The 114019-nt window shown below is 69.5% G+C and carries 110 protein-coding genes, 2 tRNA genes and 1 pseudogene (2 of these 113 only partly in view); 48 read left to right on the top strand and 65 right to left on the bottom strand.

The window, feature by feature from the left end; translation table 11 throughout:
• The 3 genes from smc to QGN30_RS10010 form a co-directional block, all read right to left on the bottom strand.
• Positions 1-3458, bottom strand: the 5' portion of a protein-coding gene (gene smc, locus QGN30_RS10020; RefSeq protein ID WP_008258935.1) for a chromosome segregation protein SMC. The gene continues 133 nt to the left of window position 1, outside the view; 3458 of the gene's 3591 nt are visible here — the first part of the coding sequence; it begins with the start codon at positions 3456-3458; the stop codon falls past the left edge of the window.
• Positions 3459-3593: 135 nt separating this feature from the next.
• A complete protein-coding gene (locus QGN30_RS10015) occupies positions 3594-3887 on the bottom strand; it encodes an acylphosphatase (RefSeq protein WP_008258938.1) in 294 nt (97 codons plus the stop codon).
• Positions 3874-4287: an OsmC family protein gene (locus QGN30_RS10010; RefSeq protein WP_009956342.1), complete on the bottom strand. Its 414-nt coding sequence runs from the start codon at positions 4285-4287 to the stop codon at positions 3874-3876. The genes QGN30_RS10015 and QGN30_RS10010 overlap by 14 nt, the downstream gene beginning before the upstream one ends.
• 52 nt (positions 4288-4339) lie before the next feature.
• On the opposite strand from QGN30_RS10010, the gene QGN30_RS10005 reads away from it, so the two are divergent.
• Positions 4340-5113 carry a PIG-L deacetylase family protein gene (locus QGN30_RS10005; RefSeq protein ID WP_009956340.1) on the top strand — a complete coding sequence of 258 codons (774 nt, stop codon included), beginning with the start codon at positions 4340-4342 and terminating at the stop codon, positions 5111-5113.
• A 111-nt stretch (positions 5114-5224) separates the two neighbouring features.
• Here QGN30_RS10005 and mutM read toward each other — a convergent pair whose 3' ends face one another.
• The 4 genes from mutM to sepIVA all read right to left on the bottom strand — a co-directional run bounded on the left by mutM (position 5225) and on the right by sepIVA (position 8188).
• A complete protein-coding gene (gene mutM / locus QGN30_RS10000) occupies positions 5225-6073 on the bottom strand; it encodes a DNA-formamidopyrimidine glycosylase (protein ID WP_009956339.1) in 849 nt (282 codons plus the stop codon).
• 4 nt (positions 6074-6077) lie between these two features.
• Positions 6078-6785 (bottom strand): ribonuclease III, encoded by a 708-nt coding sequence (gene rnc, locus QGN30_RS09995; protein WP_009956337.1) that lies wholly within the window; start codon positions 6783-6785, stop codon positions 6078-6080.
• Complete coding sequence (locus QGN30_RS09990; protein WP_198347136.1) at positions 6782-7381, bottom strand: YceD family protein; 600 nt, start codon at positions 7379-7381, stop codon at positions 6782-6784. Before QGN30_RS09990 ends, rnc begins: the two co-directional genes overlap by 4 nt.
• 69 nt (positions 7382-7450) lie before the next feature.
• Positions 7451-8188 (bottom strand): cell division protein SepIVA, encoded by a 738-nt coding sequence (gene sepIVA, locus QGN30_RS09985; RefSeq protein WP_009956333.1) that lies wholly within the window; start codon positions 8186-8188, stop codon positions 7451-7453.
• Positions 8189-8621: 433 nt separating this feature from the next.
• On the opposite strand from sepIVA, the gene QGN30_RS09980 reads away from it, so the two are divergent.
• Positions 8622-9788, top strand: coding sequence for a permease (locus tag QGN30_RS09980; RefSeq protein ID WP_036459368.1), 1167 nt, complete (start codon positions 8622-8624; stop codon positions 9786-9788).
• Positions 9789-9794: 6 nt separating this feature from the next.
• On the opposite strand, the gene QGN30_RS09975 is transcribed toward QGN30_RS09980, so the two are convergent.
• The 6 genes from QGN30_RS09975 to QGN30_RS09950 all read right to left on the bottom strand — a co-directional run bounded on the left by QGN30_RS09975 (position 9795) and on the right by QGN30_RS09950 (position 15615).
• Positions 9795-11504, bottom strand: coding sequence for a thiamine pyrophosphate-requiring protein (locus QGN30_RS09975; protein WP_014380713.1), 1710 nt, complete (start codon positions 11502-11504; stop codon positions 9795-9797).
• Positions 11505-11730: 226 nt separating this feature from the next.
• A complete protein-coding gene (gene coaD, locus QGN30_RS09970) occupies positions 11731-12213 on the bottom strand; it encodes a pantetheine-phosphate adenylyltransferase (RefSeq protein ID WP_009953984.1) in 483 nt (160 codons plus the stop codon).
• A 226-nt stretch (positions 12214-12439) separates the two neighbouring features.
• Complete coding sequence (gene rsmD, locus QGN30_RS09965; protein WP_014380717.1) at positions 12440-12994, bottom strand: 16S rRNA (guanine(966)-N(2))-methyltransferase RsmD; 555 nt, start codon at positions 12992-12994, stop codon at positions 12440-12442.
• A gap of 10 nt (positions 12995-13004) precedes the next feature.
• A complete protein-coding gene (locus tag QGN30_RS09960) occupies positions 13005-13637 on the bottom strand; it encodes a vitamin K epoxide reductase family protein (RefSeq protein ID WP_009955167.1) in 633 nt (210 codons plus the stop codon).
• Positions 13634-14401 (bottom strand): DsbA family protein, encoded by a 768-nt coding sequence (locus QGN30_RS09955; RefSeq protein WP_009955166.1) that lies wholly within the window; start codon positions 14399-14401, stop codon positions 13634-13636. The genes QGN30_RS09960 and QGN30_RS09955 overlap by 4 nt, the downstream gene beginning before the upstream one ends.
• Positions 14402-14496: 95 nt before the next feature.
• Positions 14497-15615, bottom strand: a complete 1119-nt coding sequence (locus QGN30_RS09950; RefSeq protein ID WP_009955165.1) for an alpha/beta hydrolase — start codon at positions 15613-15615, stop codon at positions 14497-14499.
• Positions 15616-15745: 130 nt separating this feature from the next.
• Here QGN30_RS09950 and QGN30_RS09945 point away from each other — a divergent pair.
• A pseudogene (locus tag QGN30_RS09945) lies at positions 15746-15966 on the top strand (aldo/keto reductase); the annotation flags it as partial.
• Positions 15967-15971: 5 nt separating this feature from the next.
• Positions 15972-16817, top strand: coding sequence for an aldo/keto reductase (locus QGN30_RS09940; RefSeq protein ID WP_165576424.1), 846 nt, complete (start codon positions 15972-15974; stop codon positions 16815-16817).
• 7 nt (positions 16818-16824) lie between these two features.
• Here QGN30_RS09940 and QGN30_RS09935 read toward each other — a convergent pair whose 3' ends face one another.
• The 4 genes from QGN30_RS09935 to QGN30_RS09920 all read right to left on the bottom strand — a co-directional run bounded on the left by QGN30_RS09935 (position 16825) and on the right by QGN30_RS09920 (position 22255).
• Positions 16825-17538, bottom strand: coding sequence for an HNH endonuclease family protein (locus QGN30_RS09935; protein WP_038537014.1), 714 nt, complete (start codon positions 17536-17538; stop codon positions 16825-16827).
• Positions 17535-19754 (bottom strand): ATP-dependent DNA helicase RecG, encoded by a 2220-nt coding sequence (gene recG / locus QGN30_RS09930; protein WP_038537017.1) that lies wholly within the window; start codon positions 19752-19754, stop codon positions 17535-17537. The genes QGN30_RS09935 and recG overlap by 4 nt, the downstream gene beginning before the upstream one ends.
• Before the next feature lie 2 nt (positions 19755-19756).
• A complete protein-coding gene (locus tag QGN30_RS09925) occupies positions 19757-21406 on the bottom strand; it encodes a DAK2 domain-containing protein (RefSeq protein ID WP_020823230.1) in 1650 nt (549 codons plus the stop codon).
• 165 nt (positions 21407-21571) lie between these two features.
• The gene (locus tag QGN30_RS09920; RefSeq protein ID WP_014380722.1) at positions 21572-22255 is read right to left on the bottom strand and encodes a transglycosylase SLT domain-containing protein; all 684 of its coding nucleotides are present in this window, start codon (positions 22253-22255) and stop codon (positions 21572-21574) included.
• Between the two features lie 456 nt (positions 22256-22711).
• Between QGN30_RS09920 and rpmB the strand changes: the two genes are divergently transcribed.
• A complete protein-coding gene (gene rpmB, locus QGN30_RS09915) occupies positions 22712-22903 on the top strand; it encodes a 50S ribosomal protein L28 (protein ID WP_008258973.1) in 192 nt (63 codons plus the stop codon).
• Between the two features lie 6 nt (positions 22904-22909).
• Here rpmB and QGN30_RS09910 read toward each other — a convergent pair whose 3' ends face one another.
• Positions 22910-23731: a mycofactocin-coupled SDR family oxidoreductase gene (locus QGN30_RS09910; RefSeq protein WP_038537020.1), complete on the bottom strand. Its 822-nt coding sequence runs from the start codon at positions 23729-23731 to the stop codon at positions 22910-22912.
• Between the two features lie 2 nt (positions 23732-23733).
• On the bottom strand, positions 23734-24636 hold the full coding sequence (locus QGN30_RS09905) for an SDR family NAD(P)-dependent oxidoreductase (protein WP_038537022.1): 903 nt from the start codon (positions 24634-24636) through the stop codon (positions 23734-23736).
• 66 nt (positions 24637-24702) lie between these two features.
• Between QGN30_RS09905 and QGN30_RS09900 the strand changes: the two genes are divergently transcribed.
• The 4 genes from QGN30_RS09900 to QGN30_RS09885 are packed head-to-tail and all read left to right on the top strand — an operon-like array spanning position 24703 to position 28415.
• A complete protein-coding gene (locus tag QGN30_RS09900; RefSeq protein ID WP_008258978.1) occupies positions 24703-25146 on the top strand; it encodes a nuclear transport factor 2 family protein in 444 nt (147 codons plus the stop codon).
• Between the two features lie 5 nt (positions 25147-25151).
• Positions 25152-26345 (top strand): sulfotransferase family protein, encoded by a 1194-nt coding sequence (locus QGN30_RS09895; protein ID WP_038537024.1) that lies wholly within the window; start codon positions 25152-25154, stop codon positions 26343-26345.
• Positions 26338-27582 carry a hypothetical protein gene (locus QGN30_RS09890; protein WP_014380723.1) on the top strand — a complete coding sequence of 415 codons (1245 nt, stop codon included), beginning with the start codon at positions 26338-26340 and terminating at the stop codon, positions 27580-27582. The genes QGN30_RS09895 and QGN30_RS09890 overlap by 8 nt, the downstream gene beginning before the upstream one ends.
• Before the next feature lie 2 nt (positions 27583-27584).
• Positions 27585-28415 carry an oxidoreductase gene (locus QGN30_RS09885; RefSeq protein ID WP_008258981.1) on the top strand — a complete coding sequence of 277 codons (831 nt, stop codon included), beginning with the start codon at positions 27585-27587 and terminating at the stop codon, positions 28413-28415.
• 10 nt (positions 28416-28425) lie between these two features.
• Here QGN30_RS09885 and QGN30_RS09880 read toward each other — a convergent pair whose 3' ends face one another.
• Genes QGN30_RS09880 through QGN30_RS09870 form a run of 3 tightly spaced genes read right to left on the bottom strand, consistent with a single transcriptional unit; the run spans position 28426 to position 31033 of the window.
• Entirely contained in the window at positions 28426-29355 is a 930-nt protein-coding gene (locus tag QGN30_RS09880) for an NADP-dependent oxidoreductase (RefSeq protein ID WP_038537026.1), read from the bottom strand.
• A 5-nt stretch (positions 29356-29360) separates the two neighbouring features.
• Positions 29361-30044, bottom strand: a complete 684-nt coding sequence (locus QGN30_RS09875; protein ID WP_008258983.1) for a uracil-DNA glycosylase — start codon at positions 30042-30044, stop codon at positions 29361-29363.
• A 41-nt stretch (positions 30045-30085) separates the two neighbouring features.
• Positions 30086-31033: a thiamine-phosphate kinase gene (locus QGN30_RS09870; RefSeq protein ID WP_198347137.1), complete on the bottom strand. Its 948-nt coding sequence runs from the start codon at positions 31031-31033 to the stop codon at positions 30086-30088.
• 45 nt (positions 31034-31078) lie between these two features.
• On the opposite strand from QGN30_RS09870, the gene QGN30_RS09865 reads away from it, so the two are divergent.
• Positions 31079-31663 carry a DUF3515 domain-containing protein gene (locus QGN30_RS09865; RefSeq protein ID WP_014380728.1) on the top strand — a complete coding sequence of 195 codons (585 nt, stop codon included), beginning with the start codon at positions 31079-31081 and terminating at the stop codon, positions 31661-31663.
• On the opposite strand, the gene QGN30_RS09860 is transcribed toward QGN30_RS09865, so the two are convergent.
• Together QGN30_RS09860 and QGN30_RS09855 are read right to left on the bottom strand one after the other, a co-directional pair.
• Positions 31664-32809, bottom strand: a complete 1146-nt coding sequence (locus QGN30_RS09860) for a D-alanine--D-alanine ligase family protein (RefSeq protein WP_009952774.1) — start codon at positions 32807-32809, stop codon at positions 31664-31666.
• Between the two features lie 31 nt (positions 32810-32840).
• Positions 32841-33884 (bottom strand): NAD(P)H-dependent glycerol-3-phosphate dehydrogenase, encoded by a 1044-nt coding sequence (locus QGN30_RS09855; RefSeq protein ID WP_038537033.1) that lies wholly within the window; start codon positions 33882-33884, stop codon positions 32841-32843.
• Positions 33885-34038: 154 nt separating this feature from the next.
• Here QGN30_RS09855 and cofC point away from each other — a divergent pair, with 154 nt between their 5' ends.
• From cofC to QGN30_RS09840, 3 genes are all read left to right on the top strand, one after another.
• A complete protein-coding gene (gene cofC / locus QGN30_RS09850; protein WP_038537035.1) occupies positions 34039-34689 on the top strand; it encodes a 2-phospho-L-lactate guanylyltransferase in 651 nt (216 codons plus the stop codon).
• 141 nt (positions 34690-34830) lie between these two features.
• Positions 34831-37032 (top strand): RNA degradosome polyphosphate kinase, encoded by a 2202-nt coding sequence (locus QGN30_RS09845; protein ID WP_009952778.1) that lies wholly within the window; start codon positions 34831-34833, stop codon positions 37030-37032.
• An 84-nt stretch (positions 37033-37116) separates the two neighbouring features.
• Positions 37117-38064 (top strand): NUDIX hydrolase, encoded by a 948-nt coding sequence (locus tag QGN30_RS09840; RefSeq protein WP_008259004.1) that lies wholly within the window; start codon positions 37117-37119, stop codon positions 38062-38064.
• Between the two features lie 118 nt (positions 38065-38182).
• Here the strand turns inward: QGN30_RS09840 and QGN30_RS09835 are convergent, their stop codons facing one another.
• From QGN30_RS09835 to leuC, 3 genes are all read right to left on the bottom strand, one after another.
• On the bottom strand, positions 38183-38830 hold the full coding sequence (locus tag QGN30_RS09835; RefSeq protein WP_008259006.1) for an HU family DNA-binding protein: 648 nt from the start codon (positions 38828-38830) through the stop codon (positions 38183-38185).
• A 211-nt stretch (positions 38831-39041) separates the two neighbouring features.
• Positions 39042-39638 carry a 3-isopropylmalate dehydratase small subunit gene (leuD, locus tag QGN30_RS09830; protein ID WP_008259008.1) on the bottom strand — a complete coding sequence of 199 codons (597 nt, stop codon included), beginning with the start codon at positions 39636-39638 and terminating at the stop codon, positions 39042-39044.
• Positions 39639-39664: 26 nt separating this feature from the next.
• A complete protein-coding gene (gene leuC / locus QGN30_RS09825; RefSeq protein WP_020823239.1) occupies positions 39665-41104 on the bottom strand; it encodes a 3-isopropylmalate dehydratase large subunit in 1440 nt (479 codons plus the stop codon).
• An 85-nt stretch (positions 41105-41189) separates the two neighbouring features.
• Here leuC and QGN30_RS09820 point away from each other — a divergent pair, with 85 nt between their 5' ends.
• Both QGN30_RS09820 and QGN30_RS09815 read left to right on the top strand, forming a co-directional pair.
• Positions 41190-41891 (top strand): IclR family transcriptional regulator, encoded by a 702-nt coding sequence (locus QGN30_RS09820; RefSeq protein WP_014380734.1) that lies wholly within the window; start codon positions 41190-41192, stop codon positions 41889-41891.
• A gap of 50 nt (positions 41892-41941) precedes the next feature.
• A complete protein-coding gene (locus QGN30_RS09815; RefSeq protein WP_009952782.1) occupies positions 41942-42454 on the top strand; it encodes a pyridoxamine 5'-phosphate oxidase family protein in 513 nt (170 codons plus the stop codon).
• A gap of 15 nt (positions 42455-42469) precedes the next feature.
• On the opposite strand, the gene QGN30_RS09810 is transcribed toward QGN30_RS09815, so the two are convergent.
• From QGN30_RS09810 to QGN30_RS09795, 4 genes are all read right to left on the bottom strand, one after another.
• A tRNA-Glu gene (locus tag QGN30_RS09810) sits at positions 42470-42542 on the bottom strand.
• A 73-nt stretch (positions 42543-42615) separates the two neighbouring features.
• Positions 42616-42687: transfer RNA gene (locus QGN30_RS09805), tRNA-Gln, on the bottom strand.
• A 151-nt stretch (positions 42688-42838) separates the two neighbouring features.
• A complete protein-coding gene (gene gltX / locus QGN30_RS09800; RefSeq protein WP_080749737.1) occupies positions 42839-44305 on the bottom strand; it encodes a glutamate--tRNA ligase in 1467 nt (488 codons plus the stop codon).
• Positions 44302-45108 carry a fumarylacetoacetate hydrolase family protein gene (locus QGN30_RS09795; RefSeq protein WP_009952784.1) on the bottom strand — a complete coding sequence of 269 codons (807 nt, stop codon included), beginning with the start codon at positions 45106-45108 and terminating at the stop codon, positions 44302-44304. Before QGN30_RS09795 ends, gltX begins: the two co-directional genes overlap by 4 nt.
• A gap of 286 nt (positions 45109-45394) precedes the next feature.
• Here QGN30_RS09795 and QGN30_RS09790 point away from each other — a divergent pair, with 286 nt between their 5' ends.
• Positions 45395-46711, top strand: coding sequence for an MFS transporter (locus QGN30_RS09790; protein ID WP_009952786.1), 1317 nt, complete (start codon positions 45395-45397; stop codon positions 46709-46711).
• A 3-nt stretch (positions 46712-46714) separates the two neighbouring features.
• On the top strand, positions 46715-47905 hold the full coding sequence (locus tag QGN30_RS09785; protein ID WP_014385483.1) for an MFS transporter: 1191 nt from the start codon (positions 46715-46717) through the stop codon (positions 47903-47905).
• Here QGN30_RS09785 and QGN30_RS09780 read toward each other — a convergent pair.
• A complete protein-coding gene (locus QGN30_RS09780; RefSeq protein ID WP_009952789.1) occupies positions 47902-48912 on the bottom strand; it encodes a 3-isopropylmalate dehydrogenase in 1011 nt (336 codons plus the stop codon). The genes QGN30_RS09785 and QGN30_RS09780 overlap by 4 nt on opposite strands.
• A 61-nt stretch (positions 48913-48973) precedes the next feature.
• On the bottom strand, positions 48974-50560 hold the full coding sequence (gene serA / locus QGN30_RS09775) for a phosphoglycerate dehydrogenase (protein ID WP_009952790.1): 1587 nt from the start codon (positions 50558-50560) through the stop codon (positions 48974-48976).
• Between the two features lie 29 nt (positions 50561-50589).
• Between serA and QGN30_RS09770 the strand changes: the two genes are divergently transcribed.
• Positions 50590-52017 carry a phytoene desaturase family protein gene (locus QGN30_RS09770; RefSeq protein ID WP_248923172.1) on the top strand — a complete coding sequence of 476 codons (1428 nt, stop codon included), beginning with the start codon at positions 50590-50592 and terminating at the stop codon, positions 52015-52017.
• A complete protein-coding gene (gene wrbA / locus QGN30_RS09765) occupies positions 52014-52616 on the top strand; it encodes an NAD(P)H:quinone oxidoreductase (protein ID WP_009952793.1) in 603 nt (200 codons plus the stop codon). Before QGN30_RS09770 ends, wrbA begins: the two co-directional genes overlap by 4 nt.
• Before the next feature lie 89 nt (positions 52617-52705).
• Here wrbA and ilvC read toward each other — a convergent pair whose 3' ends face one another.
• The 3 genes from ilvC to QGN30_RS09750 are packed head-to-tail and all read right to left on the bottom strand — an operon-like array spanning position 52706 to position 56049.
• Positions 52706-53707, bottom strand: coding sequence for a ketol-acid reductoisomerase (gene ilvC, locus QGN30_RS09760; protein WP_009952794.1), 1002 nt, complete (start codon positions 53705-53707; stop codon positions 52706-52708).
• Between the two features lie 33 nt (positions 53708-53740).
• Positions 53741-54247 carry an acetolactate synthase small subunit gene (ilvN, locus tag QGN30_RS09755; protein WP_008259035.1) on the bottom strand — a complete coding sequence of 169 codons (507 nt, stop codon included), beginning with the start codon at positions 54245-54247 and terminating at the stop codon, positions 53741-53743.
• Positions 54247-56049 carry an acetolactate synthase large subunit gene (locus tag QGN30_RS09750; protein ID WP_225324875.1) on the bottom strand — a complete coding sequence of 601 codons (1803 nt, stop codon included), beginning with the start codon at positions 56047-56049 and terminating at the stop codon, positions 54247-54249. The genes ilvN and QGN30_RS09750 overlap by 1 nt, the downstream gene beginning before the upstream one ends.
• A gap of 405 nt (positions 56050-56454) precedes the next feature.
• On the opposite strand from QGN30_RS09750, the gene QGN30_RS09745 reads away from it, so the two are divergent.
• The gene (locus QGN30_RS09745) at positions 56455-56811 is read left to right on the top strand and encodes a PH domain-containing protein (protein ID WP_008259037.1); all 357 of its coding nucleotides are present in this window, start codon (positions 56455-56457) and stop codon (positions 56809-56811) included.
• A 12-nt stretch (positions 56812-56823) separates the two neighbouring features.
• Here QGN30_RS09745 and QGN30_RS09740 read toward each other — a convergent pair whose 3' ends face one another.
• Entirely contained in the window at positions 56824-57684 is an 861-nt protein-coding gene (locus tag QGN30_RS09740; RefSeq protein WP_008259038.1) for a DoxX family protein, read from the bottom strand.
• 253 nt (positions 57685-57937) lie between these two features.
• Between QGN30_RS09740 and QGN30_RS09735 the strand changes: the two genes are divergently transcribed.
• Entirely contained in the window at positions 57938-59068 is a 1131-nt protein-coding gene (locus QGN30_RS09735) for a PQQ-dependent sugar dehydrogenase (RefSeq protein WP_080552487.1), read from the top strand.
• Positions 59069-59159: 91 nt separating this feature from the next.
• Here the strand turns inward: QGN30_RS09735 and gatB are convergent, their stop codons facing one another.
• The 5 genes from gatB to gatC all read right to left on the bottom strand — a co-directional run bounded on the left by gatB (position 59160) and on the right by gatC (position 64818).
• Entirely contained in the window at positions 59160-60671 is a 1512-nt protein-coding gene (gene gatB, locus QGN30_RS09730; protein ID WP_064936192.1) for an Asp-tRNA(Asn)/Glu-tRNA(Gln) amidotransferase subunit GatB, read from the bottom strand.
• Between the two features lie 124 nt (positions 60672-60795).
• Positions 60796-61908: a MinD/ParA family ATP-binding protein gene (locus tag QGN30_RS09725; protein WP_225336823.1), complete on the bottom strand. Its 1113-nt coding sequence runs from the start codon at positions 61906-61908 to the stop codon at positions 60796-60798.
• 58 nt (positions 61909-61966) lie between these two features.
• The gene (locus QGN30_RS09720; RefSeq protein ID WP_008259042.1) at positions 61967-62998 is read right to left on the bottom strand and encodes an ATP-dependent 6-phosphofructokinase; all 1032 of its coding nucleotides are present in this window, start codon (positions 62996-62998) and stop codon (positions 61967-61969) included.
• Positions 62999-63040: 42 nt separating this feature from the next.
• The gene (gene gatA, locus QGN30_RS09715; protein ID WP_014380741.1) at positions 63041-64522 is read right to left on the bottom strand and encodes an Asp-tRNA(Asn)/Glu-tRNA(Gln) amidotransferase subunit GatA; all 1482 of its coding nucleotides are present in this window, start codon (positions 64520-64522) and stop codon (positions 63041-63043) included.
• A complete protein-coding gene (gatC, locus tag QGN30_RS09710) occupies positions 64519-64818 on the bottom strand; it encodes an Asp-tRNA(Asn)/Glu-tRNA(Gln) amidotransferase subunit GatC (protein ID WP_009952003.1) in 300 nt (99 codons plus the stop codon). The genes gatA and gatC overlap by 4 nt, the downstream gene beginning before the upstream one ends.
• Positions 64819-64917: 99 nt before the next feature.
• Here gatC and QGN30_RS09705 point away from each other — a divergent pair, with 99 nt between their 5' ends.
• Positions 64918-65574: an amino acid-binding protein gene (locus tag QGN30_RS09705; RefSeq protein ID WP_085977602.1), complete on the top strand. Its 657-nt coding sequence runs from the start codon at positions 64918-64920 to the stop codon at positions 65572-65574.
• Positions 65575-65690: 116 nt separating this feature from the next.
• On the opposite strand, the gene QGN30_RS09700 is transcribed toward QGN30_RS09705, so the two are convergent.
• The 3 genes from QGN30_RS09700 to QGN30_RS09690 form a co-directional block, all read right to left on the bottom strand.
• Positions 65691-66989 carry an HNH endonuclease signature motif containing protein gene (locus QGN30_RS09700; protein WP_043955248.1) on the bottom strand — a complete coding sequence of 433 codons (1299 nt, stop codon included), beginning with the start codon at positions 66987-66989 and terminating at the stop codon, positions 65691-65693.
• Positions 66990-67069: 80 nt separating this feature from the next.
• On the bottom strand, positions 67070-69970 hold the full coding sequence (locus QGN30_RS09695) for an MMPL/RND family transporter (RefSeq protein ID WP_095763580.1): 2901 nt from the start codon (positions 69968-69970) through the stop codon (positions 67070-67072).
• On the bottom strand, positions 69967-70371 hold the full coding sequence (locus QGN30_RS09690) for an MmpS family transport accessory protein (RefSeq protein WP_009954349.1): 405 nt from the start codon (positions 70369-70371) through the stop codon (positions 69967-69969). The genes QGN30_RS09695 and QGN30_RS09690 overlap by 4 nt, the downstream gene beginning before the upstream one ends.
• Before the next feature lie 245 nt (positions 70372-70616).
• Here QGN30_RS09690 and QGN30_RS09685 point away from each other — a divergent pair, with 245 nt between their 5' ends.
• Positions 70617-71135 carry a pyridoxamine 5'-phosphate oxidase family protein gene (locus QGN30_RS09685; protein WP_009954350.1) on the top strand — a complete coding sequence of 173 codons (519 nt, stop codon included), beginning with the start codon at positions 70617-70619 and terminating at the stop codon, positions 71133-71135.
• Here the strand turns inward: QGN30_RS09685 and QGN30_RS09680 are convergent.
• From QGN30_RS09680 to QGN30_RS09655, 6 genes are all read right to left on the bottom strand, one after another.
• Positions 71132-71743 carry a TetR/AcrR family transcriptional regulator gene (locus QGN30_RS09680; protein WP_029384610.1) on the bottom strand — a complete coding sequence of 204 codons (612 nt, stop codon included), beginning with the start codon at positions 71741-71743 and terminating at the stop codon, positions 71132-71134. The two genes, QGN30_RS09685 and QGN30_RS09680, sit on opposite strands and share 4 nt — an antisense overlap.
• Positions 71744-71777: 34 nt before the next feature.
• On the bottom strand, positions 71778-72884 hold the full coding sequence (locus QGN30_RS09675; RefSeq protein ID WP_009954352.1) for a cystathionine gamma-lyase: 1107 nt from the start codon (positions 72882-72884) through the stop codon (positions 71778-71780).
• A 3-nt stretch (positions 72885-72887) separates the two neighbouring features.
• On the bottom strand, positions 72888-74969 hold the full coding sequence (gene ligA, locus QGN30_RS09670) for an NAD-dependent DNA ligase LigA (protein WP_009954354.1): 2082 nt from the start codon (positions 74967-74969) through the stop codon (positions 72888-72890).
• A gap of 48 nt (positions 74970-75017) precedes the next feature.
• The gene (locus tag QGN30_RS09665; protein WP_008259061.1) at positions 75018-75353 is read right to left on the bottom strand and encodes an ArsR/SmtB family transcription factor; all 336 of its coding nucleotides are present in this window, start codon (positions 75351-75353) and stop codon (positions 75018-75020) included.
• On the bottom strand, positions 75350-75832 hold the full coding sequence (locus tag QGN30_RS09660) for an SRPBCC family protein (RefSeq protein ID WP_009954355.1): 483 nt from the start codon (positions 75830-75832) through the stop codon (positions 75350-75352). The genes QGN30_RS09665 and QGN30_RS09660 overlap by 4 nt, the downstream gene beginning before the upstream one ends.
• Before the next feature lie 64 nt (positions 75833-75896).
• Positions 75897-76913, bottom strand: a complete 1017-nt coding sequence (locus QGN30_RS09655) for a methionine synthase (protein ID WP_009954356.1) — start codon at positions 76911-76913, stop codon at positions 75897-75899.
• 153 nt (positions 76914-77066) lie between these two features.
• On the opposite strand from QGN30_RS09655, the gene QGN30_RS09650 reads away from it, so the two are divergent.
• Positions 77067-77657 carry a sensor domain-containing protein gene (locus QGN30_RS09650; RefSeq protein WP_179293501.1) on the top strand — a complete coding sequence of 197 codons (591 nt, stop codon included), beginning with the start codon at positions 77067-77069 and terminating at the stop codon, positions 77655-77657.
• Positions 77658-77664: 7 nt separating this feature from the next.
• On the opposite strand, the gene mnmA is transcribed toward QGN30_RS09650, so the two are convergent.
• The 6 genes from mnmA to QGN30_RS09620 form a co-directional block, all read right to left on the bottom strand.
• Positions 77665-78741 carry a tRNA 2-thiouridine(34) synthase MnmA gene (gene mnmA, locus QGN30_RS09645; protein ID WP_009954358.1) on the bottom strand — a complete coding sequence of 359 codons (1077 nt, stop codon included), beginning with the start codon at positions 78739-78741 and terminating at the stop codon, positions 77665-77667.
• Positions 78742-79920, bottom strand: a complete 1179-nt coding sequence (locus QGN30_RS09640) for a cysteine desulfurase family protein (RefSeq protein WP_009954359.1) — start codon at positions 79918-79920, stop codon at positions 78742-78744. It abuts the gene before it with no gap.
• Positions 79921-79953: 33 nt separating this feature from the next.
• Positions 79954-80790, bottom strand: coding sequence for a lysophospholipid acyltransferase family protein (locus QGN30_RS09635; protein WP_014380748.1), 837 nt, complete (start codon positions 80788-80790; stop codon positions 79954-79956).
• Positions 80787-81629, bottom strand: a complete 843-nt coding sequence (locus QGN30_RS09630) for a GNAT family N-acetyltransferase (protein ID WP_014380749.1) — start codon at positions 81627-81629, stop codon at positions 80787-80789. The genes QGN30_RS09635 and QGN30_RS09630 overlap by 4 nt, the downstream gene beginning before the upstream one ends.
• A gap of 332 nt (positions 81630-81961) precedes the next feature.
• Positions 81962-82918 carry an electron transfer flavoprotein subunit alpha/FixB family protein gene (locus tag QGN30_RS09625; protein ID WP_009955847.1) on the bottom strand — a complete coding sequence of 319 codons (957 nt, stop codon included), beginning with the start codon at positions 82916-82918 and terminating at the stop codon, positions 81962-81964.
• 51 nt (positions 82919-82969) lie between these two features.
• Positions 82970-83770 carry an electron transfer flavoprotein subunit beta/FixA family protein gene (locus tag QGN30_RS09620; protein ID WP_008259088.1) on the bottom strand — a complete coding sequence of 267 codons (801 nt, stop codon included), beginning with the start codon at positions 83768-83770 and terminating at the stop codon, positions 82970-82972.
• Positions 83771-83999: 229 nt separating this feature from the next.
• Here QGN30_RS09620 and QGN30_RS09615 point away from each other — a divergent pair, with 229 nt between their 5' ends.
• Genes QGN30_RS09615 through QGN30_RS09600 form a run of 4 tightly spaced genes read left to right on the top strand, consistent with a single transcriptional unit; the run spans position 84000 to position 89064 of the window.
• Complete coding sequence (locus QGN30_RS09615; protein ID WP_014385494.1) at positions 84000-84824, top strand: class I SAM-dependent methyltransferase; 825 nt, start codon at positions 84000-84002, stop codon at positions 84822-84824.
• Positions 84821-86401 carry a 1,4-alpha-glucan branching protein domain-containing protein gene (locus QGN30_RS09610; RefSeq protein ID WP_009955845.1) on the top strand — a complete coding sequence of 527 codons (1581 nt, stop codon included), beginning with the start codon at positions 84821-84823 and terminating at the stop codon, positions 86399-86401. The genes QGN30_RS09615 and QGN30_RS09610 overlap by 4 nt, the downstream gene beginning before the upstream one ends.
• 13 nt (positions 86402-86414) lie before the next feature.
• Positions 86415-87659 carry a glycosyltransferase family 4 protein gene (locus tag QGN30_RS09605; protein ID WP_009955843.1) on the top strand — a complete coding sequence of 415 codons (1245 nt, stop codon included), beginning with the start codon at positions 86415-86417 and terminating at the stop codon, positions 87657-87659.
• 22 nt (positions 87660-87681) lie between these two features.
• Complete coding sequence (locus QGN30_RS09600) at positions 87682-89064, top strand: TIGR01777 family oxidoreductase (protein WP_009955842.1); 1383 nt, start codon at positions 87682-87684, stop codon at positions 89062-89064.
• Here the strand turns inward: QGN30_RS09600 and QGN30_RS09595 are convergent.
• The 3 genes from QGN30_RS09595 to QGN30_RS09585 form a co-directional block, all read right to left on the bottom strand.
• A complete protein-coding gene (locus QGN30_RS09595; protein WP_248923173.1) occupies positions 89042-90121 on the bottom strand; it encodes an NAD-dependent epimerase/dehydratase family protein in 1080 nt (359 codons plus the stop codon). The genes QGN30_RS09600 and QGN30_RS09595 overlap by 23 nt on opposite strands.
• A gap of 25 nt (positions 90122-90146) precedes the next feature.
• Positions 90147-90830 carry a hypothetical protein gene (locus QGN30_RS09590; protein WP_014380750.1) on the bottom strand — a complete coding sequence of 228 codons (684 nt, stop codon included), beginning with the start codon at positions 90828-90830 and terminating at the stop codon, positions 90147-90149.
• Between the two features lie 69 nt (positions 90831-90899).
• The gene (locus QGN30_RS09585) at positions 90900-91640 is read right to left on the bottom strand and encodes an Rv1815 family serine proteinase (protein ID WP_014380751.1); all 741 of its coding nucleotides are present in this window, start codon (positions 91638-91640) and stop codon (positions 90900-90902) included.
• Between the two features lie 329 nt (positions 91641-91969).
• Between QGN30_RS09585 and QGN30_RS09580 the strand changes: the two genes are divergently transcribed.
• The 14 genes from QGN30_RS09580 to QGN30_RS09515 all read left to right on the top strand — a co-directional run bounded on the left by QGN30_RS09580 (position 91970) and on the right by QGN30_RS09515 (position 102618).
• Positions 91970-92401: an STAS domain-containing protein gene (locus QGN30_RS09580; protein WP_009955839.1), complete on the top strand. Its 432-nt coding sequence runs from the start codon at positions 91970-91972 to the stop codon at positions 92399-92401.
• A 268-nt stretch (positions 92402-92669) separates the two neighbouring features.
• Positions 92670-93791, top strand: a complete 1122-nt coding sequence (locus QGN30_RS09575; RefSeq protein WP_179300674.1) for a polyprenyl synthetase family protein — start codon at positions 92670-92672, stop codon at positions 93789-93791.
• Between the two features lie 28 nt (positions 93792-93819).
• Complete coding sequence (gene crtI, locus QGN30_RS09570) at positions 93820-95340, top strand: phytoene desaturase family protein (RefSeq protein ID WP_036459377.1); 1521 nt, start codon at positions 93820-93822, stop codon at positions 95338-95340.
• Positions 95337-96290 carry a phytoene/squalene synthase family protein gene (locus QGN30_RS09565; RefSeq protein WP_009955836.1) on the top strand — a complete coding sequence of 318 codons (954 nt, stop codon included), beginning with the start codon at positions 95337-95339 and terminating at the stop codon, positions 96288-96290. Before crtI ends, QGN30_RS09565 begins: the two co-directional genes overlap by 4 nt.
• The gene (locus QGN30_RS09560; RefSeq protein WP_014385499.1) at positions 96287-96610 is read left to right on the top strand and encodes a lycopene cyclase domain-containing protein; all 324 of its coding nucleotides are present in this window, start codon (positions 96287-96289) and stop codon (positions 96608-96610) included. The genes QGN30_RS09565 and QGN30_RS09560 overlap by 4 nt, the downstream gene beginning before the upstream one ends.
• Positions 96607-96918: a lycopene cyclase domain-containing protein gene (locus QGN30_RS09555; protein ID WP_009955833.1), complete on the top strand. Its 312-nt coding sequence runs from the start codon at positions 96607-96609 to the stop codon at positions 96916-96918. Before QGN30_RS09560 ends, QGN30_RS09555 begins: the two co-directional genes overlap by 4 nt.
• Entirely contained in the window at positions 96905-97630 is a 726-nt protein-coding gene (locus tag QGN30_RS09550; RefSeq protein ID WP_095763584.1) for a class I SAM-dependent methyltransferase, read from the top strand. Before QGN30_RS09555 ends, QGN30_RS09550 begins: the two co-directional genes overlap by 14 nt.
• The gene (locus QGN30_RS09545) at positions 97627-99159 is read left to right on the top strand and encodes an FAD-dependent oxidoreductase (RefSeq protein WP_201405998.1); all 1533 of its coding nucleotides are present in this window, start codon (positions 97627-97629) and stop codon (positions 99157-99159) included. Before QGN30_RS09550 ends, QGN30_RS09545 begins: the two co-directional genes overlap by 4 nt.
• Entirely contained in the window at positions 99156-100160 is a 1005-nt protein-coding gene (locus QGN30_RS09540; protein WP_248923174.1) for a DUF5914 domain-containing protein, read from the top strand. Before QGN30_RS09545 ends, QGN30_RS09540 begins: the two co-directional genes overlap by 4 nt.
• A 91-nt stretch (positions 100161-100251) precedes the next feature.
• On the top strand, positions 100252-100611 hold the full coding sequence (locus QGN30_RS09535) for a DUF2784 domain-containing protein (RefSeq protein WP_008259115.1): 360 nt from the start codon (positions 100252-100254) through the stop codon (positions 100609-100611).
• Positions 100612-100918: 307 nt separating this feature from the next.
• Complete coding sequence (locus QGN30_RS09530) at positions 100919-101350, top strand: hypothetical protein (RefSeq protein ID WP_008259117.1); 432 nt, start codon at positions 100919-100921, stop codon at positions 101348-101350.
• Positions 101347-101562 carry a DUF2945 domain-containing protein gene (locus tag QGN30_RS09525; RefSeq protein WP_008259118.1) on the top strand — a complete coding sequence of 72 codons (216 nt, stop codon included), beginning with the start codon at positions 101347-101349 and terminating at the stop codon, positions 101560-101562. Before QGN30_RS09530 ends, QGN30_RS09525 begins: the two co-directional genes overlap by 4 nt.
• Before the next feature lie 20 nt (positions 101563-101582).
• On the top strand, positions 101583-101915 hold the full coding sequence (locus tag QGN30_RS09520) for a DUF3140 domain-containing protein (RefSeq protein WP_009955826.1): 333 nt from the start codon (positions 101583-101585) through the stop codon (positions 101913-101915).
• A 136-nt stretch (positions 101916-102051) separates the two neighbouring features.
• On the top strand, positions 102052-102618 hold the full coding sequence (locus tag QGN30_RS09515) for a MarR family winged helix-turn-helix transcriptional regulator (RefSeq protein ID WP_008259120.1): 567 nt from the start codon (positions 102052-102054) through the stop codon (positions 102616-102618).
• Positions 102619-102633: 15 nt separating this feature from the next.
• Here QGN30_RS09515 and QGN30_RS09510 read toward each other — a convergent pair whose 3' ends face one another.
• Positions 102634-103884 (bottom strand): glycosyltransferase, encoded by a 1251-nt coding sequence (locus tag QGN30_RS09510; RefSeq protein WP_008259121.1) that lies wholly within the window; start codon positions 103882-103884, stop codon positions 102634-102636.
• 11 nt (positions 103885-103895) lie between these two features.
• Complete coding sequence (gene fni / locus QGN30_RS09505; protein ID WP_008259122.1) at positions 103896-104942, bottom strand: type 2 isopentenyl-diphosphate Delta-isomerase; 1047 nt, start codon at positions 104940-104942, stop codon at positions 103896-103898.
• A 144-nt stretch (positions 104943-105086) separates the two neighbouring features.
• Here fni and QGN30_RS09500 point away from each other — a divergent pair, with 144 nt between their 5' ends.
• The 4 genes from QGN30_RS09500 (at position 105087) to QGN30_RS09485 (ending at position 109636) form a co-directional block, all read left to right on the top strand.
• Positions 105087-107183, top strand: a complete 2097-nt coding sequence (locus QGN30_RS09500) for an MMPL family transporter (RefSeq protein ID WP_248923176.1) — start codon at positions 105087-105089, stop codon at positions 107181-107183.
• On the top strand, positions 107180-107659 hold the full coding sequence (locus QGN30_RS09495) for a TspO/MBR family protein (RefSeq protein ID WP_008259124.1): 480 nt from the start codon (positions 107180-107182) through the stop codon (positions 107657-107659). The genes QGN30_RS09500 and QGN30_RS09495 overlap by 4 nt, the downstream gene beginning before the upstream one ends.
• An 11-nt stretch (positions 107660-107670) precedes the next feature.
• Positions 107671-108999, top strand: coding sequence for a cryptochrome/photolyase family protein (locus QGN30_RS09490; RefSeq protein WP_008259125.1), 1329 nt, complete (start codon positions 107671-107673; stop codon positions 108997-108999).
• Between the two features lie 91 nt (positions 109000-109090).
• Positions 109091-109636, top strand: coding sequence for a DUF4333 domain-containing protein (locus tag QGN30_RS09485; RefSeq protein WP_014383023.1), 546 nt, complete (start codon positions 109091-109093; stop codon positions 109634-109636).
• Here the strand turns inward: QGN30_RS09485 and QGN30_RS09480 are convergent.
• Complete coding sequence (locus QGN30_RS09480) at positions 109633-110370, bottom strand: acyltransferase (RefSeq protein WP_008259129.1); 738 nt, start codon at positions 110368-110370, stop codon at positions 109633-109635. The genes QGN30_RS09485 and QGN30_RS09480 overlap by 4 nt on opposite strands.
• Positions 110371-110452: 82 nt before the next feature.
• On the opposite strand from QGN30_RS09480, the gene QGN30_RS09475 reads away from it, so the two are divergent.
• Both QGN30_RS09475 and QGN30_RS09470 read left to right on the top strand, forming a co-directional pair.
• A complete protein-coding gene (locus tag QGN30_RS09475; RefSeq protein WP_008259132.1) occupies positions 110453-111787 on the top strand; it encodes an outer membrane protein assembly factor BamB family protein in 1335 nt (444 codons plus the stop codon).
• Positions 111788-111805: 18 nt separating this feature from the next.
• Positions 111806-112192 carry a DUF6264 family protein gene (locus QGN30_RS09470; RefSeq protein ID WP_014380767.1) on the top strand — a complete coding sequence of 129 codons (387 nt, stop codon included), beginning with the start codon at positions 111806-111808 and terminating at the stop codon, positions 112190-112192.
• 7 nt (positions 112193-112199) lie between these two features.
• On the opposite strand, the gene QGN30_RS09465 is transcribed toward QGN30_RS09470, so the two are convergent.
• Positions 112200-112883, bottom strand: a complete 684-nt coding sequence (locus QGN30_RS09465; protein WP_014380768.1) for an esterase — start codon at positions 112881-112883, stop codon at positions 112200-112202.
• A 74-nt stretch (positions 112884-112957) separates the two neighbouring features.
• On the bottom strand, positions 112958-114019 hold the 3' portion of the coding sequence (locus QGN30_RS09460) for a THUMP-like domain-containing protein (RefSeq protein WP_179960106.1). The gene runs 177 nt beyond the window's last position; only the last 1062 of its 1239 coding nucleotides appear in the window; the start codon falls outside the window, past its right edge; its stop codon occupies positions 112958-112960.

Genomic DNA, 114019 nt, shown 5'->3' with positions numbered 1-114019 from the left:
ATGATGAGCTGCGAGCGCGCCCGCAGCAGCTCGAACAGCGAGATCAGGCGCCGCAGGTTGGTGTCGTCGAGGGCGGCCTCCACCTCGTCCATGATGTAGAACGGCGACGGGCGGGCCCGGAAGATCGCCACCAGCATCGCCACCGCCGTGAGCGCCTTCTCGCCACCGGACAGCAGGGAGAGCCGGGTGACCTTCTTGCCCGGCGGACGGGCTTCCACCTCGATGCCGGTGGTGAGCATGTCGCCCGGATCGGTCAGCCGCAGCCGGCCCTCGCCGCCGGGGAACAGCACGGTGAACACCTCGGTGAATTCGCGCTCCACGTCGGCGTAGGCCTCGCTGAACACCTGCAGGATGCGGGCGTCGACCTCGTCGACCACCCCGAGCAGGTCCTTGCGGGCGGCCTTGACGTCCTCGAGCTGGGTGGACAGGAAGTTGTAGCGCTCCTCGAGCGCGGCGAACTCCTCCAGCGCCAGCGGGTTGACCCTGCCCAGTTCGGCCAGTTCGCGCTCGGCCCGCTTGGCGCGGCGCTCCTGGGTGGCGCGGTCGTAGGGAATGGGGGCCGGCGCGAAGACCTGCTCGCCGCGCTCCTTGGCCTGCTCGTATTCGGCCATTTCCAGGTCGGTCGGCGGCAGCTCGTTCTGCGGGCCGTACTCGGCGATCAAATCCTCGGGCGCCATGCCGAACTGCTCGAGCACCATCTGCTCGAGCTGCTCGATCCGCAGCGCAGCCTGGGCGTTGGCCACCTCGTCGCGGTGCAGCGAGTCGGTCAGGGCGGCCACCCGGGCGCCCAGCGCGTTCACCTCGTCGCGCACCGCCGCCATCGCCGTCGCGCGCTGCTGGCGTTCGGCGGCCAGGGCGTCGCGGATCTTGGACGCCGAGTCGACGACCCCGTTCAACCGCTGCGCCAGCAGCCGGCCGGAGTCGGCCACCGCCGCGGCCACCGCGGCCGCCCGCAGCCGCGCCTCACGTGCTTGCTGGGCCCGCACCCGGGCTTCGCGTTCGGCGGCGGCCGCGCGGCGCAACGAATCCGCCCGCCCGCGCACCGCGTTCGCGCGCTCCTCGGCGGTGCGCACCGCGAGCCGGGCCTCCACTTCGACGCTGCGCGCGTTCTCGGTGGCGGCGGCGATCTGCTGGCGGTCCACCGGTTCCTCCGCCGGCGCCTGCTGGGTCTCCTGGGCGTTGCGCAGCCGGGTTTCCAGTTCGGTGACTTCGGCGACGGTCTGGGTCCGGCCCGCTTCGAGCTCCTCGCGTTGCCGCAGCAGCCTGCTCCACTCGTCCTCGGACGTGCGGGCTTCCTGGCCGAGCCGGCCGAGCTGTTCGTACATTCCCGAGATGGCGCTGTCGGATTCGTTGAGGGCGGCCAGCGCCTGCTCGGCGGAGTCCTGGCGGGCGGCCTGCTCGGTCAGCGCGCCGGACAGCGCCGCGCTCAGCTGGGCCACCTGGGCCTCCGCGGCGGTCAGCTCGTCGCCGGCCTTGTCGATCTCGGAGGTCACCTCGAGCGTGGACAGCTTGCGATCGGAGCCCCCACTCACCCAGCCGGCGCCCACCAGGTCGCCGTCGAGGGTGACCGCGCGCAACCGGGGATGCTCGGCCACCAGGGCCAGCGCCCGGTCCAGGTCGTCGACCACCGCGACGCCCGAGAGCATCGCCGTGATCGCGCCGCGCAGCCGCTCGGGAGCGTCGATCAGGTCGAGCGCCCACAGCGCGCCCGCCGGGGCGGCCTGCGGGGCGGGGTGATCGGCGGGCCAGTCTCCGAGCACCAGCGCGGCCCGGCCGCCGTCGGCCTGTTTGAGCGCGGCGACCGCGGACCGGGCCGCGCCGAAGCTCTCGGCGGCCAGCGCGTCGGCCGCCGATCCCAGCACCGCGGCCAGCGCCGCCTCGTAGCCGGAGCGGACCTTGACCAGCTTGGCCATCGGACCCAAAAGCCCTGTGCCGGAATGGTTTTGGGTAAGCCAGGCGGCGCCGTCCTTGCGTTCGAGGCCGACGGCGAGCGCGTCGATGCGGGCGCGCAGCGAGGCCACCTGGCGTTCGGCGTCCCGCTCGGCGGACTGCAGTTCGGCGACCCGCGCGTCGGCCAACCGCAGCGCGGCCACGGTGCGCTCGTGGTGCTCGTCGAGTCCCATCTCGCCCTGGTCGAGTTCCCCGACGCGGCCCTGCACGGTTTCGAATTCGGCCTTGGCCTGCTGGGCGCGGGCGGCGGCGGCTTCGATGCGTTCGGACAGCCGCGCGACGCTGTCGTCGATCGACTCGACGCGCGCCCGCATCGTCTCCACCTGACCGGCCAGCCGCGCCAGCCCTTCGCGCCGATCCGCCTCGGCGCGCACCGCCGCCATATGCGCCCGGTCGGCCTCGGCGGCCTCGCGCTCGCGCTCGGCCAACTCGGCGCGCGCGCCGTCGAGCCGGGTGCGCGCCGCGGCCAACTCCGCCAGCAGCCGCTGCTCGGCGATCGCGACCTGCTCGGCCTCGGCTTCCAAAGCGTCGGGGTCGGTGTCGCCGGCCGCCACCGGCTCCACGTCGAGGTGCTGGGCCCGCTCGCTGGCGATGCGCACCGTGGCGGCCACCCGTTCGGCCAGCGCGGACAGCGCGAACCAGGTGTGCTGCACCGATTCGGCGCGTCCGGAGAGCTCGCCGACGGCGGTCTCGTGCGCGGTGAGTTCCTCGGACGCGACGGCCAGCCGCGCGGAGGCCTCGTCGTGTTCGCGCCGCATGGCGGCCTCGGCCTCGAAGATGGCCTCGCGCTCGCCCTTGCGGTTGACCAGGTCGTCGGCGGCCAGCCGCAGCCGCGCGTCACGCAGGTCGGCCTGGATCGTCTGGGCGCGGCGGGCCACCTCGGCCTGGCGGCCCAACGGTTTGAGTTGGCGGCGCAGCTCGGTGGTCAGGTCGGTGAGCCGGGCCAGGTTCGCCGACATCGCGTCGAGCTTGCGGAGGGCCTTCTCCTTGCGCTTGCGGTGCTTGAGCACGCCCGCGGCTTCCTCGATGAACGCGCGACGGTCCTCGGGCCGCGACTGCAGGATCTCGTCGAGCTTGCCCTGCCCGACGATGACGTGCATCTCCCGGCCGATCCCGGAGTCGCTCAGTAGTTCCTGAACATCCATCAAACGGCAACTGCTGCCGTTGATTTCGTATTCGCTGGCGCCGTCGCGGAACATCCGCCGGGTGATCGAGACCTCGGAGTACTCGATGGGCAGCGCGTTGTCGGAGTTGTCGATGGTGACGGTGACCTCGGCGCGGCCCAGCGGGGCGCGCGACGAGGTCCCGGCGAAGATGACGTCCTCCATCTTCCCGCCGCGCAGCGTCTTGGCGCCCTGCTCGCCCATGACCCAGGCCAGCGCGTCGACGACGTTGGACTTGCCCGAACCGTTGGGCCCGACCACCGCGGTGATGCCCGGCTCGAAACGCAGAGTCGTCGGCGAGGCAAAGGACTTGAAGCCCTTCAGCGTCAGACTCTTGAGGTACACGGCGAGCCAGACTACCGCTCAAACCATCCCGGACAGGCTCACCGAGGGGTGTCGGCCGGGCCGAAATCTGCCGGCGGCGTCGCGGGGCGACGCACTGGTCACAGTGGTCACATCAGCCACGAGAAGCAGGCGCCGTCACCGCTCGACGAACCCCTCGAAACGCTCCTGGGGCTGCGACCAGTCGGCGACGACCTTGTCGACGCGTCCGGGCTGGGCGGGCCAGGACGCGCCGCCCCGCAGCAGCTCCAGCAGCTTTTCGCCGGCCTCCCGCGGCCCCTGGGCGACCACCAGCACGCGGCCGTCGGCCTGGTTGGCGGCGTAGCCGGTGAGGCCCAGCTCCAGCGCCCGGCACCGCGTCCACCAGCGGAAACCCACCCCCTGGACGTTCCCGTGCACCCAGGCGGTGAGCCGGGCGTCAGGATCCGACATCGCTCACCTCGAAGTTGACGGTGGTGCCGGACTGCAGGGTGCGCCCGACCGTGCAGACCTGGTCGATGGCCCGGTTGACCACGACGCGCAGGCGCTCCTTCTCGTCCTCGGCCAACCCCGACAGATCCAGCTCCAGCGTCTCCTCGAGCAGCGGATAGCGTTCCTGCTCGCGGTCGGCCGCGCCGGAGACTCTGATGACCGCCTTGTAGTCGTCGCCCAGCCGGCGGGCCAGCGGCATATCGCTGGACATCCCGCTGCAGGCCGCGAGCGCGATCTTGAGCAGCTCGCCGGGAGTGAACACGCCGTCGACGTCCTCGGAGCCGACGAGCACCTGCGCTCCCCGCGAGCTGTATCCCGTGTAGCGGCGAGTTCCGGTGCGTTCCACCCATAGTTCGGCCATGGCTCATTTCTACCGGCCGGCCGCGCCGTGACGCGCGGGCATACTGTTTGGCATGGCCACCGTCGTCGCGTTCCACGCGCACCCCGACGACGAGGTGGTCCTCACCGGCGGCACGCTTGCGCGCGCGTCCGCGGCCGGGCATCGCGTCGTCGTGGTCACGGCGACCGACGGGCGGGTGCACAACGAGGACGGCAACCGGCTGGGCGAATTGCGGTCGAGCGCAAGCATTCTCGGGGCACAGCGGGTGGAGTGCCTCGGCTACGCCGACAGTGGCTACGGCCCGCTGTTCTACCCGGACCCGCCCGGGCGCACCCGATTCGGGCGGGCGGACCTCGACGAGGCGGCGGGGCGGCTGGCCGCCATCCTTCGCGATGAGCGCGCCGATCTGCTGCTCAGCTACCAGCCCAACGGCGGCTACGGCCACCGCGATCATGTGCAGGTGCACCACGTCGGCAAGCGAGCCGCCGAGCTCGCCGCGATTCCCCGGGTGCTCGAGGTGACGATGCCGCGCGAAATGCTGCTTCGCGTCAGCGATCTCGCGCACCTGCTGCGGCTTCCCGGACCGTACGAACGTGACATCGTCCGGGGCGCGTATGCCCCGCGCGCGACCATCACCCACCGGGTCAACGTGTTCCGCTTCGCCCGCCAGAAGCGGGACGCTTTTGCCGCGCACCGGTCCCAGATCGGCAGTTCGGGCCTGGGCGCGCGCCTGTTCGGGCTCCTGATGCGGTTGCCGCCCCAGGTGTTCGGCGCGCTGTTCAGCCACGAGTGGTTTGTGGATCCGGCGCTGCCCACGGGGACGCTGCGCCGTGACATCTTCGAGTGATGCACCTTTTGCGTCGTCGAGTGTGAACGCGGGGCGGCCGGTGTGAAAGCCGGTCACCCACGCTCGGCGTGTCGCAACCGTGTGGTCACCGTCAAAGCCAAGTCTTCACACTCAAACACGCGGGCGCGGTTGGCATTTCGGGCAATAGAACGACGAGCGGTTCATGAACTTCTCCCTGCGCATCACCGCGCCGCAGCGGCGGCAGCCCTGGCCTTCGCGGCCGTAGGCGTCCAGTGAGCGGTCGAAGTATCCGGATTCGCCGTTGACGTTGACGTACAGCGAATCGAACGAGGTCCCGCCCTTGGCCAGCGCGTCACGCATCACGTCGGCGGCCGCGTCGAGCACGGCGGTCAACTGCTTGCGGGTCAGCGCGTCGGCGATCCGCGCCCCGTGCACCTTGGCCCGCCACAGCGCCTCGTCGGCGTAGATGTTGCCGATGCCCGACACCACCTGCTGGTCGAGCAGCTGGCGCTTGATTTCGGAGTGCTTGCGCCGCAAGACCTTTACGACGGCGTCGGCGTCGAACCGGGGGTCCAGCGGGTCGCGCGCCAGGTGCGCGACGGGTTCGGGCACCACGCTGCCGTCCACCTCGACCAGGTCGGCGAGCATCCACCCGCCGAAGGTGCGCTGATCGGCGAAGCTCAGCACGGTCCCGTCGTCGAGCAGGGCGGAGATCCGGACGTGGTCGGCGCGCGGCACCGCGCCGAGCAGCATCTGCCCGCTCATGCCGAGGTGCACGACGAGCGCCGCGTCGCTGTCGAGCAGCAGCCACAGGTACTTACCGCGCCGGTCGGTGCCGGTGATCCGGTCGTTGAGGAGTCGGGCGGTCAGGTCCGCGGCCCCCGCCTCGTGGCGTCGGACCGCGCGCGGGTGGTGCACCCGGACGGCCGTGATCGTCTTTCCCACCACATGGGCGTGCAGGCCGCGGCGCACCACCTCGACTTCGGGCAGTTCGGGCATCGATTCAGCTGCCGGGAACGGTGTCCAGCGCTTCCAGCGCCTTCCAGGTCGCCGCCGCGGCCTTCTGTTCGGCTTCCTTCTTGGAGCGGCCCACGCCCGAGCCGTATTCGGTGTCGGCCACCACGACCACGGCGGTGAATTCCTTGTCGTGGTCGGGGCCGGTCGAGGTGACGACGTAGGACGGCGCGCCCATGCTGCGGGCCGCGGTCAGCTCCTGCAGGCTGGTCTTCCAGTCCAGCCCGGCCCCCAGCGTCGGCGCGGCGTCCAGCAGCGGGCCGAACAACCGCAGGATCACCTCGCGCGCAACGTCGATCCCGTGCTCGAGGTAGATCGCACCCAGCAGCGATTCCATGCCGTCGGCCAGGATGCTCGACTTGTCCGCCCCGCCCGTGTTCGCCTCCCCGCGCCCCAGCAGCAGGTGCACCCCGAGGCCCCCCTCGCAGAGCTTTCGCCCGACGTCGGCCAGCGCCTGGGTGTTGACGACGCTGGCCCGCAGCTTGGCCAGGTCCCCCTCGCTGCGATCGGGATGGCGGTGGTAGAGCTCGTCGGTGATGGTCAGGCCCAGCACGGCGTCGCCGAGAAACTCCAGCCGCTCGTTGGTCGGCAGCCCGCCGTGTTCGTAGGCGTAGCTGCGGTGCGTCAGCGCCAAGGACAGCAGTTCGTCGGGCAGCTCAACCCCGAGGGCGTCGAGCAGAGCCTGCCGTGAGCTCACCGCTCACCCCGCGATTCGTCCGCCTCGGGGTCGAACATGCCCGCCAGCTTGGCCCAGCGCGGGTCGATGCGGTCGTGCTGATGGCCCGGTTCGGCGGCCAGCGGCACCCCGCATTCGGGGCACAGCCCCGGGCAACCCGGCGTGCACACCGGCGAGAAGGGGAGTTCGAGCCCCACCGCGTCGACGATGGACTGCTCGAGGTCGATGGTGTCGTCGACGATGTGGCCGACCTCGTCCTCCTCGGTGGTCGCCTCCGTGGTGCTGTCCGGGTAGGCGAACAGTTCGGTCAACCGCACCTGCACGGTCCCGTCGAGCGGGGTCAGGCACCGCGCGCATTCGCCGGCGGTGGGCGCGGTCACCGTCCCGGTCACCAGGACGCCCTCGGACACCGACTGGACCTGCAGGTCCAGTTCCAGGGGGGCGCCGGCCTCGATCGCGATCATGTCCAGCCCGATGCGCGCCGGGGTGGGCACGGTGTTGCGCACGGTCACCATCGCGCCGGGCCGCCGCCCGAGCCGGGTGATGTCGAACGTCATCGGCCCAGATAGCCGAGGCGCACCGCCGCGCGTCGATGAGGTGGTGTGCTGGCGCGTCATATCGGAAATCCTACGGCGCCGGCCGCACAATTCCAGGGCTCGCCCGCCCGCTGGGCGGGCGGCGAAACGCTAGCGCACGGCGTAGTCGTGCGTCCCGGCCGCTGTCCGCAGTTGGTGGCGGCCGCGACCCACCGACCGCAGGGTGCCGTTGAGGAATTCCTCGAACTCGGCGAGCTTGTTGTCGACGTAGATGTCGCATTCGCCCCGCAGCCGGTCGGCCTCGGCGTGCGCCGAGTCGATGAGCCGGGTGGCCTCGGCGTTGGCCGCCTCGACCACGCTGTTCTGCGAGACCAGGCGCTGCTGTTCCTTGATGCCCTCTTGCACGGCCTTCTCGTAGGAGATGTTGCCGTTTTCGAGCAGCCGGTCGGCCTCGGCCTGGGCGCGCCCGACGCTGGCCTCGTAGTCGCGTTTGGCCGCGGTGGCGATGCGCATCGACTCCTCGCGGGCCTCGCCGACCATGCGCTCGCTGTGCTGGCGGGCTTCGCTCACCATCCGGTCGGCCTGCGCCTTCGCGTCCGACAGCAGCCGGTCGGCCTCCGCGCGGGCGTGGTTGAGCATGGACTCCGACTCGGTGGTCGCCGATTCGACCATGGACTCGGAGTGCGTCTTGGCGTCCTGCAGCATGGAATCGCGCGCGTCCAGCACGTCCTGGGCGTCGTCCAGCTCGCCCGGAATCGCGTCCTTGATGTCGTCGATCAGCTCCAGCACGTCGCCGCGGGGCACCACGCAGCCGGCCGTCATCGGGACGCCGCGGGCTTCTTCGACGATGGCGCTCAATTCATCCAGCGCTTCAAACACTCGATACACGGCCGTACCCTCCTGGCGTCTGCAAAACTGTTGTTACCAGTGTGCCTGGTGTTGTCTCTGTGACAGCGGTGGCGACACCGGTGTGTCGGGTATTTGCCCGTTCCCGGTGTCCTAAACGCCCCGGCGCGCCGGTGCCGGCGTGGGCGTGATCAGTGAGTTTCATGCGAAAGCGCCCGTTCACGCTGTTTTCGCGGCGGCGACGGCCGCGCGCGGTGGTTCGTCCATATTCGTCGCCGGGCCGCGCCGCTGCGGCCTTTGCCCCGGTGTGGGTTTTGCGTCGACGCGCCCGGACCCGGCTATTTGCCAGCGATTCTAGGGTCCGAGGAACCGCCGGACGATCGGGCCCTGCGCCCTTATACCCCCAAGGGGTATAGTCCGATGCGTCGGAACAGACTCACCTCGCGCCGGCGGCTCACCGCAGGAGGTTTCAGTGATGACGGTGCTATCGGCGATCGGGCACGCCCTGACGCTCGCGGGTTCGATGACATGGGAAATCCTGTGGGCGCTGATCGTCGGCTTCACCCTGTCGGCGGTGGTGCAGGCGGTCGTGCGGCGCTCGACGATCGTGGCGCTGATGGGCGATGACCGCCCCCGCACCCTGGCGGTGTCGGCCGGGCTGGGGGCGGCGTCGTCGTCGTGCTCGTATGCCGCGGTGGCCCTGGCGCGATCGCTGTTCCGCAAGGGCGCCGACTTCACCGCCGCGATGGCGTTCGAGATCGGTTCGACCAACCTCGTGGCGGAGTTGGGCATCATCCTGGCGCTGCTGATGGGCTGGCAGTTCACCGCCGCCGAATTCGTCGGCGGCCCGTTGATGATCGTGGTGCTCGCTGCATTGTTCCGGCTGTTCGTGCGCTCGCGACTCGTCGACGCCGCCCGCGAGCAGGCCGAAAAGGGAATCGCCGGATCGATGGAAGGCCACGCCGCCATGGACATGTCGGTCAAAGGAGAAGGCTCGTTCTGGCGGCGGCTGTTCTCCCCGGCCGGCTTCACCTCGGTCTCGCACGTGTTCGTGATGGAGTGGCTGGCGATCCTGCGCGACCTTGTCCTTGGCCTGCTGATCGCGGGGGCCGTCGCGGCGTGGGTTCCCGAAAAGTTCTGGCAGAGCTTCTTTTTGGTGGATCACCCGGTCTGGTCGGCGCTGTGGGGTCCGCTCGTGGGCCCCGTCGTGGCGATCGTGTCCTTCGTGTGCTCGATCGGCAACGTCCCGCTGGCCGCGGTGTTGTGGAACGGGGGGATCAGCTTCGGGGGCGTCATCGCGTTCATCTACGCCGACCTGTTGATCCTCCCGATCCTCAACATCTACCGCAAGTACTACGGCACCAAGATGATGCTGACCCTGCTGGGCACCTTCTACGCCGCGATGGTGGTCGCCGGATACCTGGTCGAATTGATCTTCGGCACAACGCATCTCATCCCGGCGCAACGCAACGCGACCGTGCTGGAGGCCTCTATCTCGTGGAACTACACGACCTTGCTCAACATCGCCTTCGGCGCGCTCGCGATCGTCCTCGTCGCCCGGTTCATCACCTCCGGGGGCCTGCCGATGCTGCGCATGATGGGCGGCTCCCCCGACGCCGACCGCTCCGGCCACGCGCATTGATCCGCGTCACGGTTGCGGCAACTGCACATCGAGCACGGTGCACCGGCCCTCGTCGGCCTCGGCGAGCGCCCACCCGATGGCCTCGCGCATCTCCGCCGGCGTAGTCACGCTGCGTCCGCTTCCCCCGCACGCGCGCGCCAGGGCGGCGTAGTCGGTGTCCGGCGTGAGCCGGGTCTCGGGAAAGTCGTTCTCCCGCATCGATATTCCCTGCCGATAGAGCTCCATCACCGGCAGCTTCGAGGCCAGGTACGAGTGGTTGTTCAAGACCACCGTCACGAACGGCGCGTCATGGCGATGCGCCGACCACAACGCGGCCGTGGGCACACCGAAGTTGAACGAACCGTCACCGCAGATCGCGACGACGGGCGCCTGCGGCCTGGCCAGTTTGACCCCGAAGGCCCCGCCGAGCGCCCAGCCCAACGCCGGTGCGCCCGTGTCGAAGAACTGCCCCGGCGGCCGCTGGACCTGCCGGGCCACGGCGGGCCAGTTGGTCACCGCCTCCTGGACCACCACGGCGTCGTGTGGCAGCGCGGCGCCCAGCGCGGCCAGCATCGCGTCGGGCGCATCGGCCGGGCGGTCGGACGCGGCACGGCGCGCCGCCTCCCGGCGGCGTTGCGCGACATCGGATTCGGCCGCCCGCCGCCGCGCGCTCCACTTCTCGCGCAGCTCGTCGGTGGCCAGCCGCAGCAGGGTCTGCTCGAGCAGCACCAGCGTCACCCGCGTGTCGGCGGTCAGCGCGATCTCGACCGGATAGGACCACAGCGGCATGCCGGCCTTGACGGGGTCCGCGTCGATCTGCACCACGCGGGCATCCGCGGGCGGGGCCAGCTGTGCGGGCACCCAGGGCACTTCGGAGTCCAGCAGCAGCACGGTGTCGGCGGTTTCCAGCGGGCCCGCGTCGCCCACCACGTGCAGGGGGTGCCCGAGCGGCAGGTTGGCGCGGTCGCCCTGGTCGATCACCGGCGCACCGAGCAGCTCGGCGATGCGGGCCAACACGACCGCGGCCCCGGGTTCCGCCGCGGTCCGACACGCGACGATGACGACCCGCTGCCCGGCGACCAGGATCCCGGCCAGCCGGCCCAGGGCCCCGGGGTCCGGGCCGGGCGGTATGGCCGGCGGCAGCCGGCGCGGCAACGCACGGCTGCCGGGCTCCATCAGGGCTTCTCGCGGCAGCATGACGTAGGCGGGTCCGGACGGGCTGGACTGGGCGACCTGGAATGCCCGCCGGACGATGGGGGCCAGCTCTCGCCCGCGGGGAACCTCCATGTGCCATTTGGCGTAGTTGCGCACGACGGCCGGCTGGTCGAGTTGCTCCTGCTGCCAATGGATGTAGGCATCGCGGTGGCCGCGGACCTCCGGCGCCGAACTGTAGGGGGTGCGCCCGGCGAACATCACCACCGGCGTCCCGTTGCGCTGGGCGTTGTGCAGCTGGCAGCCCAGGTTCAGCGTCCCGGCATCGACGTGCACCATGACCGCCTGCGGACGGCCGCTGGCCATGTGGTGTCCGATAGCCGCCGCCAACGCGACGCTCTCGTGGACACACAGCACCGCCCGCGGGCTCGGCGTGCCGGCCGCGCGCGCCGCCGCCAGCGCTTCCTGGATCGGGGCGGAGTCGGTTCCGGGGTTGATGAAGAAGTGCGCGACTCCCTCGTCGGCCAGCAGGGCGATCAGGTTGGTCGCGGCCTCGGGAACGTCGAAAAGATTGTCTACCGTCATGGCTGCCGTTCTCCTTTGACGTCGGCGACCGCGCGAACCCCCCTCTTCTTCGGATCAGATCTTCAAGATACGTTCCGCCGTGGCGTAATTGACCCGTTCCGCTCGCTGGGCGTGGCGTTGCGCGCTCGGAGCCATCGGGTACCCCCGCAGCGCCCGGCTACTCCACACCCTTGCCGTCTCGTCAATGACGTTGCCGCCCAACGCCTTCGGCGGCAGACGGTGTCGCTCAGGACCGACCGGCACGCTTTTCGCGCAAGCGACGGTTGACCGCTTCGGGCAGCAGCTCCGACACGTCGCCACCGAGCATGGCGACCTCCTTGGCCAACGACGACGACACGAACGAATACCGCGGCGCGGTCGCGACGAAAAAGGTGTCGACACCGGCGACGTGCTTGTTCATCTGCGCCATCTGCAGCTCGTATTCGAAGTCGGTGCCGGTGCGCAGCCCCTTCACGATGGCGGTCATCCCCCGCGACCGCACGAAATCGACCACCAGGCCCTGGCCGGCCTCCACCCGCAGATTGGGCAGGTGCGTCGTCGATTCGTTGATCATCGCGATCCGCTCGTCGAGGTCGAACATGCCCTTTTTGGCGGGGTTGGTCAGGATCGCCACCACCACCTCGTCGAACTGAGCCGACGCGCGCTCGAAGACATCGATGTGGCCCAACGTCACCGGGTCAAACGAGCCCGGGCATACCGCGCCGCTCATAGCCCGCGCCGACGACGATGCAGAGCGAAGCGATGCGGAGGAGCGGCGCCCACGTGGTGCGCCGGCGACGATGCAGAGCAAGCAATGAGGAGCGGCGCCATGGCGCGCGCCGAGACGATGCAGAGCGAAGCGATGGGGAGGAGCGGCGCCATGGCGCGCGCCGAGACGATGCAGAGCGAAGCGATGGGGAGGAGCGGCGCCATGGCAAATGACGGTACACGCCCGCTCATACCCGCTCGGCGAGCTCCAAACGGGTGTCGCCGTAAACGCGTTGCGGCCACACCGACCAGCCGGCCGGCCAGCTCAGCGGCGCGCCGCCGGCCGCGCGCTCGACGACCGCGACGGCGCCCTCGCGCACCCACCCGTGCGCGATCAGCGCCGCCAGCACGGCCTCGACCTCGGCGGCGGCGACGTCGTACGGCGGGTCGGCCAGGACGAGGTCGACGGGAGAGCCGGTCCCGGCCGACAGGACGGCCGCCACCGCGCCCCGGCGCAGCGTCGCGCCCGGCAGCCCCAGGGTGTCGATGTTGCGCGCGATGACCGACGCGGTGCGCGGGTCGGACTCCACGAAGAGCGCGCTGGCGGCGCCGCGGGAGAGCGCCTCCAATCCCAGGGCGCCCGAGCCGGCGTACAGGTCCAGGACCGCCAGGCCGCTCAGCTCGCGGCGCGCGGTCAGGATGTTGAACAGCGACTCGCGGACCCGGTCGGTGGTGGGCCGCGTGCCCCGCGGCGGGACCGCGATGCGCCGGCCCCCGGCCACGCCGCCGATGATCCGGGTCACGTCCAGATTCCTACAGCAGCGTCGACCAATAGTCCCAGAACCGCGCCATGCACAGCAGAAACACCGCGGTGAACCACAGCGCGGCGATCGACCATCGCCATTGGTACACCACCCACGCCGGGCCGGCTTGGCGGGCCTGCAGCGCAGGGCGATACGCGATCGAGGCGACCACCACCAGCAGCGACATGGTGACCGCCCACACCACCATGCAGTACGGGCACAACGCGCCGATGCGATACAGGCTCTGGAAGATCAGCCAGTGCACGAACACCGCTCCGGCCAGCACCCCGGCCGTCAGTCCCAGCCAATACCATTGGGGCAGAACAACTTTCGTCAACGCCAGCAGCCCGGTGACGATCACCACGGTGAAGGCCACCAGGCCGAGCAACGGATTGGGGAACCCCAGCAGCGACGCCTGCGGCGTCATCATCACCGAGCCGCACGACAGGATCGGGTTGATGTTGCAGGACGGCACGTACGACGGGTCGAGCAGGATGTCGATCTTCTCGACCGTCAGCGTCATCGACGCCACCAGGCCGATCGCCCCGGCGATCAGCAGCCACCACGCGCTGGGCGCCGGCACCGGGGCCGGGGTGGGATCGGCGCTGGGATCGGCCGATTCGGTCGACACCGCGCCGGTCACATGGCGGCCGGCGCGACCGCGCCGTCGATGCCCGGGATGTTGCCCACGATCTCTTTGATCTTGCTGACCAGCGCGTCGGGCGTCGACGGGTCGTAGTCCTCGCCGTTGATCTTGATCGTCGGCGTGGCCTTGATCTGTGCGGCCGCGGCCTCGCCGGTGACCTTGTCCAGGTACTTGCCGCTGTTGATGCAGTCGGGCACCTTGCCCACGGCGCCGGCCTCACGGGCGAGTTCGATCAACCGCGCGTTGTCCGGGAAGCTCTTGCCGGTTTCGCTGGGCTGAATGTCGGTGGTGAACAGCGCGGTATGGAAACGGCGGAAGGCGTCGAGGGATTCGTCGGCGACGCAGCGGGCCGCGTTGGCCGCGCGCGACGAATAGTTGTGGTTCCGCGAGCTGTCCAGGATCGACACCATGGAGTAATCGGCCGCGATGGCCCCGACGTCGATGAGCCGCGACACCGTCGGCCCGAAGGTGCGTTCGAAGTTGCCGCAGGCCGGGCACAGGAAGTCCTCGTAGAACGTCACCACGGCCTTGGGGTTGTTGGTGCCGGGCTGGGTGACCAGCTTGCTCGACGTCACCCGCACCGTGTCGCCCGCGCCGGTGGCGGCGGGCTTCTTGTGGTTCGACGTCACGATGTAGAAGACGAGGACGACCGCGAAGATCACGACGAACGCGGTACCGCCGATCTGGACGAGCCGGCCGGACTTACCGCCGGAGGCCGACTTCATGTCGAATCGTGGGGGGCGTTTGGGTTTGTCGGCCACAGGTTCCCTGATCTTTCGGTAGGCGAGTTGTCGGTCTGCCGACAAAGCGATCGGACAAGGCGCCTCTAGATTACCGGCGCGGGCCGCCGGGCGACTCAGACCCGGCTGAGGTGTGCGCGCAGGGCCGAGATCAGCTCACTGGTCGCGACCATGCTGTCGCCGCCCAGCTGGAACATGTTGGCGAAGCCGTGGGTCAGCGAGCCCAGGTAACGCAGGTCGACCGCCGTCCCGGCGGCCCGCAGCGCCTCGGCGTAGGCCTCGCCCTCGTCGCGCAGCGGGTCGAAGCCCGCAACCGCGATCAGCGCCGGCGCCAGTCCGGCCAGCGATTCGGCCAGGGCCGGCGAGACGCGCGGGTCCGTGCGGTCCAGCTCCGAACGGCGCAGGTATTGGGACTCGAACCAGTCGATGTCGCGTTTGGTCAGCAGGAAGCCGCGCGAGAAAAGGCTCAGAGACCGGGTCTTCGCGGTGAAGTCGGTCCGCGGATAGATCAGCCACTGCAACACCGGCGCGGGGCCGCCCTCGTCGCGCGCCAATTGGCTGACGACGGCGGCGAGGTTGCCCCCGGCACTGTCGCCGCCGACCGCGATACGGCCGGGGGCGGCGCCCAGCTCGCCGGCGTGCTCGTATGCCCACGTGAACGCGGCGTACGCGTCCTCGATCGCGGCCGGCGCCGGGTGCTCGGGGGCCAGCCGGTAGTCGATCGACAACACGTGGACGCCCGCGTCACGGCAGGTCAGCCGGCACAGCGCGTCGTGGGTGTCCAGGTCACCGATCGACCAGCCGCCGCCGTGGTAGAAGACCAGCAACGGGGCCGCCGCGCCGTCGGCCGGACGATAGTGCCGGGCGCCGATGTCCCCGGCCGGGCCGGGCAGCGACAACTCGGTGACCTCGACGTGGATCTGCGGACCGGGGAAACCCACGGTCGAATCGTGCATCTGCGCCCGGGACGCCGCCGGGTCGTCGCCGACGACCAGCCCGTCGATGCCGACGGCGCGCAGGCCCGACAACATCAGCTGCAAGGTCGGATCGAGGGTGTTGCCGTCGATGATGACCGATCGGCCGCGAACCAGCCCTCGTCGCACCGCGGTCGGGATCCACGGGATGACCTTGACCCCGGCGCTGGTGACGGCGCCCTGGATGCGACTGGCCAGGGGCACCGACGCGCGCTGCGCTGCGGTGTGCACGTCTGGCGCGGCAGACAGAGGCTTGGTCATGGGCAACCCCCTTTTTCAAACAACGTGGCACCGCTTGACGACGAAAGTGAATTCACCCCTGAGCGGCCGCCGATTCCGGTGTGCCGCGCGACCAACTGTACGTGGTGGCGCACCGGGTACCGGAGGCCGCGGATGGACACCTGCCCAGGTGTTGATTAGGTTGCATTTGCTCCCTCGGTAATATCGTGATCCCCAAGCCGATGAAGCCCTCACGGATTGCGAGCAACTTCGACGTGTTCGATTTCGAACGCAGCGCCTCGAACTCGGCGCCGAACGCCGTTGATCTTCTCGCGCGATGGCGGAACCCGGCTCGGTGCACAATCTCGGACCATTAATTTCACAGGCAGGTGAATGAATTGACTGGCGAGTCGGGCTCCGCCGCACCCTCAATTGCTCTCAACGACGAAAACACGATGCCGGCCCTGGGCCTGGGCGTCGCGGAATTGTCGGACGACGAGACCGAACGCGCGGTATCGGCGGCGCTGGAAATCGGTTGCCGGCTCATCGACACCGCCGCGGCCTACGGCAACGAGGCCGCCGTCGGGCGCGCCATCGCCGCCTCCGGGATTCCGCGCGCCGAGCTGTTCGTGACCACCAAGCTGGCCACCTCCGATCAGGGTTTCAAGGGGGCGATGGACGCCTGCACCGCCAGCCTGGAACGGCTGGGCCTGGATTACGTCGACCTGTACCTGATTCACTGGCCGGCCCCGTCGCTGGGCAACTACGTGAACTCCTTCGGCGGAATGATCCAGTCCCGCGGGGACGGGCAGGCCCGCTCGATCGGCGTCTCCAACTTCACCGAGGAACACCTGACGACCGTCATCGACCTCACGTTCGTCACTCCCGCGGTCAACCAGATCGAGCTGCACCCGCTGCTCAACCAGGAGGCGTTGCGCAAGACCAACGCCGAGCACAACGTCGTCACGCAGTCCTACACGCCGCTGGCGCTGGACAAGCTGATCGACAACCCGACCGTGAGCTCGATCGCCGGCGAATACGGCAAGACCGCCTCGCAGGTGCTGCTGCGGTGGAACCTGCAGCTGGGCAACGCGGTCGTCTTCCGCTCGGCCAAGGAAGAGCACATCGCGACCAACATGGACGTGTTCGATTTCGAGTTGGCCGCCGAGCACATGGATGCGATCAACGGGCTCAACGACGGCACCCGGCTGCGCCCGGACCCCGACACCTACGAGGGTTCATAACCGACGGCTACGCCGCGGGGCAGCTCGCGGCGGCCTGACGCAAAACACCGGTCGACGCCGCATCCACCGGCAGCGCATAGCCGCGCAGCACGGCGATGAATTGCATGGCGTACTGGCAGGCGAACGCCCCGTTGGGCGGCATCCATTGGCCCGGTGGCGAATCGCCCTTGTCCTGATTGGCCGGCCCGTCGACGGCCAGCAGGTTGGCCGGATCGTTGGCGAAGCGCAGCCGCTCGGGCGCCGGCCAGCCGTACGCGCCCATGTCCCAGGCGTACGCGAGCGGCACGATGTGGTCGATCTGCACCGATTCGCCGACCTTGGGGCCGCGCGCAAAGGCGATCGTTTTGTTGGTGTACGGGTCGTGCAGCGTGCCGGTGGCCACGGCGTCCGGGCACCGCTTGATCGACACGTACGTCTTGTCGACGAGATCGCGGTTGAGGATGTCGTCGCGGGTGTCGCACCCGTTGTGCCCCAACGGCGCGTCGTTGTCGTCATCCCAGGCGTCGCCGAACGCCGCCCGCAGGTAGTCGTAGCGGTGCAGCCGCACCGGCACGACCGGGATGCCCGCGAGCACGTCGACGCCGGGCAGCACCGTCGGAACATCCGCGCGCGCAGCGTATTCCGCGGAGTGCCGAGAGGCCGAGGTCCCGACCGTCTGGTAGGCCACCACCACCGCGAGCGCGGCCGCCGCGGCCAACCACAACAGCACCCTGCGGTTCAACTCTTGTCCAGGTATTCGATGCGGTCGGTGTCGGTGAATCGCGCCGCCAGCACGGCCCATCCGGGATCGGAGGGGTCCTCGGTATAGGTTCGGACGCAGAATTCCCGCGCCGCCTCGATGTACTCCAGGTGGTCGGCCAGGGACAGCAACCGCAGCGTGATCGCCCGGCCGGACTGGTTGCGGCCCAAGACATCTCCCTCGCGGCGCTCCTTGAGGTCCAGGTCGGCCAGGGCGAAGCCGTCCAGCGTCCCGGCCACCGCGCGCAGCCGCCGGCCGGCCGGCGAGTCGGGCGCGGACCAGCTGGCGAACAGGCACAGGCTCGGGTGCCGGCCGCGGCCGATCCGGCCGCGCAGCTGATGCAACTGGCTGATCCCGAACCGGTCGGCGTCCATCACCAGCATCACGGTGGCGTTGGGGACGTCGACGCCGACCTCGATGACGGTGGTGCACACCAGCACATCGATCTCGCCGGCGCGGAAGGCCGCCATCACCGCGTCCTTCTCGTCGCCGGACAGCCGCCCGTGCATCAGCCCCAGCCGCAGGTGCGCCAGCTCGCCGGAACGCAGTCGGGCGTAGAGGCCTTCGGCGGTCTCGGGGGCCTTGGCGTTCTGCTCCTGCGTGCCCGGATCGTCGTCCTCGTCGATGCGGGGCGCCACCACGTAGGCCTGCCGGCCGGCGGCGACCTCTTCGCTGATGCGCTGCCAGGCGCGGCCGAGCCAGGTGGGCTTGTCCTTGACGAAGATGACGTTGCTGGTGATCGGCTGGCGTCCACGCGGAAGTTCGCGCAGCGTCGACGTTTCCAGGTCCCCGTAGACGGTGAGCGCGACGGTGCGCGGGATCGGCGTCGCCGTCATCACCAGCAGGTGCGGGGTGACACCGGGACGGGCCTTGGCCCGCAACTGATCTCGCTGTTCGACCCCGAAGCGGTGCTGCTCGTCGACCACCACCATGCCCAGGTTGTCGAACTCCACCGCGTCCTGCAGCAGCGCGTGGGTGCCGACGACGATGCCCACCTCGCCGCCGGCGATCTCGGCCCGGATCTGCTTCTTCTGCGCGGCGGTCATGGAACCGCTGAGCAGCGCCACCCGGGTGGCCCGATCGGCGCCGCCCAGCTGGCCCGCCATCGCCAGCGGGCCGAGCACGTCGCGGATGGATCGAAGATGTTGCGCGGCAAGCACTTCCGTCGGCGCCAGCAGCGCGCACTGATAACCGGCGTCCACCATCTGCAGCATCGCCAGCACCGACACGATCGTCTTACCCGAGCCCACCTCCCCCTGCAGCAGGCGGTTCAGCGGGCGGTTGGACGCCAGCCCCTCGGACAGCACGCCGAGCACGTCACGCTGCCCCGCGGTCAGCTCGAAAGGCAACCGCCCCAACAGTTCCGCGGCCAAACCGTCCGAACGCGGCGGCGCCGGGGGCCCCGATTCCGAAAGCTCGCCGTGCCGGCGGGCCACCAGGGCCCACTGCAGCCCGACGGCCTCGTCGAAGGTCAGGCGCTCGCGTGCCCGCTGACGGCGGGGCTCGCTTTCGGCGAGGTGGATGTCGCGCAACGCCTGATCCTCGGAGACCAGGCCGAATTTCGCGCGCAGGTCCTCGGGCAGGGGATCGGGCACCGGGTCGAGGACGTCGAGCACTTGGCGCACGGTGGCGAAGATGGTCCAGCTCTGCAGCTTGGCGCTGGCCGCATAGATCGGGAAGAAGTGGCGCTGATACGCGTCAGCGATGTCTTCGCCGGTGGTGGCGTGCGAGGCGTTGGCGATGCTCTTGAGGGACACGGTGCCGCGGTTCTTCCCGTCCGGCGTGTCGAGGAGGAGAAACGCGGGATGGGTGAGCTGCATGACGTTCCTGAAGAACCCGACCTCGCCGGACAGCATCACCTTGGTGCCGGTGGTGAGGTCCTTTTTGATGTAGTTCGCGTTGAAGAACGTGGCGGTCACCTTGTTGCGCCCGGAGCCGAGCGTGATGCGGTGGCAGACCTTCTTCGGCGTCTTCTTCATCGGGAACGTCTCGGTGTCGGTGATCGTGTCGACGATGGTGATGTGTTCACCGGCGGGCGGCCGTTCGTCGTCGGCGTCCCAGCGGCTGGCGCCCTCGGTGTAGCTGCGGGGGTAGTGGCGCAGCAGGTCGTTGACGGTCCGGATGCCGAACACCTCGTCGAGGAGCTCCACGACCTTCCCGCCGACGGCGTAGTCCAGCCGGTCGGACAGCGACACCATCGCTACTCGACCCCGATCAGCAGCGCGTCACCGTGGTGGCCGGTGCGGTAGGTGACCAGTTCGGTCCCCGGGTGGTGGTCGTGCATGTGCTCTTCCAGGATGTCGCCGACGGCGCCGACGTCCCCATCGGTCTCGATGCCGGCGCCCAGCAGCACGGTCACCAGGTCGCCGCCGGAGGCCAGCAGGAGGTCGAGCAGGCCGATCGCCGCCCCGACGGCGTCGGCGGCCACGATCAGCACCTCGTCGCCCGCGATGCCCAGGCCGTCGCCGGGATGGCAGCGGCCCGCCCAGGTCAACGCGCTCTCGGTGGCGATGCGCACCGATCCGTGCCGCGCGGCGCCGGCCGCCCGGGCCATGGTGTAGCCGTCGTCGACGGCCTGCCTGCCGGTCTCGTGCACGGCCAGCGCGGCCAGGCCCTGCACCATCGACCCGGTCGGGATCGGCACCACGTCGATCCCCCAGCCGATGGCCGCCGTGCACCCGGCGACCAGCTCCTCGGCGGCCACATAGCCGTTGGGCAGCACCATCACCTGCGCGGCGCCGGTGTCGACGACGGCGCGCATCAGCTGGTGCGCGCTGATGTTGGTCGTGGGATCGTGCGCTGCGGGGTCGCGTTGCAGCACGCAGGCGCCTTCCCCGGCGAACAGCTCGGCGGCGCCGTCGCCGTCGACGACGGCCAGCACCGCCCGTTCCCGCGTCCAGCCGCCCGCGGGCAACCCGGGGGCCCCGGAGCTCAGGGCCGAGATGACGATGCGGCTGAGTCGTCCGGCCGCCAGTCCCGCCTCGACGGCGGCGCCGGCGTCGTCGGTGTGCACGTGCACGGAATAGGTGCGTTGCGCGGACGACGGCGCCGACGCGATGCCCACCGAATCGCCCAGGTCCTCCAGCCGGTCCCGCAGCGCGTCCGCCGCCGCGGGCTCGCAGCCGTCCAGCCGGTACATCACCTCGAATTGGGGCGCCGGGCGCGGCGCGGGGGCTTCGGTGCGCTGCGCCCGCGGCGCGAGCTCGTAGACCGCCCGGGCGGGCGCCTGCCCCGTGATGGTGGTCCGCAACGCGTCCAGCAGGACCAGCAGGCCCCGCCCGCCGGCGTCCACGGCTCCGGCGTCGGCGAGCACGTCGAGCTGCTCGGGGGTCTTTTCCAGGGCGACCACCGCCGCGTCCCCAGCGGCGATGACCGCCGGCGCGAGCCCGTCCCCGGCGCGCGCGCACTGCTGCACGGCGGTCGCGGCGGCCCGTAGCACCGAGACGATGGTCCCCGGGACTTCCTCGCCGCCCATCGAGGTGATGACCAGCTCCACGCCGCGCTGCAGCGCATCGCCCAGCACGACGGCGTCGATGTGGGGCAGGTCGCCGCCGGCGTCGCTCGCGGCGGTGGCGGTGACGTCGGCGAGGCCACGCAGGATCTGCGACAGGATCACCCCGGAGTTGCCGCGGGCGCCGTTCAGCGCGCCGGCCGACAGCGCGGCCGCGGCCCGGGCGGCGCACCCCGAGCCGCCCTGCGCGTTCAGTTCCGCCAGGGCCGAACGCATGGTGAACAGCATGTTCGCGCCGGTGTCGGAGTCGGCGACGGGAAAGACGTTGAGTCGATTGATCTCGTCGATGTGGGTGATCAGGTCGCTGACGGCGGTGTGCGCCCAGTCTCGCAGGGTCATCGCGTCCAGGAGACGTAGCTGCGACGTATCAGCAGTGCCCAGTTGACCCACCTCCTCCGCACCTGTCTCCCGGTGGGCGCCAGCGTAGCCCGGCGACGCAGCCGCTGCGCTCAGTTGCTCCGCGCCGTTGAGGAAGATCGAGCGGCCGGCCGGCAGCGGCAGAGCTTAATAGCCCTGCCGGATACCGGGATTGGCCTGCCCCACCAGCGCGCGCTGATTGCTGCCGTCGCGGCTGACGCCGTAGCGGCTCATCTGATAGTTCATCGACGCGCATGCGGCCGCCACCGGATCCCACGCCGAGTTCGACGTCCCGGGCTGGTGGAAGGTCGCGAAGGTATCCGGCATTACCTGCCACGGGCCGCGCGTGGCGTGCAGCGGGCCACCGTCGAGCTGAGAAGGCCCGTAGGCGTTGCTGTCTGACAGGTTGATCGCACCCGAATGGAATTGCGATTCGTGGTCGGCGATGGTCATCATGCCCTCGATCCAGTGACCACGGGCCGACGCCTCGGTGACGCCGATCCGGGTCAGTGCCTCCTCGAGATAGCCGCGGATCGCGTCGGGTCCGTCCGGCCACACTCCCCGACCGTCGAAAGCGACCTGCCGCAGCTGGATTCCGCCGCGCACCGCGGCCGCCTCCTGCACCGCGGGACGAGGCGGACGGGGCTGCCACCACCACGTCGCATCGGCTGGAGCGGGGCCCGATGCTCTCGGGCCCGGTCCGCCCTGCCCGATGCCGTCATGCCCGCCCACAGCGGTCGGGCAGTTGACCGACGTACTCCCTATGGCGACGCTGCCCAGCGCCGCCACCACCAGATAGGCCGCCGCCACCCGGCGCAACCTCAACACCAACCGTCGTACGCCCGCCGGTGAGCCCCGCCCGCTTTCGACGTCGGCTGGTCCGGCGTTTTCGGCGCGCGCAACCACCCCGCGCACTCCCCTCAAGCCTGCCGATATTCGCTTCCCAGCCTCATCCGCAGCTCCGCGCGGGCCGGCACCACCGGGAAGAAGACTTCAGCCAATCAGCGCGCCGTCCGCACCTGATATAGGCAGCGACCGCGCCGACCATCGGCGGCGACGCCATCCTAGCGGCGCCGCGTCCGAGCAGCCCGGATTCGCGCCGGTACTGTGATCGACTCGGTGTTTACCGCCCAAGGGGTCGCGGCGCACACCTGACCCCGGCATGGCCCGGGCCGCCCGTCGACGTTTTGGTGGTTACCACGACAATCGGTATTCTGATTGGGCCCGGTGAGGCCGGGCTGTCCCGGCCGGATTGCCGGACCCCCGAGATTTTGAGGAGCTTGAACAATGGCCGCTGTGTGCGACATCTGCGGGAAAGGCCCCGGCTTCGGCAAGTCGGTGTCGCACTCCCACCGCCGCACAAGCCGCCGGTGGGACCCCAACGTCCAGACCGTGCACGTCGCCCGTCCGGGCGGTAACAAGCAGCGCCTCAATGTCTGCACGTCCTGCATCAAGGCCGGCAAGGTCGTCAGGGGCTAGTTCCCCCTACATGACGACGTGGCCGGCGTCGACCGGGATCGACACCCCCGTCACGTAGCGCGACCGCGGCCCGGCCAGCCACAGCACCGCCTCGGTGACGTCCCGCGCCTCGACCAACGGCACGCCGGGCAGCAGCATCTGCGAGACGGCCGGGTTCGGGTTCTCCGTCATCCGGTTCACCACGAAGTCGTTGAGAATCATCGGCGTCGCGACACCGCTGGGGTGCACCGAGTTGACCCGAATCTTGTGCGGCGCATACGCATTGGCCGCCGAGCGCATCAGACCCACGACACCGTGCTTGGACGCCGCGTAGGCGAACATCGCGGCGCTGCCGTCACCGCCACGTCCGGTCAGGCCCTGCGACGAACTGACCAGCACGACCGAGCCGCCGACACCCTTGCGCACGATCGAGGGGACCGTCGCCAGCATGGTGTGCCACACACCCTTGAGGTTGGTGTCGACGATCGTGTTGAACACCGGTTCGGCGTCGGGCTCGGTGACGCCGATCGCCACCACCCCGGCGTTGGCGATGACGACGTCGACCTCGCCGAGCTCGTCGATGCCCGCCTGCACGCCGGCCCGCAGACCCGCAAGGTCGCGCACGTCGGCGATCACCGGAACCGCTTTGCGGCCCGTCGACCCGACCAGCTGGACCGTTTCGGCCAGCTCTGCCTCGGTGCCCAACGCGTAGGGAATGGCCTCGAGGTCGGCGCAGATGTCGACGGCGATGATGTCGGCGCCCTGCTCAGCCAGCGCGACGGCGTGGCTGCGGCCCTGGCCGCGCGCGGCGCCGGTCACGACGGCGACGACGTTGTCGAATTCACCCATGCTCAGATCTCCAGTTTCGTGCCGGTCTCGCGCTCGGCGAAGGCCACCAGCCGCGCGGCCGTGTCGTAGTCGCACGCCAGCGGCGTGCGGCCGATGAGCACCGGCCCACCGCGCAGCCCGAACCTGCCGCTGACCCCGACGTAGCTGCCGGGCGGAATCGGCTCGCTGATGCAGTACAGCGTCGGCGCCGCGCCCTCGTCGATGTCGTTGGCCAACCGGTCGGCCACCGCCTTGACCCCCTTGTGGGCCAGCGACATCAGCGGCGAGTCGCCCAGGTTGGACAGGTTCGAGGCCACCCAACCGGGGTGGGTGAGCTGCGTGACGAGCGGCGATGCGGCCGCGCGCAGCCTGCGGTCCAGCTCGAGCCCCCACAGCATGACCGCGAGCTTGGACTGCGCGTAGGCGCCCAACCTCGTCCACTTGTGGCGGCGCAGGTGTAGGTCGTCGAGGTGCAGCGTCGCCGACCGGTGGGCGTCGGAGCCGACGTTGATGATCTGCGAACGCACCTTGGGCAGCAGCAGGTTGGTCAGCGCGAACGGCCCGAGCAGGTTGGTGCCCAGTGTCGTCTCGAATCCGTCGACCGTCTCGGTGCGGCGGTCGGTGAGGGCGCCGGCGTTGTTGATCAGGATGTCCACCGGCTCGTCGATCAGGCCGGCGAAGGCCCGCACCGAGGACAGGTCGGCGAGGTCGAGCTTTTGCACCGACGTCGCACCGCCGCCGTTCGCGGAGATTTCGGCAGCGCGTTGCTCGCCGAGTTCGGTGTTGCGCACGGCCAGGATCACGTGCGCGCCGGCGTGGGCGAGCGCGCGCGAGGTGCCCAGCCCCACCCCGTTGGTCGCTCCGGTCACGATCACGCGCTTGCCGGTCAGGTTGCCGAGCCTGCTCGGCGTCCACGGTAAGGTCACGGCGACTAAGAGTAATCGTCGGTTCTATGTAAGTTGGACCGGACGGACTTCCCGAGGCGGTTCGACATGAGTGACAGCGCCACCGAGATCACGAATCTCATCTACACCTATGCGCAGCTGCTCGACGGCGGCGACCTGGACGGGGTGGCTCGCCTCTTCGAGCACGGCCGCATCTGCGGCGTCGAGGACGGTCCGCCGGAAACGGTGTTCGCCGGCTCGGCGCGGGTCCGCGAGATGTACGAAATGGCCACGCGCATCTACGAAGACGGCACCCCGAAGACCAAACACAACACCACCAACGTCCAGCTGTACATCGACGAGGCCCAGGGCACCGCGACGAGCACGTCCTACTACTGCGTCACCCAGGCCACCCCCGACCTGCCGCTGCAGGTCATCGTGACCGGGCACTACAAGGACACCTTTCACCGGGTGGACGGCGCCTGGTGTTTCGACAGCCGCACCATGTTCGTCGACCAGGTCGGCGACGTCAGCCACCACCTGAAGTTCTGAGCCTCGTGCCGTCCCCCAGCGTCTTCGAGCCGGCCGCCGTCCTGGCCGACGCGCAACGCAAGGAAGGGCTCACCGATTGGGGCCCGGGCGAATTCGAAGAGCCGCTGACCGTCCTGCTGCGCGACTATGCGCGGGCTGACCTCAACGCGGTCGGCGCCCACATCCTGCGCTCGGGCATCGTGCACAGCCTGCGGATGCGGCTGCGCACCCAGGAGTGGATCCGCCGCCATCCGGAGATTCTCGACGAGCGGGTGGCCGCGCCGATCGTCGTCGTCGTCGGGATGATGCGCAGCGGGACCACGCTGTTGCAGCGCCTGCTGGCGGCCGATCCGCGCTTCGTCTGCGCGTACGGGTGGGAGGTCGTCGAGGTCGCGCCGCGGTTGAACCATCCGTTCACCGGGGTGGATCCGCGCATCGCCATCAGCCAAGCCCGCGAGGCGAAATCGCGCGAACTGGCGCCGGAGTTGTTCTCCATCCACCCGATGTACGCCACCGAAGCCGAGGAGGAGATCGTCTTTTTGGCGGACGCCTTCTTGTCGCACGTCCCCGAGTCGGGCGCCCACCTGCCCCACTACCGAACCTGGCTCGACGACCAGGACTTCTCCCCCGCCTATGGCTACCTGCACCGCATGCTGCAGTTCCTGCAATGGCAAAAACGCCAACGCGGGCTGGCCGGTCAACGGTGGGTGCTCAAATCGCCGGCGCACCTGGGGTATTTGGGCCTGCTGCGCGCCCAGTTCCCCGACCTGCACGTCGTGCACATGCACCGCGATCCCCGCACCACGATCGCGTCGGGTGCCAGTCTGAACGCCACGCTGCACGCGATGCACGCCGACGTCGTCGACACCCACCGGGTCGGCGCGCAATGGCTGGCACGGATGGGCTGGACCAACGACCGTGCGATGACGACCCGCGACGGCTGGTCCGACGACGGTGAGCGCGTCACCGACATCGGGTTCGGCGATGCGGTGGGCGACCCGATCGGGCAGGTGGCCCGCGTCTACGACGCGATCGGGCTGCCGCTGACGGCCGAGGCAGAGGACGCGATGCGGCGCTGGCTGCGTGAGCGCCCGCGCGAGGCGGCGCGCCCGCCCTACGGCCTGGAGAACTACGGTCTGCTTCCCGAGCAGGTCGACGAGCGATTCACGTTGTACAACAAGCGATTTGCACAATATATCGGAGGAACAGCGCATGCCTGAAGACCCGGTCGCGACGGCATCCCAGCACGAACAGGAACTGGCGGCGCTCGAGCTGATCGAGCATCCCACCGTCAAGGCCGCGTACCGGACCGTTGCCGAAACCTGGCTGGGCCGCGCCAAGGCGTCCGACGCGATGCGCGAACGGTTCGACGACGCGTTCGCCGAGGTGATGTTCTCGGCGGCGATGTGGTCGTCCAACCAGGACAAGCTGCGACCCAAGGTCAGCTGCATCACCCGGCTGGCCCACCCCGTAAACGGCCGCCGGATCCCCGGATCGCGGTGGGGCATCGACAATCCCGACAGCGTGTACCGGGTGATCCCCATCTCCGGGGACGAGCGCTACGAGATCCACGGCCGGGTCGGCGAACACCGGATGACCGAGAACTACTTCACCCTCTGGGATGCGAACATGGGCACCGTCGACGTGCTCAACGGCCGCACCATGAGGGTCGACTCCGACGGCAGCTTCACCATCACCGTCGACTCCGAACCCGCCAACGGTCGGCCCAATCACGTGCGGAGCACCCCGGCGGCACACGAGTTCTACATTCGAGACGTGCTGCTGGACTGGGGCCGCGACGACCCCAATCACCTTGAGGTGCAACGGCTTGGCGCCCCGGCGTCAACACCGGCACGCACCCTTGACGAGCAGGCCGAGGCCACCGCCGCGATGATGGATTACTTCGCGAACTTCACCGGCAAGCTCAGCCACGGCGTGTACAAGATGCCGGCCAACCAGTTCAACCTGGCCTGGTCGGCCGACAGGATCGGCGCCATGCGCAACCAGGTGTACGTGATGGGCCGCTTCGATCTCGGCCCCGACGAGGCGTTCGTCGTCGACCTGAATGACGGTGGCGCCGAATACTTCACCGTCCCGCTCAGCAACGTTTGGGGCACCACGCTCGAGCTCGTCGACCGCACCGGCAGCCTCAACAAGGCGCAGTCGGTCCCCAACCAGGACGGCACCTACACCTACGTGATCTCCCCCATCGACCCCGGCGTGGCCAACTGGATCGACTCCGACGGCCTGCGCGAGGCCATCCTGACCCTGCGCATGGCGGAGTTCAGCGAGGCCGGTCCGCGGGAAGACCTCGGTGCGCGGGGCCGCGTCGTCAAGCTGGACCGGCTCGACGCGGAGGTGCCACACCTGGAGCGGGTGAGCCCGCAGCAGCGGGCCGCCCAGCTCGCCGAGCGCCGCAAGGGATATCTGCGCCGCCTACCGGAAGGGACGATTTAGGCATGGCTCGCTGGCTGATCACGGGATGCTCCACCGGCTTCGGACGCGAAATCGCCCGCGCCGCACTGGAAGCCGGCCACAGCGTGGTGGTGACGGCGCGGCGCGCCGAGGCGGTGCAGGACCTCGCCGACGAGTTCGGCGACCGGGCGCTGGCCGTCGCGCTCGACGTGACCGACACCGGCCAGGTCGCGGCCGCGGTGGCGGCGGCCGACGAGGCCTTCGGCGGAATCGATGTGCTGGTCAACAACGCCGGACACGGCTACCTGTCCGCGGTGGAAGAGGGTGAGGACGCCGAGGTCCGAAAGCTGTTCGACGTGAACTACTTCGGCGCCGTCGACATGATCAAGGCGGTGCTGCCGGCCATGCGCGCCCGCGGATCGGGCCACATCATCAACATCTCCTCGATGACCGGCCTGGTGGCCAACCCGCCCAACGCCTACTATTCGTCGACCAAGTTCGCGCTGGAGGCGGTCACCGAGGCGCTCGCCACCGAGGTCCGCCCCCTGGGCATCAAGGTAACCGCCGTCGAACCCGGCGCGTTCCGCACCGATTGGGCGACAAGGTCGATGAAGGAATCCGGGGCGCCGATCACCGATTACGCCGACGTGGCGGCGCGCAAGGACCTGATCAAGCAGTTCGCCGATCACCTGCCCGGCGACCCGCGCAAGGTGGCCGAGGCGGTGCTGATGCTCGCCAAGCTCGACGACCCGCCGCTGCGGTTGCTGCTGGGCCGCGACGTGCTCAAGGCCATGCGGGACAAGATCGCCGCGTTGTCGGCGTCGATCGACGAATGGGAAGCCGTCACCAAGGACGTCAACTTCCCGGCGTCGTGACGCCGAGCCGTCAATCCCGCACGACCAGGACCGTCTTGCCGGCGCGGCCGCCCCGCTCCCGGCTTTCGAACGCCTCCCGGCCCTCGTCGAGCGGGAACGTCTGGGCGATCGCGACGTGCAACCGGTCGCTGTCGACGAGCGCGGCGAGCTCGGCGAGCTGATCCCGATTCGGTGTGACGATGAAGAAGGTTGCGCTGACGCCGAATTCGTCGGCCCGGCCGTCCGGCGGCGGTGCCGACAACGTCACCAGCCGGCCGCCGCGGCGCAGCACGCCGTAGGACCTTTCCAGCGTCTGCCCGCCGACGGTGTCGACGACGACGTCGTAGGCGGCGCCGTCCTCGTCAAATGCCTCGGTGCGCGTGTCGATCACCCGCTGCGCGCCGCAGCCGCGAAGAAGATTCGCGGTGTCGCTGCGCACGGTCGCGGTCACCCGCGCACCCAGCAGGGCGGCCAACTGAACGGTCAACAGGCCCACCCCGCCGGCGCCTCCGTGCACCAGCACGCTCTCCTTTGGCTGCACCGCGGCGTGATCGACCAGTGCCTGCAGCGCGGTCAGGCCGGCCAGCGGGAGCGCGGCGGCGACGACGTGGGAGACCGTCGACGGTTTGGCGGCCAGATCGGCCGCGGGCACGGCGACGAAATCGGCGGCCGCGCCGTCGCGGTCGAACGCGATCAGTCCGTAGACCTCGTCGCCGGGCACGAAATCCGTGACGTCGTCGGCCACCGCGGACACCACACCGGAGACCTCGTGGGACGGGATGACGGGGGTTCGGCTGACGCCGTCGCGGGTCCACGTCTCCTCCCATGTCAGCTCGTCGAAGGTGATGGCGGCCGCGTGCACGGCCACCAAGGCTTCCCCGGCCGCCGCGACCGGCACGGGCGCCCGCTCGATCACCAGCTGCTCCGGTCCGCCGCGCCGGTTCGCCCGTAGCGCGGTCATCTCGTTCAGGGCAGCCGCCAATCGATCGCGTCCGCGCCCATTCCGGCCAGCAGTTCGTTGGCACGGCTGAACGGGCGGGAGCCGAAGAACCCCCGCGACGCCGACAGCGGCGAGGGGTGCGGTGACTCGATGGCCACGCAATTGCCTTGGGCGAGAATCGGTTTGAGCGTCGAGGCGTCGCGGCCCCACAGGATCGCCACCAGCGGCAGCGAGCGCGCGGTCAGCGCCCGGATGGCGCATTCGGTCACCGCTTCCCAGCCCTTGCCCCGATGCGACGCCGGATTGCTGGGTCGCACGGTGAGCACCCTGTTCAACAGCAGCACACCACGCTGCGCCCAGGGCGTCAGGTCACCGCACGAGGGCGGGGGGTGGCCCAGGTCGGTCGTGTACTCCTGAAAGATGTTGGCCAGGCTGCGCGGCAGCGGCCGCACCTCGGGGGCTACCGAAAAGCTCAGCCCCACAGCGTGTCCGGGCGTCGGGTAGGGGTCCTGCCCGACGATCAGCACCCGGACCTGGTCGAATGGATAGGTGAAGGCGCGCAACACATTCGGGCCGGCGGGCAGATACCTGCGCCCGGCCGCGATCTCGTCCCGCAGGAACTGCCCCATCTGGGCGACCTGCCCGGCCACGGGTTGCAGCGCGTTCGCCCAGCCCGGCTCGACCAATTCGCTCAGCGGGCGCGCCGTCATCGTCGGCCCTTCGCGATCGGGTAAACGGTCACCGCGTCACCCTAGTACGACTGCCAGCCGGCGTGGCCGCTCCACTCCTGATCGTCGACGAGTACCCGGGCGGGCCCGTCGAGCACCCGCCCGATGATGCGCCATCCGGCCGGCGCGGGTCCGGCGAAACATGCCACCAGTGCGTGGTCTTCGCCGCCCCCCAGCACCCACGGCCACGGATCGGCGCCTGCGGCGGCGGCCGCCGCGGCGAGCGCGTCGCGGTCGGCGGCCAGCGCCGCCGTGGACAGGTCGATGCCTACCCCCGACGCGTCGGCCACATGCCGCAGGTCGGCGATCAGGCCGTCGGAGACGTCGATCATCGCCTGCGCTCCCCAGGCGGCGGCGACCGCACCCTGACCGTACGGCGGCTCGGGCACCACATGCCGGCGCCGCAGCTCCTCGAACCCACCAATGTCGTTGTGCCACAAGGCGAATCCCGCGGCCGAACGGCCCAGGTCGCCGGCGACAGCGACCAGCGAACCCGGCGTTGCGCCCGATCGCCGCACCGGCTCGCGGCCGCCGAGATCGCCGAGCACCGTCACCGAGATCACCCACTGCGGGCAGCTGACCAGGTCGCCGCCGGCGATGCCGGCCCCGACCCGTTGCGCCTCGTCCCACATCCCGTCGACGAGCGCGTCCACCGCGGCCGCCGGCGTCTCACCGGGCGCGCCGAAGGCGACGACGAACGCCGTGGGCCGCGCGCCCATCGCCTCGATATCCGCGGCGTTTTGGGCGATCGCCTTGCGGCCGATGTCGTGCGGCGTCGACCAGTCCAGCCGGAAGTGGCGGTCCTGCACCAGCATGTCGGTCGACACCACGGTGCGGCCATCGCCGGCCGCCACCAGCGCCGCGTCGTCACCCGGCCCGAGCACCACAGCGGCGGGCTGGCGGCGACCGGCCACCAGGCGGTCGATCACGGCGAATTCGCCGAGTTGCCGCAGCGTCGATTCGTCCCGCACGCCACCCACGATAATTGGCCATCGGGGTGAGCTGAGGCGATAGTGATGTGGGGACAGGAGGTGCGGGCGGTGGCAACCGAATCGGACGCCGACGGCGGGCCGCCGCGCGCGGTGATCATCGTCGCGGTGGCGCTGGCCGTCACGACCATCGGGGTGATCCTGGCGATCGCGGCCACCCGTGAGGCGCCCCCGCAGCCGGTCGCCGTCGCGGGCGTCCCGGCGCCGCAGGCCGACAGCCCCGCGTGCCGGGCGCTGATGGACGCGCTGCCGCAGCGCCTGGGTGACTACCAGCGGGCGGCGCTCGAGCAGCCGGAACCGGTGGGCGCGGCGGCATGGCGCTCCGGGCGGGGCGCCGACCCCGTCGTGCTGCGCTGCGGCCTGGACCGCCCGGGCGAGTTCGTCGTCGGCTCCCCGATCCAGGTGGTCGACCGGGTGCAGTGGTTCCAGGTGCGCTCCGACCAGCAATCCGCCGGTGACGCCGGCAGATCCACCTGGTACGCGGTGGATCGCGGTGTCTACGTGGCGCTCACGCTGCCCACCGGGTCGGGCCCGGCGCCCATCCAGCGCCTGTCGGAGGTGATCGCGCAGCGCATCCCGGCCGGGCCCATCAGCCCCGGGCCGGCGCGCTAGCTAGCGCAGGCCCACCCCGCGGGCCAGCGCCGTCTCGACCATCGTCGCCAGCAGGGTCGGGTAGTCCACGCCGCTGGCCGCCCACATCCGCGGGTACATCGAGATCGTGGTGAACCCCGGCATCGTGTTGATCTCGTTGAGCACCGGCCCGTCCTCGGTGAGGAAGAAATCCACCCGCGCCAGACCCTGGCAGTCGATGGCCTTGAAGGCGCGGACCGCCAATTGGCGCACTGTGTCGGCGATTTCGTCGTCGACCTTTGCGGGCACGTCCAATTCGGCTGCGTCGTCAAGGTATTTGGTGGCGAAGTCGTAGAACGAATCCTCGCGGCCCCGCACGCCTGCCACCCGGATCTCGCCGAGCGCGCTGGCTTCGACTGTGCCGTCGGGCATTTCGAGCACACCGCACTCCAGCTCGCGGCCGACGATCGCGGCCTCGACGATGACTTTGGGATCGTGGCGGCGCGCCGCGGCGACGGCGGCGTCCAGCTGGTCCCAGCTCGCTACCCGGCTCACACCGATCGAGGAACCTCCCCGGGCGGGTTTGACGAACACCGGCAGCCCCAGCCGCTGGCACTCCTCGGGCCGCAGCCGCGCGCGCGAGGGGCGCAGCACCGCGTAGTCGCCGACCGGCAATCCCTCGGCGGCGAACAGCTTCTTGGTGAACTCCTTGTCCATGCCGGCGGCGCTGGCCAGCACACCGGCCCCCACATACGGCACGCCGGCGAGTTCGAGCAGACCCTGGATGGTGCCGTCCTCGCCGTAGGGGCCGTGCAGCACGGGGAACACCACGTCGACGGACGCCAACACCTCACCGGCGCCGGGCGGCAGGGCGACCAATTGGCCGCCGCGCCGCGGATCGGCCGACAGCGCCAGTTCGGTTCCCGACTCGGCGGTGACTTCGGGCAGCCGCCGGTCGGTGATCGCCAGCGCGGCCGGGTCGCCGTCGGTGAGCACCCAGGAACCTTCCGGGGTGATGCCGATCGCGACCACCTCGAAACGCTCGGGGTCGAGGTTGCGCAGAATGCTGCCCGCCGAGACGCACGAGATGGCGTGCTCGTTGCTGCGCCCCCCGAAGACGACGGCCACGCGCGCCCGCTCGCCGCCCCCCGAGCCGGGGCGCGGCGTCGACCGATCGCTGGCATTCACAATCTCAAGAGGCTACCGGGTAGGTGGGGTCTCACTCGGGCTTGGTGCGGCGGCCCAACAGCAGCGCCATCGCCTCGTCGACCGACAGCCCCTTGTGGCAGACCCGGTGCACCGCGTCGGTGAGCGGCATTTCGACGTCGTAACTGGCCGCCAGCGCCAGCACCGACTCGCAGGACGTCACACCCTCGACGACGTGCCCGTCGCCGCCGTCGGGCGTGCCGGAAAGAATCGACTCGACGGTTGCTCCGCGGCCGAGCCGTTCACCGAACGACCGGTTGCGCGAATGCGGGGAGCTGCACGTGGCCACCAGGTCGCCCACGCCGGCGAGCCCGGCCAGCGTCGCGCCCTTGGCACCCAGCGCGATCCCCAGCCGCATGATCTCGGCCAGGCCCCGGGTGATGATCGCCGCCGCGGTGTTTTCGCCGAGCCCCACGCCGGCGGCCATCCCGCAGGCGAGCGCGATCACGTTCTTGCACGCCCCGCCGATCTCGGTGCCCACCACATCACTGTTGGTGTAGGGGCGAAAGTATCCGCTGTTCAGCATGCGCTGCAGGGCGACGGCCCGGCCCGAGTCACCGCAGGCGACCACGGTCGCGGCCGGCTGGCATCCGGCGATCTCGCTGGCCAGGTTCGGCCCCGAGATCACCGCGACGTGAGCGGGGTCGACGCCAGTCACCGCGACGATCACCTGGCTCATCCGCATCAGGGTGCCCAGCTCGATGCCCTTGGCCAGGCTGACCAGGGTCGCGCCCTCGCGCAGCAGCGGCGTCCAGCGCTCGAGGTTGCTCCGCATCGTCTGCGCCGGCACGCCGAGCAGCACCGTGGACGCGTTCTGGAGCGCCTCGGCGGCGTCGGCGGTGGCGCGGATGCCCGCCGGCAGCGACGTGCCGGGCAGATAGTCCGGGTTCGATCGGGTGGCGTTGATCCGCTCGGCGAGCTCGGGCCTGCGGGCCCACAACGTGACATGTGTTTCCGGCCCGCCCGCCTCGACGAGCACCTTCGCCAGCGCCGTGCCCCACGCCCCGGCGCCCATGACCGTGACGGCGCCGGTCGAACCGGCATGCGTGCTGGTCATGTGTCACCCCCTGTCGTGGTCGGCGTTGCTCATGCGGCACGTGCGGCCGCTACACCCTAGATCAGCGACGGACCGGGCGTCACGCGGCCAGCGTGTCCCGCGCGCCGGGGCCATGACGCCGGCGCGCGGAGCCGCGCTGGCAGGATGACATCTCATGAGCGGCATACGAGCCGACGGCGCGGGCGATGTCGCGTTGATCATCGCCGTCAAGAGGTTGGCCGCGGCCAAGACAAGACTGGCGCCGGTTTTCTCGGCGCGCACCCGCGAGAGCGTGGTGCTGGCGATGTTGATGGACACCCTGACCGCCGCGGGGCGCGCGGAATCGTTGGGCTCGATCACCGTCATCACGCCCGACGACGCGGCGGCCGCTGCGGCCGCCGAGCTGGGTGCCGACGTGCTGGTCGACCCGACGCCCGAGGGCCACCCCGATCCCCTGAACAACGCGATCGCCACCGCGGCGCGCGCGGTGGCAACTTCGTTCTCCAATGTCGTTGCGCTGCAAGGTGATTTGCCGGCGCTGCAGACCCAGGAGCTGGCCGAGGCCGTCGCCGCCGCCCGCCAGCACCGGCGCAGCTTCGTCGCCGACCGGCTGGCGACCGGAACCGCGGCGCTCTTCGCGTTCGGGGGTCCGCTCGATCCCCGGTTCGGTTCCGATTCCTCGGCGCGGCACCGCAGTTCGGGTGCGATCGAGCTGACCGGCGCGTGGCCCGGCCTGCGCTGTGACGTCGACACTCCGACCGACCTCGCTGCCGCCCGCCGCCTGGGGGTGGGCGCCGCGACCGCCCGCGCCATCGCCGCGCACTGATTTGCCTCACGAGCGGTCGATGTCCGGAAAGCGAACGTCGGCCCAACGGCGAATGATTCCCGTGCGCGCTGCGCCCGGTGACGGCCTGTAGTGGCGACCCGCCACGGCCGCGCTCGCGATCACCACTGGCAGCACCCGCGCGTGATGAGCGATGATCGCAGGGTGACTGAAATCGAAGCTGAGGCGCGACCCGACGAGAATTTGTGGCATTCCGGCGACTCGGCCGTGGCGGCGCCCCCGGCTGCGACGCCCACCGCGATGACCGATCTGCCCGACGAGCGTTACCTCAACCGGGAACTGAGCTGGCTGGACTTCAACGCCCGCGTGCTGGCGCTGGCCGACGACAATTCGTTGCCGCTGCTGGAACGGGCGAAATTCCTGGCGATCTTCGCCTCCAACCTCGACGAGTTCTACATGGTGCGGGTCGCCGGCCTCAAGCGCCGCGACGAGATGGGCCTGTCGGTGCGCTCCGCCGACGGTCTGACGCCGCGCAAGCAGCTGGCCCTCATCGGGGAACAGACCCAGCGGATCGCCACCAGGCACGCGCGGGTGTTCCTCGATTCGGTGCGGCCCGCGCTGGCCGAGGAAGGCATCCACATCGTCACGTGGGCGGACCTCGATCAGGCCGAACGCGACGAACTCTCGGCCTATTTCACCGAACAAGTCTTTCCCGTCCTGACGCCGCTGGCCGTCGACCCCGCGCACCCGTTCCCATTCGTCAGCGGGCTGAGCCTGAATCTGGCGGTCATGGTCCGCCAGCCCGAGGATGGTGGCCAGCACTTCGCGCGAGTCAAGGTGCCCAACAACGTCGATCGCTTCGTCGAACTCGCCGCCCCCAGGTCGGGCCGGGACAGCGCCGCGGGCGAAGCCCGGTCCATCGTGCGCTATCTGCCGCTGGAAGAACTGATCGCGGCCTTCCTTCCTCTTCTCTTCCCCGGCATGGAAATCGTGGAGCACCACGCCTTCCGCATCACCCGCAACGCCGACATGGAGGTCGAAGAAGACCGCGACGAAGACCTGCTGCAGGCCCTCGAACGCGAACTGGCGCGCCGGCGGTTCGGCCCGCCGGTGCGACTCGAGATCGCTGACGACATGACCGAGGGCATGCTGGAATTGCTGCTGCGCGAACTCGATGTGCATCCCGGTGACGTCATCGAAGTCCCGGGCCTTTTGGATCTTTCGTCGCTGTGGCAGATCTACGACCTGGACCGCCCGGCGCTCAAGGACCCCGCGTTCGTCCCCGACACGCATCCGGCCTTCGCCGATCGCGAATCCCCCAAGAGCATCTTCGCGACGCTGCGCGAGGGCGACGTGCTGGTGCACCACCCGTATGACTCGTTCTCCACCAGCGTGCAGCGATTCATCCAGCAGGCCGCCGCCGACCCCAACGTGCTGGCGATCAAACAGACGTTGTACCGCACCTCCGGTGATTCGCCGATCGTTCGCGCGCTGATCGAAGCGGCCGAGGCCGGAAAGCAGGCCGTGGCACTGGTGGAGATCAAGGCGCGCTTCGACGAACAGGCCAACATCCGCTGGGCGCGCGCACTCGAACAGGCGGGCGTGCACGTGGTTTACGGACTCGTCGGGCTCAAGACGCACTGCAAGACCTGTTTGGTGGTGCGTCGCGAAGGCTCGGCGATCCGGCGCTACTGCCACATCGGAACGGGCAACTACAACAGCAAGACCGCCCGTCTCTATGAGGATGTCGGCCTGCTGACCGCGGCCCCCGACATCGGCGCCGACCTCACCGACTTGTTCAATTCGCTTACCGGCTATTCGCGTAAGGTCTCCTACCGCAATCTGCTGGTGGCGCCGCACGGAATTCGCACCGGGATCATCGAACGCGTCGAACGTGAGATCGCGGCGCACCGCGAACGCGGGGACGGGCGAATTCGTCTCAAGATGAATGCGCTGGTGGACGAGCAGGTCATCGATGCGCTGTACCGGGCGTCGCAGGCCGGCGTGCGGGTCGAGGTGGTGGTGCGTGGCATCTGCGCGCTGCGCCCGGGTGCACAGGGCTACTCCGAAAACATCGTTGTGCGCTCCATTCTCGGGCGCTTCCTCGAGCACTCGCGGATCATCCATTTCCGCAACATCAACGAATTCTGGATCGGCAGCGCCGATATGATGCACCGCAACCTCGATCGCCGCGTGGAGGTGCTGGCTCAGGTCAAGGACCCCAAGCTCACCGCGCAGCTGGATGAATTGTTCGAGTCCGCACTGGATCCGTCCACGCGCTGCTGGGAACTCGGGTCCGACGGGCAGTGGACCGCGTCGCCGCAAGAGGGCCATACGGTGCGCGACCACCAAGTATCGTTGATGGAGCGGCATCGCAGTCCCTAGACCTGTGCGGTGATTTCCGGTTGTTCCCGGGCCGCAGCGTGATTGAACGTGCGACTCTGACCGAATTGACCTGCAGGAGTTGAGGTGCCGCCTTCGAGCTCGTCTAGCGCCCGGCGCTCTGGAAGCCGAATCGTCCATGCCGCCGGCGCGGTCCTGTGGCGGCCGGGCGATGCCGACACCGCCGACCACGATGTCGAGATCGCCGTCATCCACCGCCCCCGCTATGACGATTGGTCACTGCCCAAAGGCAAAGTGGACCCCGGCGAGACCGCGCCCGTGGCGGCGGTGCGGGAGGTGTACGAGGAGACCGGCCAACACGCCGTCCTGGGCAGGCGGCTCAACGCGGTGAGCTATCCGATCGACGCGGGCGTCAAAAAAGTCTCCTACTGGTCGGCGCGCGCCGTGGGCGGCGAGTTCGTTCCCGGCGACGAGGTCGACCGGTTGCTCTGGTTACCGGCGGCCGAAGCCATGCGGAAACTCGATTACGCCCAGGACCGAAAAGTGTTGCGCCACTTCAACAAAAAGCCGGCGGACACCCACACCGTGTTGGTGGTCCGGCACGCGACCGCGGGACGCAAGTCGCGCTTCTCCGGCGATGACACCAAGCGGCCGCTCGACAAACGGGGGCGCGCGCAGGCCAAGGCGCTGGTTCCCCAGCTGCTCGCCTTCGGTGCTTCGCGGGTGTATGCGGCCGACCGGGTCCGCTGTCATCAGACCGTGGAACCACTCGCCGAGGAACTCGGCTCGACCGTGCACAACGAGCCCACCCTCACCGAAGAGGCCTACGCCAAGAACGCCAAACGCGGCCGCCACCGGATGCTGGACATCGCCGGCGAGCACGGCACACCGGTTGTCTGCACGCAGGGCAAGGTGATTCCGGACCTGATCGCGTGGTGGTGTGCCCGCGATGGGGTGCGGCCGGACAAATCGCGCAATCACAAGGGCAGCACCTGGGTGCTGTCGTTGTCGGGCGGCCGGCTGGTCGCCGCCGATCACCTCGGCGGTGCGCTGGCCGCCAACGTGCGCGCCTAGCGAAAGAGCGACGGCGACGGCCGCCGCTGGCGTGATGCGGCGGCCCGCCGCTAGCACACGAATACCCTCCGGGGCACCGCTGCCGCCGAAGGGTATTCGTGTCTAGAACGTGCTCTGCCTACCGGCGGCCGCGACGCGCGGTCGTCTTCTTGGCGGGAGCCTTGCGGGCCGTCGACTTGCTCGCGGCCTTCTTAGCCGGGGCCTTGGTCGCGGCCTTGCGGGCCGGGGCCTTCTTTGCCGCAGTCTTCTTGGCCGGAGCCTTGGTCGCGGCCTTGCGGGCCGGAGCCTTCTTCACTGCGGCCTTCTTGGCCGGAGCCTTCTTCACTGCGGCCTTCTTGGCGGGAGCCTTCTTGGCCGCAGCCTTCTTGGCGGGAGCCTTCTTGGCCGCAGCCTTCTTGGCGGGAGCCTTCTTGGCCGCGGTCTTCTTGGCCGCGCCCGTGCCACCTACCACGCCGCGCTTGACGGCCGGGCCGTCCGACGGGAGACGCTGTGCGCCAGACACAACCGCTTTGAATTGGGCACCGGGACGGAACGCGGGGACGGAAGTCGGCTTCACCTTCACCGTCTCACCGGTACGCGGGTTGCGAGCCACGCGCGCTGCGCGGCGCCGCTGTTCGAACACACCGAACCCGGTAATGGTGACGCTGTCGCCCTTGTGTACCGCACGCACAATGGTGTCGACAACGTTCTCGACCGCTGCGGTCGCCTGCCGACGGTCCGTGTTCAATTTCTGTGTGAGCACATCAATGAGCTCTGCCTTATTCATCAATCCCTCCGACACTAGTGGTCCTCGATTTTGAACCGACTAGTGGACACGGTAAACCCTCACCCAGCAAATTTCCAAGAGCCACGCGCAATTTCACGGCAAGGGGTACGGCGTTTTCGCAATCCGGTTGCCGCCCTTGACCGGTGGGGGATCGTAAAATCGGCCCGGTTTAGTTAGCCGATCGAGCAGAAATTCGGCTCCGTCCGACCGTTCAGGAGGTGGACAGAGTGCGAGGTTTCCAGTCCGGATAGGCCGCCTCGAAAGACTCGATTTCATCGAGTTTCCGCAGCGTAAGGGCTATATCGTCGAGACCTTCGAGTAGCCGCCACGCGGTGTGGTCGTCAATCTTGAACGGCAGCACCGTCGTTCCCGCGGTGATATTTCGATCTTGAAGATTGGCAGTGATTTCCAAGCCGGGGCTCTGCTCGATCAGCTTCCAGAGCAGCTCCACCCCGTCCTGAGAAACTTCGGCCGCTAGCAGCCCCGCCTTGCCGGCGTTGCCCCGGAAAATGTCACCGAATCGAGACGAGATGACCACTCGGAACCCGTAGTCCATCAGCGCCCACACCGCATGCTCGCGCGACGAGCCCGTCCCGAAATCGGGTCCTGCGACCAGGACCGACCCCCGATCAAACGGGCTGAGGTTGAGCACGAATGACGGATCCGACCTCCAGCTCGCGAACAAGCCGTCCTCGAAACCGGTTCTGGTTACACGCTTCAAATACACCGCCGGAATGATCTGATCGGTGTCGACGTTGGAGCGCCGCAGCGGCACACCGATACCGGTGTGGGTGTGAAAAGCTTCCATGCTCATCCCTTCAGACGTCGGATACGTCAGCTCAAATCGGCCGGAGCGGACAATGTGCCCCGAACTGCTGTCGCCGCGGCAACGGCCGGAGACACCAAATGCGTGCGGCCGCCTTTACCCTGGCGCCCTTCGAAGTTGCGGTTGGACGTCGCCGCGCACCGCTCGCCCGGCGCCAACTGGTCCGGATTCATCCCCAGGCACATCGAGCAGCCCGCCTGCCGCCATTCGGCACCCGCGGCGGTGAAAACCTCGCCCAGCCCTTCGTCTTCGGCCTGCGCGCGCACCCGCATCGACCCCGGCACGACGAGCATCCGCACCCCCGGGGCGATTTTGCGCCCGCGCAAAATGTCGGCCACGGCGCGGAGATCTTCGATACGACCGTTGGTACAAGAGCCCACGAACACCGCGTCGACGGCGATGTCACGCATCGGGGTACCCGGTCGAAGGTCCATGTATGCCAACGCTTTCTCAGCGGCCTGGCGCTCGCCGTCGTCGGCCATCAGTTCGGGGTCGGGCACGGCGGCGGCCAGCGGCACGCCCTGGCCGGGGTTTGTGCCCCACGTCACGAACGGGCTCAGCGACTCCGCATCGAGGTAGACCTCGGTGTCGAATTCGGCGCCCGGGTCGGTGTGCAGCTGCTGCCAATAACGCATGGCCGCATCCCATTGCGCGCCTTTCGGGGCGTGCGGGCGGTCACGCAGGAACTCGTAGGTGGTGGCGTCGGGAGCCACCATTCCCGCCCGGGCGCCGGCTTCGATGCTCATGTTGCAGACGGTCATCCGGCCTTCCATCGACAGGGATTCGATGGCGCTGCCGCGGTATTCGATGACATGCCCCTGCCCGCCGCCGGTGCCGATCTTGGCGATCAGCGCGAGGATGATGTCCTTGGCCGTCACGCCGGGGGGCAATTTCCCGTCGACATTGACCGCCATCGTCTTGAACGGCCGCAGCGGCAACGTCTGGGTCGCGAGCACGTGCTCGACCTCCGAGGTGCCAATTCCCATGGCCAGCGCGCCGAATGCGCCGTGGGTCGAGGTGTGACTGTCCCCACAGACGATCGTCATGCCCGGCTGGGTGAGGCCCAGTTGTGGCCCCACGACATGCACGATGCCCTGCTCGAGGTTGCCCATCGGATATAGCCGCACACCGAATTCGGCACAATTTCGCCGTAATGTCTCGACCTGCGTGCGGGACACCGGGTCGGCGATCGGCTTGTCGATGTCGATGGTCGGAACGTTGTGATCCTCGGTGGCCAGCGTCAAATCGGGGCGTCGCACCGGCCGGCCGGCCAGGCGCAGGCCGTCGAAAGCCTGCGGGCTGGTGACCTCGTGCACCAGGTGCAGATCGATGTAGATCAGGTCGGGGGCCCCCTGCCCCGAGGCACCCCCGGAGACCACAACATGGTCGTCCCAGACCTTTTCGGCCAGCGTGCGCGGCTTGGCGGCCGCCCCTGCGTCGCTCCCCATATCGAACTCGCCTCAATTCGCGTCATCCGCGGCTCGCCGATCATTCGGGCTGTGATCTCAGAATGCGAGACGCTAGTATCTTCTTGTGAGACAGCATAGCGGTATCGGCGTCCTGGACAAAGCCGTGGGTGTCCTGCACAGCGTCGCCCAATCCCCCTGCGGATTGGCCGAACTGTGTGAGCGGACCGGGCTGCCCCGGGCCACGGCCTATCGGTTGGCGGCGGCCCTGGAAGTCCATCGCCTGTTGGCGCGCGACGACGAAGGGCGTTGGCGGCTGGGCCCGGCCGTCACCGAACTCGCGGCGCACGTCAACGATCCGCTGCTGGCCGCCAGCAGCGCGGTGCTGCCCCTGTTGCGCGAGACCACCGGCGAAAGCGTGCAGCTGTACCGGCGTGAGGGCACCGACCGGGTCTGTGTGGCCGCCCTGGAACCCGCTGCGGGCCTTCGCGATACGGTTCCGGTCGGGGCGCGACTGCCCATGACGGCGGGGTCGGGCGCCAAAGTGCTGCTGGCACATAGCGACGCGGCCACCCAGAAGGCGGTGCTGGCGACGGCCAAATTCACCGAACGAACGCTGGCCGAGGTGCGCCGCCGTGGCTGGGCACAGAGCGTGGCCGAGCGCGAGCCCGGTGTGGCGAGCGTGTCCGCCCCGGTGCGCGACGGCCGCGGCACCGTCGTCGCCGCCATCTCGGTGTCGGGCCCCATCGATCGGATCGGCCGGCGTCCGGGCGCGCGTTGGGCCGCCGATCTGCTGTCCGCCGCCGATGCGATGGCCCGCCGGCTCTAGTTCCCAGGTCCTTCCGCGAGCGCCGCGGCGGGCCTGACAGACTGACCGGCATGGGAACCAATCAGCGCGCGAGCATCGTCATGTCGGAAGACGAGATCGCCGATTTCGTCGTCAAGAGCCGCACCGGAACGCTGGCCACCGTCGGCCCCGACGGCCAGCCTCACCTGACCGCCATGTGGTACGCCGTGGTCGACGGCGAGATCTGGCTGGAGACCAAGGCGAAGTCGCAGAAGGCCGTCAACCTCAAGCGGGACCCGCGGGTGAGCTTTTTGATCGAGGACGGCCACACCTACGACACGCTTCGCGGGGTGTCCTTCGAGGGCGTCGCGGAGATCGTGGACGACCCCGACGTCTCACACCGGGTGGGGGTCAGCGTCTGGGAGCGCTACACCGGCCCTTACACCGAGGACATGAAGCCGTTCGTCGAGCAGATGATGAACAAGCGGGTCTGTGTTCGCATCGTGGCCCGCCGCGCTCGTTCGTGGGATCACCGCAAACTGGGCCTGGCGCCGATGCCGGTGGGTGGATCGACCGCTCCGGCCGTCCTGGGGAACGACCAGTAACTGCGGTTTAGTTTGTAGCCCCGATGGGATTCGAACCCACGCTACCGCCGTGAGAGGGCGGCGTCCTAGGCCGCTAGACGACGGGGCCAGAAACGATCCGAGCAGTCAGCATAGCTCACCGCGCTAAGCCCACCTAATCGCTTGAAACGGTGCGGATTTTGCTGGGGTACCAGGACTCGAACCTAGAATGGCTGAACCAGAATCAGCTGTGTTGCCAATTACACCATACCCCATTGGCCGCCTAAAACTGCTGGTCAGCGCCGATTGCGGGCCTTTGCAAGCTCTTTGGGGACCGCCACTGCCAGTCGTTGTCGGCTTTGGTAAACCGCAGTGCAGACTACCAAAGTCTCGCGGGGCAGTCCGCATGCGTGGTCTGGGTCTCCCCTAACCGATCGTCGCGCGCGCCGCGCGCAGCCGCCGCACGCTGCGGTCGCGGCCCAGCAGCTCGAGCGACTCGAACAGCGGCGGGCTGACCGTCGTGCCGGTGGCGCCCACCCGGATCGGGCCAAACGCCTTGCGCGGTTTGAGGCCCAGCTCGTCGATGAGCGCCGCCTTGAGGGCGGCTTCGATCTGGGGCGTCGTCCAGTCCGCGACGCCGTCCAGCGCGCCCAGCGCCGCATCGAGCACGGTGGCCGAGTCCGGCCCCAGCTCCTTGGCCGCGGCCTTGGGGTCGATCGCGTACTCGTCGTCGTTGAGGAACTTCAACAGGTCCCAGGCGTCACCGAGCACCACGATCCGGGTCTGCACCAGGTCGGCGGCCGTGGCGAAGCCGGCGTCGTCGAGCTCGAGGCGATGACCGTGCACGCCGAAGTAATCGCGCAGCCTGGCGGTGAAGTCCTCGACGGTGAGCATCCGGATGTGCTCGGCGTTGAGCGCGTCGGCCTTTTTCTGGTCGAAGCGGGCCGGGTTGGAGTTGACGTCGACGACGTCGAACGCGGCCACCATCTCATCGAGACTGAACACGTCGTGGTCGTCGGCGATGGCCCAGCCCAGCAACGCCAGGTAATTGAGCAGCCCTTCGGGGATGAAGCCGCGGTCGCGGTGCGCGAACAGGTTCGACTGCGGGTCGCGCTTGGACAGCTTTTTGGTGCCCTCCCCCAATACCGTTGGCAGATGCGCGAACTGCGGGGTGCGCTCGGCGACGCCGATGCGGATCAGCGCCTGATACAGAGCGAGCTGGCGCGGTGTCGACGGCAGCAGGTCCTCGCCGCGCAGCACGTGGGTGATCTTCATCAGCGCGTCGTCACACGGATTGACCAAGGTGTACAACGGATCTCCGTTGGCGCGGGTCAGCGCGAAGTCGGGCACCGACCCGGCCGCGAAGGTGGTGGTTCCCCGCACCAGGTCGTCCCAGCTGAGGTCGCCGTCGGGCATCCGCAGCCGCACCACCGGCTGGCGGCCCTCGGCGAGGAATGCCGCGCGCTGCGAGTCGGTCAGCTGCCGGTCAAAATTGTCGTAGCCCAGCTTGGGATTACGGCCCGCGGCGAGGTGCCGCGCCTCGACCTCCTCCGGCGTCGAAAAGGCGTAGTAGGCCTCTCCCGCCTCGACCAGCTTGGCCACCACGTCGCGGTAGATCTCGTCGCGCAAAGATTGGCGGTACGGGCCGTAGGGGCCGCCCACTTCGGGCCCCTCGTCCCAGTCCAGGCCGAGCCAGCGCAGCGCGTCCAGCAGCGCCAGATAGCTTTCCTCACTGTCGCGTTGGGCGTCGGTGTCCTCGATGCGGAAGACGAAGGTGCCCCCGGTGTGCCGGGCGTAGGCCCAGTTGAACAGCGCCGTGCGGACCATGCCGACGTGCGGGGTGCCGGTGGGCGACGGGCAGAATCGGACGCGTACGTTCGCGGGTGCAGTCACGATTTTCCTTTGCGGAGCACGGGATTGGTCAGGGTGCCGATGCCCTCGATGGTGATGGAGACGGTGTCGCCGTCCTCGATGGGGCCGACGCCCGCCGGGGTTCCGGTGAGGATGATGTCGCCGGGCAGCAAGGTCATCACCGCCGAGATCCACTCGACGATGGAGCCGATGTCGTGGATCAGCAGCGACGTGCGGCTGTGTTGCTTGACCTCGCCGTTGACCTCGGTGCGCAATTCGAGATCGCCCGGGTCCAGCGGCTTGAGGTCGGTCACGATCCACGGCCCGACCGGGCAGAAGGTGTCGTGGCCTTTGGCCCTCGTCCACTGGCCGTCGGCTTTTTGTTGATCGCGCGCCGACACGTCGTTGCCGATGGTGTAGCCGAGGATGTTGTCCGCGGCCTGGGCGGCCGAGACGTCCTTGCAGGGCCGGCCGATGACCACGGCCAGCTCGCCCTCGAAGTGAACCGGTGATGCGTTGGCCGGCAGGCGAATCGGTACGTTGGGCCCGATGATGGCGGTGTTCGGCTTGAGGAATATCACCGGCTCGGCCGGCGCGGGGCCGGTCATGTCCTTCATCTCGGCGATGTGATCGGTGTAGTTCTTGCCGACACAGACCACCTTGCTGGCGAGTATCGGGGCGAGCAGCCGGACGTCGGCGAGCGGCCATGACCGGCCGGTGAAGTTCGGCGTGCCGAATGGATGCTCGGCGATCTCGCGGGCGATCATCTCGGCGGGGTCGTCGAGTTCGCCTTCGATGCTGACGAAGGCGACACCGTCGGGGCTGGCGATTCGACCAAGGCGCATTCGGTTGAGCCTAGTGAGGGTCGCGAGCGCGGCGAAGCCGGGCGTGGCGGGCCCCCACCATCCGACCCAGTGAGGGTCGCGAGCGCGGCGTAGCCGGGCGTAGCGGGCCGTCACCATCCGACCTAGTCTGGCGACGATTCGGGCCGGGACGGCCCGAGGAGGAGCCGGACGATCCCGCCTAGCCAGGGTCGCGAGCGCGGCGAAGCCGGGCGTGGCGGGCCAGGCGATGACCAGCAACGGCACACGTCCTGCGGCCAAATTTCCCGGTGGTATGCAAGCATGGGGAATGCAGACCGACTCGACCGATACGCCCGAAATCGGCGCGGGCGTGCGCTGGTCGATCATGGTCGTTTCGCTGCTGGCGACGGCGAGTTCGTTCCTCTTCATCAACGGCGTCGCATTTTTGATCCCGTCGCTGCGAGTGCGCGGAGTCCGGCTGGACGAAGCCGCCCTGCTTGCCTCGATGCCGAGCTGGGGCATGGTGGTGACGCTGGTGTTGTGGGGCTATGTGCTCGACCGGGTGGGCGAACGGGTGGTGATGGCCACGGGCTCGGCGCTGACCGCGGCGGCGGCCTACGCCGCGGCGTCCGCGCATTCGTTGGTGCTGATGTCGGTGTATCTGTTTCTCGGCGGCATGGCCGCCGCCAGTTGCAACACGGCGGGCGGGCGGCTGGTGTCCGCCTGGTTCCCGCCGCAGCAACGCGGCCTGGCCATGGGCATCCGCCAGACCGCGCAACCCCTGGGAATCGCCTTGGGCGCGATGGTAATTCCCGAGCTCGCCGAACACGGACCGCAGCACGGCCTCAGGTTCGCCGCCCTGGCATGCGCGGTCGGGGCGATAGCGAGCGTGATCGGAATCGTCGACCCGCCCCGGAAACCGCGCGCGAGCGCGAGTCATCAGGAACTCGCCAGTCCCTATCGAAAGTCGTTGACGCTGTGGCGGATTCACGCTGTGGCGGGCCTGATGATGATGCCGCAAACGGTGACGGTGACGTTCATGCTGGTGTGGCTGATCAGGAACCTGCACTGGTCGGTTACGGCCGCGGGCGGGTTGGTCACCCTCTCGCAGCTGTTGGGCGCGCTCGGCCGGGTTGCCGTGGGCCGCCTGTCCGATCGCGTCGGGTCGCGGATGCGTCCCGTGCGCTACATCGCGGCGGTCGCGGTGTTGGCGCTCCTCTTGCTGGCGTGGGCCGACTACATGAATTCGCGGTGGCAGGCGGGGCTCATGGTGGTCATCGCGGTGATCTCCGTGCTCGACAACGGGCTGGAGGCCACTGCCATCACCGAATTCGCCGGCCCGTATTGGAGCGGCCGCGCCCTGGGCATTCAGAACACCACCCAGCGCATGATGGCGGCGGCCGGACCCCCGCTGTTCGGCGCCTTGATCGCGGCCGCGAAATATCCACCGGCGTGGCTCTTGTGCGCCTTGTTCCCGTTGGCGGCGGTGCCGCTGGTGCCGACGCGGTTGCTGCCGCCCGGTTTGGAGACCAGGGCCCGGCGGCAAACCGTCCGTCGCGTTCGTTGGTGGCGTGCCATCCGTTCCCACGCAATGCCGAATAGGCCGGAGCGACGTTTGCCGCAACGATCCGGTGAGAACTATTAATAGGTGCAGACGACATCGACGCGTCGATGGGTGATGCTGGGGACGGGACTGATCGCGACGTTGAGCGCGACGGTCTTCATCAACGGCATCGCCTTTCTGATCCCCGCCCTCAACGACGTACGCGGCATCAATCTGGCCGAGGCGGCGCTGCTCTCGGCGATGCCCAGCTTCGGCATGGTGGTCACGCTGATCGCCTGGGGCTACATACTCGACATCGTCGGCGAGCGGATCGTGCTCACGGCGGGCTTGGCCCTCACCGCGGCGGCGGCGCTCATCGCTGCGGCGGTGCCGGAATCCATGCTGACGGAAGGGATCGCCCTGTTCGGTGGCGGCATGGCCGCGGCGAGCGCCAACACCGCCAGTGGCCGCCTGGTGACGGGGTGGTTCCCGCCGCAGCAGCGCGGCCTGGCGATGGGGATTCGACAGACCGCGCAACCGTTGGGAATCGCGTTGGCCGCCTTGGTACTTCCCGAGCTCGGCGAACGCAACATCTCGGTCGCGCTGTTGTTCCCCGCGGCGGTGTGCGCGGTGTCCGCGGTGCTGTGCGCCGTGTGGGTGCGCGATCCCGCACGCCCCGAACGGTCGACGGCCGACAAGGCCGAATTGGCCAGCCCGTACCGCGGCACGACGGTGCTGTGGCGCATTCACTTCGCGTCGGCGCTGCTCATGGTGCCCCAAACCGTGGTCTTGACGTTCATGCTCGTCTGGTTGATGAAAAACCAGCATTGGTCGATCGCGACGGCCGGCGTCTTGGTGAGCTTCTCGCAGCTGTTGAGCGCGCTGGGACGCATCGCCGTCGGCAGATGGTCCGACCGCCTGGGATCGCGAATGCGCCCGATCCGCATCATCGCGATGGCCGCCGCCGTGGTGATGGTCTTGCTGGCGATCGCGGATCATGCGCACTCCGCGATGGCGGTGACGCTGATGGTCGCCGCGTCGGTGATCACCGTGCTCGACAACGGTTTGGCGTTCACCGCCATTCCGGAAGTGGCCGGCCGATTTTGGAGCGGGCGCGCCATGGGCGCGCAGAACACCACTCAGCGACTCACCGCGGCGGTCGGGCCCCCGGTTTTCGGCGAGATGATCGACGCGACCGGATACCCGCTGGCCTTCGCGGTGTGCGCGTTGTTTCCGTTGCTGGCCCTGCCGGTGGTGCCGTCGGAGGCGCGCTCGCGCGCGGCCGCCCGCGACTAGAGCCCGGCGGCGATCCGTTCGCCGACTTCGCGGGTGGCGAGCCGTTCGCTCCCGCGCGTTGCCAGGTGGCGCTCGACGGCCCGGTCCACCCGGGCGGCGGCGTCGTCCTCGCCGAGATGGGCGAGCAGCAACGCCACCGACATGATCGCCGCCGTCGGATCGGCGATGCCCTGCCCGGCGATATCCGGTGCGCTGCCGTGAACGGGCTCGAACATCGAGGGGTTGGTCCGCGTGGCGTCGATGTTTCCGCTGGCGGCCAAGCCAATTCCGCCACACACCGCCGCCGACAGGTCGGTGATGATGTCGCCGAACAGGTTGTCGGTGACGATCACGTCGAACCGACCGGGATCGGTCACCATGAAGATGGTGGCCGCGTCGATGTGCTGATACGCCACCTCGACGTCGGGATAGTCCCGGCCGACCTCGGCCACGATGCGCGACCACAACCTTCCGGCGAAGGTCAGCACGTTGGTTTTGTGCACCAGGGTCAAGTGCTTTCGGCGTCGCTGAGCCCGCTCGAACGCGTCGGCCACCACGCGTCGCACGCCGAAAGCCGTGTTCTGGCTGACCTCGGTGGCGACCTCGTTGGGCGTTCCGACGCGGATGGCGCCGCCGGTGCCGGTGTAGGGACCTTCGGTCCCCTCGCGCACCACCACGAAGTCGATGTCGGGGTTGCCGGCCAGTGGGCTGTTCACACCCGGGTACAGCCGCCCGGGCCGCAAGTTGATGTGATGATCCAGCTCGAAACGCAAGCGCAGCAACAAACCTCGCTCCAGCACGCCGCTGGGCACCGACGGGTCACCGATGGCGCCGAGCAGGATGGCGTCATGCGCGCGCAGCTCGTCGACCGCCGAGTCCGGCAGAAGCTCACCCGTGGCGTGGTAACGCCGCGCCCCCAGGTCGTAGCTGGTCTTCTCCACGCCGGGCAGCACCGCGTCCAGGACCTTGACGGCCTCGGCCACAACTTCGGGCCCGATACCGTCGCCCTCGATCACCGCCAGCTTCATGGGCGCCGCTCCTCCTCATTGGCGCCGCTCATGCGGCGCGTGGTCGGGTCGCCGGCGCGCCTCATGAAAGATCAACCACCTCAAGCTTGTTCGCGCCGACGGCCGCACCGATCTCCGCCCGCACGTCGCCCGGCACGTCCCGATCCAGGCGCAACAGGATCGTCGCTCCCGGACCTTCGGCGTCCTCGGACAGTTGCGCGGCCTGGATGTTCACCCCGGCCGAGCCCAGCAGGGTACCGATCTTGCCCAGCGCACCGGGCTGGTCGACGTAGTTGATCACCAGGTTGATGCCGCGGGCGCGCAGGTCGAAGTTGCGGCCGTTGATTTGCACGATCTTTTCCACCAGCTGCGGCCCGGACAGGGTGCCGGCGACGTTGACCGCGCTGCCGTCGTGCGCGACCGCGCGCACGTCGACCACGCTGCGGTGGTTCGGGCTCTCCGACGCCGTGCCGATTTCGGCGGTGATGCCGCGTTCCTCGGCCAGCGCCGGAGCGTTGACGAACGTCACCGGACCCTCGACGACGGCCGAGAACAACCCCCGCAGAGCCGAAAGTTTCAGCACCTCAACGTCTTCGGATGCGAGCTCGCCGCGCACCTGCACCGACAACGACACCGGCGGACCGTCGGAAAGGGTGGCCGCCAGCACGCCGAGCTTGCGCACCAGGTCCAGCCACGGCGCCACCTCTTCGTTGACCACCCCGCCGCCGACGTTGACGGCGTCGGGAACGAATTCCCCGGCCAGCGCGAGCTTCACGCTCGCCGCGACGTCGGTGCCGGCCCGATCCTGGGCCTCCTCGGTCGAGGCCCCCAGATGGGGTGTGACCACCACCTGCGGCAGCTCGAACAGCGGACTGTCGGTGCACGGCTCCTTGGAGAACACGTCAAGGCCGGCCGCGCGCACGTGGCCACTGCGGACCGCGTCGGCCAGCGCCGCCTCGTCGACCAGGCCGCCGCGGGCGGCGTTGACGATGACCACGCCCGGCTTGGTTTTCGCCAACGCGTCCTTGCCGATCAGTCCGGCCGTTTCGGGCGTCTTGGGCAGGTGCACCGAGATGAAGTCGGCGCGGGCCAGCAGTTCGTCGAGCGTCAACAGCTCGATGCCCAGCTGCGCGGCGCGGGCCGGCGACACGTAAGGGTCATACGCGATCAGGTGGGTGCCGAAGGCGCTGAGCCGCTGGGCGACCAGCTGCCCGATGCGGCCCAACCCGACGACGCCCACCGTCTTGCCGAAAATCTCGGTGCCCGAGAACGACGACCGCTTCCAGGTGTGCTCGCGCAGCGAGGCGTCGGCCGCCGGGATCTGGCGGGCCGCGGAGAGCAGCAGCGCCAGCGCGTGCTCGGCGGCGCTGTGAATGTTCGACGTCGGCGCGTTGACCACCAGGACACCGCGCTCGGTGGCCGCGTCCACGTCGACGTTGTCCAGGCCGACCCCGGCGCGGGCGACGATCTTCAGCTTGGGGGCCGCCGCGAGCACCTCGGCGTCGACGGTGGTGGCCGAGCGCACCAGCAGCGCGTCGGCCTCAGGCACGGCCGCCAACAGTTTCTCGCGATCGGGCCCGTCTACCCAGCGCACCTCGACCTGGTCGCCCAGGGCCGCGACGGTTGATTCAGCGAGCTTGTCGGCAATGAGTACAACAGGCAAATTCACCCGGCCAGCCTATCGGCTGTAATTGACGGGTGGACGTCACCATCGTCGGCAGCGGACCCAACGGGTTGACCGCCGCCGTAATCTGCGCCCGGGCCGGCCTGAAAGTGCAGGTCGTCGAAGCTCAACCGACGTTTGGCGGGGGTGCGCGCACCGCGACCGATCCCGATTCCGCGGGCGTCGTGCACGACATCTGCTCGGCGGTGCACCCGTTGGCGCTGGCATCGCCGTTCTTCATGGAGTTCGACCTGCCCGCGCGCGGCGTGCAATTGGCGGTCCCCGAGATTTCGTACGCCAACCCGTTGCCGGGCCGCCCGGCGGCCATCGCGTACCGCGACCTGGACCGCACCTGCGCCGAATTGGAGGGCGGCGCCTCATTCCGGCGCCTGCTCGGCCCGCTGGTCGAGCGCTCCGACGACGTGGTGGCCCTGCTGCTGGGCGACAAGCGGTCGGTGCCGAACTCCGTGCCGTCGGCGTGGCGGCTCGGGGTGCGGATGCTGGCCCAGGGCACCCCGGCGTGGGGTTCGCTGACCGGCGAGGACGCCCGCGCCCTGTTCACCGGTGTTGCCGCCCATATCATTTCGCGGATGCCGTCGTTGACGGCGGCCGGTGCCGGGATGATGCTGGCCACCCTCGCGCATTCGGTGGGCTGGCCGATTCCGGTGGGGGGCAGCCAGGCGATCACCGACGCACTGATCGCCGACCTGCGCGCTCACGGCGGCGAGCTGACGGCGGGCACGGAGGTCACTTCGCCGCCTGGCGGGGTCGTCGCCTTCGACACGGCGCCGACCGCGCTGCTGCGGATCTACGGCGACTCCCTCCCGAGGCGCTACGCCAAAGCGTTGCGGCGCTACACGTTTGGCCCGGGGGTGGCCAAGGTCGACTTCGTCCTGGCCGACGAGATCCCCTGGGCGGACCCGCGGCTACGAAAGGCCCCCACCCTGCATCTCGGCGGCACCCGGGCCCAGATGGCCCGCGCCGAGGCCGAGATCGCCGCCGGCCGGCACGCGCAATGGCCGATGGTGCTGGCCGCCTCTCCGCACGTCGCCGACCCGGGCCGCATCGACTCGAACGGACGCCGCCCGTTCTGGAGCTATGCCCACGTGCCGTCGGGGTCCACCGTCGATCCGACGGAGGCCGTGACCGCGGTGGTCGAGCGCTTCGCGCCCGGCTTCCGCGACGTCGTGGTGGCCGCACGCGCGGTGCCCGCCGCGCGGCTGTGCGACCACAACGCCAACTATGTGGGCGGCGACATCGGGATGGGCGGCAATTCGGCCTGGCGAGCGATCGCGGGACCGACTCCGCGGCTAAACCCTTGGCGCACACCCATTCCCAAGGTGTACCTGTGTTCGGCGGCCACGCCACCGGGCGGCGGCGTCCACGGCATGGCCGGCTACTACGCCGCGCGCACGCTGTTGCGCCGCGAATTCGGGATCGGCATGCCTAAGCTGAGCCCGTGACCAAACTCGCGATCATCTATTACTCGGCCACCGGACACGGCACCACGATGGCGCAGCGCGTCGCCGCGGCGGCCGAGTCGGCGGGGGCCGATGTCCGCCTGCGCCACGTCGCCGAAACCCAGGATCCCGCCTCGTTCGCCCACAACCCGGCCTGGACGGCGAATTACGAGGCCACCAAGGACCTTCCGGTGGCAACCGGCGACGACATCGTCTGGGCCGACGCGGTGATCTTCGGTTCACCGACGCGGTTCGGCTCTCCCGCAGCGCAATTGCGCGCGTTCCTCGACTCGCTGGGCGGGCTGTGGGCACAGGGCAAGCTCGCCGACAAGGTGTATGCGGGCTTCACGTCGTCCAACACCGTGCACGGCGGTCAGGAAACCACCCTGCTCTCCCTGTACATCACGCTGATGCATTTCGGCGGCATCATCGTGCCGCCGGGCTACACGGATGCGTGCAAGTTCGTCGACGGCAACCCGTACGGGGTCAGCCTGGTCACCACCCACGACAACATCAACGAATTCGACGAGCCCACCGACAAGGCCCTCGAGCACCTGGCCCGCCGGGTGGTCGAGACGGCGGATCGCCTCGCCTCGTCCTGAGCCGCCTCGCCTCTTAGCCCGCCGAACGTGCACTCACGGCGAAAAAATCGACGAAAACTCGCCCTGAGTGCACGCTCGGCGCCGAAAAGCTAAGCCGTCTCGGTGATCGGCCGGTCGACCCAGCTCATCAGGTCGCGCAGCTTCTTGCCGGTGACCTCGATGGGGTGCTCGGCGTTCTCCTTGCGCAGCTGCTCGAGCTGCTTGTTGCCGCCCTCGACGTTGGCGACCAGCTTCTTGACGAAGTCGCCGTTCTGGATGTCGCGCAGGATCTCCCGCATCCGGTCCTTGGTGCCGGCGTCGATGACACGCGGCCCCGACAGGTACCCGCCGAACTCCGCGGTGTCGGACACCGAGTAGTTCATCCGGGCGATGCCGCCCTCATACATCAGGTCGACGATCAGCTTGAGCTCGTGCAGCACCTCGAAGTACGCCATCTCCGGCGGGTAGCCCGCCTCGACCATCACGTCGAAACCGGTCTTCACCAATTCCTCTGTGCCACCGCACAAGACGGCCTGCTCACCGAAGAGGTCGGTCTCGGTCTCGTCCTTGAAGGTGGTCTTGATGACGCCGGCGCGGGTACCGCCGATGGCCTTGGCGTAGGACAAGGCGAGCGCCTCACCCTTGCCGGACGGGTCCTGGTCGACCGCGATCAGGCAGGGCACACCTTTGCCGTCGACGAACTGCCGGCGCACCAAATGACCGGGCCCCTTGGGCGCGACCATGGCGATGGTGACGTCGGCGGGCGGCTTGATCAGGTCGAAGTGGATGTTGAGGCCGTGACCGAAAAACAACGCGTCACCGGGCTTCAGGTTCGGCTCGATGTCATTTTTGAAGATGTCGGCCTGCGCGGTGTCGGGCGCCAGCAGCATGATCACGTCGGCCCACTTGGCGACCTCGGCGGGGGTGTCGACGTCCAGGCCCTGCTCGGAAACCTTGGGCCGCGACTTCGAACCCTCCTTCAGGCCCACCTTCACCTGCACGCCGGAGTCGCGCAGGCTCAGCGAGTGCGCGTGCCCTTGGCTGCCGTATCCGATGACCCCGACCTTGCGACCCTGAATGATGGTCAGGTCCGCATCGTCGTCATAGAACATTTCTAGTGCCACTGTTGAATATCTCCTTGTGTGTTACTTGGCCGTGCCGATTCCGCGTGGACCGCGAGACAACGACACCACTCCCGATTGCACGATTTCACGGATGCCGAACGGTTCCAGGATCCGCAGCAGCGCCTCGATCTTGCCGCGGTCGCCCGTCGCCTCGATCGTCAGCGCCTCCGTGGAAACGTCAATCACCTTGGCGCGGAACAGGTTCACCGCTTCGATCACCTGACTGCGGGTGCCGGCGTCGGCGCGCACCTTGATCATCGCCAATTCCCGCGACACCGAGTTGTCGTCGTCGAGCTCGACAATCTTGATGACGTTGATCAGCTTGTTGAGCTGCTTGGTGATCTGTTCGAGCGGGGTCTCCTCGGCGGAGACCACGATCGTCATCCGGGACATGTCCTTCTGCTCGGTCGCGCCGACCGCCAGGGACTCGATGTTGAAGCCGCGCCGCGAGAACAGCGCGGCCACGCGGGCGAGGACACCGGGTTTGTCTTCGACCAGCACCGACAGAGTGTGGGTTTGCGGACTCATCAGGCGTGCCCTTCACTCTCGTCGTCGAACAGCGGGCGGATCCCGCGGGCCGCCTGGATCTCGTCATTGCTGGTGCCGGCGGCGACCATCGGCCACACCTGCGCGTCCGCGCCGACGATGAAGTCGATCACGACCGGTCGGTCGTTGATCGCCCGCGCCTGCTCGATCACGTCGGCGACGTCTTCCTCACGCTCGCAACGCAACCCGACGCAGCCCAGCGCCTCCGCCAGCTTCACGAAGTCCGGGATGCGGTGCGAATGCGTGGCCAGATCCGTTTGCGAGTAACGCTCTTCGTAGAACAGCGTCTGCCACTGGCGGACCATGCCCAGGTTGCCGTTGTTGATCAGCGCCACCTTGATCGGCACGCCTTCGATCGCGCAGGTGGCCAGCTCCTGGTTGGTCATCTGGAAACAGCCGTCGCCGTCGATCGCCCAGACCTCGGCGTCCGGGCGGGCCATCTTGGCGCCCATGGCGGCCGGAATGGCGAACCCCATGGTGCCCAGGCCGCCGGAGTTGAGCCAGGTGCGCGGCTTCTCATAGGAGATGAATTGGGCCGCCCACATCTGGTGCTGGCCGACGCCGGCGACGTAAATGGCGTCCGGGCCGGCGATCTGGCCGAGCTTCTCGATGACGTATTCCGGGCCCAGGCTGCCGTCGCTCTGCGGTCCGTAACTCAGCGGATACGTGGACCGAACCCCGTCGAGGTAGGCCCACCACTCGGTCATGTCGATCTTGCCGGGCACCCCGTCGTGGCGGAGCTGCTCGACCAGCTCGGCGATGACGGCCTTGACGTCACCGACGATCGGCACGTCGGCGTGGCGGTTCTTGCCGATCTCGGCCGGGTCGATGTCGGCGTGGATGACCTTGGCTTCGGGCGCGAAGGTGTCCAGCTTCCCGGTCACCCGGTCGTCGAAGCGGGTGCCCAGCGCGATCAGGAGGTCGCTGCGCTGCAGGGCCGCCACCGCGGCGACGGTGCCGTGCATGCCGGGCATGCCCATGTGCTGACGATGGCTGTCCGGGAACGCGCCGCGCGCCATCAGCGTGGTCACCACCGGGATGCCGGTCAGCTCGGCCAGCTCGGCCAGCTGCTCGGTCGCGTCCCCGCGGATGACACCCCCGCCCACGTACAGCACCGGTTTGCGGGCCGCGGCGATCAGCTTGGCGGCCTCGCGGATCTGCCGGTTGTGCGGCTTGACGGTCGGCTTGTATCCGGGCAGATCGATGCGCGGCGGCCAGCTGAACGTGCACTGGCCCTGCAGCACGTCCTTGGGGATGTCGACGAGCACCGCGCCGGGGCGGCCCGAGGAGGCGATGTGGAAGGCCTCGGCGAGCACCTGCGGGATCTCGTTACCGGAGCGGACCAGGAAGTTGTGCTTGGTGATCGGCATCGTGATGCCCGAGATGTCGGCTTCCTGGAAGGCGTCGGTGCCGATCAGCGTGCGCCCCACCTGGCCGGTGACCGCGACGACGGGGATCGAGTCCATCTGGGCGTCGGCCAGCGCGGTGACCAGGTTGGTGGCCCCGGGGCCGGAAGTCGCCATGCAGACACCGACCTTGCCGGTGGCGTGCGCGTAGCCGCTGGCGGCGTGACCCGCGCCCTGTTCGTGGCGGACCAGCACGTGGCGCAGCTTCTTTGAGTCGAACAGCGGGTCATAGACCGGCAGCACCGCGCCGCCGGGGATGCCGAAGATGACGTCGACGTCGAGTTCCTCCAGCGACCGGATCACCGACTGCGCGCCGGTAAGTTGCTCGGGCCCAATGCGTTTCGGCTTGCCGTTGGCAGACTTCGCGGCCGGCTTCACCGCGTCGGTGGCGATGTCGGCGGCGCCCGGTGTGTCGGGGGCGGGCCGCCTGGTGGGAGCGCTCACTGTCGTTCAGTCCTTATTCACTCTGGGAATCTCGCGGGGGCAACAAAAAACCCCCGACAGCTCATCTGCTGCACGAGGGTTGCGCGTTGGTGCTGGATTGCTTCAAATGCTCAAAGGCAAGTCAGGCACCAACGCGCCTAATTACTACGAGCATCCCGGGCTTTCCGGCGGTATCCATAGCGCTCGACGGTAGTCTTCGCACAGCTCAGCAGTCAAATCCGTCACCGTCACCAGCCGGGTTGGGCGCGCGCCGCCGCCTGGCCGCTCGCGGGATCCGCCGGGCGCCCCGGGTGAAATGATGGTCGGGTGGCTACCGGTTCGTCTTCCCGAACACCTCTCGTGATCAAGCTGTCCCCCATCGCGCACCTCGCGGTCGGATTCCTGGCCCTGGGCTTGCTGATCCCGGTGATGCTGTGGCCGCCGTCCGCGCCGCTGTTGATCATTCCGGTGGTGCTGTCGGCGATGATCGTCCGGTTACGCACCGTCGCCGACGACCGCGGTGTCACCGTCCGCACGCTGCTGGGCAGCCAGACGGTGCGCTGGGACGACATCGACGGGCTGCGTTTCCATCGCGGTTCCTGGGCACGGGCGCGCCTCAAGAGCGGCGCCGAGCTGCGATTGCCGGCGGTCAGCTTCTCGACGCTGCCGGAGCTCACCGCGGCCAGCGCGGGGCGGGTTCCCAACCCCTATCAGTGACGGCGGCCCAGCTCAGCCGATCGGGTTCACGCCGTTGAGCGCCACCCACACGCCGATGCCGGCGGCGATGCCGGCCAGCAGGGCGACGAACGACCCGATGAACGGCCGGTGGGCCCAGCCGCGGCGCGCGTCGAGACCGTAGCGGCCGGGTCCGCACAGGATGACCGCGGCGGCCACGGCGATGAGGGTGATCTGGTATTCGTGCCCCTCGGGCAGGAAGTACGAGAAGGTGTGCGTGTGCGGCCGCGCCGAGACGGTGGCCAGCAGGCCGTTGATCAAAAACGCAAGAGCGCCGGCCGCGGCCAGCGGCGTGAACAGGCCCAGCACCAGCAGCACACCGGCCACGAGCTCGCCGCCGGCGCTCACGTAGGCGAGGATGTCGGCGTGCTGGTAGCCGACGTCGGACAGCGAGTTCCTGAACCCGGTCACTCCCGAACCGCCCCACCAGCCGAACAACTTCTGCAGCCCGTGGGCGCCGAGCACCACGCCAAGCCCGACCCGCAACACCAGCAAACCCAGATGCTGGGTTCCGCGCCGCCCGACGTCGTGCAACCGGTCGTCGTGCTCGTCGTCGTCGATGTCGGTGGACTCCGGCGCCGCGTGCCGGGCCGCCGAATGCGGCTGGACGTACGGCAGCGGCTCCTGGTGTTCGAGCAGGTTGTAACCCGAGGCCCCGGAGCCGGCCATCGCCGCGGCGGCGCCGTAGGGGATGACGGTGGTGGTTCCCGTGGACGGGTTGAAGTCACCGGGGTAGCCGACTGGGGTCAGATCGTCTTCGGGGTCGACCAGGCGCGCCGAGGCGGGGCGTCCCGGGGTCGACTCCGGGGATTCGCCCGGCCGCTGCCAATCTGCGTCATTCGGTTGACTGGTCACGGGTGTCAGGGTAAGGGCAGTTGGCCCCGAATTGGGGATTTGAGCGGCGCTTTCGCCAGGCAATCGACGGTTTGCCCGCCAAAAACGCCCGGATCGGTCCGAAATCGGCCTGCGAGCCCGTCTGGAGGGGCCGGAAGGCACGATTCGGGGCCCGTCGGCACCGGGTGGAAAGCGGGATCCGATCGCGGGTCCGGCGGCGGGCGAGCGGGACGCGTGTGGCGGCGGCGGCGGCGGTGTCCGTAGCCTGACGGTCATGCGACTAGGGCGATCGGGGCGGTCGGTGCGGCGCGGGTTCGCCGCGCTGTGTGCCCTCGTGCTGGTGACGAGCGGGTGCGCGCGCTTCAACGACGCGCAATCACAACCGTTCACGACCGCCCCGGAATTGAAGCCGCAGCCGAGCTCGACGCCGCCCCCGCCGCCGCCGCTGCCGCCCACCCCGTTCCCGAAGGCCTGCCCGGCGCCGGGGGTCATGCAGGGCTGCCTGGAGAGCACCAGCGGGCTGATTATGGGGCCCGACAGCAAAACCGCGCTGGTCGCCGAGCGCACCACCGGAGCGGTCAAGGAGATCTCGGTCAGCGCCGAGCCGAAGGTGAAGATGGTCATCCCGGTCGACCCGTCCGGGGATGGCGGGTTGATGGACATCGTGTTGTCGCCCACCTACACCCAAGACCGCCTGATGTACGCCTACGTCAGCACCCCGACCGACAACCGGGTCATCCGCATCGCCGACGGCGACATCCCCAAGGACATCCTGACCGGGATCCCCAAGGGCGCCACCGGCAACACCGGGGCGTTGATCTTCACCAGCCCCACCACGTTGGTCGTGCTGACCGGCGACGCCGGTAACCCGGCGATGGCCGCCGACCCCAATTCGCTGGCCGGCAAGGTGCTGCGCATCGAGCAGCCGACCACCGTCGGTCAGGCCCCGCCCACCACGGCGCTGTCCGGCGTGGGTTCGGGCGGCGGCTTGTGCACCGACCCGGTCGACGGCTCGCTGTATGTCGCCGACCGCACCCCGACCGCGGATCGGTTGCAGCGCATCACCAAAACGTCGGACGTCTCCACGGTGTGGACCTGGCCGGACAAACCCGGCGTGGCCGGATGCGCGGCGATGGACGGCACCGTGTTGGTGAACCTGATCAACACCAAGCTGACGGTGGCGGTCCGGCTGGCTCCGACCACGGGCGCGGTCACCGGTGAACCCGACGTCGTGCGGAAGGACACCCACGCGCACGCGTGGGCGCTGCGCATGTCACCGGATGGGAACGTCTGGGGCGCAACCGTAAACAAGACGGCGGGCGACGCCGAGAAGCTGGACGACGTGGTGTTCCCGCTCTTCCCGCAGGGCGGCGGCTTCCCGCGCAACAACGACGACAAGACGTAGTGCGCGCGGGGTTTTGCGCGAAAGTGCAACTGGCGACGCATCTGCCGAGACGCGCCGTCGACAACTGCACTCTCGCGACTTTGGGGTGGGGCTAGCCCTGGCCGCAGGCCGCCAGGACCAGCTCGCGCACCCGGGCGGCGTCGGCCTGCCCGCGGGTGGCCTTCATCACCGCTCCGACGATCGCGCCCGCCGCGGCCACCTTGCCGCCCCGGATCTTTTCCGCCACATCGGGATTGGCGGCCAGCGCCTCGTCGACGGCCGCCTGGGTGACCGAGTCGTCGCGCACCAGCGCCAGGCCGCGGGCGGTCATGACCTCTTCGGGTTCGCCCTCCCCGGCCAGCACGCCCTCGACGACCTGGCGCGCCAGTTTGGTGGACAGCTTGCCCTCGTCGACCAGCGCCACCACCGCGGCGACCTGGGCGGGCGTGATGGCCAGCTCGTCGAGCGCGACGTTGGCCTCGTTGGCCTTCTGCATCAAGAAGTTCCCCCACCAGGCCCGCGCCTGTTCGCTGGACGCGCCGTGTTCGATGGTGGCGGTGACCAGTTCGATGGCGCCGGCGTTGACCAGGTCGCGCATCACCTCGTCGGAGATCCCCCACTCTTCCTGAATTCGCTTGCGGCTCAACCACGGTAGCTCGGGGATGGTCTGGCGCAGCCGCTCGACGAGCTCGCGGCTGGGCGCCACGGGCTCCAGGTCGGGCTCGGGGAAGTAGCGGTAGTCCTCGGCGGTCTCCTTGACGCGGCCCGGGCTGGTGTAGCCCGCCTCGTGAAAGTGCCGGGTTTCCTGGGTGATCCGGCCGCCGGAGGCCAGGACGGCGGCCTGGCGCTGCATTTCGTAACGCACGGCCACCTCGACGCTTTTCAGCGAGTTGACGTTCTTGGTTTCGGTGCGGGTGCCGAATTCGGCCTGGCCGGTCGGCTTCAGCGACACGTTGGCGTCGCAGCGCATGGAGCCCTGATCCATCCGGACGTCGGATACGTCCAAGGCGCGCAACAGGTCCCGCAACGCGGTCACGTAGGCCCGGGCGATCTGCGGTGCCCGGTCCCCGGCCCCGACGATGGGCTTGGTGACGATCTCGATCAGTGGTACCCCGGCGCGGTTGTAGTCGATCAGCGACGTCGTCGCGCCGTGAATGCGGCCGGTCTCGCTGCCGATGTGGGTGAGCTTGCCGGTGTCTTCCTCCATGTGCGCGCGCTCGATCTCCACCCGCCAGGTGCTGCCGTCTTCCAGCGGGGCCTCGAGGTAGCCGTTGATGGCGATGGGCTCGTCGTACTGCGAAATCTGGTAGTTCTTCGGCATGTCCGGGTAGAAGTAGTTCTTCCTGGCGAAGCGGCACCAGGGCACGATCTCGCAGTTGAGCGCCAGCCCGATTCGGATGGCCGACTCCACCGCGGTCTGGTTGAGCACCGGCAGCGAGCCGGGCAGCCCGAGGCACACCGGGCACACCTGGGTGTTGGGCTCGGCGCCGAATGCGGTCGTGCAGCCGCAGAACATCTTGGTGACGGTGGACAGCTCGACGTGCACCTCGAGGCCGAGCACCGGATCGAAACGCGCGATGACGTCGTCGTACTCCATCAGGTCGGCGCTGGCGGCAACACTCATGCGCTCGATCCTAGTGGTGATCGCGAGCGCGGCGGAGCCGGGCGAAGCGGGTCACCACCGATCAAGACTAGTGGTGATCGCGAGCGCGGCGGAGCCGGGCGAAGCGGGTCACCACCGATCAAGACTAGTGGTGATCGCGAGCGCGCTCTCCTCCCCTGCCCGGGAACATCCCGGCCAGCACGGCGGCCATCTCGAGGTAGCTGCGCCGGCTCTCCTTGCTCATTCGGTCCAGCGCGATCTTCCTGCCCTCGTGCACGTGCCGGTCGAACGGCAGCACCACGGTGGCGGCGACGCGTGCGGACAGCCGGTCGAGTTCCGTCACGGCCACACCCTCCACCTTGGCCGGCTCGACGTGATTGACCGCGAGCACGGTCGACGCCATCAATCGTTGATACCCGTTGTGGCACAGCCACTCCAGGGTGGTGTGGGTCTTGCGTATCGCGTCGATCGAGGTGCTCGTGACCACCACGAGGGCCCGCGACTCCGGCAGAACAGCCTCCATCACACTGGAATTGAGCGCTTTGACGCAATCGACCAGCACCACCGAATACTGGTTTCTCAGCATCGAGAACGCCCGCAGAACGTCACGGCGCTCCAGGCGCCAGTCGGTGCTTGCGTAGTCCGGCAGCCCGAGCACCTCCAGCCCGAAGCCGTTCATGTAGGTCAGCGCCCGGATGTCCTCGTAGCTCGTTGCCGGGCCGCCGCGGAGCAGGTCGGCCATGCTGTGCGGGTTGTGACGGCCGTGGCGCTCGGCCAGGTCCCCCGCGTCGATGTCGAGTGCGAGCACCCGGTCGTTGCGCACCGCGGCGAAAGTCGACCCGAGGGCCTCGACCACCGCGGTCTTGCCCACCCCGCCTTTGAGGTTGAGGACGGCGATCGGAAAAGCACTACCCACAGTCGCGCGGATGCGCTCCCGCAACTCCGTCTCGTAGGCGGCGTTTTTGCCCGGGCCGAGATCGATCCCGGTGACGCGGTGGATCAACCCTCGCCAGTTGAGCCTGGCGTCGGTCTCGGGGTGGTCGAAGCGATCCAGCGCCGTCTCGCCCAGCACCGGCCCGGGGCGCGGCGGGACCGGCGGACGGCGGCCGGGCCCGCGAGGCTGGGGCACCGTGGTCGCCGACGGGCGGGCGTCGGCGCGCCAGCTGGGCGGGCGCGGGTGGTGGGGTGCCGGGCCCGGTGGGCCCGCCGATCCGACGGAATGCTGAACGACTCCGCGACTCTCACCACGGTTGCTCATACCCCGGTATAGCCGTTATGCACGGGTCCGGAAACCACCGGTTATCTGCCCGGCGGGCCTAGCCGAAGAAGGCCGCGGCGTCGTCATAGCGGCTGTCGGGCACCAGCTTGAGCTGGCGGACGGCATCGGCCAGCGGCACCCGGCCGATGTCCTGGCCGCGCAGCGACACCATCTGGCCGTATTCGCCGGCATGCGCCGCGTCGGCCGCATTCACGCCGAACCGGGTGGCCAGCACCCGGTCATATGCCGTCGGGGTGCCGCCGCGCTGGACGTGACCCAAGACGGTCACCCGGACGTCCTTGTTGATGCGCTTTTCCACCTCGGCGCCCAGCTGCGCGGCCACACCGGTGAATTTCTCGTGGCCGAACTCGTCAATCCCGCCTTCCCGCAACGCAATCGAGCCGGGTATGGGTTTGGCGCCCTCGGCGACCACGCAGATGAAGTGCGAATCTCCGCGCTGGAAGCGACGTTTGACGAGCCGGCAGACCTCTTCGACGTCGAATGGCTGCTCGGGGATCAGCGTCATGTGCGCGCCGGAAGCCAGGCCCGCGTTCAGCGCAATCCAACCCGCGTGCCGGCCCATCACCTCGACCAGCATCACGCGCTGGTGGGACTCGGCGGTGCTGTGCAACCGGTCGATCGCCTCGGTGGCGACGGTCAACGCGGTGTCGTGGCCGAAAGTCACGTCCGTGCAATCGATGTCGTTGTCGATGGTCTTCGGCACGCCGACCACGGGAACGTTTTCCTCGGAGAGCCAGTGCGCGGCCGTCAGCGTGCCTTCCCCCCCGATCGGGATGAGGACGTCGATCCCGTTGTCGTCGAGGGTCTGCTTGACCTGGTTCAGCCCGGCCCGAAGTTTGTCGGGATTCACGCGCGCGGTCCCCAGCATCGTTCCGCCCTTGGCCAGCAGGCGGTCGTTGCGGTCGTCGTTGTGCAGCTGGACGCGCCGGTTCTCCAGCAACCCGCGCCATCCGTCCTGAAATCCGACCACCGACGAGCCGTACCGGGAGTCGCACGTACGCACCACCGCCCGGATGACGGCGTTGAGCCCGGGGCAGTCGCCGCCTCCGGTGAGCACTCCGATCCGCATAGCCCTATCTTGCCGGGCGGGGGCTACCGGCGCGAGCAGACGTCAGATCGCGGCCGGCAGCGGCCCGCGCGCCGCTTCGTAGGCGGCCCCGACGCGGTACAGGCGGTCGTCGGCCAGCGCGGGCGCCATGATCTGCAATCCGACGGGCAGGTCGTCGTCCGGCGACAGGCCCGACGGCACCGACATGCCGCAGTGACCGGCCAGGTTCAGTGGCAGCGTGCACAGGTCGAACAGGTACATCGCCAACGGATCGTCGACCTTCTCACCGAGCCCGAACGCGGTGGTCGGCGTCGCCGGTGACACCACGACATCGACCGACCGGTACGCCTCGTCCAGATCGCGGGCGATCAGGGTGCGCACCTTCTGAGCCTGGTTGTAGTAGGCATCGTAGTAGCCGGCCGAGAGCGCGTAGGTGCCGATCATGATGCGCCGCTTGACCTCCGGGCCGAAGCCCGCGGCGCGGGTCAGCGCCATCACCTCCTCGGCGCTGTGGCTGCCGTCGTCGCCGATCCGCAGCCCGTAGCGCATCGCGTCGAAGCGCGCCAGGTTGCTCGACACCTCCGAGGGCAGGATCAGGTAGTAGGCGGACAGCGCGTACTCGAAGTGCGGGCAGTCGACCTCGCTCACCTCGGCGCCCAGCGCGGTCAGCTGCTCGACGGCGGCCTCGAACGAGGTCAGCACCCCGGGCTGATACCCCTCGCCGCGCAGCTGCTTGACCACGCCGACGCGCACGCCCTTGAGGTCACCGGCCGCCCCGGCCCTCGCCGCGCCGACGACGTCGGGCACCGCCGCGTCGACGGATGTCGAGTCGCGGGTGTCGTGCCCCGCGATCACCTGATGCAGCAGCGCCGTGTCCAGCACGGTGCGCGCGCACGGGCCGCCCTGATCCAGCGACGACGCGCACGCCACCAGGCCGTAGCGCGACACCGTGCCGTAGGTCGGCTTGACGCCGACGGTCGCGGTCAGCGCGGCGGGCTGCCGGATGGAGCCGCCGGTATCGGTCCCGATGGCCAGCGGCGCCTGGAACGCGGCAAGCGCCGCCGCGCTGCCGCCACCGGAGCCGCCGGGCACCCGGTCGACGTTCCAGGGGTTGCGGGTGGGCCCGTACGCGGAGTTCTCGGTCGAGCTGCCCATCGCGAACTCGTCCATGTTGGTCTTGCCGAGGATCGGGATGCCGGCGGCGCGCAGCCGCGAGGTGACGGTGGCGTCGTAGGGGGCGCGCCAGCCCTCGAGGATCTTGGATCCGCAGGTGGTGGGCATGTCGACCGTGGTGAAGACGTCCTTGAGCGCCAGCGGCACCCCGGCCAGCGGCGACGGCAGCCGTTCCCCCGCGGCCACCGCCTCGTCGACGACGGCGGCCGCGCCGAGCGCCTCGTCGGCCGCCACGTGCAGGAAGGCGTGGTAGCGATCGTCGGTGGCTTCGATCTGGTCCAGACACGCCTGGGTGACCTCGACCGACGACAGCTCCTTGGCGGCGATCCGGGCTGCCAGCGTGGCGGCGTCGGACCGGATGATCTCGTTCACTCGCTGTCTCCCAGGATCTGCGGGACCGCGAAGCGGCCGTCGACGGCCGACGGCGCCTCGGCCAGCGCTTCGGCCTGGGTCAGGCAGGGCGCCGGCTCGTCCGGGCGGGTGACGTTGACGTCCTTGAGCGGGTTGTCCGTCGCTTCGACACCGGTGACGTCGACCGCCTGTACCTGGCTGACGTGCGTCAGGATGGCGTCGAGTTGGCCGGCGAAGCTGTCGAGCTCGCTGTCGGTCAACGCCAGCCGGGACAGCCGGGCCAGGTGCGCTACCTCGTCGCGGGAGATCTGGGACACGATCCGAAAGCCTAGCCGCGGGCCCGCTGCCGGCGGAGGGGGCCCGAGCCGGCTCGAGCCGAAATGCCGCCGACACATCGCTGTGCAACAGTGTTGGCCGTGCCCTCCTATCTGTTGCGCATCGAGCTCGTCGACCGTCCGGGAAGCCTGGGGTCGCTGGCGGTCGCGCTCGGTTCGGTGGGCGCCGACATCTTGTCGCTCGACGTCGTGGAGCGGAGCTCGGGGTACGCGATCGACGACCTGGTCATCGAGCTGCCGCCGGGGGCGATGCCGGACTCGCTGATCACCGCCGCCGAATCACTGTCCGGGGTCCGGGTGGACAGTGTGCGCCCGCACACCGGTCTGCTGGAGGCGCACCGCGAGCTCGAGCTGCTCGACCACATCGCCGCGGCCGGCGACACGGCGTCCAGGCTGCAGGTGCTGGCCAACGAGGCGCCCAGGGTGCTGCGCGTCAGCTGGTGCACGGTGTTGCGCAGTGCCGGCGGCGAGCTGCAGCGCCTCGCCGGCAGTCGCGGCGCCCCCGAAACCAAGGCGGACACGGCCCCGTGGCTGCCCCTCGAGCGGGCCGTGCCGCTGGACAGCAGCGCCGACTGGGTGCCCAAGGCATGGCGCGACATGGACATGACGATGGTCGCGGCCCCGCTGGGAGACCCGCACACCGCCGTGGTGCTCGGCCGGCCGGGCCCCGAATTCCGGCCGTCCGAGGTCGCCCGGTTGGGCTACCTCGCCGGGATCGTCGCCACCATGCTGCGCTGATCGGCCGCAACCCCGTCGAAGCCTAGGCCTTGGGGTTCCGGGCGGGCGGCGGTGCGAGTGTGGTAGGAATGAATTCCGTTATGCACCAACGTGTTTGATCGCCAGCACTGACCGGGCTAGTTGTTTGTCGGTGGTGGTTGGGGTTGGAAGGGGTCATACCACCACCAGTCGGCCCGCTCGCCGGTAGGTCCCGGACACGGTGGCACCGCGGGCGGGGGCCCAGTGGGTGGACGCGCCAACGATCCCGGGCTCAGTACCCGGCCGGCCTCGTCGGTCACGGTCAGGGCGTCGGCGGGTCCGGTGAGGGTGATAACGCCCCGGTGATGCAACCGGTGGTGATACGGGCAGACCAGCACCAGGTTGGCCAACTCCGTGGGGCCACCGTCTTCCCAATGCCACAGGTGATGCGCGTGCAGGCCACGGCTGGCCCCACAACCGGGCACCACACACGAGCGGTCGCGGTACTCCAGCGCGCGGCGCAGCCGCCGATTGATCACCCGCGTGGTCCGGCCCGCCCCAATAACCTGCCCGTCACGTTCGAACCAGACCTCACAGGTGGCATCACAGGTCAACAAGCGACGTTCGGCATCGGACAGCAGCGGACCCAAATGCAGGGTTGCCGCGCGCTGCCCGACGTCGAGGTGGGCCACCACGGTCGTGTGCTGCCCATGCGGGCGGCGGGTGGCCTCGGCGTCCCAACCCGCCTCGACCAGCCGCATCAACGCATCGACCGTGCTCGGCAACGGCGGCCGCTGATCGGAAACGCCCGCGCCGTTTGCCTGATCGTGTTTCCACTCGGCGATCAGCGCCTCACGATGAGACGCCAAAGCGGCGTCGAACTTCGCCGCATCCAAGTGGCCCAGCATGATCCGATAACAGGCGCCCCACTCAGTGGCGGTCGTAGTGATCGAACGCTCAGGCTCGATCTCGGGCCCAGGTTCGGACTCGGACTCGGACTCTGACTCTGACTCGGACCGAGGTTCAGGCTCGGGTCGCGGTTCCAGCTTCACCGCGGTACGCAACTGACTGACCGTCGCCACCGCGGCCAGCTCCGCGTAATGCTCATCAGACCCCTCACCCGCGCGCGCCGCGATCACCCCAACCTGATCGGCCGACAACCGACCCTCCCGCAGGCCGGCGGTGCAGCGCGGAAACTCCTCGAGCCGGGCCGCGATCGCGGCCAGCGTGTGCGCGTTGGCCGACGAACACCCCAGCTTCCAGGCCACCAACGCCGGCACCGAGCGCGCCCCGGTCACACCACACAACCCGTCACGATCAATCTCGGCCACGATCTCCACAACGCGCCCATCAATCGCATTGCGCTGACCCGCCAACTCCGCCAACTCCCCAAACAACACCTCAAGACGGTCACTCGCAGTGACCACCACAGCCTCAGCGGATGCGATCGACGACATGCTGTCATCATCACAGCCACCACCGACAAGTTCGGGCCAAGTCATGTCGCGCTAGGAGGGCGCGACCCGGCGCAACCAGATCAGCGGGCACCCGACGACATCGCCACCGGGTCGTCGTCCTCCCACAGCAGCAGCTGACGAACTGCCGGGCGCGGGCCATAGGGCCGCAGCATGGTGCTGGCGGGTCGTGGCCGCACCCGCTGCGGCCACCAGAACCAGCGCCCGAGAAGCCTTGCGACAGAAGGCGTCATGAACGACCGCACGATCAGCGTGTCGAACAGCAGGCCGAGTCCGATGGTCGTGCCGATCTGGCCGAGGACCTGGAAACCGCTGAAGACGAACGCACACATGGTGACGGCGAACACGACGCCGGCCGAGGTGACCACCGAGCCCGAGCCGGCCATCGCCCGGATGATGCCGGTATTGATGCCCGCATGGATCTCTTCCTTGAATCGCGAGATCAATAGCAGGTTGTAGTCGGATCCGACGGCGAGCAGCAGGATCACGGCCAGCGCCAGCACCACCCAATAGAGCTGGACGCCGAAGATGTACTGCCACACCAGAACCGATAGCCCGAACGAGGCGCCCAGCGACAGGGCCACGGTACCCACGATGACGAGCGCGGCGATCAGGCTGCGCGTGATGATCATCATGATCAGCAGGATGAGGCTCAGCGCCGCGAAGGCCACGATCATCAGGTCGTACTTGGCACCGTCCTGGATGTCCTTGTACGTCGCGGCGGTGCCGCCGAGATAGATCTGCGCGCCGGCCATCGGCGTGCCTTTCAGGGCCTCGTGCGCGGCCTTGGCCATCGGATCGATGTGCGAAATGCCCTCCGGCGTAGCGGGATCGCCCTCATGCGTGACGATCATGCGGGCGGCTTTGCCGTCCGGTGACAGGAACAGCTTCAGCCCGCGTTTGAAGTCGGGATTGTTGAACACCTCGGGCGGCAGGTAAAAGGTGTCGTCGTTCTTGGCCGCGTCGAAGGCTCGCCCCAGCGCCGTCGCGTTGTCGATCGCCGCGGCGGTCTGCGCGTAAATGCCCGACAGCGTCGCGTAATTGGCCAACGTCAGATCGCGATTGGTCTGCTGGCTCTCGATCTGCGGCGGGATCAGCGCCGTCAGTTTCGGTTGCAACGCGTCAAGCTTGTCGAGGGAAGCCGTGAGGTTTTCGAACTTCTCGGTGAGTTGATCGATGCCGTCGATCGCATCGAAGAGAGAGCGGAACGCGAAGCAGGCGGGAATGTCGTAACAATGCTTTTCCCAATAGAAATAGCTGCGCACCGGCCGGAAGAAATCGTCGAAATTCGCGATCTTGTCGCGCAGGTCCCGGATCGTGCCGAGGGTGTCGCGGAAACTTTCGGTTTCCTCGTGGGTGGTGCCGGCGAGCTGCTGCTGCAATACGTACTGCTGCTTCAAGATGTTGATGGTCTTGGACAGCTCATTGGCCTGCTTGAGGGCGTCGTCGGCCCGATCGCGTTGGTAGGTCAGGTTTTGCTGTTGCGCCGCACTTTGATTGCTGACCACGAAGGCAAGCGAGCTGTGGACCAGCGGGGTTCCCAACGGCCTGGTGATGGACTGCACCTGGGCGATGCCGGGAACGTGGAACACCGCCTTGGCCACCTTGTCCAGGATGAGCATGCTCTCCGGATTACGCATGTCGTGATCCGTTTCGACCATCAGCAATTCGGGCTCGAGCCGGGCCCGCGAGAAGTGCTTCTCGGCGGCCGTGTAACCGATGTTGGCCGGTGCGCTCGCGGGCATGTACGGCCGGGTGTCGTAACTCGTCTTGTATCCGGGTAGGGCGAGCAGACCGATCAGGGCCAGCGCACACGCCGACGCCAAAACCGCGCCGGGCCAACGGACGATTGCGGTGCCGATGCGCCGCCAACCTCGCGTCCGGATCGCCCGCTTGGGGTCGAAGATCCCCACCTTGGCGCCCAAAGTGAGGATCGCCGGCCCCAGGGTGAGCGCGGCGAACAGCGCAACGAGGATGCCCAATGCGGCCGGCACACCCAGACTTTGGAAGTAGGGCAGCCGGGTGAAGCTCAGGCAGGCCACCGCACCCGCAACGGTGAGACCCGACCCCAGAACGATGTGCGTGGTGCCGTGATACATCGTGTAGAACGCGGTTTCGCGATCCTCACCGGATCCGCGCGCTTCTTGATAGCGGCCGACGAAAAATATCGCGTAGTCGGTTCCCGCGGCGATCACCAAGAGCGTCAGGAGATTCGTCGCATAGGTCGACAGCCCGATGACTCCCGCGTTGCCGAGGAACGCGACAAGGCCTCGGGCGGCTGACATTTCGATCAGGACCGTGGCGAGCACCAGCAACGTGGTGAGCACCGAGCGGTAGACGAAGAACAACATCACCGCGATCACCCCCACCGTGATCCCGGTGACCTTGGCGGTCCCCTTGCTCCCGACGTCGAACTGATCGGAGATCAGCGGCGCCGCGCCGGTCACATAGGTCTTGACGCCGGGGGGCGGCTTCATGTGTTCGACGATGTCGCGGATGGCGCCGACGCCCTCGTTGGCCAGCGCCGAGCCCTGATTGCCGGCGAGGTTGACCTGAACGTAGGCGGCCTTGCCGTCGCTGCTCTGCGAACCCGCCGCGGTGAGCGTGTCGCCCCAGTAATCCTGGACGTGCTGGACGTGTTTCTTGTCCCGCTCGATCTTTCGGATCATCTCGTCGTAAAAGCGGTGGGCGTCCGCGCCGAGCGGCTTGTCACCTTCCAGCACGATCATGGCCGAGCTGTCGGTGTCGAACTCGTGGAATTTTTCACCGATGCGCTTGATCGCCTTGAGCGACGGGGCGTCGGGCGAGTTCAGCGCCACATTATGGGTTTTCCCAACGTCTTCCAGTTGCGGCACCGCGATGTTGGTGAGGGCGGCGAGCCCGACCCAGAACAGCAGGATCGGCAGCGCGAGCCGGCGAATGGTGCGCGGCACAAAGGTCCGCGGCTGTTGTTCGTTGCTCATCCAGATTTGTCCAGACAGAAGGTGTAGGCGTCGACTTTGTGAACCGTGCGTTGGTCTTTCACTTCACCGTTGACGGTGATGCGGCAGCCGAGGGTGTCCCCGTTGCCCTGCGCGACGACGTTGCCGATGACCGCGGGCTCCGTGGTGGTGATGGTGAACGACCATGGCAGGGGCGCGTCCTTGACTTGCTGCGGCTGGGCGTTGACGTCCAGGTAGTTGATGGTGGCCACCGCGCCGGGGGCGCCGAAAACCTCGAGGACCACCTGCTTGGGGTTGAACGGGACGATCTCGGCCGCCAGGCCGCTGTTGGCCGTCGTGTTGTCGTGCGAGCCGAAGATGCCGTGTAGCCGATAGATCCCGAACCCCGCGAGCGCGACGACGAGCACGCTGACGATCACCATCCACCCCCGCCTCACCAGGGGTGCTAACGAAAAGCCTTTCACCCGTTAGCCTTTCGAAAATCGGGTGACAGGGACGCGCCCGATGCGAGCGCGGCTGCCAACGTCGTCAGCGTGATCGACAGCTATGACAGTACGGTACGGGACCGTACTTACAAGGGGAAATTTTTCCCCTGGTCATGTCGGGCGATGAATTCCGGCGCCGTCACCGGTCAGTCTCCGTACGAGCAATCCTGCGAGGAGTAACCATGCTGCCCGACCCGATTTCGGCAACCGACCTGAACATCTACGGCGACGCCGAGCTGCCGTGGGCCAGGGCCCTTGACGCGATGAAGGCCCTGCCGTCCGAGGAGACGCCACAGTTTCTGGGGACGGTCCGGGCGGACGGCAGCCCCCACTCGGCGGGTATCGGCTCGATCGAACACGGCGGCCACATCTATTTCACCAGCGGCCCCGCGACGCTGAAATCCCGCAACCTGGCCGCCAATCCGGCCTGCACCCTGTCGTTCCGCCTTCCCGGAGTCGACCTGGTCCTCGACGGCGTAACCCACCGGACCACCGATGTGCGCGAACTCGACGAGGTCACGGCGCGCTATCGCGACTCCGGCTGGCCCTGCGAACGCGACGGCGACGCCGTCACCGCCCCGTACAGCGCCCAGAGCGCGGGGCCGCCGCCGTGGTATTTGTACCGATTCGTGGCCCGGGGCGCTGTCGGTGTCGCAACCGCCGAGCCCCACGGGGCGACGCGTTGGCGGTTCGCGCCCTAGGCGCCGGGCCCCGCGGTCAGGCCCGGGATGAGGAACCCGTCGACGAACGCCTGCACGGTGCGTCGGGTGGGCGGACGTCCGGGGATGATCGACCGGAAGATGAGGTAGCCGGGCAACAGGTCCCAGAGTTCGTCGGTGATGACGTCCTCGGTGATCTCGCCGCGGTCGACGGCCTGGTGCAGCACGTGCTGAATCATCGCCTTGCGCTGGTCGAGGAATTGATGCTGCAGGGCTTCGTTGAGTGCGGGGTGCCGCGACACCTCGACCATCACCGCGCGGATGGTGCTGGCGTGCTGCCCGCACTCGACGGCGATGGTCTCCCCCAGGCTCAGCAGGTCGCCGCGCAACGTGCCCGTATTCGGCGGGACGGCCACCTGGCGGACGCCTTCGATGAAGGCGGCCAACACCAGTTCGGCCTTGGACGGCCAGCGCCGGTACACCGTGGCCTTGCTGGCGCGGGCGGCATTGGCCACCGCGTCCACCGCCAGCTGGTCATAGCCGTGTTCCTGCAGCAGCCGCAGGGTCACCGCCAGGATCTCGGCCTCGCGCGGCGACCACGGCGATGCCTGCGCGCACTCCTCGGCCGTCTGGGTCATAGAACCCACGATAGAGCCGCCCGGGCGGTGCGGCATGTATATGTCGTTATCGGGAGGTCATGAGCGCGCGTTCGATGTCGGCGACAAGGTCGTCGGTGTCCTCGATGCCCAGCGAGATGCGCGCGAACCCGTCGGCGACCGGGTCGCCCCAGCGGGCCCGCCGATCCACCGACGTGTGCAGGCCCCCGAAGCTGGTGGCGGCGATCAGCAGCTCGCTGGCGTCGACGAGGGCGTGCACCGCCGCGGCGTCGGCCAGTTCGACCGAGAGCAGGCCGCCGAATCGGCGCATCTGCGCCATGGCGACGGGATGCGCCGGATCCTGCGCCAACCCCGGGTAGCGCACGGCCCGCACCGCCGGGTGGCCGGCCAGCATCGTCGCCACCGCCCGGGCGTTCTGGCATTGGCGCTCGAATCGCAGTCCGGCAGTTTCCAGGCTGCGCAACAGAAGCCACGCCTCGAACCCGCCCAGGACCGCGCCGGCGAGCAGGCGTTGGCGCTCGGCGGCGGCGAGTAACTCGGGCTGACTGGTTGCGACATAGCCGGCCAGCAGGTCGCTGTGACCGGACAGGGCCTTGGTGGCGCTGGCCACCACCGCGTCGGCGCCCAGCGACAGCGGCTGCTGACCCAGCGGCGTGGCGGCGGTGTTGTCGACGACCAGGCGTGCGCCGCGGCCGTGGCAGATGGTGGCCAGCCGGTGCAGGTCGACCACGTCGAGCGCCGGATTGGTGGGGGTCTCGGCGAGCACCACGTCGGCTTGCGCGGCGGCGTCATAGATCTGCGAGCTCGACGCCGCGACGACCGTGACCCCCGCAAGCGCCAGGTCCTCGGCGGCGTGACGGCGCACCTGGTAGTAGCCGTCGGCCGGCACCACCACCGTCGCCCCGGGCGGCGCCCAGGCCCGCAACACCGCGCTGACGGCCGCCATCCCCGAGCCGAACACCACCGCACCCGCCGCCCCCTCCAGCTCGGCGAGCGCCGATTCCAGTTGCCGCCACGTCGGGTTGGAGCCGCGGCCGTAGCTGTCCAGGGTTTCGTCGGCCGAAAGGTGATACGTGGCGGCGAGCACCGGCTGCGGCGCGACGGGCTGGCCCGAAACCGCTTGGGAATTCACGGCTTTGAGGCTGCGGGTGGAATCGCCGTACCGGCCGCTCATCGGTTATTCCGCCGGTGTTTTTTGCGGACCGTCGGCCAGCAGCCGCCGGAAGCCGTCCTCGTCGAGGACGGGCACCCCCAGCTCGACGGCCTTGTCGTACTTCGACCCCGGCGAATCCCCGGCCACGACGTAGTCGGTCTTCTTCGACACCGACCCGGCGGCCTTGCCCCCGCGCGCCAGGATCGCCTCCTTGGCGTCGTCGCGCGAAAAGCCGGCGAGGGACCCGGTGACCACCACCGTCAGGCCCTCCAGGGTGCGCGGCACGCTGGTGTCGCGCTCGTCGGCCATCCGCACGCCGGCGGCGCGCCACTTGTCGACGATCGCGCGGTGCCAGTCGACGGTGAACCATTCGGTGAGCGCGGCGGCGATCGTCGGGCCCACACCCTCGACCGCCGCGAGCCGCTCGGTCGAGGCCGACACGATGGCGTCCAGGTCGCCGAACTCGGTCGCCAGGGCGCGCGCCGCCGTCGGCCCGACGTGGCGGATGGACAACGCCACCAAAACCCGCCACAGCGCAACCTTTTTGGCCTTGTCCAGGTTGTCGAGCAGCCGTCTGCCGTTGGCGGACAAGGTGCCCGCCTTGGTCCGGAAGAGCTCGGTGCGCAACAGGTCGTCCTCGGTCAGCGTGAACAGGTCGCCCTCGTCGGCGATCACTTCGGCCTTGAGCAGCGCGATGGCGGCCTCGTAGCCGAGCCCCTCGATGTCGAACGCCCCGCGACCGGCGACGTGGAACACCCGCTCCCGCAGTTGCGCCGGACAGGACCGGGCATTGGGGCAGCGGATGTCGGCGTCGCCCTCCTTGGCCGGTGCCAGCGGGGTGTCGCACTCGGGACACGTTGTGGGCATGACGAATTCGCGTTCGGAGCCGTCGCGCAGGTCGACGACGGGGCCCAGCACCTCCGGGATGACGTCGCCGGCTTTACGGATCATCACGGTGTCGCCGATCAGCACGCCCTTGCGCTTGACCTCGGCGGCGTTGTGCAGGGTGGCCAGCCCGACGGTGGACCCGGCCACCTTCACCGGCGTCATGAAGGCAAAAGGCGTGACGCGCCCGGTGCGCCCGACGTTGACGCGGATGTCAAGAAGCTTGGTCTGCGCCTCCTGGGGCGGGTACTTGTAGGCGACGGCCCAGCGCGGCGCGCGCGACGTGGTGCCGAGCCTGCGCTGCAACGCGACGTCGTCGACTTTGACCACCACGCCGTCGATCTCGTGCTCGAGGTCGTAGCGATGCTCTCCCCAGTAGCCGATCCGCTCCTCGACCGCGGCGAGGCCGCGCACGCGTGCCGTCTGTTCGGCCACCGGCAGCCCCCAGGCCTTCAGCGCGGCGTAGGCCTCGTGCTGGGTCTTCGGGGCGAACCCTTCGGTGCGGCCGATGCCGTGGCAGATCATCCGCAGCTTGCGCCGGGCGGTGACGGCCGGGTTCTTCTGGCGCAGCGACCCGGCGGCGCTGTTGCGCGGGTTGGCGAACGGGGCCTTGCCGTCCTCGACCAGGCTGGCGTTGAGCGCCTCGAAATCGGCGAGCAGGAAGAACACCTCGCCGCGCACCTCCAGCAGCGACGGCGCCGGGAAGTCCTTGCCGGCGGACAGCCGCTCGGGCACGTCGTCGATGGTGCGCGCGTTGAGCGTCACGTCCTCACCGACGCGGCCGTCCCCGCGGGTCGCGGCGCGTTCCAGCCGGCCGTCGCGGTACACCAGTGAGAGCGCGACCCCGTCGATCTTGAGTTCGCACAGGTAATGCGGTTCCTTGCCGACCTCGTTCTCGACGCGGTTGCTCCAGGCCACCAGCTCGTCGCGGTCGAAGACGTCGTCGAGGCTCAGCATGCGTTCCAGGTGCTGCGCCTCGGCGAAGTCGGTGGCGAAGCCCGCGCCGCCGACCAGCTGGGTCGGCGAATCGGCGACCCGCAGCTCCGGGTGGCGCTCCTCCAGCGCGAGGAGCTCGTTGAACATCGAGTCGAATTCGGCGTCCGAGATGATCGGCGCGTCCTTGATGTAGTAGCGGAACTGGTGTTCCCGGACCGCTTCGGCCAGGTCCTGCCACTGCCGCCGGACCTCGGGCGCTACCGAATCAGCTTCTGCTGAGCTCACCTTGGCAGGCTATCCGAGGACACCGACGCAAAACCCGGCGCGCTCGACTCAATCCTCCACTCCGTCTTCCACGAAGGACCGCAACCGATCCAGGGCCGCATCCCACCGGCGGGACAACTGGTCGAGGTAGTCGCTGGCCGACGCCAACGGCCCGGTCTGCACCGTCCACACGCGCTCGCGCCCCCGCCGGCTGCTGGTGACCAGCCCGACCGACTCCAACAGCTGCAGGTGCTTGCTCGCCGCCTGCCGGGTGACCGGGACGACGCTGGTGACCTGCGACGTCGAGCTCGGGCCCTGATCGCAGAGCCGCACGATGATGCGCAGCCGGTTCGGGTCACCGAGCGCACCGAAGATCGGGGCGCCGACGGCGACTCGTCCGCTCATACCCGGACGCCCTCGATGTACTTGCGCACCAGCGTGGTCTGGATCGCCCAGCCTTCGCCGTTCGCCTCGAACGACGCGCCGCGGCGGGCCTCCGGAATGGCCTCGAAACCGGATTCGGTGATGGTCAGCAGCACCCCGTCGGACTGCTCGGCGAGGGTGAACTCGACCAGCGTGGTCGGCTCGCCCTCATAGTCGACCTCCGGGTCGATGGCAAAGGGATGCCAGCGGTAGGCGAACCGCCGCCGCGGCTCGACGGCGACGATCTGCCAGGTGCTCGTCACGCCCGCGTGCGACTGTTGGCGCTTGGCGACCTCGCCGTCGACGGTGGTCGGGCTGATCGCCGCGGTCACCGATGTCCCGGCGACGAACGGCCCGTCGAAGCGCACCCCGAACCAGCGGCCGAACTCCTCGGCGTCGCTGATGGCCCGCCACACCCGCTCCAGCGGCGCGCGCAGCACCACCTGCTTCTCGATCTTCATATGCAACCTCCTGGTTGCCTATTAGTTCAGCACGGCGCGGTATGAAACGCAACCCCTCGGTTGCCTATTTGATGGCGTCGGGATCCTCGGCGAACATCTGGGCGGCCTTGCGGGCGAGCTCGATCGCGGTGCGGGCCCACGCGGGGGTGGCGCCGGCCAGACCACAGGCCGGGGTGACGCCGATGCGTTCGCGCAGCGCCGAGCGGGCGAAGCCGAGGCGATCGGTCACCGCGACCACACCACCGGCGACCTCCTCCGCCGACAGCCGCCGCGCCGGGGCGCTAGCGGGGACGACGCCCAGCACGACGGCGCGGTCGGACTCGACGAACGCGGCGATGCCGTCGAGATCCGCCGCGCTCAAGGCGCCCGGATCGACCGAGACCGCGCTGAATGCGCTGCGCTGCAACAGGTCCCAGGGCACGCCGGGTGCACAGCAGTGCAGCGCCACCTCGCCGCCCACCGTCTCGGCGCAGGCGTCGAGCAGGCCGCCGGCCACAGCCTCGTCGAGCGGCGCGACCGGACTGAGCGCCGTCACCCCGCTCAACGCGCCCCCCAACGCTTTTGGCAGCGACGGCTCGTCGAACTGGACGACCACCGGCGTCTCGAGGCGCCGCGACAGCTGAGCACGATGCGCGGCGACGCCTTCGGCCAGCGACGACGTGAGGTCGCGCAGCGCGCCGGGGTCGGTGATCGCCCGGTGCCCGTTGGCCAGCTCGATCTCGGCGGCCAGCGTGATGGGGCCCGGCGCCTGCACCTTGACCACGCGGCCGTCATTGCGCAGGCCGGCGGCCTCCCAGGCCTCTTCCAGCGCGTCCATGTCCTCGTCGAGGAGGCTGATGGCGCGGCGGCTGACCGCGCCCGGACGGGCGACGAGGCGGTACCCGCGCGGCACCGTGTCGATGGCGACGTCGACCAGCAGCGCCCCGGCCCGGCCCAGCAGGTCGGCGCCCACCCCGCGGGCGGGCAGTTCGACGATGTGCGGCAGCGCCCCTGCCAATTCGCCGACGATCACGGCGGCGGCCTCCCGCGCCGCGATGCCCGGCCAGGAACCGACGCCACTGGGCCCCGCGAAAACACTCACCGGCCAACCGTATTCGACGTCGCCCGGGCCGCCGGTCGGCAGGGGCTGTGTGCCGAGGGTCCCCGCGGGTAGGTTCAACCGCAGAGGGGTGCAAAAACGGTGTCGCAGAGGACGAAGTGGGCGAGGCTGCCGCTGTGGTGCGGGGCGGTGCTGATGGCGGTGTCGTGCACCCGGGTGGTGGACGGCGCGGCGCTCGCGGGTCCCGACACCAACCGCAGGGTGGTGCAGGGCATCAACGTCGACACGATCCTGCTGGACCAGTCGCGGATGCGTGCGATCACCGGCGCCGGTGAGCACCTGACCATCATTCCCTCGATGGACGGCACCAGCCCGGTGAACATCGACGCGCTGGCCCAGACCGCGCCGCGGGAGTGCCGGTTCATCTACGACGAGACCGCGACCTTCGGGACCGACCTCGAGGCGTTTCACAAGACGACCTTTCAGGACCCGCCCGACGGCGCGTTGATCTCGGAGGGCGCGGCGGCCTATCGCGACGCCGAGATCGCGCGGACCGCCTTCAACGCCCTGGTGGGCACCGTCGGGGACTGCGCGAACGGCTCGGGTGGGCAGCTCTACGTCGGCGAGTGGAACGCCGACGGCACCTCGCTGCACCTGCGGCCCGGCGGTTGCGGCCGCGACTACCGGATCCTGTCGGTGGCCATGCTGGAGGTCACGTTCTGCGGCTTCGCGCAATCGGTGTCCGACATCGTGATGACGAACATCGCCGCGAACGTGCCGCGCTAGTTCGCGATCAGCGCGACGTCGCGGCGATGACGGCGCTGCCGATCACCTCGTCCCCGTCGGGGTCGGGCCGGTACAGCACCAGCGTCTGGCCCGGCGCGACACCGCGCAGCGGGACGCGCAACCGCACGACGAGTTCGCCGCCGACGAGTTCGGCCACGGCGTCGGCCGTCTCACCGTGCGCGCGCACCTGAACCGCGCACTCGATCGGCCCCGACGGCGTCACACCCGAGGTGAATACCGGTGCCCGCCCGGTCAATTCGCGCACTTCGAGTTCGGCCACGTCCCCCACCCGCACGGTCGCGGTCTCGGCGTCGATCGCGGTCACGTAGCGCGGGCGACCGTCGGGGCCGGGCCCGGCGATGCCGAGACCCTTGCGTTGCCCGATGGTGAAGCCGTGCACGCCGTCGTGCTCGGCGAGCACCGTCCCGTCCGCATTGACCACGGCACCGCGGCGAACCCCGATGCGTGAGCCCAAAAAGGCTCGGGTGTCGCCCGACGGGATGAAGCAGATGTCGTGACTGTCCGGCTTTTCGGCGACGGCCAGGCCGCGGCGGGCGGCTTCGGCGCGGATCTGTGACTTGGGGGTGTCGCCGATCGGGAACGCGGCGTGGCGCAGCTGCTCGGCGCTCAGCACGGCCAGCACGTAGGACTGGTCCTTGTCGTGGTCCACGGCGCGGCGCAGCCGACCGCCGGAAAGCCGGGCGTAGTGGCCGGTGGCCACCGTGTCGAACCCGAGCGCAACGGCTCTCGCCGACAGGGCCGAGAACTTGATCTTCTGATTGCACACCACGCACGGGTTGGGCGTCTCGCCGCGCGCATAGGACGACACGAATTCGTCGATGACGTCCGCCTGGAACTTTTCCGCGAAATCCCAGACGTAGAACGGTATTCCGAGCACGTCGGCGACCCGCCGCGCGTCCGAGGCGTCCTCTTTCGAGCAGCAGCCGCGCGAGCCGCTGCGCAGCGTGCCGGGCGAGGACGACAGCGCCAGGTGCACGCCCACCACGTCGTGTCCGGCGTCGACCATCCGGGCCGCGGCGACCGACGAGTCGACGCCACCGCTCATGGCTGCAAGCACCTTCACTTAGGACGCCCCCGCCGCGGCCAGGGCCGCCCGACGCGCCCGCTCCACCGCCCCGGGCAGCACCCGCAGCACCGCATCGACGTCGGCGTCAACACTGGTGTGCCCCAATGAGAGTCGCAGCGACCCGCGGGCGCTGGTCGGGTCGGCTCCCATGGCCATCAGCACGTGCGAGGGCTGCGCGACACCGGCGGTGCACGCCGAACCGGTCGAGCACTCGATTCCGTTGGCGTCCAGGAGCATCAACAGCGCATCGCCCTCGCAACCGCGGAACGTGAAGTGCGCGTTGCCGGGAAGGCGCAGCGGGTCGCGGGCACCGTTGAGGCTGACGTCCTCGATGCCGCCGAGCACCCCGTCGACCAGCCGGTCCCGCAGCGCCCGCAGCCGGGCGCTGTTGACCTCGAGCCCGTCGATCGAGATCCGGGCCGCCGCGGCCATTCCGACCGCACCGGCGACATCGGCCGTCCCCGAACGGATGTCGCGCTCCTGGCCGCCGCCGTGTGCGAGCGGCACGCACGCGACGTCGCGGCGCAACAGCAGCGCACCCACGGCCGCGGGGCCCCCGAACTTGTGCGCGGTCACGCTCATCGCCGACAGCCCGCTGGCGGCGAAGTCCACCGGCAACTGCCCCACCGCCTGAATGGCATCGCTGTGCATCGGCACCCCGAATTCGGCTGCGACGGCGGCGAGTTCGGCGACGGGCAGCACGGTGCCGACCTCGTTGTTGGCCCACATGACCGAGACCAGCGCGACATCGTCGTGGTGGGTGAGCACCTCGCGCAGCGCCGCCGCCGACACCGAGCCGTCGGGCGCGGTCGGCAACCACGTCACTTCGGCTCCCTCGTGCTCGACGAGCCAATTGACCGAGTCCAGCACGGCGTGGTGTTCGACCTCGCTGGTGACGATGCGCCGGTGCCGCGGCTCGGCGTCGCGCCGGGCCCAGTAGATGCCCTTGACGGCCAGGTTGTCGCTCTCGGTGCCGCCGGCGGTGAAGATCACCTCCGAGGGACGCGCCCCCAGCTTGTCGGCAATCAGTTCTCGGGATTCCTCGATGCGGCGCCGCGCCGCCCGGCCGCTGGTGTGCAGCGAGGAGGCGTTGCCCACCGTGCCCAGCACAGCCGTCATCGCCTCGACGGCGGCGGGGTGCATCGGGGTGGTGGCGGCGTGATCCAAATAGACCATGACGCGACCCACGATACCGGCCCACCGGTGGGCTCAGGCCACCAGCACGCGCCCGTGACCAGCGCCCCGGGCCGTTCCGGCGCCCACCGCCGACTGGCAGCGGCCGGCCAGGGCACGCCGATCGGTCCCCGGGAGCTGCAGCGACTCGACGTGCACCCGCGCCAGCGTGCGGCGCTGCGCGAGCAGCCGGCGGATCGAGCCCAGCAGGGTCTCGTCGCCGACGAAGGCCGGCACCGTCGAGAGGCCGCCATCGATGTGGTGGTAGGTCAGCCGCAGGGGCTGCACCGGCCGTCCGGCATCGATCGCGGCCTGGAACATGGCCGGATAGAACGCCCCGCAGTCGCGACCACACCACGTGGTGCCCTCCGGAAACGCCACCACCGTCTGCCCGGCGCGCAGCCGGTGGGCGACGGCGTCCACCACGCCGGGCAGCCGCCGCAAACTGGACCGCTCGATCGGGATGACCTTGCAGACGCGGGCCACGATCGCGGTCGCCGGCCCGCTGAACATGTCGGCACGGGCGACGAACGACCCGGGCAACACCGAGCCGATCGCGAAGACGTCGAGCCACGACATGTGCGGGCTGACCACCAGCACACCGCGCAGGTTGCGAATCGGGTTGCCCGACACCGCAATCCGGACACCGAAGCAGCGCAGCACCAGCCGGCAATAGATGCGCTGCACGCGGGTGCGGCCCGGCAGTGGCAGGGCCAGCAGCGGCAGCCCCGGCGCGAGCAGCAGCGCCAGCAGCAGGCGAAGCGTGACCCGCAGCGCCACCAGCGGCGGCGGGCAGGCGACCGCGTCGCCGGGGCGCACGCAGCCGGCGCCGCACGAGGCGCGCGGTAGCCAGGAGTGCGCGATGCCGGTCATTTCCCCGCCATCTCCGCGGCGGCCGACACCGAGCGGAGGCGTTTCAGGTATCGGGTGTCGGCGTGCTGTTTGCCCAGCAGCACGCAGAAGTCACCGACACCGAAATCCGGGTCGTGCGCGGGCTCCCCGCACACCCGCGCGCCCAGCCGCAGGTAGCCGCGCAGCAGCGCCGGAACCGAGGGCCGCGCGGGCGCCGGGATGTCGTCGAGCGCGGTCCCGTCGACGACGACGGGGCGGTGTGGCCGCACCCGGTGGTGCGCGGGCGCGCCGTGACGGGCCAGGATGACGTCGCGGACGCCGCGCAGCCGGCTGCCCGGCGGTTGATCGTCGGCCTCGTCGCCGATGGGCACCGACACGCACCCGGTGACGTGGTCGTAGCCGTAGCGGTCGAGGTAAGCCAGGATGCCCGCCCACATCAGCAGCACCACGCCGCCGTTGCGGTGCCCGTCGCGCACCACGGCGCGCCCCATCTCGACCAGGGACGGCCGCAGCGGGTCGAACGCGCGGATGTCGAATTCCGTGGCGGTGTAGAGCCCGCCGGCCGCGATGGCGCCCGCCGGCGCCAGCATGCGGTAGCAGCCCACCAGCTCACCGGTGTTGTCGTCCCGGACCAGCAGGTGGTCGCAGAACTCGTCGAAGCGGTCCTCGTCGCGCCGGTCCGATCCGTGCCCGCCGTCCGGCGGCAGGGCGAAGCCGGGGGTGCTGGTGAAGACGTCATACCGGAGTCGCTGCGCCGCTTCGATCAGGCCGGGATCGGTGGACAGCAACAGCGAGTAGCGCGGCGTGGTCGACGCGCCGCTGAGCTTGTCGGCGGGGATGAGGACAGAAGCGATGCTCATGAGACACAACGTGGCGTAGCCGGTGAGCGGGTCGGCATCGGCGCTGTGACGTGTCGGTGCACGTCAGATGACGAAATGAGACCGAGCCAACCGACGACGCGGGGGCGCCGTCGTCCCATCCGTCACTCGGATCACTGGAAGGCGGGAGGAGCTTTGTGCCCACCTCCGAGCGACAACGACGGCCGCCGTTGCGGTTGTCGCTCGGAGGTGGGCACAACGGCACATCCCCCTGGGCCGGGGACTGGTGGGGCCGGTGTGACGCACCGGACGGGCGTGGCACACAAGAAAGCCCCCGGCGCCGCGGCGCCGGGGGCTCTTCGAGGCCGAGAAGCTCAGCCCTTGCGTGCCTTGATCGCGTCGGTCAGCTGCGGGGCGACCTTGAACAGGTCGCCCACCACGCCGTAGTCGGCGATCTCGAAGATGGGTGCCTCTTCGTCCTTGTTGACCGCGACGATGGTCTTGGACGTCTGCATCCCGGCGCGGTGCTGGATCGCACCGGAGATGCCCAGCGCGATGTAGAGCTGCGGCGAGACCGTCTTACCCGTCTGGCCCACCTGGAACTGGCCCGGGTAGTAGCCGGAGTCGACGGCGGCACGAGACGCGCCGACGGCCGCGCCGAGCGAGTCGGCCAGGGCCTCGACCACGCTGAAGTTCTCCGCGCTGCCCACGCCGCGACCGCCGGAGACCACGATGGTGGCCTCGGACAGCTCGGGGCGGTCACCGGCGACCGCGGGCTCGCGGGCGGTGATCTTGGTGGCGTTCTCGGCGGGGGCCGGGACCTCGACGGTGACCTGCTCGCCGGCTCCGGCGGACGGCTCGGCGTCGACGGCGCCGGCGCGCAGGGTGATCACCGGGGTGTCGCCGTTGGCCTGGGCCTCGACGGTGAACGCGCCACCGAAGATCGAGTGGATGGCCTTGGGGCCCTCCTTGACCTCGACCACGTCGACCAGCAGACCGGAACCGATCCGGGCCGCGAGCCGGCCGGCGATTTCCTTGCCGTCGGCGTTGGCGGCCAGCAGCACGGCCGCGGGCGCGTTCGACTCGGCCAGCGCGGCAAGCACGTCGACCACCGGGGTGATCAGGTACTTGTCCACGTCGTCGGACTCGGCGACGTAGATCTTGGCGGCGCCGGCCTCCTTCAGCCCGTCGGCCAGCGGGGCGGCCGTCCCCGGCGCCCCGACCACGACGGCGGAGGGCTCGCCCAGCGCGCGGGCGGCGGTGATCAATTCGGAGGTGACCTTCTTCAGCGCACCTTCGGCGTGCTCCACGAGCACCAATACTTCAGCCATGGTTATATCGCTCTTCTCGTCTCAGGAATGGTCTTCGATGGGGTGCTCGAATTAGATGATCTTCTGGGCGACCAGGTACTGGGCGACCTGGTTGCCGCCCTCGCCCTCGTCGGTGACCTTCTCACCCGCGGTCTTCGGCGGCTTCGGCGTCGACGACAGCACGGTGGATCCGGCGTTGGCCAGCCCGACCTCGTCGCTTTCGACCCCGATCTCGGCCAAGGTCAGCACCGTGACCTCTTTCTTCTTGGCGGCCATGATGCCCTTGAACGACGGGAAGCGCGGCTCGTTGATCTTCTCGGTGACGCTGACGACCGCGGGCAGCGTGGCCTCGAGGTTGAAGACGCCGTCGTCGGTCTCGCGCTCGCCGGTCACCTTGTCGCCCTCGAGGGAGAGCTTGCGCACGTGGGTGAGCTGCGGCAGGCCCAGGTACTCGGCGATGATGGCCGGGACCGCCCCGCCGGTGCCGTCGGTGGCCTCGTTACCGGCGATCACCAGCTCGGTGCCCTCGATGGTGCCCAGCGCGCGGGCCAGCGCCCACCCGGTCTGCACCACGTCGGAGCCGTGCAGGCCGTCGTCCTTGAGGTGGACGGCCTTGTCGGCGCCCATCGACAGGGCCTTGCGGATCGCTTCGGTGGCGCGCTCGGGACCCGCGGTCAGCACGGTCACCGACCCCTCGACGCCGTCGGCGGCTTCCTTCTCCCGGATCTGCAGGGCCTCTTCTACCGCGCGCTCGTTGATCTCGTCCAGCACCGCGTCGGCGGCCTCGCGGTCCAGCGTGTAATCGCCGTCTGTCAGCTTGCGCTCTGACCAAGTGTCTGGGACCTGCTTAATCAGGACCACGATGTTCGTCATGAGTGTGGTTCGTCCTCCTCGAAGGGGTCCGCAGCGCTCGACTGCGAGACCTCGGTACGCGTTTTTCGCAACGCACAGCCGTGTTACTACCCGGTAACTTTGTGCGGTATGCCTTCACACCATAGCTGGTAGTGCTGCAGGTTCTTGCGGCCCGCCTCCCCCTGCGCGCGCGGGGTTACCCACTTGTGTGGTTCGCGAATCCGACACTTCGCGTTAGCCTGCCTATGCAATGAGCGCACCGGTACCTGACCTCCCCCCGCACACCCCCGGCGTCACCGCGTCGGTGGGCGACGCGGTGATGATGCTGACGGGCGAGCGCACCATCCCGGGTTTGGACATCGAAAACTACTGGTTTCGGCGCCACGAGGTGGTCTACCAGCGGCTTGCCGAGCGCTGCGTGGGCCGCGAGGTGCTCGAGGCGGGCTGCGGCGAGGGATACGGCGCCGACCTGATCGCCGGCGTCGCTCGCCGCGTCATCGCGGTGGACTACGACGAGTCCGCCGTGGCCCACGTCCGCGCCCGCTACCCCCGGGTGGACGTCATGCAGGCCAACCTCGCGCGGCTCCCGCTGCCCGATTCGTCGGTGGACATTGTGGTCAACTTCCAGGTCATCGAGCATCTGTGGGACCAAACACAATTCGTCGCCGAGTGCGCGCGGGTGCTGCGACCGTCGGGGCTGCTGATGATGTCGACGCCCAACCGGATCACCTTCTCGCCCGGGCGCGACACCCCGATCAACCCGTTCCACACCCGCGAACTCAACGCCGACGAGATGGCTGAGCTGCTCATCGCCGGCGGTTTTTCGGACGTGTCGATCAGCGGCCTGTTCCACGGTCCGCGGCTGCAGGAGATGGACGCCCGGCACGGCGGTTCGATCATCGACGCGCAGATCGCGCGCGCGGTAACCGACGCCCCGTGGCCACCCGACCTGGCGGCGGACGTCGCCGCGGTCACCACCGACGACTTCGAACTCGTAGAAAGCGGATCCGGCGCGGCGACCGGCCGGCACATCGACGACAGCCTCGACCTGATCGCAATCGCGGTAGCGCCGTGAACTCGACGCCAGACCGGGTCCCCGGCCTGTTCACCCTGGTTTTGCACACCCATCTTCCGTGGCTGGCCCACCACGGCCGCTGGCCGGTCGGTGAGGAATGGCTGTATCAATCCTGGGCGGCGGCCTACCTGCCGCTGATGCGCGTGCTGAACACGCTGGCCGGCGAGGACCGCCAGGGACTGATCACGCTCGGCGTCACGCCGGTGGTGAACGCGCAACTCGACGACCCGTATTGCCTTGGCGGCATGCATCATTGGCTGGCGAACTGGCGGCTGCGCGCAGCCGAGGCGGCCAGTGTGCGGTCGATTCCCCGATCGAAGTCGGCCGGCTATCAGTCGTGCACGCCGGAGGCGTTGCGCGCCTTGGGGATTCGCGAGGAGGCGGAGGCCGAGAACGCCCTTGAGGACTTCGCCACCCTATGGCGGCACGGCGGCAGCGCGCCGCTGCGCGGGTTGCTCGACGCCGGCACGGTGGAGCTGCTCGGCGGGCCGCTGGCCCACCCGTTCCAACCGCTGCTCGCCCCCCGCCTGCGCGAGTTCGCCCTGCGCGAGGGGCTGGCCGACGCCGGGCAGCGGCTGGCGCACACCCCCACCGGCATCTGGGCGCCCGAATGCGCGTACGCGCCCGGGCTCGAACACGACTACGCCGCCGCCGGGGTCACGCACTTCATGGTCGACGGCCCGTCACTGCACGGCGACACTGCGCTGGGCCGGCCCGTCGGCGACACCGACGTGGTGGCGTTCGGGCGCGACCTGCAGGTCAGCTACCGGGTGTGGTCGCCGAAGTCCGGCTACCCCGGGCACGCCGCCTATCGCGATTTCCACACCTATGACCACCTCACCGGGCTCAAGCCGGCCAGGGTCACCGGCCGCAACGTGCCCTCGGAAGGCAAGGCGCCCTACGACCCCGAGCGGGCCGACCACGCCGTCGACATTCACGTCGCCGACTTCGTCGAGACGGTCCGCAACCGCCTGACGAGCGAGTCCGCGCGCATCGGGCGGCCCGCGCATGTGATCGCCGCCTTCGACACCGAGCTGTTCGGCCACTGGTGGTACGAGGGCCCGACCTGGTTGGAGCGGGTGCTGCGCGCCCTGCCCGAGGCCGGCGTGCGGGTGGGCACCCTGACCGACGCGATCGCCGACGGCTTCGTCGGTAGCCCGGTGGCCCTGCCGCCCAGCTCGTGGGGTTCGGGCAAGGACTGGCAGGTGTGGGCCGGCGACCAGGTCGCCGACCTGGTGCAGCTCAACAACGAAGTGGTCGACACCGCGCTGAGCACCGTCGACAAGGCGCTGTCCCAAACCGCGACGCTGGACGGGCCCATCCCCCGCGACCACGTCGCCGACCAGATCCTGCGCGAAACCTTGCTGACGGTCTCCAGCGACTGGCCGTTCATGGTGAGCAAGGATTCGGCCGCCGACTACGCCCGCTACCGCGCCCACCTGCACGCGCACGCCACCCGTGAGATCGCGGGGGCGCTGGCGTCCGGGCGGCGCGACACCGCGCAGCGCCTGGCGGAGGGGTGGAACCGCGCGGACGGACTCTTCGGCGCCCTCGACGCCCGCAGGTTGCCCCGATGAGGTGGACCACGAAGTGAAGATCCTGATGGTGTCGTGGGAGTACCCGCCGGTGGTCGTCGGCGGGCTCGGCCGGCACGTCCACCACCTGTCCACCGCGCTGGCGGCCGCAGGTCACGACGTCGTGGTGCTGTCACGCCGACCCACCGGGACCGATCCCCGCAGCCATCCGTCGTCCGACCAGATCAGCGAGGGTGTTCGGGTGATCGCGGCCGCGCAGGATCCGCACGAGTTCACCTTCGGCACCGACATGATGGCCTGGACGCTCGCGATGGGGCATTCCATGGTCCGCGCCGGGCTGAGCCTGAAGAAACCCGGCAGCAGCCACGCGTGGCGGCCCGACGTCGTGCACGCCCACGACTGGCTGGTGGCCCATCCGGCGATCGCGCTGGCCCAATTCTATGACGTGCCAATGGTTTCCACGATCCACGCGACCGAGGCCGGTCGGCATTCCGGCTGGGTCAGCGGCGCGCTCAGCCGTCAGGTGCACGCGGTCGAGTCCTGGCTGGTGCGCGAATCCGATTCGCTGATCACCTGTTCGGGGTCGATGGCCGACGAGATCACCGAACTGTTCGGTCCGGGGCTGGCCGAGATCACCGTGATCTGCAACGGCATCGAGACGGCGCGGTGGCCGTTCGCGGCGCGGCGGCCGCGCACGGGGCCGGCCGAACTGCTTTACCTGGGGCGGCTGGAGTACGAGAAGGGGGTGCACGACGTCATCGCCGCGCTCCCGCGGGTCAGGCGCACCCACCCGGGCACCACGCTGACCATCGCCGGCGAGGGCACCCAGCAGGGCTGGCTCATCGAGCAAGCCCGTAAACACCGGGTGTTCAAGGCGATTCGGTTCGTCGGGCACCTCGAGCACGCGGAGCTGTTGGCCGTACTGCATCGCGCCGACGCCGCGGTGTTGCCCAGCCACTACGAGCCGTTCGGCATCGTGGCGCTCGAGGCGGCCGCGGCCGGCACTCCCCTGGTGACGTCGAACATCGGCGGGCTGGGCGAGGCGGTGATCGACGGTCGGACCGGCGTATCGTGCCCGCCCCGGGACGTGACCCGGCTGGCCGCGGCGATTCGCACCGTCCTCGACGATCCGCGCGCCGCGCAACAACGCGCCCGGGCCGCCCGCGAACGCCTCACGTCCGACTTCGATTGGCATACGGTGGCCGACAAGACCGCGCAGGTCTATCTGTCGGCCAAGCGCGGCGAGCGGCAGCCGCAGGCGCGACTCCCCATCGTCGAACACGCCTTGCCGGACCGGTAGCGAGCTTTCTAACGTTTCAGGCATGGGCCTGGACTATTCGAGCGTGGTGCACGCGCCGATCACGGACGTCTTCGATTGGCATGCCAGGCCGGGTGCCTTCCACCGCCTCTCGCCGCCGTGGCAGCCGATGCGCCTCATCGCCGAGGCATCCTCGCTCGAGGACGGGCGGGCGACGCTGGCGCTGCCCGGCGGCCTGCGCTGGATCGCCGTGCATCAGCCGGACGGCTACGATCCCCCGCGCCGGTTCGTCGACGCCCTCGGTGGTGACGGCCTGGCCACGCTTCCGGCGCGAATGGCGTTGCGCTGGCGCCACACCCACGAGTTCGTAGACATCGGCGATGACCGCACGCGGGTGATCGACCGGGTCGAGACCGCGGTGCCGGGATCGCTGTTGCGGCCCATGTTCGACTACCGGCACCGCCAGCTGGCCGACGACTTGGCTGCCCACCGGTTGGCCGCCGAGAACGGTCTGAAGCGATCGACGATCGCCGTCACCGGATCGTCGGGGCTGGTCGGTTCGGCGCTGACGGCGTTTCTGCGCACCGGCGGGCACCGGGTCATCCTGCTGGTCAGGCGCGACGCACGCGACACCGACGAACGGCGTTGGGACCCCGAGGATCCCGACCCGCAGCTGTTGGCCGGAGTCGACGCGGTCATCCATCTGGCTGGCGCCTCCATCGCCGGACGGTTCACCGACAAGCACCGGGATGCCATCCGGGACAGCAGGATTGGGCCCACCCGGCGCCTCGCCGAACTCTTGGCCCGCACCGACCCCCGGCCCGCCGTGCTGATCTCGGCGTCATCGGTCGGCTATTACGGATACGACCGCGGCGACGACACGCTGAGCGAGGACAGCGACCGTGGGGAGGGATTCCTGGCCGACGTGGTGGCCGACTGGGAGGAGGCGACCGCACCCGCGCAGGAGGCGGGGCTGCGGGTGGTGCGGGTGCGCACCGGCATCGTCCAGTCACCGCGCGGCGGCACGCTGAGGCTGATGCGTCCGCTGTTTGCCGCCGGGCTCGGGGGGCGATTGGGCGACGGCAGGCAATGGCTGTCCTGGATCGGAATCGACGACCTGGTCGATGTGTATCACCGCGCGCTGTGGGACACGGCGCTGTCGGGGCCCGTGAATGCCGTTGCGCCGCAACCCGTCCGCAACGCGGAGTACACGTCGACCCTGGCGGCGGTGCTGCATCGGCCGGCCGTGTTGCCGGTGCCGTCGCTGGGGCCTCGCCTCCTGCTCGGGGGGCAGGGCGCCCGCGAACTGGCCTGCGCGAGCCAGCGGGTGGCACCCCGCAAGCTCGTCGCGGCCGGGCACCGGTTCCGTCAACCCGACCTGACCCAGGCGCTGCGTCACCTGTTGGGCCGCGGGCAGTCAACGGTTAGGGCACCCGGCGGACGGTGAGCGGGCCTTCGTGAAGGTCGCGGCTGATGGCCTCGGCGCACGAACGCGCACGAAGGACGGGGCTCTGGGTTCCCCAGGTATGCAAGAACCCGTCGACCAGGTCGGCCAGCGCAGCCTCGGAACTCCACCGCGGCGACCATCCGAGAACGTTACGCGCGCGGTCGGTGCCCAGCAGCGGCAACGAAAACGCCATGTCCAGCCAGCCACGATCGAGGGGTTGCAACCTGGCCCGCCACGACGCCGCCACCAACAGCCCCAGTAGCGGGGAGGGCACGTGAATCGGGCGTGCCCGCAACGCCTTTGCGATGTCATCGCGGCCGACCGGCGGTTCGGCGGCCAGGTTGAAGGGCCCGAGTGCGCGGCGCTCGATCGCCTTGACGCACGCGTCGGCGACGTCGTCGGCGTGCACGATGGACACGCTCAGCGAGCGGTCCAGCGGTAGCAGCGGCAACCAGCGCACCCAACGCGGGTCCACGTAGGCGGGCAGGGTGTAGCGTCGCAGGCCCAACGCGGCGTCGCGCTGCAGGATGAAACCGGGCCTCATCCGGGTGATTCCGACCCCGTCGGGGTTGTGCCCCTCGTAGCCGTCGAGCATGTGCTCCACCGCGGATTTCGCCCTGCTGTACGCGGAGGATGGTATGCCCGCGGTCGAGAAGGTCTCGTCGACCTTCTGCCCGTATCGCCCGGCGGCGTAGGTCCCCACCGACGACATGTGCAGCAGGTGCGGCACTTTCGCGTTGTGTGCCGCGCTCAATACCGCCGCGCTGCCGTTGACCCCGACCGCGTCCAAATAACGCCTGTTGCGTGTGGGCTGGAAACCCCACGCCAGATGGACCACGCACGCGGCCCCGCGGAAGACCTTGAGCAGCTCGAGCTCCACGCCCGGGTCGGCCAGGTCCAGCTCGTGCCAGTGGGCGGACCGGTACACGTCGTCCGAAGGCGGTCGCCTCCGGCTGATTCCGACGATCTCATAGTCCGAGTCGTCGGCGGTGAGCCGGCGCAGTAAGGCGGTGCCGACGTTGCCGCTGGCCCCGGTGATCACGATGCGCTTGGGCACCGGCTACCCCCTTTCCTACGCCCGGTTACTCATCGGCATCCCTGCCGTCACGGCTCTGCCGATACGCGCGGGCGCGCAGGTCGGCGAGCCACCGCGGGTGCAGGCTCAGGCCCGGCGCGGTGTTGACGACGGGATCGAACGACACGTCGCGATGCTGTTCGTCGTCGACGACCGCGGTCAGCGTCAAGTGGCCCACCGGGGTGAAATGCCCTCTGCCGCAGGCTTGGTCGAGCGCGATCTCGATATTGCCGCGTTCGAGACGGTTGCGGACGTTGGCCAGCGACAAGCCGAGGCCGTCGATGTCGCTCGGGGTGCGGGCCCGCAGCCACCAATTGTGGTTCTGATAGTGCAACGGCATCAGGGTGGTCAGTGTCTGTCCGTTCCACGACGCGGTCGGCCGCAGCGCCACCGCCCGGGACAGCACCCCCGACCCGGCGGACACGAGCAAGATGTCCCACGGCTTTCCCGCCGGCTCCGGGGGCGTCAACCGGAAAGCCAGGCCGACGAAGTCGGGCAGCGCGCCCGGTGTGCCGCTGGCCTTGGATACCCGGGCAACGATCTCCGACGAGGGGATCGGCAAGCCCTGACCCGCCGGGGCGATGCGTTCGATGAAGCCCCTCGCCAGCACCCCGCTCGGATGAAAGATCCGTTTGCCCCGGATCGCGGAGCCCCACTGGAAGGGCAGCGCCACAAGATCGAAAACATTCACCGGCGGCGGATTCCCGTTCTGTGTCGGGGGAAACACGCCGCGCGACGTCCCTGGGTGACGACGGGACGGCTACGGCGCCGCCACAGCGCGAGCGGCGGTGCGCCAGTTGATCATGCGCAGAGCGGGCAGCTGTTGTTGCCCGCTGTAGGAGTGGCTGTCGATGTAGACCTGCGCCATGACCGCCTGCCACGACTCGAACTGGGGTGAGGCCCTCCACATGCCCTCGTAGAGCCCCACGATGACGGCCTTGTTGTCGTCGGTCAGCGCGTAGACCGGGCCGCCGAAGTCGCGACCGTCCACGACCATGTCGGGGATGGCGAAACGGCCGTTGGTGACCGTGCCGACCGGCCCGCAGCGCTGCCCGGTCGAGCGGCGCAGCTGACACACGGGCAGGCCCGGCTGCGCGCGCAGCCCGGGCGTCGACCGCAACTGCCGGCCCGTGGGCAACACGTCCGAGGCCGTGACATTGCCTGCAAGAGCGATGACTTCGTATTCGACCGGCAGCATCGACGTGTCCGCAGCCGAGTCCGTGTCGACCTGCCTACGGCCGAGGACCACATCGCCGATCGGCTTGCGGTCACGGTCGGTCACCATCGACTGCCCACCGTCGCACTGCCCGCTGGTCAGCGCGACCCGCAGCCGCGGCTCGACCATTCCGAGCATGCATACCGTGTTGCCCTGACGAATCTCCATTCCCGGAAACACCGTGATCCCCGGGTCGGCGCCAGCCCATCCCGGTGCGCCGATAAACATCATGATGGCAGCGGGCGCAAGCGCTAACCGGCACCAGCGGCGGCCGAGCTTTTCCATTGGGCCGCACCACCCCTCGCGTCCGTCCGTCAAGGGATTCGTCGCGTTTGTTACGTGGCCCGCGTATACCCCGCGGTTACGCCGCCAAACACGCATTCACCACCGGGTTCATCGGCGTCGTTGCTCACCGTCCAGAAAACGAAACTTTGCTACCGCGCGACGGCGGGGACGCTAGGCTGCTGTCAGGTTGAGTTCACAGCTGCGTCTTTAGCGGGAGCGGTGTGCAAACACTGGTCACTCCCTTCTCACCACAATCGATAGGCGCTTCAATGGCTGCTCTTCACTCCGCGGATTCGGCGGACCAACAACATCCCACACGCGGCCGCCACATGGCCCAATTCGCCAGGGCGCACGTGTTCGTCTATGCGCGCTGCCTCGCCACGGTGGTGCGCGTCGACGGCGAGATCGATGCCGCGAATGCGAGAGACCTCACCGAAGCCATCCGCGGCTTCGCCCGGCTCAAGACCCCGGTGGTCCTCGATTTGAGCCGACTGCGCTTCCTCAGCGTCGAGGGCTTTCGGGCGCTGCTGTTCGTCAACGACGAGCTCCGTAAAGCCCGCGTGCACTGCAGCGTGGTCACCGGCAAGGCGATCCGGCCGCTGCTGCGGATCGTGCACGACAACGGGTTGGCGACCACCGACTCGGTACCGGAGGCCTTTCAAACCATCGAAGACATCCTTGCGGCGCGACGGCGTTTCGTCTCCGAACTCGCCCGCCCGAGACAGCCGCGTAGCCGGGTCCCCCGCAGCGCCGCGTCGTGACCCCGATGGGGGTTAAAACACCGCACGGGTTGGCGTTTCGGCTCCGTGCTCGGTTTCGGGCCCAGCGTGACTCGGCAAACACGGATCACCTTCATCAAGTGAATGTTTAAGTTATTGAACAACGTGGTATCTCCCACCGGGCGGCGCGGGGCGGGGCCTGGCGGCTCGTGCCGTGGTTTGCCCGCCTCGTCGGCGGGTATGACCGCGTGTGCCGGGCCAGCGCAGGCCCGGCCATTCCCAGCCGTCCGGGAGGGAGCGCTTGGGCACCATGGGAGCTTTGTCGTTTTCGCCCGCGGGCGCATCACCGCCCGTGACGGGCTCCTCGGGCGGTGACGACTTCGGCGAGTGGCGGTCGGAGGTCCGGCGGAGGGTTTTGGTCGAGGTCGCCGAGTTCGTCGCGCAGCGACGCGCCGCCGACCTGGACGGGGCGGGCATCGAAGCGGTCGGCGACATCCTGGCCGACTTCGTCTCCGGCGGTAAATGCCTGCGGTCGACGTTCGTGTACCTGGGGTGGCTGTGCGGCGCGCCGGCCGACCCCGCGGCGTTGCGGGCCGCGGCGAGCTTTGAGTTGGTGCACGCCTTCGCGCTGCTGCAAGACGACGTCATGGACGGCTCCGACGTGCGGCGCGGCCGCCCGTCGGCGCACCGGCAATTCGGGCGGTGGCACCGGGAACGCGGATTGCCCGGCGCCTCACGGCGATTCGGCGAGTCCGCGGCCATCCTGCTCGGAGATCTGTGCCTGATCTGGGCCGAACAAATGCTGCGGGACAGCGGAATCGATCCCCGGCGGCTGCAATTGGCGTGGCCGCGCTACGACGCGATGCGCACCGAGCTCGCCGTGGGACAGTTCGCCGACCTGATCAACGACGCGCGGCAGGCGCCCGGGCTGGAATTCGTTCTCGATGTGGCACGGCGCAAATCGGGCAACTACACCGTGCGCCGACCCCTGGAGATCGGGGCGGCCATGGCCGGCTGCGGCGCTCACACGCTGTGCCAACTGGGCCGCTACGGCCGCGCCGTCGGCGAGGCGTTTCAGCTCCGCGACGACGTGCTCGGCGTCTTCGGTTCACCCGCGGTAACGGGTAAAGCCAGCGCGATAGACCTGCTCGAGCGCAAGGCAACCAGCGTCGTGGTGGCCGCCCACCAGCTGGCCGATCCCGCGACCCGCCGTGAACTCACCGAGCTGGCGAATCGTGAAGCCCTCGGGCGTGACGCGATCGACAGGTGGAAGGCGCTGATCATCGGGACCGGGGCCGTGGGGCTGATCGAAGAGATGATCGGCGACCGCGTCGCGTCCGCGCGCGCCCACCTCGGGGACCTGCCGATCGAGGAGCCCGTTCGCATCGCGCTGGCCGAAATGGCGGCGGCTTGTACGGATCGCGCCGTATGACCGGTACCGAGTCGGGAGCGCGTTGACCATGCGGACCATCGACGGACGCACCGATCACGTCGTGGTGGTCGGCGCCGGCCTGGCCGGCCTGTCCGCGGCGCTGCACCTGGCCGGGCGGGGGCGCGCGGTCACCGTGGTGGAACGTGAGCCATGGCCGGGCGGGCGGGCCGGGCGCCTCGACATCGACGGGTACCGGATCGACACCGGGCCAACGGTGCTCACGATGCCGGACATCATCGACGAGACCTTCGCGGCCGTCGGCGAGACAAGGTCCAACCGGCTGGAGCTCTCGCCGGTTGATCCCGCCTACCGCGCCGTGTTCGCCGACGGCAGCGCGCTCGATGTGCACAGTGACGCAGACCGGATGGCCGACGCGATCGCCGACTTCGCCGGTTCCGGGCAGGCGGCGGGCTACCGGCGGCTGCGCACGTGGCTGACCAGGTTGTACCGCACCGAATTCGACGGGTTCATCGGTGCCAATTTCGATTCCCCGCTCTCGCTGCTCACGCCGCGGCTGGCGCAGCTGACGGCGATCGGCGGCTTCCGCAGGTGGGATCGCATGGTCAAGCGGCACATCAGCGATGAGCGACTGCAGCGGATCTTCACCTTCCAGTCGCTGTACGCCGGGGTGGCGCCGCGCGACGCCCTGGCGGTCTACGCGGTCATCGCCTACATGGACACCATCGCGGGCGTGGTGTTCCCGCGGGGCGGCGTGCGCGCGCTGCCCGACGCGCTGGCCGCGGCGGCCACCGACGCCGGCGTCCAATTCCGTTACGGCGCAACCGTTACCGCCCTCGAACAATCCGGCGGCCGGGTCAGGGCAGTACTCACCGAACAGGCCGGGCGCATCTCGTGCGACGCGATCGTGCTGACCACCGAACTGCCCCAGACCTACGCGCTGCTGGGCCGCACACCCCGCCGCGCCGTGCGGTTGCGGGCCTCCCCGTCGGCGGTGGTGGCGCACCTGGGTTGCCCCGCGGTCGCTCGCGACACGGCCCACCACACCATCCTGTTCGGCGAGGCATGGGATCAGACCTTCACCGACATCATCCGCGACGGCCGGCTGATGACCGATCCGTCGTTGCTGGTGACCCGCCCGACGGCCGGCGACCCGGCGCTGGCTCCCGAGGGCCGCGATCTGCTCTACGTCCTGGCCCCCGCGCCGAACCTGGAGCGCGGCACCATCGATTGGTCGCGGGCCGGCGCCGCCTACGCCGAGGGCCTCGTCGCACACGTCGCGGACCGGTTGCTCCCCGGATTGCGGGAGGACGCAACGGTTCTCGACGTCGTCACACCCGCCGACTGGGCCCGTCAGGGCATGGCGGCCGGCAGCCCCTTCGCGCTGGCCCACACGTTCGGTCAGACCGGGCCGTTCCGGCCGGCCAACATGGTGCGCGGCATCGACAACGCGGTGCTCGCCGGTTCCTCCACGGTGCCCGGCGTCGGCGTGCCGACCACCCTGATTTCCGGGCGGCTCGCCGCGGACCGCATCACCGGGGCCGCCACGAGGGCCATCGCCGTCCTCGACACGAAAGCCGGTTTGCCATGATGCGCAGCGAATTGGCCGCGGCCGGAATCGACGATCCGCGGCTGCGCGAGGGATATCGCCAGTGCCGGGAACTCAATGCCGCCCATGGCCGCACCTTCTTCCTGGCGACCCGGCTGCTCGCGCCCGACCAACGGCCGCCCGTGCACGCGCTGTACGGCTTCGCCCGCTACGCCGACGACATCCTCGACGATCTCGATCCGCGGCTGGACCCTTGCAGTCGTGGCAGGCGGCTGCAGCAACTGTCCGAGCGCTTCTTCTCCGACGGCGCCCACCTCGACGATCCGTTGGTGGCGGCGGTGACTCACACCGCACGGCGCTACCGGATCAGCGCCGGGCTCTTCGAGGACTTCCTGAACTCGATGCGGATGGATCTCACGGTCACCGACTATCCCGACCGCGAAGCGCTCAACCTCTACATGCGGGGCTCCGCGGAAGCCATTGGGCTGCAGGTACTCCCGATCCTGGGAACCGTGACGCCGATGGAGGAGGCCGCGCCGTATGCCGCGGCGCTGGGCCGGGCCTTCCAGCTCACCAACTTCCTGCGCGATGTCGACGAAGATCTGGTGCGCGGCCGGGTCTACCTGCCGACCGACGAACTCGCGGCCGACGGCGTGGATCGGGAGCTGTTGACGTGGTGTCATGCGCATCGCCGCACCGACCCCCGGGTGCGCCGCGCCCTGGCCGCGCAGCACGAAATCGCGCGTCAGACTTACCGATTCGCCGCGGCGGGGATCGCCACGCTGGCGCGTCGCTCACGGCCGTGCGTGGCAACCGCGGCCGCCCTGTACGCCGAGATCCTGGACTGCATCGAAAGAAGCGAGTTCGCGGTGTTCGACCACCGGGCCACCGTGGGCCGGGCTCGACGGCTTCGGGTCGCCGGTGCGGGACTGATACGGTCGTGGCGGGCGCGAAATGGCGAGCGGGACGATCTCAACTCGGGGGCCGCATGAGCGATCGGTGGCAGTACCTTGTGGTCCTGGCCGCATGCCTGCTGATCACGGCGCCGCTGGAGGCGTTGGGCCCCGGCGTCTACCGACAATGGCGACGCTTCCTCAAGGCGGTGCTGCCGGTCGCCGCGGTGTTCCTGATCTGGGATGAGATCGCCGTCGCCGCGCGCGTGTGGACCTACGACGGCGCGTACCTCAGCGGCCTGAGCATCCCGTTTCGGGTGCCGATCGAAGAGGTGCTGTTCTTTCTCGTCATTCCAACATGCGCGCTGCTGACCTACAACGCAGTGGGCGCCATCCTGGCAAGGGTGCACCGGCGGTGAGCGGTCTCGGCTACACCCTGCCCGCCGCGCTGGCGGTATTGGCCGTCTGCGCACTGGAATTGGCGGTGCTGCGCACCGGGCTGTTTCGCCGGCCGGCCTACTGGCTGTCGATGGTGATCGTCCTGGGATTCCAGATCCCGGTCGACGGATGGCTGACAAAGCTCAGCTCGCCCATCGTCAGCTACGACGATCGGCAGCTGAGCGGGCTGCGCTTCCCGTTCGACATTCCGGTCGAAGACTTTCTGTTCGGTTTCGCGTTGGTCACCGCGGTGCTGCTGCTGTGGGAACGGCAACATGCGCGTCGGTGATGCGGGCCCCGCCCCCGCCGACCTGGCAGCCGCGTTCGACGCGGGTGCCGCGGCCTACGACCGGCTGGTCGGCGCCAGCCCGGGCTACCACGCGCAACTGCTGCTGTCGGCGCGCCGGATGCGGATTCCGGCCCGCGGCAAGGGCTTACGGTTGCTCGACGCCGGCTGCGGGACGGGCGCCTCAACGGCCGCACTGCTCGCCGTCGCGCCGCACGCCGACATCGTCGCCGTGGACGCGTCGCGCGGAATGCTCGACGCGGCGCGCGCGAAGGACTGGCCCGCCACGGTGCGCTTCGTCCACACCCCCGTCGAACAATTGGCGGAGCACGGGATCACCGGGCCCTTCGACGCCATCCTGGCCGCGTACCTGATCCGCAACGTCGCCGACCGCGACGACCAACTGCGCAAGTTCCGCACGCTGTTGCGGCCCGGCGGCACCCTGGCCGTGCACGAGTATTCGGTGCGCGACTCCCGGGCCGCCACCCGCATCTGGCACGCGGTCTGCTGGGGCATCATCATCCCGTCCGGGTGGTGGCGCACCCGCGACACCGCGCTCTATCGCTACCTGTGGCGTAGCGTGCTCGCATTCGACGGCGCCGCGCGGTTCCGGACCCGCCTCGCCGACGCCGGCTTCACCGCCGTGCACAGCGAGACGATGCCCGGCTGGGAAGCCAACATCGTGCACACCTTCCTGGCGGACGCGCCGTCATGACCGCGCACGCCGACCGTCGCCGCCGAACATTGCCCGCACCAACGGGATTGCCGGACGCCGGCGCGCTGCCGTCGCGGCCCCGGGTCGCCGTCGTCGGCGGCGGGATCGCCGGACTGGCCGCCGCCACCGGACTCGCCGAGCGCGGCGTCGCGGTCGAGGTCATCGAACGCGAACCCTACCTCGGCGGTCGGGTCGGCGGCTGGACCGAGCGCGACGGCGGCGTCGACCTCGCGATGAACCGCGGCTTCCACGCGTTCTTCCGGCAGTACTACAACCTGCGCGCCCTGCTGGCCCGGATCGACCCGCGATTGCGGATGCTGACTCCCGTCGAGGATTACCCGCTCATCGACGGCGCGGGGCGGCGCGACAGCTTCCGCGGGCTGCCGCGCACCCCGCCGTGGAACGCCGTCGCCTTCGCCGCGCGCAGCCCGACGTTCCGCCTTCGCGACTTCACCCGCATCGATGCCCGCGCCGCCGCGCCGCTGGCCGCGGTGTCGGTGCCGGGCACCTACGAGCGCCTCGACCACATCGACGCCGCGGCGTTCCTCGAAAACATCCGATTCCCCGAGGCCGCACGGCATCTGGCGTTCGAGGTGTTCTCCCGCAGCTTCTTCGCCGACCCCGCCAAGCTGTCCGCGGCCGAGTTGGCGACCATGTTCCACATCTACTTCCTGGGATCGGCCGAGGGGCTGATCTTCGACGTCCCGTGCGCGAACTACGACAGCGCGCTGTGGCAGCCGTTGTGCGGCTACCTCGAGGGGCGCGGGGTGCGGTTTCGGCTCGGCACCGCCGCCCTGGGCATCGAGGGGGATTCGGCGGGGCGCTTTCGCGTGCACACCGATTCCGGCGAGCCGCTCGACGTCGACGCGGTGGTGCTGGCCACCGACGTCGCGGGCCTGCAGCGGATCGTGGCGGGATCGAGCGGCCTTGGCACCGATGACTGGCGGGCCCGGATCTCGCGGCTGCGCACCGCGCCGCCGTTCGCCGTGCATCGGTTCTGGCTCGATCGCCCCGTCTCGGCGCGGCGCCCGGCGTTTCTGGGCACGGCCGGGCACAAGCCGCTGGACAACATCAGCGTGCTGGAACGCTACGAACGCGAAGCCCGCGCGTGGGCGTGCGCGCATCAGGGTTCGGTGGTCGAATTGCATTCCTACGCATTGGATTCGGCGCCGTCGCGCGCCGCCGCACTCCGCCGGCTGCATGCGGTGTACCCGGAAACGGCGGCGGCACAGATCGTTCACGAGAGGCTGCTGCACCGCAGCGACTGCCCGCTTTTCGCGCCGGGCACCTATACGGACCGCCCCGCGGTGATCACCCCGACACCGGGCCTGGTGTTGGCCGGCGACGCCATCCGGATCGACCTGCCGGTGGCGCTGATGGAGCGCGCCGCCACCACCGGGTGGTGCGCCGCGAACCAACTGCTGAAACGCTGGGGACTGGCCGGACACCCGTTGTCCACGGTGCCCACCCGGGGCCGCTCACCACTGCTGCGATGGCTTGCCACCCGCGAGGGAGCCGCCCGGCGATGAAGATCCGCGACCAGCTGCAAAGCCTGCGGGCGTGGCCCAAAGATTGGCCCCTGCAGGTGATCCCGCGTTCGTTGTGGGCCGATCAGCGCCCGACCTATCGCGATGCACAACCCGCCGTCATCGACGCCGCGCTGCGCCGCTCACAGCACCGCCCCACCGGCAACTGGTACGCGTTCGCCGCCAGCCGGCAGGTGGTCGGCGGGCGGCCGTTCGGCGCGCTCGTCGCCGGCGTCGAGGTCGTCGCCTGGCGCGACGAGCAGCACCGCCTGTGCGTGGGACCGCGCAGTTGCCCGCACCTGGGGGCCGACCTCGCCACCGGCACGGTGCACCGGGGCACGCTGGTGTGCCGGTGGCACGGGCTGACCCTGGACGGGCGCGCCCGCGAATTCGGTTGGAGCCCATTGCCCGGTCACGACGACGGCACCCTGGTCTGGGTGCGGCTCGATGCGGTCGGACGGGAGCCGCCGCTGGAGCTTCCGGTGATTCCGGACCGGCCGACCGGCGACACCCTGGCCGCAGTCGCCCGCATGGAGGGCGTCTGCGAGCCGATCGACGTCATCGCCAACCGGCTCGATCCGTGGCATGGCGCCTGGTTTCACCCGTACTCGTTCACCCGCCTCGAGGTGCTCACCACACCGACCGAACACGCCGACCGCTTCTTGGTGGCCGTGACGTTCCGGATGGGACGCCTGGGGGTGCCGGTCGTCGCGGAGTTCAGCTGCCCGGAGGCCCACACCATCGTCATGCGCATCGTGGACGGGGAGGGGGCGGGCAGCGTCGTCGAAACCCACGCCACCCCAATCGGTTTGGGCCCCGATGGCCGCCCCCGCACCGCCGTCCTGGAAGCCACCATCGCGCACTCGGGGCGGCCCGGGTTCAAGCGGGCATCCCGGGTGGCGCCGCTGATCACGCCGCTCATGCGCTTCGCGTCGAGCAGGCTCTGGCGCGACGACCTCGCCTACGCCGAGCGTCGTTACCAGGTACGCGCCGCACGCGGATGACCCACAGCGGTGCGCATGCAAGAATCGTCGGATCAGTTCCGCACCCGAGTCCGCCTCGGCCGTCACGAGGCACTACGCAGTCGCGGTCGCAGTGACCGTCGGCGCGCACCTTGCGTACCTGCTCTACGTGCCCAGCGGCGGCTTTCTCGCATTGCGCTGGCCGCGCACCATGGCGCTGCACGTGCCGGCGGTGGGTTGGGGTATCGCCGTCGTCACGCTCAGGCTCCCCTGCCCGTTGACCATCCTGGAATCGTGGGCCCGCCGCAGCGCGGGGATGAATCCGCTGCCGACCGCGGGCTTCATCGAGCGTTATGTCGCAGGTCATTTCGTGCCGACCGGGCGCATTGGTGCCGCACAGGCGTTGGCGTTCAGCGCGGCCGGCGTCTCATGGTGCGTCCTGGCGCGGCGGATCCTTCATCCCCGGAGGCGGCCCGTCGGCGTGAACGGCTGAGCGCCGCCACAGCAGCCATACGGTGCCCAGCACCAGCGCCGCGAACACGATCGCGGCCGGCCAGGGGCCAGTTCGGCAAGCCACACACGCCGTTGCAGGCGCAGCACTTTGCGCTGGGCGCCCCGCAGGCGTTGCGACGTCTCGTGCACGGTCATCGGCCATCACATACCCGAGGAGCACCTGTTCAAACCGCAGGACGCCGCGGTCTGTAGCCACAAGCATTTGACTATTGAATACATGAAACGTCTCCGCGATTCGGCGCCCTGCTCAGCGGGAATGCCATAGCGGAATACGGGGAAGGAACACCATGAGCTTCGACAACACCGGCGAGGGCGCCACGCAGGCGGTGGGAAAAGTCACCGAGGCGCTGGAAACCATCGAGCGCGCCCGGGGACACCTGTACTCCTTCCACCAACTCACCGGCCATGCCGACCTCCAACTCGACGAGGCGGTGTCGCGGTTGCACGAACTCGGGCACGCCGGTCTGGCCCAACACATCAGCCGCGAGCTGATCGGGCGCAACGTCCTCCCGGGGCGCTGGAGCTTTCAGGTGGTCGAAGACTACGACGACGGCTACTACCGCTGCTTCAAGGAGATCGAACAGCTGGTGCGAATGCGACTCGCCGGCGGACAGCGCCACCGCTACGAGATGGCGATGAAAGAGGAGCGGCGCACCGCGGGTCACCCCGCCCACACCGCGTCGCCCAACGACGAATCGACGAATGGTGAAAACCTATGAGCAACAGAGAATTCGACAAGGGCGACGCGGTCGAGTGGCAAAGCCACGGCACGACGGTCCGCGGTACCGTCGAGGGCGAGATCACCTCGGATACCGAGGCCGCCGGGCGCACGGTGCGCGCCTCCGCGGACCAGCCGCAGTACAAGGTGCGCAGCGACAAGACGGGCGCGGATGCGGTGCACAAGCCGGACGCGCTGCGCCGCGCGGACTGATTCGTGTCGAGGGTCATCCGATGACAGAGGACAAGGACACCACCTGGGCCCGCTTCCACGACGCGGTGAACATGACCGCCGGTGAGCTGGAAAAGTGGCTCGCCACAGAAGAGTCGAACGCCGTGGGACAAAAGCAGGGCGAGAGCGAGTCGACCGGTCATGCCAGCGGGCGCCGCATCGTCGAGATACTCACGGCGAAGCGAAAAGACCTCACCGAGGCCGACTACGCGCACATGCGCAAGGTTGTCGGGTACGCCAAGCGCCATCTGGCGCAACGTCCACAGGGCAACATCGACGAGAGCCCCTGGCGCTACTCGTTGATGAACTGGGGTCACGACCCCGCGAAGTCGTGACACCGCCTCGACCCACCGGCTAAGCCACGGTGATCCGGTAGGGGTGCCGTAGGCTGATGGCCACCGACCGGACCGGGGGCCGCGCGCAGCGGTCCCGAAACGCTGGTCGGCCTATCTTGCAAGAGGATGCGGGTAAGTGACCAAGCGCGGCGCCGCTGACCGGCGAATGGACCGAGCCGAACTCGAGAAGTTGATGTCGGCGGACATGCGCGCGATCACGGCGCAGTCCGACCGCATCGGCCGGCACTTCGCGCGGCAAAACGAGGTCAGCGGCACCGACTTCCACGCCCTGCTGCACATCATGGTCGCCGAGACTGCCGGAACGCCTTTGACGGCGGCGCAATTGCGGAGGCGCATGGACGTATCGCCCGCCGCCATCACCTATCTCGTGGACCGCATGATCGACGCAGGGCACCTCCGGCGCGAACCGGACCCGCAGGACCGCCGCAAGACGCTGCTGCGCTACGAGAAACCTGGAATGGCGCTGGCGCGCTCATTTTTCACGCCGTTGGGCGCCGAACTGCATACCGCCCTCGCCGAGCTTCCCGACCGCGACTTGGCGGCCGCTCATCGGGTTTTCACGGCGATGATCGAGGCGATGTCCGCCTTCGAATCCACGCTCACCGCACCGGCTCCCAAACGGCCCGCCACCCCCGAGGGGAAGCGCACCCCGGCGAAAGGCCGCGGCGGCGCCGTGCGCTGAGACGCACCGGGCCGGTTAGTGCACCGGGCGCTCGACGGTGCATCCCAACAGCCGCTGCTCGATGAGATCCGCTCCGCGGGCCACACCTCCGGTGGCCGCGAACCCGGCGGCCACCCGTCGCGCACCGTCCGCCATCGTCATTGCCTGACGCACCTTCGCTCTCAGCCGCGCCGGTGTGAGTTTTTTCGCCCTCAGCCGGGTGCCGCAGTGAGCGACCTCCACCCGCCGGGCGACTTCGGCCTGATCGCGGGCGAAGGGAACGACGCAGACCGGTACACCCCGGTCGAGAGCCTTCAGTGTGGTCCCCATTCCGCCATGCGTGATCGCGCAGGCGGCCTTCTCCAGGACGGCGGTGTGCGGCACGAAACGGCATACCGTCGCGTTGTCGGGGCGCGGCAAATCGGTGGGTATGCCCGCCGGAAACGTCGCCACGACGTGCACGTCCTCATCGGCCAGCGCGTGCAAGGCGATTCGCCCCAGCGGTTCGTCGGCCTGCCGCAACGACGACGTGTTCACCAGCACGACGGGCCGGTCGAGGTCATCGATCCAACCCGCTGTCACGGTTTCGGTCGGCTCGAATACGCACGCGCCGATGTGGTGCAACACATCGGGCCATCCCGGATGCCGATACTCGAAAGGCTCGCCTCCGACGGCCAGCAGCAGCGGCGCGCGGCGCATGAAGCCGTCCACCGACGTTACCGGTGGCACCGCCAGCTGCACGCGAATTGCGTTGACGCGCGGCAGCATTGGCCGGTCGAACAGGTACCTCACGATCGGGCGTACCGTGGCGTCCCGCAGGTCACCGACGACGCCCGGCAGGGGCCGCAGCCCGGGACCGAACGGCGGCACGCCCCGGGAGCGCAGGTACGGGGTGAACGGCGAAAACAGCGACCACGGAATCTCCCCGGCGTCTGCGGCCGACAAGGCGCCCCAACAATTCGCGTCCACGATGACCGCATCCGGCCGAACCTCGGCCACGGCCCGACGCAGGTCGTCGACCTCGAACACCGCTCGCCGGCACAGCACGTCGACCGACGAGGTCAAGACCTCCAAGGCGTTTCGCGCCCGCCAGTCCTTCCCGGCAATCGCCTCGATTCGCGGATCGACGGGCGCGGCGTGCACGCCAACCGAGCGCATCGTCGAGACGCCGCCCGCCATGGTGCGCACATGAACGTCGTGACCCCGCCGGGCGAGTTCGGCCAGCAGGGCGCCGACCGGCAGCAGATGTCCGAGTGCCGGCGAGCCGTACGCGAGGATGACAGCCACGTCGCGCGAAGCTACGTAACGCGGACGAGGTCGACGTCGCGCAGCGCCGCGAGGTTTGCCGCACCGCAGCCGTGCAGGCAAACCCGAAGCTCATCGATGAACGGCTGCAGCCAATCCACCACCGCCGCAGTGGATTCGATCGCGGCCGGCAGCAGCGGCCGGGCCACCGCCACGACGTCGGCCCCCAGGGCGATCGCCTTGGCCGCGTCCATCCCGGTTCGAATGCCACCGGACGCCACCAGCGGGATCTCCGGCAGCGCCTCGCGCACCTCCACGACCGCACGCGCGGTGGGGATTCCCCAGTCGGCCAACTCCGGATGGCGCAGTTCGCCGTAACGCACGAACTGTTCGACCCGCGACCACGACGTGCCGCCGGCGCCCGCCACGTCGATTCCGGCAACCGGAAGCGTGCCGTCGGCCCCAAGGAGTTCGGCCACCGCGGCGCCGCCGATCCCGTGGCCGACCTCCTTGAGCAACACGGGGTAGCCGAGGGCGTCGGCCGCTTCGCGCAGCCGGTCCACCGAGCCGGAGAAGTCGGTGTCGCCGTTGTGTTGCATCGCTTCCTGCAACGGATTGGTATGCACGGCAAGCGCGTCGGCGCCCACCCGATCGAGGGCCTTGGCCAGGTCCGGCACGGCCGCCTTCGCCAGCTGGGATAGCCCAATGTTGCCGAACAGCAACGCATCTGGGGCGACGTCGCGAACCGTGAAGCTGTCCGCGGCGCGCTCCCCCAGCGCGCTGTCGAGCATGATGCGCTGCGAGCCGAGCATCATGCCGACGCCGAGCTGTTGGGCGGCGGCCGCCAGATTGCGGTTGATCGTCCCGGACAACTCTGCGCCCCCGGTCATCGCGCCGATGAGGATCGGAGAGCGCAGGTTGGCACCGAAAAACGTGGTGGACAGGTCGATGTCGCCCAGGCTGGTCTGCGTGAGCGCGTTGTAGGGCAGGTGATACCGGTCCAGGCCGGTGCTGACCCCGGCATAACCGACCGGCTCGCTCAGGCACACGTCGATGTGCCGCCGCTTGCGATTCTTCATCGCGCCACGGTCAGCGGTCATCGCCGGCAAGCCTCGCGTCCATCAATGTCTCCGCATCGCGTCCATAATGTTCATAGTGCCCCCTTTCGCGCAGCGCCATGCCGACTTCGTGGCGCTGCGTCGTTTCAGTTGATTAATGTTTAACTAACTGAAAGGGTTGTGTTCGTGGTATGGGAGCCCTTGGCCACCGCTGTGACGGGTCGACGTTCGTGGCTGCTCGCGCTGGTCGCGGCCCTGCTGGGGGTCGGTTTCATGGTTCTCATCGGCGAGAACGCGGCGGCGGGCCAGTCACCGAAATCGCTGCCCGACGACTCCGCGTCGGCCGAGGTGGACGCGCTGTCGCGGCAGTTCACCGGCGGCGACCGCGCCCCGGTGATTGTCGTGGTCAGCCGGACCGACGGCGCGGTGCTCAGCCCCTCGGACGTTTCGGCCGCACGCGCGGCCCGCGATCGGGCCCAGGCCGCCGCGCCGCCCGGCGGGGATGGCGCGGCGCCCGCGCTGCCGTCGACCGACGGGAAGGCCGTCCTGGGCATCGTGCCGATCAGCGGCGGCCTGTCGGGGCTTGACCTCGACCGCACGGTCACGGCGCTGCGCACGGCCGCGGCGAGCGGCCTGCCCACGGATCTGCAGGTGCACGTCACGGGCGGGCCGGCGTTCGGCGCCGACATCGCCAGCGCCTTCACCAACGCCAACATCACCTTGCTCGCCGTGACGACGTCGGTGGTGGCGCTGCTGCTGATCGCCACGTACCGGTCCCCGGTGCTGTGGCTGGTCCCCTTGCTCGTCGTCGGATTCGCCGACCGGGTCGCCGCCGCGGTCGGTACGGCGGTGGCGTCGCTGACCGGGCTGAGCTTCGACGGCGCCACCTCGGGCATCACCAGCGTGCTGGTGTTCGGGGCGGGCACCAATTACGCGCTGTTGTTGATCTCCCGGTATCGCCAAGAGCTACGGCGCCATTCCGGGCACCGCGTCGCGCTGCGGCACGCCGTGCGCCGGGCGGGGCCGGCCATCGTTGCCAGCAATGCCACCGTGGTGCTGGCGCTGCTCACGCTGCTGTTCGCGGCCACTCCGAGCACACGCAGTCTGGGCGCGCTGGCGGCGTGCGGCCTCGTGGTCGCCGCGGTGTCGGTGCTGGTCATCCTGCCGCCGATGCTGGCCGTGTGCGGCCGCCGATTGTTCTGGCCGTTCATCCCGCACGCCGACGACCGGGATTCCGGTGCCTGGCGGCGCATCGCGGAATCGGTCGCCCGTCGTCCCGCGCTGCTTGCGGTGGTCGCGATCGCGGTGCTGGCCGCCCTGGGCACGGGCTTGTGGGGGACCCGGATCGGGCTGTCGCAGACCGAGCAGTTCCGCGTGCGCGCGGATTCGGTGTCCGGTTACGCCGTGGTGGCCGAACACTTCCCGGCCGGCCTGGCCAACCCGACACTGGTTGTCGCGCCCACCGCCCACGCGTCGCCCGTGCGGCAGGCGATCGGGGCCACGCCCGGCGTCGTCTCGGTGACCGAGTCCGGCCGCGCGGAAACGGGGCTGACGAAGTGGTCGGTGGTGATCGACGCACCGCCGTCGTCCGACCGGGCGTTCGGCATCGTTGCCGCACTGCGGGATTCGACCCGGGCCGCCGACCCCGGCGCGCTGGTGGGCGGCGCCGACGCGCAGGCCCTCGACGTCCGGGACGCGGCCGCGCATGACCGCGTGCTGCTGATCCCGGCGATCCTGGCCGTCATCCTGGTCGTCCTGTATGCGTTGCTGCGATCCGCCCTCGCGCCGCCGACCCTGCTGGCCGCGACGATTCTGGGTGCCCTGGCCGCGTTGGGCATGGGCGGCTGGGCGAGCATCCATATCTTCGGTTTTCCGGCACTGGACAACACCACCCCGCTGTTCGCCTTCCTGTTCTTGGCCGCCCTCGGCGTGGACTACACCATCTTTCTGGTCACCCGCGCCCGCGAAGAGGCCGCACGGCACGGCGCGCGCGACGGGATGGTGCGCGCGGTGTCGGCGACCGGAGGCGTAATCACCAGCGCGGGAATCGTTTTGGCCGCCGTGTTCTGCGTGCTCGGGGTGCTGCCGTTGATCGTCCTGACGCAGTTGGGGATCATCGTCGGCCTGGGCATCCTGCTCGACACCTTCGTGGTGCGCACCCTGGTCATCCCGGCGTTGTTCGCCCTCATCGGCGACCGAATCTGGTGGCCCACCAGCCCCGCCAATGCCGAACCCGTTGAACAACAAGCGGATCGGGCCCAACGCGAACGGAGCACGCCGTGAACAAATCGATCTTAGGTGCGACGGCCCTGGGCGTCGCCGCGGCCGCCGGCGCCGGCAGCGTCGCCAGCGCCAACGCCGCCTCGCCGTGGTACGCGCGGCTTCGCAAGCCCGCGTACCAGCCGCCGCGCGCCGCCTTCCCCGTCGCGTGGACCACGCTCTACGCGGACATCGCGGTCACGTCGGCGGTGGCCATCGACCGGTTTCGCGCCACCGGGCGCCATGACCAGGCGCGCAGCTACGCCGCTGCCCTGGTGGTCAATCTGCTCCTCAACGCCGGGTGGAGTTGGCTCTTCTTTCGGTACCACAAGCTCGGTGCGGCCGCGGTCGGTGCCGCGGCGCTGACGGCCAGCAGCGCCGACCTGGTGAGGCGCACCGCGCAAGCCGGCCCGCGGGGCGGGCCGGCGCTACTGCCCTACCCCATGTGGTGCGGCTTCGCGACCGTCCTGTCCACCCACATCTGGCGGCTCAACCGTTAGGGGGCCGAATCATGCCCGCCCTGTTGTGGTTTCGCCGCGATCTGCGGCTGCGTGACCATCCGGCGCTGCTCGCCGCGGCCGAGGCCCACGAGGTGCTCGCCTGCTTTGTGCTCGATCCGCGGCTGGAAAGCTCGTCGGGACAGCGCCGGCTGCAGTTCCTGGGTGACTCGCTGCGGCGGCTGCGCGCGGACCTCGACGGGCGGCTGCTCGTCACCCGCGGGCGGCCCGACACCCAGATTCCCCACATCGCCAAGGAGATCGGCGCGACGTCGGTGCACATCTCCGAGGACTTCGCGCCGTTCGGCACGCGCCGCGACGAACGGGTGCGCGCCGCACTGGGCGCGGTCCCGCTGGTGGCGACCGGCTCGCCGTACCTCGTCTCGCCCGGACGCGTCACCAAGCCGGACGGCTCCCCGTACCAGGTGTTCACACCGTTTCTGCGGCAGTGGCACAAAGTCGGCTGGCGGGCCCCGGCCACATCGGGCGCCGCCTCCGCGCGCTGGCTCGATCCGGCGCGCCTGCAAGTCGAGCACTGCGAAATCCCCGACCCCGGTGTCTCGCTCGATGTCGCCGCCGGCGAGGCCGCGGCGCGCGCCCAGTGGAAGTCCTTCCTCGACAACGGATTGAGAAGCTACGCCGACGACCGCAACAGGCCCGACCTGCGCGGCACCAGCCGGATGTCGGCGCACCTGAAATTCGGCACCGTCCACCCCCGCACCCTGGCCGCCGACCTGGACCTGCGCGGCGGCGGGGCGCAGGCGTACCTGCGGGAGTTGGCTTTCCGCGATTTCTACGCCGACGTGCTGCACCACTGGCCCGCGAGCGCGTGGCGCAACTGGAACAAAGATTTCGACGGCATCCCGACCGACTCCGGCGCCGAGGCCGAGCGCCGCTTCGCGGCGTGGAAGGCCGGTGAGACCGGTTTTCCCTTCGTCGACGCCGGGATGCGGCAGCTGCGCGAAACCGGGTTCATGCACAACCGGGTGCGGATGAGCGTCGCGTCGTTTCTGGTCAAGGACCTTCATCTGCCGTGGCAGTGGGGCGCCGAATGGTTTCTGGACCAGCTCGTGGACGGGGACATGGCGAACAACCAGCACGGCTGGCAGTGGTGTGCGGGCTGCGGCACCGATGCCGCGCCCTACTTCCGGGTGTTCAACCCGACGACACAGGGCGAAAAGTTCGACCCCACAGGCGATTACATCCGCCGCTGGGTGCCCGAGCTGCGCTCGGCCGATGACGTGCACCTGCGCAGGGGCCGGCGGCCGGACAACTATCCGCAGCCCATCGTCGACCACGCCGCCGAACGGGCCGAAGCGCTGCGGCGCTATCAGAGCATCTGATCTCGGCGCTCGTTTGCCCAATCGTGCACCCGTAGCCGATGGGCATGCCATGATCGGCCGATTCACGGGTCAAGCCATTCGGGAGGCGACAATGACCGTCATCTGTGCGCTGCCGGTTTCGTGCGCTGCCGCCGGCCTCATCACCGCCGTCGCGGGCTGTTCCTGCTCGATCGGTTCGTCGCACGCGGTGAGCAGGAGCGAGGTCGCCGGCCAGATCTCCGCGAAGATGACCGACGCCGCGGGCAACAAGCCCGAGTCGGTGAACTGCCCGAACGACCTGCCCGCAACCCTCGGCGCGCAGGTGACCTGCGAAATGAAGGTCAAGAACCGGCCGTTCGGCGTCAACGTCACGGTCACCAGCGTCGAGGGCGGCGACGTCAAGTTCGACATGGTGGAGATGGTCGGCAAGGAGCAGGTCGCCGCCGCGATCAGCACCCAGCTCGGCCAGCGGGTGGGCAGAAAGCCGGACTCGGTGACCTGCCCCGACAATCTGAGAGGCGTTGCGGGCGCGACACTTCGGTGTCAGCTCACCGACCACGGCCAGAAATACGGTGTGCTGGTGACCGTCACGAACGTCGCCGCGGGCGACGTCAACTTCCATTTCAAGGTCGACGACCGGCCGCAACCGGACAGCTAGCGGGAGGCCTTTTTCCGTTCGATGTCGGCCAGGGCGGCGGCGAGTTCGGCACGCTGCGCGGCCGAGCTCTCCCAGGCGAGCTGGCGGTTCTTGACCACCTTGGCCGGCGCGCCCACCGCGATCGAGTAGTCCGGAATCACCCCGCGCACCACCGCATGCGATCCCAGCACGCAACCGCGCCCGACCGACGTGCCCCGCAGCACCGACACCTTGACCCCCACCCAGGTGTCCGGGCCGATCCGCACCGGGGACTTGACGATGCCCTGGTCCTTGATGGGCATGTCGATGTTGTCCATGCGGTGGTCGAAATCGCAGACGTAGCACCAGTCGGCCATCAGGACCGAATCGCCGAGCTCGATGTCGAGGTAGGCGTTGATGACGTTGTCGCGGCCCAGCACCACCTTGTCGCCGAACCGCAGCGAACCCTCGTGCGCGCGGATGGTGTTCTTGTCACCGATGTGGACCCAGCGCCCGATCTCGAGCTGCGCGAGCTCGGGCGTGGCATGGATTTCCACACCCTTGCCGAGAAAGACCATGCCGCGGGTGATGATGTGCGGGTTGGCCAGCTTGAACTTCAGTAACCGCCAGTAGCGCACCAGGTACCACGGGGTATATGCGCGGTTGCGCAGCACCCACTTCAGCGAGGCCAGCGTGAGGAACCTGGCCTGGCGCGGGTCGCGCAGGTTCGATCCACGCCAGCGGCGATGGACCGGGGCGCCCCACATGCTCGTCATGGCCGGAAAGCCTAGTCGAGAGCCCAAGCGATACCCTCACGTGTACTCGACCGCCGCACCTGCGCACGCCCTGGGGAAGGACTTGGAAACCGACGTGCTTGCCCGACACCTCGTCAGTGGGCTTCGGCGTTGCTCATCCGCGCTGCTGGCGGCGGCGCTCGTGGCCGGGGTCGGCGGCTGCGGCACCACCGACTCGTGGGTGGACGCATCGGCCGCACAAGGCTGGCCGGCGCAATACGCCGACGCCGCCAACAGCAGCTACACCCCCACCGGCGGGGCCACCAAGCTGTCGTTGCAGTGGACCCGGTCGGTCAAGGGGAGCCTGGCCGCCGGACCGGCGCTGAGCGCGCGGGGCTATCTGGCACTGAACGCCCAGACCTCCGCGGGTTGTTCGCTGATGGAGTGGGAGAACAACCACAACGGACGCCAGCGCTGGTGTGTGCGGTTGTTCCAGGGCGGCGGCTTCGGCGGGCCGCTGCTCGACGGCTTCGACAACCTCTACGTCGGCCAGCCCGGCGCCTTCCTGTCGTTCCCGGTGACGCAGTGGACGCGCTGGCGCCAGCCGGTCATCGGCATGCCCACGACGCCGCGGTTCCTCGGTAGCGGCGAGTTACTCGTCGCCACGCACCTGGGGCAGGTGCTGGTTTTCGACTCACATCGCGGCCAGGTGGTGAGCAGCCCGCTCGATCTGGTGGACGGCATCGATCCCACCGATGCGACGCGCGGGCTCGCCGACTGCGCGCCGGCGCGCCAGGGCTGCCCGGTGGCGGCGGCCCCCGCCTTCTCGGCCGCCAACGGGATGGCGGTGCTCGGCGTCTGGCAGCCGGGGGCACCGGCCGCTGTGCTGGTGGGCCTGAAGTACCACCCCGGGCAGACGCCGCTGCTGACCAAGGAGTGGACCAGCGACGCCGTGGGCGCCGGCGCCATCGCCAGCCCGGTGCTCTCGGCCGACGGGTCGACCGTCTACGTCAACGGCCGCGACGAACGCCTGTGGGCGCTGCGCACAGCGGACGCGAAGGTGAAGTGGTCGGCGCCGCTGGGATTTCTGGCGCAGACTCCCCCGGCGATCACCCCGCAGGGGCTGATCGTGTCCGGTGGCGGGCCCGACACGCGGCTCGTCGCGTTCAAGGACGCCGGCGATCACGCCGACCAGGTGTGGCGCCGCGACGACGCCGTCCCCCTGTCGTCGTCGAGCCTCGCGGGCGCCGGGGTCGGCTACACGGTGGTCGGCGGACCGCCCGCCAACGGCGCCCCCGGGATGTCGGTGCTGGTCTTCGATCCCGGTGACGGCCACACGCTGAACAGCTATCCGCTGCCGGCGGCCACCGGGTATCCGCTCGGGGTTGCGGTCGGCACCGACCGGCGGGTGGTGGCCGCCACCAGCGACGGCCAGGTCTACGGTTTCGCGCCGGCCTGACCGGGACATACTCCTTAAGTGCCGATCGACGACCCCACAGCGCAGGACGCCGCGACCACCACGGCGGAGGGCCGGCGCGCAAGCACCGCCGACATCGTGGCGACGCTCGTCCTGCTGGTCATCCATGGCGGCCTCTACGGGGCGACCTTTGTGGTCCTGGGCCTGCTGGTGATGAGCACCGACCCGTGCAGCTATCAGAAGTGCGGCGATCCCGCCTGGATCGACCGGGCCATGAACCTGGGCACCTGGGGCGGGGCCGCCCTCTTGGTCGCCGACGTCGTGGTCGCCGTGTACCTGCTGGTGCGCGGGAGGAGGGCCTTCTTCGTCCCGATCATCGGTTGCCTCGCCCAGGTGGCGCTGGCGGCGCTGGCCGTGGCGATGGAATTGCGGGCCGGGCCGGTCTGAGCCGTGGTCAGATTGCCAGCGGCGGGATCGCGTTGCGCGGCACCTGGGCCTGGGCGGGCCCCCCGAACGCCGGCAGCATCTCGCCCGGGGCGAAGTAGAAGATCAGCTGATCGTCGGTGATGGCGAAATTCTGATAGTGCGACGGATCATGGCCCGTCGACGGCAAAATCGCGGCGCCCAAAGGGGTTTGACGTTCCAGGTCGCGCTGCACGATCGGGAAGATGGCGTCCAGCGGCGTCGTCCCCGGCGGGAACAGGGTGTCGAAGGTGATGGGCTGCTTCGTCCCGAGGTTGTAGTTGAACGCCTTGTACCAGATCGACGACCGCGTTCCCCCGACGTCCTGGAAGAACTTGAGCACCACGCTGCGGGTGTTGTGCGGCGGCTGACCGGCGCTGTGCTGGTCGGTGGTGGCCTCCAGCTGGTACGGCTGGTCGCGCCCCCCGGAACTCTGCGCGACGTTGACGAAGCCGTCCCGGTTTTGGGTGATGTAGTCGGTCAGCGCCTGTTGATCCGGGTAGTCGGTGGGAAACGTCATGGTGAGCATGTAGTTGGGGCCGGTGGCGTGCACGCGGCACATCTGGCCGGCCTCGACGCTGCCGCCGAGGCTCGCGCACGACGGCGGCTCGGCGGCGGCCGGCCAGCCCAACAACACCGCCGTTGCGAGCAGCGCAGCGGCTATCAGATAACGCATCGTGGAATTGTCCTCGCAAACTAGCCAGGGCGGGGGTGCGACCGGAAAAGTAACCGCCGCCAGCGTACCCGGCGCTACCGGGACGCCCGGCAAACGAACGCCGTCGCGCGCCCCGAGGTTCCCGACCCGATCCGGGTGATGACCGTCGACAGCGGCCGGCGGCCCCGCAGCCGCATCCGTTTGCGCAGCGCGTCGGGGTCGACCCGCACCCCGCGGACCAATACCTCCAGCGACCCGCAGTCCAGCGCCGAGAGCGCCTGCCGCAGCCGTCGTTCGTCGAAGACCAGCCGCTCGATCACCTCGAAGCCCCGCACCCCGGCCGGCAGCCGATCACCCGAGAGGTAGGCGATGTCGGGATCGAGCTGCCACAGCCCGTGCCGCGCGCCGTAGTGGCGCACCAGCCCGGCCCGGACCACGGCGCCGTCCGGGTCGACGATCCACCGCCCGACTGGGCGCACGCCGCAGTCGTCGGGGTCGGCGTCGGTGACCTGTTCGCCGCGGTCGAGGACGCTCGCCCGCCGGGTGACGCCGGGCCGCGCCAATCCCGACGACCACAGGCAGGCTTCCCGAACCGAGCCGCGATAGGACGTCACCTCGATCTCTCCGTCGAAGCCCAGCCGCCGCACCTCGTCGAAATCGATTCCCGGAGCGCACTTTACGACAAAATCCCGGCCTCGATACGCCTCCAGCAACGCGGCCAGGCCGGGCTGATAGTCGTCGATGCGCAGGCGCCGCCGACCCTCGGCGCGGCGCGCCGGATCGACGACGAGCACGGCATCGCGGGTCACCGGGTGCAGCGCGTCGGCGCGGCAGAGCCCCGCCGCCCCCACGTTGTGGCGGGCCATGGCCAGCCGCACGGCGTCGACGTCGCTGCCCACCGTCGTGATCCCGCGGCCGCGCAGCGCGGCCAGCTCGGTGCCGATCGAACACGTCGCGTCGTGCACGACGGCGTCCGGGGCGGCCTCGGCCAGCCGCCCGGCCCGGTGCACCGCCACCGGCGCGGCGGTGGCTTGCTGCAGCGCCTCGTCGGTGAACAGCCAGTCCGACACGGCGCACCCCAGCCCGCTCAGTTTCTCCGCGGCGCGGCGGCGCAACAGGACCGTCTCCACCAGCACCGCCGCCCGCTCACCGAAGCG

This window comes from Mycobacterium sp. 3-98 (assembly GCF_035918355.1).
Classification (GTDB): Bacteria; Actinomycetota; Actinomycetes; order Mycobacteriales; family Mycobacteriaceae; genus Mycobacterium; species Mycobacterium intracellulare.
This window is presented reverse-complemented; position numbering and strand designations above follow the sequence as displayed.

Bases quoted from the DNA above. Each gene is read 5' to 3' on its own strand.
- QGN30_RS10015 (WP_008258938.1), bottom strand. From the start codon at position 3,887: ATGTCGGATCCTGACGCCCGGCTCACCGCCTGGGTGCACGGGAACGTC.
- QGN30_RS10010 (WP_009956342.1), bottom strand. From the start codon at position 4,287: ATGGCCGAACTATGGGTGGAACGCACCGGAACTCGCCGCTACACGGGA.
- QGN30_RS10005 (WP_009956340.1), top strand. From the start codon at position 4,340: ATGGCCACCGTCGTCGCGTTCCACGCGCACCCCGACGACGAGGTGGTC.
- mutM (WP_009956339.1), bottom strand. From the start codon at position 6,073: ATGCCCGAACTGCCCGAAGTCGAGGTGGTGCGCCGCGGCCTGCACGCC.
- QGN30_RS09990 (WP_198347136.1), bottom strand. From the start codon at position 7,381: ATGACGCGCCAGCACACCACCTCATCGACGCGCGGCGGTGCGCCTCGG.
- QGN30_RS09980 (WP_036459368.1), top strand. From the start codon at position 8,622: ATGACGGTGCTATCGGCGATCGGGCACGCCCTGACGCTCGCGGGTTCG.
- QGN30_RS09975 (WP_014380713.1), bottom strand. From the start codon at position 11,504: ATGACGGTAGACAATCTTTTCGACGTTCCCGAGGCCGCGACCAACCTG.
- coaD (WP_009953984.1), bottom strand. From the start codon at position 12,213: ATGAGCGGCGCGGTATGCCCGGGCTCGTTTGACCCGGTGACGTTGGGC.
- QGN30_RS09950 (WP_009955165.1), bottom strand. From the start codon at position 15,615: ATGACCAAGCCTCTGTCTGCCGCGCCAGACGTGCACACCGCAGCGCAG.
- recG (WP_038537017.1), bottom strand. From the start codon at position 19,754: ATGGTGTCGCTGTCCGACCGGCTGGACTACGCCGTCGGCGGGAAGGTC.
- QGN30_RS09925 (WP_020823230.1), bottom strand. From the start codon at position 21,406: ATGACCCTGCGAGACTGGGCGCACACCGCCGTCAGCGACCTGATCACC.
- rpmB (WP_008258973.1), top strand. From the start codon at position 22,712: ATGGCCGCTGTGTGCGACATCTGCGGGAAAGGCCCCGGCTTCGGCAAG.
- QGN30_RS09910 (WP_038537020.1), bottom strand. From the start codon at position 23,731: ATGGGTGAATTCGACAACGTCGTCGCCGTCGTGACCGGCGCCGCGCGC.
- QGN30_RS09900 (WP_008258978.1), top strand. From the start codon at position 24,703: ATGAGTGACAGCGCCACCGAGATCACGAATCTCATCTACACCTATGCG.
- QGN30_RS09890 (WP_014380723.1), top strand. From the start codon at position 26,338: ATGCCTGAAGACCCGGTCGCGACGGCATCCCAGCACGAACAGGAACTG.
- QGN30_RS09885 (WP_008258981.1), top strand. From the start codon at position 27,585: ATGGCTCGCTGGCTGATCACGGGATGCTCCACCGGCTTCGGACGCGAA.
- QGN30_RS09880 (WP_038537026.1), bottom strand. From the start codon at position 29,355: ATGACCGCGCTACGGGCGAACCGGCGCGGCGGACCGGAGCAGCTGGTG.
- QGN30_RS09875 (WP_008258983.1), bottom strand. From the start codon at position 30,044: ATGACGGCGCGCCCGCTGAGCGAATTGGTCGAGCCGGGCTGGGCGAAC.
- QGN30_RS09865 (WP_014380728.1), top strand. From the start codon at position 31,079: ATGTGGGGACAGGAGGTGCGGGCGGTGGCAACCGAATCGGACGCCGAC.
- QGN30_RS09855 (WP_038537033.1), bottom strand. From the start codon at position 33,884: ATGACCAGCACGCATGCCGGTTCGACCGGCGCCGTCACGGTCATGGGC.
- cofC (WP_038537035.1), top strand. From the start codon at position 34,039: ATGAGCGGCATACGAGCCGACGGCGCGGGCGATGTCGCGTTGATCATC.
- QGN30_RS09835 (WP_008259006.1), bottom strand. From the start codon at position 38,830: ATGAATAAGGCAGAGCTCATTGATGTGCTCACACAGAAATTGAACACG.
- leuD (WP_008259008.1), bottom strand. From the start codon at position 39,638: ATGGAAGCTTTTCACACCCACACCGGTATCGGTGTGCCGCTGCGGCGC.
- leuC (WP_020823239.1), bottom strand. From the start codon at position 41,104: ATGGGGAGCGACGCAGGGGCGGCCGCCAAGCCGCGCACGCTGGCCGAA.
- QGN30_RS09815 (WP_009952782.1), top strand. From the start codon at position 41,942: ATGGGAACCAATCAGCGCGCGAGCATCGTCATGTCGGAAGACGAGATC.
- QGN30_RS09795 (WP_009952784.1), bottom strand. From the start codon at position 45,108: ATGCGCCTTGGTCGAATCGCCAGCCCCGACGGTGTCGCCTTCGTCAGC.
- QGN30_RS09790 (WP_009952786.1), top strand. From the start codon at position 45,395: ATGCAGACCGACTCGACCGATACGCCCGAAATCGGCGCGGGCGTGCGC.
- QGN30_RS09780 (WP_009952789.1), bottom strand. From the start codon at position 48,912: ATGAAGCTGGCGGTGATCGAGGGCGACGGTATCGGGCCCGAAGTTGTG.
- ilvC (WP_009952794.1), bottom strand. From the start codon at position 53,707: ATGTTCTATGACGACGATGCGGACCTGACCATCATTCAGGGTCGCAAG.
- ilvN (WP_008259035.1), bottom strand. From the start codon at position 54,247: ATGAGTCCGCAAACCCACACTCTGTCGGTGCTGGTCGAAGACAAACCC.
- QGN30_RS09735 (WP_080552487.1), top strand. From the start codon at position 57,938: ATGCGACTAGGGCGATCGGGGCGGTCGGTGCGGCGCGGGTTCGCCGCG.
- gatB (WP_064936192.1), bottom strand. From the start codon at position 60,671: ATGAGTGTTGCCGCCAGCGCCGACCTGATGGAGTACGACGACGTCATC.
- QGN30_RS09725 (WP_225336823.1), bottom strand. From the start codon at position 61,908: ATGAGCAACCGTGGTGAGAGTCGCGGAGTCGTTCAGCATTCCGTCGGA.
- QGN30_RS09720 (WP_008259042.1), bottom strand. From the start codon at position 62,998: ATGCGGATCGGAGTGCTCACCGGAGGCGGCGACTGCCCCGGGCTCAAC.
- QGN30_RS09700 (WP_043955248.1), bottom strand. From the start codon at position 66,989: ATGTCGTCGATCGCATCCGCTGAGGCTGTGGTGGTCACTGCGAGTGAC.
- QGN30_RS09695 (WP_095763580.1), bottom strand. From the start codon at position 69,970: ATGAGCAACGAACAACAGCCGCGGACCTTTGTGCCGCGCACCATTCGC.
- QGN30_RS09690 (WP_009954349.1), bottom strand. From the start codon at position 70,371: ATGGTGATCGTCAGCGTGCTCGTCGTCGCGCTCGCGGGGTTCGGGATC.
- QGN30_RS09685 (WP_009954350.1), top strand. From the start codon at position 70,617: ATGCTGCCCGACCCGATTTCGGCAACCGACCTGAACATCTACGGCGAC.
- QGN30_RS09675 (WP_009954352.1), bottom strand. From the start codon at position 72,884: ATGAGCGGCCGGTACGGCGATTCCACCCGCAGCCTCAAAGCCGTGAAT.
- QGN30_RS09665 (WP_008259061.1), bottom strand. From the start codon at position 75,353: ATGAGCGGACGAGTCGCCGTCGGCGCCCCGATCTTCGGTGCGCTCGGT.
- QGN30_RS09660 (WP_009954355.1), bottom strand. From the start codon at position 75,832: ATGAAGATCGAGAAGCAGGTGGTGCTGCGCGCGCCGCTGGAGCGGGTG.
- QGN30_RS09650 (WP_179293501.1), top strand. From the start codon at position 77,067: ATGGCGGTGTCGTGCACCCGGGTGGTGGACGGCGCGGCGCTCGCGGGT.
- QGN30_RS09640 (WP_009954359.1), bottom strand. From the start codon at position 79,920: ATGGTCTATTTGGATCACGCCGCCACCACCCCGATGCACCCCGCCGCC.
- QGN30_RS09635 (WP_014380748.1), bottom strand. From the start codon at position 80,790: ATGACCGGCATCGCGCACTCCTGGCTACCGCGCGCCTCGTGCGGCGCC.
- QGN30_RS09630 (WP_014380749.1), bottom strand. From the start codon at position 81,629: ATGAGCATCGCTTCTGTCCTCATCCCCGCCGACAAGCTCAGCGGCGCG.
- QGN30_RS09625 (WP_009955847.1), bottom strand. From the start codon at position 82,918: ATGGCTGAAGTATTGGTGCTCGTGGAGCACGCCGAAGGTGCGCTGAAG.
- QGN30_RS09620 (WP_008259088.1), bottom strand. From the start codon at position 83,770: ATGACGAACATCGTGGTCCTGATTAAGCAGGTCCCAGACACTTGGTCA.
- QGN30_RS09615 (WP_014385494.1), top strand. From the start codon at position 84,000: ATGAGCGCACCGGTACCTGACCTCCCCCCGCACACCCCCGGCGTCACC.
- QGN30_RS09600 (WP_009955842.1), top strand. From the start codon at position 87,682: ATGGGCCTGGACTATTCGAGCGTGGTGCACGCGCCGATCACGGACGTC.
- QGN30_RS09585 (WP_014380751.1), bottom strand. From the start codon at position 91,640: ATGGAAAAGCTCGGCCGCCGCTGGTGCCGGTTAGCGCTTGCGCCCGCT.
- QGN30_RS09580 (WP_009955839.1), top strand. From the start codon at position 91,970: ATGGCCCAATTCGCCAGGGCGCACGTGTTCGTCTATGCGCGCTGCCTC.
- QGN30_RS09575 (WP_179300674.1), top strand. From the start codon at position 92,670: ATGGGAGCTTTGTCGTTTTCGCCCGCGGGCGCATCACCGCCCGTGACG.
- crtI (WP_036459377.1), top strand. From the start codon at position 93,820: ATGCGGACCATCGACGGACGCACCGATCACGTCGTGGTGGTCGGCGCC.
- QGN30_RS09565 (WP_009955836.1), top strand. From the start codon at position 95,337: ATGATGCGCAGCGAATTGGCCGCGGCCGGAATCGACGATCCGCGGCTG.
- QGN30_RS09560 (WP_014385499.1), top strand. From the start codon at position 96,287: ATGAGCGATCGGTGGCAGTACCTTGTGGTCCTGGCCGCATGCCTGCTG.
- QGN30_RS09550 (WP_095763584.1), top strand. From the start codon at position 96,905: ATGCGCGTCGGTGATGCGGGCCCCGCCCCCGCCGACCTGGCAGCCGCG.
- QGN30_RS09545 (WP_201405998.1), top strand. From the start codon at position 97,627: ATGACCGCGCACGCCGACCGTCGCCGCCGAACATTGCCCGCACCAACG.
- QGN30_RS09540 (WP_248923174.1), top strand. From the start codon at position 99,156: ATGAAGATCCGCGACCAGCTGCAAAGCCTGCGGGCGTGGCCCAAAGAT.
- QGN30_RS09530 (WP_008259117.1), top strand. From the start codon at position 100,919: ATGAGCTTCGACAACACCGGCGAGGGCGCCACGCAGGCGGTGGGAAAA.
- QGN30_RS09525 (WP_008259118.1), top strand. From the start codon at position 101,347: ATGAGCAACAGAGAATTCGACAAGGGCGACGCGGTCGAGTGGCAAAGC.
- QGN30_RS09520 (WP_009955826.1), top strand. From the start codon at position 101,583: ATGACAGAGGACAAGGACACCACCTGGGCCCGCTTCCACGACGCGGTG.
- fni (WP_008259122.1), bottom strand. From the start codon at position 104,942: ATGACCGCTGACCGTGGCGCGATGAAGAATCGCAAGCGGCGGCACATC.
- QGN30_RS09490 (WP_008259125.1), top strand. From the start codon at position 107,671: ATGCCCGCCCTGTTGTGGTTTCGCCGCGATCTGCGGCTGCGTGACCAT.
- QGN30_RS09485 (WP_014383023.1), top strand. From the start codon at position 109,091: ATGACCGTCATCTGTGCGCTGCCGGTTTCGTGCGCTGCCGCCGGCCTC.
- QGN30_RS09480 (WP_008259129.1), bottom strand. From the start codon at position 110,370: ATGACGAGCATGTGGGGCGCCCCGGTCCATCGCCGCTGGCGTGGATCG.
- QGN30_RS09465 (WP_014380768.1), bottom strand. From the start codon at position 112,883: ATGCGTTATCTGATAGCCGCTGCGCTGCTCGCAACGGCGGTGTTGTTG.